Below are 114421 nucleotides of genomic sequence, written 5' to 3'. Positions count from 1 at the left end.
TTTTTTTCGTATCGCGCTCGCGAAACGCGCCTGTCAGTTTCTGGGCAGCACCGCGGGTACGGGCAACGACCAGAACGCCGGACGTGTCGCGATCGAGCCTGTGCACGAGGCGGGGCTTCTCGCCCTTCGGGCTGGTCCACGCTTCCAGCATCTGGTCGATATGGCGGTTGAGGCCGGAGCCGCCCTGCACGGCGATGCCCGGCGGCTTGTTCAGCACGATCACCTTGGCATCTTCATGCAGCAGCATACGGGAGAGAAGCTCGTGGTCAGACGAGTGCTTCAGGTCGTGGTTCGGGATCGGTCCCGTCTTGCGATTTTCATCGACATCCATCGGGGGAATACGGATGGACTGGCCGGCTTCCACGCGGAAGTCGGATTTGACACGGCCGCCGTTCACGCGGACCTGACCGGAGCGGAGCAGCTTCTGGAGAGGCCCGAACCCGAGACCGGGATAATGCACCTTGAACCAGCGATCGAGGCGCATGCCGTTTTCGTCGGCTTCCACCGTCTTGTGCTCGATACCCGCCATGTCAGTGGTCTTTCGTCCTAGGCGGCCAAGGGCACGCCATCCATCATCGTCTTCAAGCGCCCGCTTTAGACGATTGCGCGCATCAGGGCCAGACCTGCGACGACGCCAAGGCCGGAAAGCACGAGGCTGAGGGCAACATAGAGCGCTGCGGTGGCGAATTGCCCTTGTTCAGCAAGCATCGCGGCATCCAGCGAGAAGGCCGAGAAGGTGGTGTAACCGCCGAGAACGCCGGTGACGAGGAAGAGGCGCAGTTCGGGTGAAGCCCCGAAGCGCCGAGCGATGACTTCGGAGAACACGCCGATAAGGAACGACCCGGTGACATTGACGAACAGCGTACCCCAGGGAAAGCCCGCGCCCGCCAGTCGGACGCTGGCGATGCCCGAGAGGTAACGAAGGACGGAGCCAAACGCTCCGCCCAGCGCGACGAGCAGGACGTTCAGCATCGCCCGGCTCTCAAAGGCGGAGCGATCGAAGCTTGAGAGGGGAGTACCGTGAGCGGCATCAGGCGAGCCGCTCCGCATGCCATCTCAGGTGATCGTCCATAAACGTTGAGATGAAATAATAGGAGTGGTCGTAGCGCTCCTGCATCCTCAGTGTCAGGCCGATGCCGGTGCCCTTGATCGCCTCCTCGAACAACCAGGGACGCAGGCCGCTTTCAAGGAACCCGTCCGCCGTGCCCTGATCGATCAGGAACTCCGGGAAACGGGCACCGTCCTCCACCAGCGCACAGGCATCGTAGACCCGCCATGCAGACGTGTCGGCACCGAGATATTTCTCGAAGGCACCGATGGACCAGTCGGCTGTTGAGGGCTGAACGATGGGAGCGAACGCCGAGCAGCTGCGGAAGCGATCGGGGTTCTTGAGAGCGATCGTCATCGCACCATGCCCGCCCATGGAGTGGCCGAAGATCGCCTGTCGGTTCATGTCGGCACGAAACTGCGAGGCGATCAGCGCCGGCAATTCCCGAGTGATGTAGGTTTCCATCCGATAATGGCGCGCCCACGGCTCCTGCGTCGCATCAAGATAGAAGCCGGCACCCTTGCCCATCTGCCAGTTCGCCGCCTCGTCCGCAACGTCGTCGCCTCGCGGGCTCGTGTCCGGGCAGACGATGATGAGGCCCAGTTCGGCTGCCAGCCGCCGGTACTCGCCTTTCTCCATGACATTGGCATGGCTGCAGGTCAGGCCGGAGAGGTACCAGACGACGGGGCAGGGCTGGCTCACGGCCTGTGGCGGCACGAAGACGGCAAAGGTCATGTCGCAGTCACATGCTTCCGAGCGATGCGAATAGACACCCTGCATGCCACCGAAGGTGACGTTCTGGGACAGGACTTTCATGGAATACTCCCTTAGGGCAAACCGGAGGATGCGTTAAAGCAGGGCAACCGCGGCGTTGACAGCCACGGCGATCAGCACCGTGTTGAAAAAGTAGGAGACGACGGCGTGCAGCAGGTTGATCTTGCGCATCGCCGTCGTGTTGATCGCGACATCGGACGTCTGCGCCGTCATGCCGATGACGAAGGAAAAATACAGGAAATCGAAGATCCCCGGCATGTCGGTCCCGGGAAAATCGAGGCCACGGCAATCGCTGTCTTCTCCCTTGCCGGCATCGGAAAGCTCCGGGCTCCAATAGCGGTGCGCATAGTGGATGGCTGCCATCGTGTGCACGGTCAGCCAGCCGAGCGCGACCGAGGCGAAGGCAAGGATCTGGTCGGCAAGCGGCGCTCCGTCCTTCTCGTTCAACGCCTGAAACAGGGAGACGAGGCAGATCACGACCGCAGCGAGGGTAACGCCGAGGATCACGATTTCCGGCTCGTCCGTGCCGGCAGCATTTTCCTTGAGATAGGCGCCGCTGAGCTTTGGAATGCGGGCTGCTATCATACCGAGATAGACCAGGAAAAAGAGGACGGCAGCAAGCTCGATCGCAAAGCGCTGGCTCTCGATGAAGCCGACCGGCAGCGACAGGGCGGCAATGATCGCACCCAGTGTGAAGGGCAGGTGCCGCCGGGGAATGAGACCGCTGTCCTTGCGCGCCATCGCCTCAGACCTGCTTTGCGCGACGGCAGAGCCGGTCGAGCGTCTCGAGAAACGCCGAGCGGTCGCGTGCCGTGAAGGCGGCATTGAAGCCACGGCTCTCACCCGTCTCACGAAGATGGGCGCCAAGGTCGCGCATGGCCGTCGCCATGCCGATGTTCGCGACATCGAAAACGCGGCCTGTGGGTCCGGTCACCAGCGCGCCTTTGGCGACGCACCGTCCGGCCAGAGGTACATCGGCCGTAATGACGACATCGCCCGGGCCTGCGCGTTCCGCGATCCAGTCGTCCGCCGCGTCGAAGCCGGAGGATACGATGACATTCGTCACCATCGGATCACGCGAAGGCCTCAGCCCGGAATTGGCAACCAGCGTCACCGGCAGATTGTGCCGTTCGGCGACCTTCAGGATCTCCGGCTTGACGGGGCAGGCATCGGCATCGACGTAGATCATGAGATGTCCGTGGATCGGGGCGAGGCGGGCCGCAGCATATCGACATGCGGAATGCCGTCTTCGAGATATTCGTCCGAAGTGGCGAGGAAGCCGAAGCCCGCGTAGAATGCGCGCAGATGGCTCTGCGCCGAAAGCGCGATGGGCGCACCGGGAAACGCCGCCTCGCAGGCAGACAGGGCCTCGCGCATCACGGCGTCGCCCAGCCGCTTTCCACGGTGATCCGGCGAGACGACGACCCGGCCTATACGAGCCGGCTCACCCGTCTGCTTCGGCTTCATCAGCCGGGCGGACGCGACGAGCGCGTCACCCTCGATCAGCCGCAGATGCAGCGCCGCCGCATCCTTGCCGTCCAGTTCCGGGTAAGCGCACTGCTGCTCCACCACGAAGACATCGACGCGCATCTTGAGCAGGGCGTAAAGGTCGGCTGCGGACAAGGCATCCATTGTCCGCAGATCGACCCTGTAGGCGGGCTTTGACATCAATAGATCACGACGCTGCGGATGCTTTCGCCCGCATGCATCAGGTCGAAGCCCTTATTGATATCGTCCAGCGGCATCGTGTGGGTGATCATCGGATCGATCTGGATCTTGCCCTCCATGTACCATTCGACGATCTTCGGGACGTCCGTGCGGCCGCGCGCGCCACCGAAGGCGGTGCCCATCCAGTTGCGGCCGGTAACCAGCTGGAAGGGACGGGTGGAGATTTCCTGGCCGGCGCCGGCAACGCCGATGATGACCGACTTGCCCCAGCCGCGATGGGATGATTCGAGCGCCTGGCGCATCACCTTGGTGTTGCCGGTGCAGTCGAAGGTGTAGTCGGCGCCGCCGATCGTGTCGCCGTTGCGCTTGGTCATGTTGACGAGGAACGGCACGATGTCCTCGCCGACTTCCTTCGGATTGACGAAATGCGTCATGCCGAACTTTTCGCCCCAGGCCTTGCGATCATTGTTGATATCGACGCCGATGATCATGTCCGCGCCGGCGAGGCGCAGGCCCTGCAGCACATTGAGGCCGATGCCGCCGAGGCCGAAGACGATGGCGGTAGAGCCGATCTCGACCTTCGCCGTGTTGATCACGGCGCCGATACCGGTGGTCACGCCGCAGCCAATGTAGCAGATCTTGTCGAAGGGCGCGTCCGGGTTGACCTTGGCAAGCGCGATTTCCGGCAGGACCGTGAAGTTCGCGAAGGTAGAGCAACCCATGTAATGGAAGATCTTGTCCTTGCCGATCGAGAACCGCGAGGTTCCGTCCGGCATCAGGCCCTGGCCCTGCGTCGTGCGGATGGATGTGCACAGGTTCGTCTTGCGCGACAGACACGAATAGCATTCGCGGCACTCCGGCGTGTAGAGCGGAATGACATGGTCGCCCTTCTTCAGCGAGGTGACGCCCGGGCCGACATCGACCACGATGCCGGCGCCTTCGTGGCCGAGGATGGCGGGAAACAGACCTTCCGGATCGGCGCCCGACAGGGTGAACTCGTCCGTATGGCATATGCCGGTGGCCTTGATCTCGACGAGCACTTCGCCGGCCCGCGGACCTTCCAGTTGTACGGTCATGATCTCGAGGGGTTTGCCGGCCTGAACGGCGACAGCAGCGCGAACGTCCATGAAATATCTCCTGGATGTGAAGGTCTTGGTTGATCGTGACGGCATGTGGACCAGCGTCCACGATTCGATGGTGCCTTTTCAGATACTCTTTAGGACGCGGCGAAGCGAGATCTCAAACGCCTCTATTGCTCTGCCGGTCTGCTCATGCAGAGCCTTGGCCTTGGCCAGCTCGTCCAGCAGGGACTGCGCCACGGAGGGTGAGAGCATAACACCGGAAGGCTCCGCGATGCCGGCAGTCAGCCAGCGCGGCGACACCCCCAGGAGATCGGCGAGCAATGCCAGCTTTTCGCCCTCCGGCTCGCTCCGGTCGCGCTCCCAGTCCGAAACGGTGTCGCGTGAGACGTCGAGGCGGTCCGCGAGGTCCCCAAGGCTGAGGTTGAGAGCGCCCCGCGCACGGAAAAGCCGACCGCCGGGCGTGTCCGTGTCGTGCGGTTGCCGCAGAATCGCCATCATGGCCTCCGTCGATACGCGCATGACGATCTCCCTCGTACTCCTGTTGCGCTCGGTCGATACCCGCAGCTTTATATCGTCCAAGCCTACAGCCGCGGATATGAAATAAAAGAGCTCGCAGCGTCAAATATCTGTCGAGACACGCCTTGCGAAAAACCCCGCGAGAGCATTGCCATAGACTGCGTCCGACACCGGACCTGGAGCCTGATTCGCATGACACGCCCATTGCCGTCGGCTTCGTCCGCACCGATCCTCCCAGCAACGGCCATGCAGGGCGTCGTCCTGCTGCTCACTGCCATGATGATCCTGCCATGCATGGATGCCATCGCGAAATATATGGCGGTCGAACTCGGTATGTCGCCGGGACAGGTAACATTCTATCGCTTCTTCTTCCAGCTGGTCGCGACCCTGCCGATGCTGCTGCGTCTCGGCGGCCCGAAGGCCCTTGTGCCGCAGAGGCCCTGGTACAACATGCTGCGCGGCATTCTGCTCGCGGCCGCGTCGTTGTTCTTCTTCGTATCGGTGAAATACATGCCGCTCGCCGACGTCTTCGCGATCTATTTCGTCGAGCCGTTCATCCTGACCTGCCTGTCGGCGCTGATCCTTGGCGAGAAGGTCGGCTGGCGGCGGTGGATGGCAATCGGGATCGGCTTCTTCGGTGCCATGATTGTCATTCAGCCAAGCTTTCAGGTCTTCGGCCTCACGGCTTTATTGCCAGTGGCCTGCGCCTTCCTCTTCGCATGCTATCTCCTGATGAACCGCGCTTCCGGTGCTGCCGACAGCCCGCTCGCCATGCAGACCTTCGCCGGCGTTGGAGGTACACTCTTCATGACAACGACGATTGCCGTCGGCCATGGAATGGGCGCGGAGGATTTCGTTCCGTCGCTGCCCCACACGCCGCTCGGCTGGCTCCTCGTCATCGCGCTCGGCACCATTTCGGGCTATGGGCATCTGATGGTGGTGAAGGCCTTTCAGGCGGCGCCGGCCTCGGTTCTGGCGCCGCTGCATTATTTCGAAATCATCGCAGCAACCCTGCTCGGCTATCTCGTCTTCGGCGAGTTCCCGACGGCGTCGAAATGGCTCGGCGTCGCCATCATCGTCGGGTCAGGCCTCTTCATGATCTGGCGGGAGCGTCGCCAGCCGGTCCGCTGACAGCCGCATCCGCGACCGTCGGTCCGAAGACCGCTTCGAACGCATCCCGAAGCCGCATGTCGGCGTCCTCCATCATCACGGGCAGGCCGAGATCGACAAGACTGGTCACGCCGTGGCCGCGGATGCCACACGGAACGATCCCGTCGAAATGATCGAGTTCGGGATCGACATTCAGCGACAGACCGTGAAAGCTCACCCAGCGGCGCAGGCGGATGCCGATCGCGGCGATCTTGTCTTCCGCCGGCGTCCCATCGGGCAGGGGCGTCTTCTCCGGCCGCCGCACCCAGACGCCGACACGATCCTCGCGCCGCTCACCGGTAACGTTCATGCTGGACAACGTGCGGATGACGAGATCCTCAAGGGCCGCCACGAAGGCGCGAACGTCCTGCCGCCGTCGCTTGAGGTCGAGCATCACATAGACAACGCGCTGCCCCGGTCCATGATAGGTGTACTCGCCGCCGCGTCCGGTCGCGTAGACAGGGAAGCGATCTGGCATGACGAGATCGGCCGCGTCGGCACTCGTACCGGCGGTGTAGAGCGGCGGATGCTCGACCAGCCAGACGAGTTCGTCGGCTTCGCCTGCGGCGATCGCCGCAACTTCCCGCTCCATCGTCTCCACAGCTTCCTCATACGGCACAAGGCCTTCCGCGATCCGCCACCGAACCGGAGGACTGCCGTCCTGGGCAAAAAAACGACTGTCGAGTGCGTCGCGCTGCATGGTCTGTCCTGAATTTTTGACGGTCGGCGCGAAGCGATTTCCCGCCGAGGAAGCTCATTTGAATGAAAAGGGCGACGCTTTTCGCAAAAAGCAGTCCGCCTTGCCGATCGACCCTCTAGATGGGGCGTGTTCGCCGAGGGTTAAAGGCGGATTTTCCGGCTCTGTCCACAGGCCCCTGAAATAGTTTTCACCACCGCCAACTTTTCCGCATTCCACCCTTGTGCCCCCCAAATCCTTTTGCTAAACGCACCCCTGCCGGAGCAATTCGGCATCTACCACGATGCGGTCGTGGCGGAATTGGTAGACGCGCAGCGTTGAGGTCGCTGTGGGGCAACCCGTGGAAGTTCGAGTCTTCTCGACCGCACCAAAAGAAACCGGCTTAGGCCGGTTTTTTTATGTCGTGTCATTGGGTTAACCCCGATAAAGTCTCCGCGCGAACGCCTGTCACCCGACCTTCAATGATTTCTCATAGCGTTTCAACAGACGCTCCCGCTTCAGTCGCGACAGGCGCTGGAGCCAGAATATCCCGTTGATCTGGTCGATCTCGTGCTGCAGGCAGACGGACAGCAGGCCTTGCGCTTCCTCCTCGCACCAGAGGCCGTCGAGCATCTGGTAACGTATGGTCACGGTGCTCGGACGCTCGATCTCGTCCGTGAAGCCCGGCATCGAGACGCTGCCCTCCATGTGACGCATCATTTCCGTAGAGGCGTTGACGATCTGAGGGTTGATGAAGGTCCTTGGGCCGGTCTTCTCGTCTGTCTCGATGACGGTGATAGCCTTCATGATGCCGATATGTGGGCCGGTGATGCCGATCCCGGGAGCTGCGCGCATGGTGTGGAGCAGATCGTTGGCAAGTCCGGCAAGGTCGCTGTCGAAGGTTCCGACAGGTTCCGCCGGCAATCTCAATCGGGCGTCCGGGTAGGCGATAATCGGTCTGATCGGCATGTGTCGGCTCCAGATGAGGTCGGCAGGTTCGCCGGCTCCCGATCATGTTTCTATCACGGGCTGCCAAGGACCTGTCGTCATCCTCGCCATGTGACAGACCGCAGTCGCTTGGGCCGGTGATTTGCTTGATCTTGCAACAGCTTGAACAAATTTTCCAGATATGGTCGGCACAGGCGTCATCTTCGGTAGACCCACGCCTGTCCATGCTCTAGCAGGAAGTGCGGCCGGACCTGGTTTCCGGCCTGTAACCATCGAGACACTGGCAGAGCCTTCCCACAAGCCTCGGGCATCGGTCCGGCGCCCGGAACGGCTGAACGATCGCGAGGCGGGCAGATGAGCAACACCGGCGACGACATGGAAACGCGCGTTCTCGAGGCTGATGACGCCTATGACGGGGCTGACATCTACGCCGAGGATGGATCGGTCCGCTCCGATTATCTGATGCATGTCGGCGCCGCGATCGCTGATCGCGATGTTCTCTATCTCCGTCAGCATGTGGCGCGCCTTCACGCGTCGGAAATGGGCGATCTTCTCGAAGCGATCAATCCTGAACAGCGCCGCGCCATGGTGTCGCTGCTGGGCGACGAATTCGACCTTTCCGCGCTGACCGAAGTGGACGAGGCAATCCGTCTCGATATCGTCGAGCACCTGCCGAACGAGCAGATCGCGGCAGCACTCGGTGAGATGGATTCGGACGATGCCGTCTACATTCTCGAAGACATGGATCAGGAAGATCAGGAAGCGATCCTCGCCAAGCTTCCCTTCACCGAACGCGTGCGCCTGCGCCGCTCGCTCGATTATCCCGAATCGACCGCCGGCCGGCGCATGCAGACGGAATTCGTCGCGGTGCCGCCGTTCTGGACGGTGGGGCAGACGATCGACTATATGCGTGAAGACACCGAACTACCCGAGAGCTTCACGCAGATCTTCGTGATCGATCCCACCTTCCGGCTGCTCGGCACCATCGATCTCGACCGCATCCTGCGCACCAAGCGTTCGGTCAAGATCGAATCGATTATGCGCGAAACCAACCATCCGGTGCCGGCCGAGATGGACCAGGAAGAGGCGGCACAGGTATTCGAGCAGTACAACCTGCTCTCGGCAGCTGTTGTCGATGAAAACCAGCGCCTTGTCGGCGTGCTCACCATCGACGATGTCGTCGACGTTATTCAGGAAGAGGCCGAGGAGGACATCATGCGTCTCGGCGGCGTCGGCGATGAAGAGCTGTCGGACACCGTGCTCGATACGTCGCGCTCGCGCGTCGTCTGGCTGATGGTCAACCTGTTTACTGCCATGCTTGCGGCTTCGGTCATCGGCCTCTTCGACAAGGCGATCGAGCATATCGTCGCACTCGCGGTCCTCATGCCCATCGTCGCCGGCATGGGCGGCAATGCGGGATCGCAGACCATGACGGTGACGGTGCGCGCGCTTGCGACGCGCGATCTCGACATCCACAATGCCTTCCGCGTCATCCGGCGCGAAGCCGGCGTGGGTCTCATAAATGGCGCGCTGTTCGGGCTTCTTATTGGTCTCGCCGCGGGAACGTGGTTCCAGAGTGCTGATATCGGCGGCATCATCGCGACAGCCATGCTGATCAACATGATCGCCGCAGCGCTGGCCGGCATCTTCATTCCTCTGCTGCTCGACAAGTTCGGTGCGGACCCAGCCGTGTCCTCCGCCGTCTTCGTGACGACGGTGACGGATGTCACCGGCTTTTTCGCGTTCCTGGGCCTTGCGACATGGTGGTTCGGGATTCACTAGACTGAGGCACGACGGCGTTAAGGCGCGGCAAACGGTGCTGTCACCGCAGATACGCGTCGATCTGTTCGTGCGCATTGACTTTTACGTAAATGTCGCTCAGGATTTCCGTCTGGCAGATGAGGCACGGTTTGGACAAGTATTATACCATCACGGAACTGACACGGGAATTCGGTGTCTCCACTCGCACACTTCGTTTCTATGAAGACGAAGGGCTGATCCATCCCGAGCGGCGGGGTCGCACCCGCTTCTTTCGCTCGACGGACAGGCATCTGATCAAGGAGATCCTGCGCGGGCGGCGGATCGGCTTCAGTATTGCGGAGATCCGGGAGATCATACAGGTCTACAAGGAGCCGCCGGGCGAGGCCGGGCAGCTCCGCCTGATGATGAAGCGGCTTGAGGACAAACGTGCAGAACTGATTCAGAAGCGCCGCGATATCGAGGAAACGCTGGAGGAAATGAGCAATGTCGAGGAAGCCTGCCTGACACGGTTGGCCGAAATCGGCGTCGGCACCTGAACCCGTAAAACACGGAGACATGCCTTTCGCCGCGATGGAGATCTGTCGCGGCGTTCGTGTTTTTGGAGCTGACTACTCCTGCGCCTTCATTGTGCATTGCCCGGCAATCTCGGAAATACGGCTATCCGTGCGCCCGTCGATCTGACCTCGGTCGAGGGGGTCGAGCAGGTTCTGTTCGACCAGCCTGTCCAGGGTACAGCCGCAGAACCGCGTGCAGAACGTCTGCGTCTGGTCGCCGGTGCAGGTTGCCATGCAGCTCGACTGAAAAGCTGGTCGCGGATCGGGGCGGGGCGCCGGATGAACCATGGCGAAGAGCGCGACCAGCGAGAACAGCAGCGGCTGATGGATGAGGTAGATCGGCAAGCTGTGCCGACCGGCGAATGCGAGGGCGCGCGAGAGCCGGCTGGGCTGACGTTCTGAAGGTGCCGTCCTGTCGAGCCATCCCGAAGCTAGTGCGATACGACCGACCGCTATGCCGGTAAGGTATGGCGCCAGCCACGGCAGGAGCGGGACGTAATCGTTGGACCGTGGCAGCGTTTCCGATAGCCCGACCCACCAGAGCGCCGGCATATCGAAGAAGGCCGAGCGAAAGTAGAGCGGTGCGAGAAACGCGGCGACGGCCGCCACCAGCGTGACCGCGACCGGCAGGCGGAGGAACAGGAGGCCGATGAGGCTGGCTGCTGCGATCGCGTGGAGAATGCCGAAGAAGATGAAGCCCGAGGGAAACGCGAACCAGGTGGCAATGCTGATCACGGCCGCCGCCGCCGCGATCTTTCCGAAGCGGATCAGGAACGGTCGGCGCCGGAAACGGGGAAAGTGGCCGAGCACGAGACTGAAGCCGGCAAGCAGCAGGAAGCTGCTGGCGATGCCCCGCGCATAATATTTGAACAGCCCGGTGCCGACGGTGCCGGGTGCGAGATAGCCGAAATATTCGAGATCCCACGAAAAATGATAGCTCGCCATGGCAAGGATCGCGATGCCGCGAACGACGTCCAGCCAGCCGAACCGGCGGCGCGAGGGACGCGTTTCCGCAGGTGGCAAAACGGACGCTTCGGGAGACGGCGATGCCATCATTTCTGTACGCGACATGGGAAGTTCCTTAAAGCATGCGCTGCGGACGTTAAGCCGATGAACGAACAGAAGCACGCATGAACGTCAGGACGAAGGCCTGCGGATGTCAGCCGTCGAATGTCATGGCTCCAGAAGCGCATCCCGCGCTTCGGAAAAGAATTGCCGGCGGAAGAGGACGACGATCACCACGCAGGTGGCGCCCATCAGGATATAGGGGCTGACGAACCAGCCGAGATAGCCGATCGACAGGAAGATGCTGCGCAGGCCCGCATTGAAGTGCTTGGCGGCAACGACATTCATCCGGATCGCGCGCTCTGCCGCCCGTTCCGCCGATGCCCGGTCTACTTTGGTTTCTGACAGCATGGGTATGCCGCCAATCAGGATCGAGCAATAGTTGAACAGGCGATAGGACCATCCGAACTTGAAGAAGGCGTAGCCGAAGATGCAGGTCAGGCCTCCGACTTTGAGTTCGAAGGCTGTGCGACCGCCCTGGAAGACGTAGGGAAGGTCGTTGAAGATCGCCTGTGCCTCCATCGCCCGGCCGAGCAGGGCAAAGCAGCCACCGAGCGCGAAGATGCAGGTGGATGCGAAGAAGGCAGTGCCTGCCTGAAGGCCGGCGATGATCTGGGTGTCGATCATCTTGAGGTCGCGATTGAGCGAATTTAGAATCCATCGGCGCCGGCGCTCGATCATCAGGCGCGACAGGCTCGTGCGGCCGAAGACAGTGCGTCGGTCGGTCACCCAGACATAGCCGCCCCAGAGCAGCGCAAACACGAGAAGTGCGATATAATCGACCAGAACCATGCGGCTCTTGTGGCATGCTCGCCCGAAAAAGCAATATGCTGCAAAGCAAGGCCGATCTGCATGTCGCGCGCACTCAACCGGATGTCGGTCGATCACCGCCCGGCGGGGCCGGCAATGACCTATGGTCGGCCATGGGGAATGCGCAATCTGGCGCAGATCGGGGTTTCGATGTTTCTTTCGGTTTTCGACGTTTTCAAGATCGGCATCGGCCCGTCGAGTTCCCACACCATGGGGCCGATGTCGGCGGCCAACCGGTTTCTGGAGCTGATCCTGTCGTCGGACTGGCCACGTCCGGCCGGTGCCAGTGTCAATGCCATCACAACAAGCCTGCACGGCTCGCTCGCCCATACGGGCATCGGCCATGGCTCGGGCAGGGCGGTCGTGCTCGGGCTGATGGGGGAACGTCCGGATCGGGTCGATCCCGATCGCATGGACGGCATCATCGAGGCCGTCGAGCGGACCGGCGAGATCACGCCGCCCGGACATCCAACCTACCGGTTCCAGCCGAAGATCGATCTCGTCTTCGACAAGAAAGTGCCGCTTCCCGGCCATGCCAACGGCATGTCCTTCTCCGCCTTCGACAAGGACGGTCGCCTGCTGCTGAAGCGGGTCTATTACTCCATCGGCGGCGGCTTCGTCGTCACGGACACCGAACTGGAGGCGATGCGTGCCTCCAAGACCAAGCCGGGCGGTGTCAAGGTGCCGTATCCCTTCGCCAATGCGAAGCAGATGCTGGAAATGGCGGCGCGATCTGGCCTCTCCATCGCGCAGATGAAACGTGCGAACGAGGAATGTTCGATGTCGCGCGAGGAGCTGGATGCCGGCCTCGACCGGATCTGGGCCGCCATGAAGAGCTGCATCGAGCGAGGGCTCGCGCAGGAAGGTATCTTGCCGGGCGGGCTGAAGGTCCGCCGCCGCGCGGGAATGATCCATGACAAGCTGGAACAGGAATGGCGCTCCAACAAGGTCAACCCGCTCCTCGCAAACGACTGGCTGAGCGTCTACGCCATGGCCGTCAACGAGGAGAATGCCGCCGGTGGGCGGGTGGTGACATCCCCGACCAACGGCGCAGCCGGCGTGGTGCCGGCGACCATCCGCTACTATCTGCATTTTCACGAGGACGCGGATGATAACGGCATTCGCGACTATCTGCTGACCGCGGCCGCAATCGGTGGCATCATCAAGTTCAACGCGTCGATCTCGGGCGCCGAAGTCGGCTGTCAGGGGGAGGTGGGCTCCGCCTCCGCAATGGCTGCCGCCGGCCTTGCTGCCGTCATGGGCGCGACACCGGAGCAAATCGAGAATGCGGCCGAGATCGCGCTGGAGCACCACCTCGGCATGACCTGCGACCCGGTGGCGGGCCTCGTGCAGGTGCCGTGCATCGAGCGCAATGCCCTCGGTGCCGTCAAGGCGGTTACAGCCGCGTCTCTCGCCCTTAAGGGCGACGGTAGCCATTTCGTGCCACTGGATGCCTGTATCGAGACCATGCGCCAGACCGGTGTCGATATGCATGACAAGTACAAGGAAACCTCGACCGGTGGTCTCGCGGTCAACGTGGTCGAGTGCTGAGCAAGCACGCCTCTTGACGGGGCGGCGCCAAGGGTGTTGAACGCGGCATCATGGCCTTGCATCTCCTCAAGCTTTGCGTCGGCGCAACGTCGATAGACGATCTGCGCGAATGGGTTGCCCATCGGGCGCTGAACGCGATGTCCGCGGGCCACGCGCCGCACTCCTTTCATACCACCCGCATGGTGCCGAAGCGGACGGAGGAACTGCTGGATGGCGGTTCGCTCTACTGGGTCATCAAAGGTCAGGTGCAGGCCCGCCAGCGCCTGCTCGACATTACCACCTTCACGGATGGCGAAGGTATCGGGCGCTGTAACCTGATCCTCGGGCCTGAAGTCATCGATACGGACTTCCAGCCGAGACGCCCTTTCCAGGGTTGGCGCTACCTGACGGAAGCCGATGCGCCGCGCGATCTCGCCTCCGAGACGGCCGATATGCCGAGCGATCTGCGCCGCGAACTGACCGAACTCGGCCTTCTCTGATCAATATACCGTTCAACGGAAACGCCCGCCGGTGGAACCACGCGGCGGGCGTTCTTCGTTCTTGGCTGAATGTAATCTACTTGATTCGAAGCCGGACCGGGCGGCGCGAGGATGGCGCCGTGACGTGGAGGTGGATCGACACATCCGGTTGCGTCGAGCGCCAGGCCCGCGCACCGTGCGTGAGGAGCATCCCCACCAGATCCTTGGTTTTGGAGCGGGGCTTGGCCCCGAGTTCCGCAATCCGCATCGCTGCCTCGTGGAGGGGATGGAGCCCCCGGCGCGGGTCGCGGCGGACCTTGTTTTCGGGAGCCAGAGGCGCTCCCGAGCCATTCTCATTCATCGACATGACTGACCCCGTTACGCAAAACAAATCCGAGGATGAGGCCGGCAAAACGTAAAAGACGCCGGCGCTCGAAAGATGGGGAAGGTTCAGCGTTGCCGCCGGCCTGCCCCGCAGTGGGCGCCTTACTGGGCGGCAGCCCAGCAGGCGAAGCCCTTCTTCTTCAGTGCGGAGCAGGCGTTCAGGGCCTTGTCCTGGCTGGAGAAGCCGGCGAAGCGGGCGCGGTACAGCTGGCTGCTGCCGCTGGATACGGCGACGGTGAAGGGCTTTGCGGCAGACAGAGCCTTGCCGCCCTTTTCCTTGGCGTTGCCGAGAAGGGTCATGGCCTGGTCCTTGTCCGGCGTTGCGCCGATCTGGATGATCCAGCCGGAAGACGGTGCAACGACGTCTTCTTCGGTGACCGGCGCGGAGACGTTCTTGGCGACGGAGTTCGTAACCTGGCGGTCGATCGAGGCGTTGCTGCCGAGCGAGGCCAGCTTCTGGCTCTGAGCTTCCAGCGTGTTGGGCTTGGCAGCGAGAACCGGATTGGCACTGACCTTGGGCTCTGCGGCATAGGCGACTTCGACGCTACGGGTCGTTTCTTCGCTATAACGGGCACCCGGCAGAGGGCCGCTGTTGGGCAGGTTGAAGCTGCCGCCGGTGACGGCTGCGGTCGAGACAGCCTGCTCTTCGGTTGCCGACAGGGTCGGCGCATCCTGCGTTTCCGCAACGAGGTTGCCACTGCCGCTGCGCGAGGCAGCCGGCATGTACTTGGCAACGAGCGCCCGCATCTGGGCGTCGCGGGCACCGCCCGACTTGCCGCCGAGCACGACGCCGACGATGCTGCGGCCATCGGCCTGGGCCGAGGTCACGAGGTTGAAGCCTGCAGCGCGGGTGTAACCGGTCTTGATGCCGTCGACGCCGCGGACATTGCCGAGAAGCCGGTTGTGATTGCCGATGACCTGCTTGCCGAAGCGGAAGCTGCGGGTGGAGAAGTAGCTGTAATACTGTGGGAAATGCTGGCGAAGCGCCATGCCGAGCCGCGCCTGGTCGCGCGCCGTCGTCATCTGCGCGTCGTTCGGCAGGCCGTTGGCGTTGCGATAGGTGGTGCGCGTCATGCCGAGCGCACGGGCCTTGTTCGTCATGATGCGGGCGAAGCGGTCTTCCGAGCCGCCGAGAAACTCGCCGAGAGCGGTTGCTGCATCGTTGGCGGAGCGCGTGACCAGAGCCTGGATGGCCTGCTCGACGGTGATCGTCTGGCCGGCGCGAACGCCAAGCTTGGATGGCGGTTCGGCAGAGGCCTTTTTCGTGAAGGGAACAGGCGTATCCTTGCGGACCTTGCCGGCTTCCAGCGCTTCGAAGGTGAGGTAGAGGGTCATCATCTTCGTCAGCGAAGCCGGATAGCGCAGGCTATCGGCATCTTCGCTGTAGAGCACCTTGCCGGTTTTCGCATCGACGACGATGCCGGCGTAATTGGCTGCCAGGGCTGGTGCTGCGAAAACACAGACCGCCATGACGGAGGCAACGATCATACGTGAAGCCGCTTTGAAGAATGGGGTCGGCTGACGCTCGGTGGAACCGTTCAATGTTGGCATGGACACTACGCTTCTCTTCATTCTCAGATCAAAAATTGTCTTCCGGGCATCGCCCCCCTACGGACGACCGTTCCCCAGACTTTATCCTCACAGCGTTACCAATCGGTTTATGATGAAGGATTGGTTTCAAAATCGGCACAGATGCCGAACTGGCCTGACGAATGCGTCAGCGAACAAGCTTCGCCTCGACGAAGTGGAGAACAGCATCGTCGATGGCGCGCCATTGTGGCAGCAATTGGCTGGAGAACCGGTAAAGCACAACAAGGTCTTGGCCCGCGTGGACGTCGCGCTGGCAGTCCGCGCTGGTTGCAAGCTCCGGGCGCTCCGGCAGGATGCAGCGAATGCCGTAATCACCGGATGCCCCTGCGCTTCCGGGAGGGCCGGTAAAGAAAACTTCAGCGGCGTAGCCGGATCCGGCCTTCATTCGGTGCGCCGTCAGGCCTGCGGGCCCCTCCGACGGGTTTCCCTCGAACAGATGGCTGTAGATCGGCGCGATCCGGCCCGACATATCTCGTGACATGGTGCTCTGGGAGATCTGCAGGAAGATCAGGCCATCGGTGCGCGTAACATCGTTGAAACGGTTTCGCGTCTCGTCGCTGTAGCCCTGCAACTCCGGCCATGTGGCGTACAGATCGACCCGCTCGGCAGAGCCTGTCTGGCGCTGTTCGGCAAAACGGATGTGGTTGGATGGCAGTCGCAGGTGATCGGTGCCGATCACGATATTGTTGTCGTCCGTGCTGGTGGTGTTGCCGCCGAGGGCAAGCGTCTTGCCGAGGCGCTCACCGCCGACGCAGATGGCCACCGTCAGGCCGGCGAGAATTCCGAGCATCATGCCTGCACGCAGCAGAAGGCGGGAGCCCGGATTGCCGAAGGTCGGGCCGGATGGTGCGGATGTCGCAGCGAGCTCTGACGAAGTGGTCATCCAGTCGTTCCAGCATCCCTCCCGGCGCGGCGCGCGCCTGTGTCGAGCCGACACGTGTTCGACCTCCACAGGATCGATGGGCACGGATGAACGAACCGCAAATCGATACGGTATCAGGCTGGGGGAAGAAGGTTAATTTTACGTAAACCGAATGTACCGATGGATGCGCATGAAAAAGGCCGGCTCCGGGGACAGCGGAGCCGGCCGAGAGGGTCGCCGATGACGGGGATCACCGTGCAGACCCAAACTTACGTGCTGGAATAAGGGGTGTCGCCTGGCCGGGACTTACTGTGTGCGAACGCTACCGACGGCGACGGCGCGACCATCCTGCAGCTTGACCCACCGGCCTGCGTTTTCCACCGACTGGCGCTTCAGATAGGTGTACTCCGTGTCCGACCAGATCAGCACCTTGCTGCGCATATTGTCGAGAATGAAGTCGCCACGGTCCGTGCGCACGGTCAGCACCGCATGGCCGTCGCCGTTTGGCTGAAGCACCACCGTGATGAGCAGGTTGCCGGGAGCAATGCCGGCCTGCATCAGCTCGCGACGCTTCAGAAGAACGTAATCCTCGCAATCGCCGACGGTATCCGGGTAAGCCCAATGCTCTTCGACACCGTAGATTTCCTTGTCCGTCATCGGCGTGATCTGCTCGTTCACGTCGTAGTTGACCTCCAGAATAGTCTTCCATGTCTCGCGCGTCAGTGTCATCGGCGCGGCTTTGGTCGGGTTGGCGCGGCATTCGTCCGGTGCCGTGCGGCAGAATTCGTAATGTCCGACAGGCGGATTGGTCGGGCCTTCCGTTTCCATGTTCGCTGGGAATGCGACTGCGGAGGTCGTGAGGACCAGAAAGCCGAGTGCGCCGAAGATGCCTGCTTTGAAGCTTGTTGTTCTTGTCATTGTCCGTGTCCCCGTTACAGGCACAGAATGACACGGACACTTTGACCTCAGCCAAAAATGCGAAGTAAAACAAAGTACAAATGCGGATAAACTGAATATAAAAGACGAAGAAAATTGAAATTGTATTTGAAGAGTGTTTTAGGAAAATTCGTCGAAAATTTTATGGAAGTCAGTAAGCTGCGGACGACGCGAATTGGCTAAAGCACAGTTTTACTGAAGAAAAATGGTAAATTCGGACAGGCGGTCGCCTGCGGTCTGCACGTGTTCAAGCTGGGAAGGCGGACGTGTTTGGACGCAGGCCTGCGTCCAGTAATGGGAATTTGGCCGCGTTTTTGTTCATCATCTGGTTAGGATAATCTCGAAAGGCCTGTTGTGGGCTTTGTAAGCGGAGATCATCGGCTCGGAGAAGAGGCGCCGGCCATGTTGCGTCGGGCGCACGCTGTCGAACAGCGGCAGCCGATCGCTGAAAACGCGCAGAAAGCATATCCGCTACAAGGGCGGACTACGCCTGTCGGATGTCGAGGAGGGGAAGTATCAGAGGAATTCGCGCAGCGTATCGCGAGACTGGACGCCCAGAAACTCGATGGCGACACCTTCCTGGAAGTGACGCACGATGCGTCCGCGCATGTTGCCGAGCAGCATGGGCGTGCCGAGTTCGAAACGGTATTCCGTATCGACGGCGGCACCGGAGAGCGAAAGGTCGATGATACGGCAGGCGTAACGCGTGCCGTCTTCCAGCGTGATTTCCGTCTGGGTCTTGCGCGGCGCCAGTCGGTCGTGACGACGGTCTTCCGGCAGGCCGAGTTCGTGCTTGTTGGCAATCCAGGTCAGCTGGGCCGCGAGCTTGTCGCGTTTGCGCTCGGTGGCATTGATGCGAACCGTAAAGGACCCGTCGGCCAGCCGCGATACCAGCCCTTCAATGCGACCGACATGATCGACATAGGCAATCACACGTTCGCCGATCCGCGGGCGCGCGGTTGTGGCAAGGAACACGTCGCCGGGCGACATTTCCGTGGCGATGCAGTCATATTCTTCATGATTGGCAAGCATGAGGCGGCCACCGAGATTCACGGTGACGCGCTGGAACGAGCCTTCATCATGCGGCTTCGACGTCGCTGCGCGGGATTGATTGAAATTAAACATAGCGACGCGCCCGTTGGACTTTGCGTCATCAGGAATACTCGACCCGGGTTAATAGAGTCTTCGAATGCAACCTCATCGTTCCTTGCCGCCATCCATGACCGAGAGGTGCATGACCCGAGCGAGCACCTGACGAAGCGCCGAATCACGTGTTTGAGACGCGAAGCTGCGCGCGACCGCTACCCGTGGCGAAATCTCCGTAACCACTGCGTCCCGGTCCGGAAATTCGGCATGATCGAGGGACAGGAAGGGCAGGGGCTGTGCTCCGATCCAGACCGGTCGCGACACCGGGGTGAGCGAACCGAAGATCCTGTCGTTCCCGCCGTCTCCCGAGCGGAGGGGCAGAAGGACGAGTTCGATGGCCAAATGATCGCCCTGCGCGGTTGTGCCGGATGCGGCGATCAGGGCAGGTTCACCCGCGAGCATCACCCTGCCTGTAACGGCGGATAAAGCCTCCATATCTGCAGAGGACCAGAGACTGTCGAGCCGGGCACCGCGCAGTTCGCGCACGAACAGGGAGCAAAGGCGCGTGCCGGCCAGACGAAACCGGGGAGATGCCACGCGACCACGGGTGGTCTCGACGTCTTCGAGAATGAAGACATCCGGGAGGGCATAACGGATCGCGCCGGGATCGAGCTGATCACGGGACGGAATGCGGCCGTTGCTGCGGAGGCTCTGCCAATACCGGAATATATCGGCCGATGTGCGCGTCTTCATGTCGATCGTCCCGCTTTGGCGCACAACCGTCCTGCATCGGAGCGATGAGGAGCCTGTTGGCGTGCTGCAACCCGTGTCTCGCAAGTCGCGTGCCAAGTCCTCGTTAAGGATAACGAGGCGTCCTTCTCGATAGGCATCCCGGAAGTTGGTGAACGACGACGACGTTTCGGAAGTTCGCCTTCGGGAAGGTCTCTCTATGGAAGAGACGGGTGCTTGCCAGCCGCAGCTGGGCAGGGGATAAACGCCGCTCGCACCCGACGACCGAAAGCATATGACCATGACCGACCGAGACAACGTGCCACTGCCCGACACGCCGCGACATCCCGAATCTCCCGCGATGGACGGACACGCTGACGAGGGAACGGAAGCCGCCAGCCCGGCGGCGAAGGCGATATCACAAGGCGCAAGGCAGGAAGGCGCAGAGGGGAACGCGACGGATCGGCAGGGGCCGCCTGAAACAGACCAGTTCGATGAAGCTGGATACGGGCCGGAGCCAGCTGCTCGCGAGCCCGCCTTCAACCTGCCATCGAGCCTTGTCTGGATCCTGACGGTTCTCGTCGTCATCCATGCCGTGCGCACGTATCTGCTTTCGGTCGAAATCGATGACGAATTGATCTTCAACTTCGCGTTTCTGCCGGCCCGATACGATCACCCGCTGGCAGAACAGGGACTGGCCTGGCTCTGGACGCCCGTCACCTATTCCTTCCTGCACGGCTCGTGGGAACACCTCATCTTCAACGCCTTCTGGATGCTCGCCTTCGGTGCGCCGGTCGTTCGCCGGATCGGCGCGGGCAGGCTGGCGGTCTTCTGGTGTCTTTCCGCCATTGCGGCGGTCGGGCTGCACCTCGCCCTTCACTGGGGCGATATGACCGTCGTCATCGGCGCTTCGGGTGTGGTCGCCGGCCTGATGGGTGCGGCCGCACGCTTCGTCTTCTCGCCGAGCGGCCGCATCAGCCGCCAGTTCGCCCATCGAAATCCGCTCCTCACCATCAAAGAGGCTTTGTCGAATCGATCTGTCCTCTTCTTCGCCGGAGTCTGGTTCGCGACGAACCTCCTGATCGGGCTTGGTATGTTCACGCTCGATGGTGGTGCCGGCATCGCATGGGAAGCCCATATCGGCGGCTTTCTCTTCGGCTTCCTGTTCTTCGGCCTGATCGATCCACAAGATGGATATGGCGGACGCGCGCAGCAGGACTGAAAGCCGGGCCTGAAAATCAGGTTGTCCGCATTTCCGTTTCGCGACGGATGGGCTATTCTTTGCCTGCGTCAAACTGTCTCAGGCGCGTCGGAAACGGGAGGTTTCGAATGACGGTGAAGAGGATACTGGACGAGAAGGGCCGCAAGGTCGTGACCATCGCATTGGACAAGGCCGTGCGGGACGCAGCGGCGCTCCTTGAGGAAAACCGGATCGGGGCGATCGTTGTGCTGGATGACCGGCAGGAGATTATCGGTCTGCTGGCGGAGCGTGACGTGGTGGCCGCTATCGCGCGTTACGGCGCCGAGTGCCTCGACCGGAAAGTGGCAGAGGTCATGTGCCGCGATGTCCATACATGCCATGAGGAAATGGAAATCGAAGCCGTCATGGAAATCATGAACAGCCGCCGCGCTCGCCATCTGCCCGTCGCCCGCAATGGCCGTCTCGTCGGTATCGTCTCGATCGGCGATGCCGTGCGCAGCCATATCCGCGCCATCGAGCATGAGACCCGCGAGATCAAGGCCTATATCGCTGGCTGAGACGTGAACGGGAGACCGTCATGTGCGATCAGCGCAACACGGTCTCCTGCAGACGCCTGAGTTCGGTCAGGCGGTTCTTGGTTTCCACATAGCCACGGTCGATGGCCTCGCCAGCGCGATGGAACTCCGAAAGGCCGATATCGCTGAGTTTCGGATGAAGCGAAAGGTCCGGCGGATCGCCGGCGAGCTTCGCACGTGAAATGCGATCCTGGATGACGTTGAAGGCCTGGACCATGACGCTGGTCATGCCGAGGCGCGCGACGGGTGTGGCTGTCTGCTGGTGTTCGGGATGCGCCACCGGGTCGCCGGCCCGCAGCTTGATAACGGCCGAGCGACCGTAAAGGTCATATTGCAGATTGACGGCCACCACGAGCGGCTGCTCGTAAGCGCGGCACACCGACACCGGAACCGGATTGACCAGCGCGCCATCGACCAGCATTCGCCCGTTGCAACGGATGGGCTCGAAAATGCCGGGCAGGGCGTAGGATGCCCGCAAGGCCGTGATCAGCGACCCTTCCGTAAGCCAGACTTCATGACCCGACTTGATATCCGTGGCGATGGCGACGAATGGCCGGCCGAGGTTTTCGATCAGCACATCGTCGAGATGCTCCTGCATGCGCCTGGTCAGCCGCAGACCGCCAAAAAGCCCGCCGCCGCCGATGGCCAGATCCAGCAACCCGGCAATGCGCCGCATGGTCAGCGATCGCGCGAACGTCTCCAACTCGTCCAGCTTGCCCGCGAGGTAACAGCCGCCGACAAGGGCGCCGATCGAGGTGCCCGCGATCATGCCGACGGGAATGCCCTCCTCGTCCAGCGCGCGTAGCACCCCGATATGGGCCCAGCCGCGGGCAGCGCCGCCGCCTAGCGCGAGCGCGATTCGTGTTTTTTCCGGAGCGACGATCAAGGTCCGGCCGGTCCCTTCCTGCTGGTGCCGGGCAGGTGCGCTGCCCATGCCGTCATGCGGTGCCGGATTTTCCGCACCCGTTCCATGTCGAGAGAAAGTCCAGTTCAGCATGGGGCACCTGTCCACCAACCCGGCCGGGCCTCAACGGAAGCCAATGGCCTTACGTCGGGATATTAGAGCGCCAACTGCATTGAAACTTCGTTTACCGCGGCAGGAACTGTCTCAAATAAAAGCAGATGCTCATTTCTTATCGTAAACCATATGCGGATCGAAGTGCCTGACATCATCGCGCACGGTCAACGTCACTGTGCCATCCGCAATATCCACCGAGCGGTAGAAGCACGAGCGCCGTCCCGTGTGGCACGTCGCATCATGTCCGGCGACCTTGACCCGCAGCCACACGGCATCCTGATCACAGTCGGTTCGCAATTCGACGACCGTCTGGAGATTGCCCGACGTTTCACCCTTCTTCCAGAGCGCCTTGCGCGATCGGCTGTAATAATGTGCGATTCCGGTCTCGACGGTCAGGGCCAGCGCTTCCGCGTTCATGTGCGCCACCATCAGCAACATGCCGTCCTCGGCATCCGTCACGACAGCCGTTACCAGCCCGTGCGAATCGAACCGGGGGGTGAAGGCAAGCCCTTCTTCGACCTGGGCATGATCGGACGATGGCTGGGCAAAGACGAGAGGCATGAATTGAACTCCGGCTGAAATGAGCGATCGCGCTATATCAAAACGCGTGCTTCTCGAATTTTACAGCCATGCAGCCAACGGAACAATGGCGGTTATCTACGACAGGATAGACCAGACGTGAGAAAGGCCGGCACGCATTGCGCTGCCAGCCTTTGCCACTTCCAGCTACCGGATGGCGATTCAGCGAAACCCGCGCACCATCGACATGAAGCGTGCCTGCTCGGCCGCATCCGTCTTGAACGATCCGGTAAATGTCGTCGTCAGTGTGGTCGAGCCCTGCTTCAGCACGCCGCGCATGGCCATGCACATATGCTCGGCTTCGATCATTACGGCCACACCGCGCGGGCGCAGCGTTTCGTTGATCGCACCTGCGATCTGCGCCGTCATGCTTTCCTGCGTTTGCAGTCGGCGGCCGAAGATGTCGACGACGCGGGCGATCTTCGACAGGCCGAGAACGCGGCCCTCTGGCAGGTAGGCGACATGCGCGCGGCCGACGACCGGCAGCATGTGATGCTCGCAATGCGAATGGAAGGTAATGTCCTTTACCAGCACGATATCGTCGAAGCCGGCGACTTCCTCGAAGGTGCGGCCCAGGACGTCCTCTGCAGCGAGATCATAGCCCGAGAACAGTTCCTTGTAGGCTTTCACCACGCGCGCCGGCGTATCGAGCAGGCCCTCGCGCTGCGGATCGTCGCCAGCCCAACGCAGGAGAACACGAACGGCGTCCTCGGCTTCCTTTTGCGACGGCCGACCGTCAACGTCCGTTTGCGACGGAAAATTCTTCACGATGGCATCCATGATGGCCTCTGCTGCGTGGCGCGTAGCTTGACGTTGATCTTTACGGACAACTCGCCACTCACCGGTCGCCTGCGCATGTCGTCAGGCTTCGGCTGCCGTTGGCGGGCTCCGGGGCTTCGCGGAAAGAGAGGTCAAGGCTCTCTCCCGTTCGGCACGGTTCCCCAAACAACAGGCGACAGCAGCGGCTCTGCTCTGTCGCCTTTTCCGTCGATACCATATAATATAAGCCAAGGTGTGTAAAAGAGCCCTACGCGACGCCCTGGTTCTTTTTTCCGCTATGGTGGAGAAAATCCTCCGCCTGCTTCTTATATCCACGCGAAATCATATCGATTGCCCGTTCGACCTGCGGACGGACATGACAGCGGGATGGCCGTATCATGGATGACATTTACAACAGCCGCATTCTTGAGTTTGCCGGAAACATTCCTCGCAGCGGACGCCTTGAGCCTGCGGATGCCGAGGCCTCCGCGCATTCAAAACTTTGCGGCTCCAAGGTCAAGGTGACCATCCGGATGATCGATGGGCACATCACGGATTTCGCTCACGATGTCAAAGCGTGTGCGCTGGGTCAGGCCTCGTCATCGATCATGGCGCGCAACATCGTTGGCGCGAGTGTGGAGGAAGTGCGGGCGGCGCGTGACGCGATGCTCGCCATGCTGAAGGCGGACGGTGAGGGGCCGGACGGACGGTTCTCCGACATGCGCATCCTGCGGCCCGTAAAGGACTACAAGGCACGGCATGCCTCGACCATGCTGACCTTCGACGCGGTCGTGGACGCGATCGGACAGGTGGAAGCCGCTCGGTCTGCAGCGTCCGCAATGGACAAGGCGACCGCCTGACCATGTGCGACGGCAAAGCCGACTGCCGACATGACGCCGGTGAACCGGGCCCCTACCGCGGCCGCAACTGGCGGGGTCCGTTCCCACGAACACCGGGGCGGCTTGGCGGCATGGCGCTGATCCGCCTCTATCAGCTGACGCTGTCGAGCTTCATCGGCAATGGCTGCCGCCATATACCGACCTGTTCGGAATACGGCTACGAGGCCATCGCCCGCCACGGTCTCTGGCCCGGCAGCTGGATGACGCTTTACCGGATCGCCCGTTGCGGCCCCGGTGGCAAAGGAGGGCTCGATCCTGTGCCTTCACAGCTTGTGGGCAGATTGCGCTGGCTGGCCCCCTGGCGCCGCTCCTCCTGAATGTCGGCCTCTTTCCAGAGCGGGTAAATCCCTTTATACCGCGCGCGTCATAGAGAAGAACCGCTTGCGCGCGCATTTCGGCCGCAGCCGGCCCCATTCATTGCATACCCACCCGCATTCGTTGGCGGGACTGGATAGGAGAAACAGCATGTCCGTTGCCCTCACATTCCCCGATGGCTCGATTCGCGAATTTGCAGCCGGCACGACCGGCCGCGAGGTCGCCGAGTCGATTTCCAAGTCGCTTGCCAAGAAGGCCGTCGCCATCGCGCTCGACGGCACGCTGCGCGATTTGTCCGATCCAATCGAGAACGGTCGCCTCGAGATCGTCACCCGCGAAGACCCGCGCGCGCTGGAACTGATCCGTCACGATGCCGCCCACGTCATGGCGGAGGCCGTGCAGGAGCTTTGGCCCGGTACGCAGGTGACGATCGGGCCGGTCATCGAGAACGGCTTCTACTACGATTTCGCCAAGGCCGAGCCCTTCACGCCGGACGATCTGCCAAAGATCGAAAAACGCATGAAGGAGATCATTCAGCGCAACAAGCCCTTCACCAAGGAAGTGTGGCCGCGCGAGAAGGCCCGGCAGATCTTCGCCGACAAGGGGGAAGCCTACAAGGTTGAACTGGTCGATGCGATTGCCGAGGGCCAGGACCTCAAGATCTATTACCAGGGCGACTGGTTCGACCTCTGCCGCGGGCCGCACATGGCATCCACGGGACAGATCGGTACGGCCTTCAAGCTGATGAAGGTCGCTGGCGCCTACTGGCGCGGCGACAGCAACAACCCGATGCTGACCCGCATCTACGGCACGGCCTGGCACAGCCAGGAAGACCTGGACCGCTATCTGAACGTTCTGGCAGAAGCCGAAAAGCGCGATCACCGCAAGCTCGGCCGCGAAATGGACCTGTTCCATTTCCAGGAAGAAGGTCCGGGCGTCGTCTTCTGGCACGGAAAGGGCTGGCGCATCTTCCAGACGCTCGTTGCCTACATGCGCCGTCGCCTCGCTGGCACCTATCAGGAGGTCAACGCACCACAGGTTCTGGACAAGTCTCTTTGGGAAACGTCCGGCCACTGGGGCTGGTATCGCGACAACATGTTCAAGGTGACGGTCGCGGGGGATGACACGGACGACGATCGTGTTTTCGCGCTGAAGCCGATGAACTGCCCGGGCCACGTGCAGATCTTCAAGCACGGCCTGAAGTCGTACCGCGAACTACCTATCCGTCTTGCAGAATTCGGCAATGTTCACCGCTACGAGCCCTCCGGTGCTTTGCACGGGTTGATGCGCGTACGCGGCTTCACGCAGGACGATGCGCATGTCTTCTGCACCGACGAGCAGATGGCCGCCGAGTGCCTGCGCATCAACGACCTGATCCTCTCCGTCTACGAGGATTTCGGTTTCGACGAGGTCGTGGTCAAGCTCTCCACCCGCCCGGAAAAGCGTGTCGGTTCGGATGACCTGTGGGACCGTGCCGAAAGCGTGATGATGGACGTGCTGAAGACCATCGAGGCCCAGTCCGAAGGCCGTATCAAGACCGGTATCCTGCCGGGCGAGGGTGCCTTCTACGGCCCCAAGTTCGAGTATACGCTGAAGGATGCGATCGGCCGGGAATGGCAGTGCGGCACGACGCAGGTCGATTTCAACCTGCCGGAGCGCTTTGGTGCTTTCTACATCGACAGCAACTCGGAGAAGACCAAACCGGTCATGATCCACCGTGCCATCTGTGGCTCGATGGAGCGGTTCCTCGGCATTCTTATCGAGAACTTCGCCGGCCACATGCCGCTGTGGGTCTCGCCGCTGCAGATCGTCGTTGCCACCATCACGTCCGAGGCCGATGCCTATGGCGAGGAAGTGGCCGAACTCCTGCGCGAAGCAGGTCTCACGGTCGAGACCGATTTCCGCAACGAGAAGATCAACTACAAGGTCCGCGAGCACTCGGTCACCAAGGTGCCGGTGATCATCGTCTGCGGCAAGCGGGAAGCGGAAGAGCGCACCGTCAACATCCGCCGCCTGGGCTCACAGGCTCAGACGCCGATGACGCTCGACGAAGCCATTGCAAGCCTCGTGGAGGAAGCGACACCGCCGGATCTTCGCCGGAAGGCCGAAGCGAAGAAAGCACGCGCTGCCGCAGCGGTGTGAATGCTTGAACCGATGAAGGAAAAGCCGGGCCGAAAGGTCCGGCTTTTTGCTGGGTAGGTAGATGATGTGCCCTACTCAGTCCTGAGCGTTGCCAGGCGCGACAGCCGCAGACTGTGCACCGGGTTGCGCCGCCGTATTCGACAGCAATACCTCGACATCCGCATTCACGCCGGCTGTTACCGTGAAATCGCGCTGGTAGATTTTCTCGTTGTTGCGTGCCACGGCGCTGTAATCGCCTTCGGCGAGGACGAGCGTCGGAAAGGCGCCGACGCTTTCGCTGACCACGTCGCCGGATGCCGTCAGGATCGACCACGCTGTATCGGCAATCGCCTCGCCGCCCGGTTCGGCGACCAGCTTCAAGGTGAGTTTTGCCGCCCGGTGCTGGATCGTCGCTTCGGTGAGTTTCCCCGCCTCCACCTGTATATCTGCGCGGATCACGGCGTTCACCGACCCGTAGTTCGACACGACGTGATAGGTGCCGGTGTTCAGACGCACGACGGTATTGGGCTTCACATCCGCCACCACCAGTGCCCGCTCGCCATCTTCTTTTACGTCGGAAGAAAAGATCGAAAAGGAAAGCTCGCCTTCCGGGATGCGTACGTCAGCGCCGGAGACGGCGTTGAGCGTCACGCCACCGGCATCGAGCACCAGCACCTGCCGTTCGAAGGTACCGGTTTCCGCAACGCGGATCTTGCGTGTAGCGCCGGCGCGACCGAAGGCGACGTTGACGAAATATTCGCCCGGTACGAGCTGGAACGCGGCCGAACCACCCTGCGACGTCGCCACCAGAGGCAATTTTCCATCCGAGCCGGGGATGGGGCTGAAGACACGCCACGTCAGTCCCTGCTCGATGGCGCCGCCCTTTTCCTTCAGGAGCGCTTCCATCCGAACATCGCGAGCTGTTGGTCCCTGCGCGGCCTCGCTTGGAATGACCGGGCTGAAGCTGTTCAGCTTGGGCATTTTCGGCGGCGCGGAGATCGACGGAAAGCTCTTGAAGGGATCGTCCTGCACCGTCTGCGCCCATGCGCCGCAAGACAGACCGCCAACCATGCCGAACGCAAGGAGGACAGAGAGAGCCCGACCCGAACCCGGACTGGGACGGGACGCCGGGGGCAGACAGCGAAGAGGAGCCGGGTTACGCATGATACGGTTGACTTCCTGACGAGGTGGCTCCACTTGAGACGCCGGTATGGCGAATTCGTGGCTACCTGTAACGGACCTCACGCGCCGCAGCGCGCTGCATATTGTGCAGGACCGGTACAGGGTTGCGCAAGGATAAAGCATCGCCGCTGTGTATAACGGCATGCGGCGCTATGCTCTTGCAGTTCGTACCGGGGCATCACATGCCAACGCATTCCGGCCGGCGGATGACGTCGGCAACAGACGACACTCCGGCATGCGACCGTATCCGTCGCAGGACCGCTTCCGTGAAAGTGACCGATATGACGACGGCTCCCGGCCTCAAGGACTACCTCGCAACACGCCGTTCCATTCCCGCCTTCCAGATGTGCGAACCCGGACCCGGGCAGCAGGAGATCGAGGAGATGCTGACGCTGGCCTCGCGTGTGCCCGATCATGGAAAGCTCGCACCCTGGCGGTTCATCGTTTATCGTGGTGAAGAGCGCGGTCGCATCAGCGCAGAGCTGGCCCGCCTGGCTCTTGAGGCGAAATCGGATCTTTCCGAAGAGATGATCAAGGTCGAGAACACCCGGTTGACCCGTGCCCCTGTCGTCGTCGCGGTCATCAGTACGGCCGCGCCGCACGCCAAGGTGCCGGAGTGGGAACAGATCATGTCGGCCGGTGCCGTTTGCCTCAATCTGCTGATGGCGGCCAACGCGCTCGGCTATTGCTCGAACTGGCTGAGCGAGTGGTTCGCATTCGATCAGCGCGCCTTTCCGGTTCTCGGCATACAGGAAAACGAGAAGGTCGCCGGCTTCATCCATATCGGATCGCCGCAGGTGCCGCCGACGGAGCGTCCCCGTCCTGCTTTGTCCGAGATCGTTACCTGGGTCGGCGGCGACGCGTGAGGGCTTTCTGATGTTTTATTCGACCGACACGAACGCCCACGGCCTGCCGCACGATCCGTTCAAGGCCATCGTCTCGCCCCGGCCGATCGGCTGGATCGGTACGCGGGCTAAGGACGGCAGTCTCAACCTCGCGCCCTATTCCTTCTTCAACGCCATCTGCGATGCTCCGAAGATGGTGATGTTCTCGTCTTCGGGATGGAAGGATACCGTCCGCAACATCGAGGAGACCGGCGTCTTTACGGCGAGCTTCGTCAGTCGAGACCTCATTGATCCGATGAACCGATCGTCCGCCCCGTTGCCGCACGGTGAAAGCGAGTTCGCCGCGGCCGGCCTGGCGCCCGTCGATGGAGACCTTGTCGAGGCCCCGTTCGTCGGCGAGGCCTATGCCGCGCTCGAATGCCGGATGACGGAGATGTTCCGGCCTAGGACGCTTTCCGGTGAGCCCGCCGAAAATCACGTCGTCATCGGGCAGGTTGTCGGCATCCACATCCGGGAGGACGCGCTGCGAAACGGCCGTTTCGATATGGCGAAGACGCGTCCGGTCGGTCGGCTCGGCTATATGGATTATGCCGATGCCGGCGACGTCTTCGAACTGATACGCCCCAAGCGCTAGCCTGCTGTCCTTGGCGCAAGAGGACAGTCAGTCTGCGCGCGCGTCTTGCCCGAGCGCTATCCACTGCTCCGCAGTCTGCACGAGGACGTTCCGGAACCCGTGATCCAGCGCGGCATCCCGCAAGCGGGCCAGCGCGTAGCCGTCGGTTTCGCCAAAGGGCAGGGACCAGAAGCAGGGCACGCCGGCGCTTGCCGCCTGCAGAATCATGGACCCTCGCGCCATGGTGATGGCTGGCGATGCGGATCGAGCGGACTCGGTCGGCAGTCCGATGGCAGAGGCAAGCGCGTCCTCGTCCAGCACCAGAGCGATCAGGCGTGCCGACGCGCCTGAAAGCCTCTCGGTGCCGAGGAAACTTGCCGGCGAAAAGCCGATGGCGGCGATGATCGAGAGGCTGCCTGCCGCCATTCCCGTTTCCGCCTCGATGACCCCCAGCGCGACGTCCGCCGCCTGCAGATCGGCGCGCCCGCGGCAGTCCGGCAGCAGGATACCGTCGGGGCGATGAGCGTCGAAGACGCCTGCCGCGTCGTGACGTTCGAGCGCGTCGAGACCGATCTTGAGAAGGAGACGCTGCGGGCGCCGAGAGGGAGCCGGGTCTTCCGGACGAACCACGACAGCGAAAGCTGTCTTCGGTGGCGTCTCATCCAGGCCCGGTTGCACGATCTGACCGGTTTCGTTGGCGTTAATCGACATGGTGAACCAATCTTAAACGTTTCGCCGCTAACGTCACGACATCAGCATCAGTTTGATTTGCGTAGTGGGGCGTCGGTGATCATACAAGCATTTCTTCGCTGGGTCGAAACCGCCAAGGCAACGGATCGCGCCGACGCGGCCAGCGCACTGGCGCGCGCCTATTGCGCGAAGAATTGCGACCGGATCGACCGGCATGCAGCCAATATGGCGATGACGTTTCTTCTCGATGATCCCTCGCCGAAAGTGCGTCTCGCCCTTGCCGAAGCGCTGGCTGCAATGCCGGACGCGCCGCGTCCGATCATCCTGTCGCTGGCCGAAGACCAGCCGGAAATCGCCTTCGCTGTTGCCACCCGCTCGCCGGTTCTCTCCGATGATGACCTGATTGATCTCGCAGCGCGCGGAACGCCGGAGCTGCGGGCTTTCATCGCTTCCCGCAAAACCGTGTCTCGCGCGGTCGCGGCGGCGATCAGCGAAATCGGCGGCGTGCCGGAGGTTGTCATCCTCCTCGAAAATCCATTGGCCAACCTGTCGCGGCGAACCCTGAAGCGTCTTGCGGATCGTCATGGCGACGTGTGTGCCGTACGCAACATGCTGCTGGAGCGGGAGGATCTGCCGGCGGATGCGCGGCAGGTTCTGGTCGAGCATGTCGGCGCTGCGCTCAACGGCACCGCTTTCCTTCAGGCTGTGATCGGCACAGAGCGCCTGCAACGCGTCGCCCGACAGGCGTGCGAAACGGCCGCCATCGACATGGCGGGCGAGGTTGCAGACGTGGATATCAAGGCGCTGATCGCCGAACTTCGCGTGACCGGACGCATGACACCCGCCTTGCTGGTCAACGCACTCTGCCATGGCCGCATCGACTTCTTCGCCGCTGCGATCGTCGATCTCACGCATGTCGGTGAGAAGCGGGTTCGCTCCATCCTGTCCGACGGTCGTACGCAGGCCCTTCGGGCTCTGTTCGAATCCGGAGGGCTCGGCCGCGAGATCAGCGCGCTCTTCGCAGAGGCAATCCTCATCTGGCGAAAAGAGAGGCGGCAGGGCAGCCATCTTCCGGCAGCCTCCATCGCTGCCGTCCTCGTGCATCGCCTCCGACAGACGGCGGACAGTTCCGGCCTGTCGGAATGTGTGGAAAAGCTCGCCATTGCCGAGCAGCGCCGTTTTGCCCGTGATTACGCCCAACTGGCTGCACGACAGGCGGCCTGACCCAAAAGAGAAACGTCCCGTCGCCGCACCGACGGCTATTCGCAAGGGCTTTTGTCCGGCAGAGGTTTCCGATCGCCACCGAGATCCTGTAAGCAGATCTCACGCTGGCAACGGCGGACGTCATGGCATGCCAAGGAGAAGCTCATGTCCGAAACGAATCGGCGCGTCGTCGTCACCGGTGCCGGCGGGTTTCTTGGTCGTCACCTGACGCTGTCCCTCTTGAAGCGTGGTTACCCCGTTTGTGGCACCTTCCGCTCCGCTGTTCGTGGCAAGCAGGCAAACATGGCTCTTGCAGAGTTGCTGGGGAAGCCTGCCGACAGCCTCGATATCGCCGTTGCGGATCTCGAATCCGATGATGGCTGGTCGGAGGCGCTGAAGGGCGCACATGCTCTGTTTCACACGGCCTCGCCTTTTCCGGCAAAGGCGCCGGGCGACCCGCAGGACGTCCTTCGCCCTGCGGTCGAGGGCACCCGGCGCGTGTTGCGGGCCGCGGTCGATGCGGGGATCCGCCGCGTCGTGCTGACGTCATCTATCGCGGCTGTCATGTACGGTGACGGCGCGCCGCCTTATGACGAGCGGAACTGGACGGATCCGAGCGGTACGTTCTCCACCATCTATTACGCGTCGAAAACGCTTGCCGAGCGTGCCGCCTGGGAAGAGGCTGAAGCGCTGGGGCTCGAACTGACCGTGCTCTGCCCGGGTATGATACTCGGTCCCATGATCGGGAAGACGACGGCGACCTCGGTGGGTATTGTTCGCAATCTGCTGAACGGGCGATATCCTGCTATGCCAAAGTTCATCGTGCCGCTTGTCGATGTCCGCGACGTCGCCGCGGCGCATGTTCTGGCGCTAGAGACGGCGTCGTCCATCGGCGAGCGATTCATCATCGCCGGGCAGTCCCTGAGCATCGCTGACATCGTCGGCATTCTGCGCGAGGCGGTGCCCGAAAGGGCGGGAAAGTTGCCTGGCATGACCGTTCCGAACTGGACGGCCAAGGCCGCGGCCTCCCTGCATCCCGGCCTTGCCATGATCGTGAAGGAGCTTGGACGCGACAACCGCGTAAGCAGCGAGAAGGCTCGACGCGTGCTCGGCTGGACGACGCGTCCGGAGCGCGAAACCGTCTCGGCAACCGCTTCAAGCCTCATCGAAGCCGGCTTGATCGTTTGACGGCTGGCGCGTTCGAGGCATCCAACGGCAACATCGGGGGTTCAGGTGCCCGATGTCAGCGGCCGATCCGCGTCGCAACCCAGGAATAGCCATCCCCCAGATAGTGGACGGGAACGGACATGGCGTGGCGTATCTTTGCCGTATCCGGCAGTACGCCACGGATCATCGCGTAAGCGCGCTGGGGTAGAGGTTTGCGTTCTTCGGACGCGGCTTCTCCCGCAGTCGGAGCGGATGGTGCGCTGGTGGGTGCGGGCGTCGGGGATGTTGATGCGGAAGCGAGCGGTGGTGCGGGAGAGGTGGGCGTATCGCTCTCGGCCGCGCTGGCGATCGGGGCCTCTGCCGCCTTCTCGCACATGGCGACGATCACGGGATAGCTCGCATTCTTATAGGCAGGGAGCTTTTTTTGAGACTGGTCGTCGCAGGCCTCTACCGTCTCCCACCTGTCTTTTACCGTATCGACATAGTGGCACTGGGTGACGCCGTCGTCGCATCCAAGAATCGTCATCACGACGAGCGCTGCAGTCACCATGATCTGTTCCGTCTCCTGCGTTAAAGAAGATGGTAAACAGAGCTTTGCGCGGAATTAAGGCACGAACGGCAGGCGCCGGATTGATTTTGCTCCGGTTGGCTGCGTCGGAGACAGGTCGTCATCGTCCTTCGTGGATCGAGGTTCGAATCGGTATAAAATCGGCTGAAGACGCACTTCAACCGCTCGATTCTCTTTCTCAGGAACCTCAGCCAAGTGACTCTGGACATTCGAAAAGAACCGCCACGCCAACCTGAGGTCATCGATCTCTTGAACCAGTCGGACGTTTATGCCCAGTCGCTCTATCCGGCCGAGAGCAATCATCTTGTTGATCTTGAGACACTGGAGAAACCCGAGGTGTCGTTCCTCGTTGCGCGGCATAACGGCACGATCATCGGGTGCTGCGCTCTGGTGGCGGCTGGGGATGGCAGCGGCGAGATCAAGCGGATGTTCGTCGATCCCAAGGCACGAGGCATGCGGGCTGGGCGGTCCCTTCTGGATGCCGTCGAACAGACGGCGCGCGACGCCGGGCTAACCACAGTCAGGCTGGAAACCGGCATTTATCAGCCCGAAGCCATCAGTCTCTACCGAAGGGCGGGTTACCGCGATATCGAGCCATTCGGAAGCTACAAGCCCGATCCGCTCAGCCTTTTTATGGAAAAGATCGTCGCCTGAGGGACAGGCCACCAGGCTTCCGACATTGAGACGAAGAGTGCCGTATGATGCGGTCCTTATCGGCAGGCTGACGAACGACTATCGGCTCGTCTCCTGACGAAAGACGATGTCGTCGTGCATTTCCCTCGAATGGCGCCAACACGCGCATTGAGCGAGACGCTCGTGCAAAAGGCCATCCACGCTGCCCAATCGCTCCAGCGCCCGCGCAGCTGAACGCTCTAGCCATGCCGTTATCTGTCGATCCCGATACCGTCACCAATCAGATGTCGAGGTTCTCGGCGAAGACGGCCCGTTCCTGGATGAAGCGGAAACGTGCTTCCGGCTTGGTGCCCATGAGATTGTCCACCGCGTCACGCGTGCCCTCGAAGTCGACGTCATCGATGGAAACCTTGAGCAGCGTGCGCTTTGCAGGATCCATCGTCGTTTCCTTCAACTGCGCCGGCATCATCTCGCCGAGGCCCTTGAAACGTCCGATCTCGACCTTGCCGCGGCCGGTGAATTCCTTCTCCATGAGCTCGACCCGGTGGAGGTCGTCGCGCGCATAGAGCGTCTTTGCGCCCTGTGTCATGCGATAGAGAGGAGGCACCGCGAGATAGAGATGACCGCCGCGAATGAGTTCCGGCATTTCCTGATAGAAGAAGGTGATCAGAAGCGACGCGATATGCGCGCCATCGACGTCGGCATCGGTCATGACGATGACGCGGTCGTAGCGCAGGTCTTCCTGACGGTATTTCGACCGCGTGCCGCAACCGAGTGCCTGCACGAGATCCGAGATCTGCTGGTTTGCCCCCAGCTTTTCCCGGCCGGCGCTTGCGACGTTGAGGATCTTGCCGCGCAGCGGCAGGATCGCCTGATTGGAGCGGTTGCGCGCCTGCTTGGCCGAACCGCCGGCCGAATCGCCTTCAACGATGAAGAGTTCGGCACCCAGCGCCGAGTTCTGCGAGCAGTCGGCAAGCTTGCCCGGCAAGCGCAGCTTGCGCACGGCGCTTTTGCGGGTGACTTCCTTTTCCTTGCGACGGCGCACGCGCTCGTCGGCGCGCTCGATCACCCATTCCAGAAGTTTTGCCGCTTCCTGCGGATTGCCGGCGAGGAAATGGTCGAAGGGATCGCGGATGGCGTTCTCGACGATGCGCTGCGCTTCGACGGTGGCGAGCTTGTCCTTGGTCTGGCCAACGAATTCCGGCTCGCGGATGAATACGGAGAGCATTCCAGCGGCAGAAATCATCACGTCGTCTGTGGTGACGATCGCCGCGCGCTTGTTCTGCGTCAGGTCAGCATAGGCTTTCAGACCTTTGGTCAGAGCGATGCGAAGACCCGCTTCGTGCGTGCCGCCCTCGGGCGTCGGAATGGTGTTGCAATAGGAATGGACGACCGAATCGCCGCCATACCAGGTGACGGCCCATTCGAGCGCGCCGTGGCCGCCGGTCTTTTCGGTTTTACCGGAGAAGATCTCGCGGGTAACCGTGAACTCGGACCCCATGGTCGCCTTGAGGTAATCCTTCAATCCGCCGGGGAAGTGGAACACCGCCTTGTCCGGCGTGTCGGTGCCCTCCACCAGGACCGGATCGCACGACCAGCGGATTTCGACGCCGCCGAAAAGATAGGCCTTGGATCGGGCCATGCGAAAAAGGCGTGCCGGCTCGAACTTGGCGTGAGGCCCGAAGATCTCCGGGTCCGGGTGAAAGCGCACGCGGGTGCCGCGCCGGTTCTGCACGTCGCCCAGTTCCTCCAGGCCACCTTGCGGAATGCCGCGCGAAAAGCGCTGGCGATAGAGCCGCCGGTTACGGGCGACTTCCACTTCCAGCACGTCGGAGAGGGCGTTGACGACGGACACGCCGACGCCGTGCAGACCGCCGGAGGTCTCGTAGACCTTGCTGTCGAATTTTCCGCCGGCATGGAGCACGGTCATGATCACTTCGAGCGTCGATTTGCCCGGAAATTTCGGATGGTTCTCGACCGGAATACCGCGACCGTTGTCGGTCACCGCAAGGCACCCCTCGGCGTCCAGATGGACGTCGATGAAATTGGCATGGCCGGCCACGGCCTCGTCCATCGAGTTGTCGATGACCTCGGCGAACAGATGATGCAGCGCCTTCTCGTCCGTGCCGCCGATATACATGCCAGGGCGGCGGCGGACGGGCTCAAGGCCTTCAAGAACCTCGATCGCCGAAGCGTTGTAATCTCCCGTATCGGCCTTCAACTGGGATGCGGGGGCTCCCGGAGCGCGTGCGGCCGATTTCGGTTCCTCTTTCGGCTCCTGTGCCTTCGCAGGGGCGCCGGGTCTGGTATCCCCGGTCTTGCCGGCAGACGACGTCAGGTCGAGCGTCTTCGGCTCGGAAGGCTTCCGGGCTGCGGGCGGGGTGGTCGCGAAAAGGTCGTTGCTGTCCGTCATCTGGTGCGTCAAACGTCTTTCGATGTGTCGGCTGATCCTGTAGGCCGGGCATCGCCTGTCTGGCGGTTGCCCGCCTCTTCATACAAGGGCCAGCCGTCCGGCGAAAGAGCGAAGCGTACCGAAGAGATCAAAAAGGGAACAAAACATGGCCCGGTCCACACTTTCTTTGAGACGCAACGTTGAGGCAGGTGCTCTCGCCGTCGTTTTCGCAATCGTCACGAGCTTGACCGGCGCCAGCGCCGCGACGTTGAAGCCTTTCAAGGATGACCTCTTCGGATATGGCCGTATCCTGGAATCACGCGACGGTGGTGATTGGCTGACGGTAGATTACGACGAGATGCGCGATATCAACGGCCGCGACGAGGTTCCGGAACGCCGGGTAAAGCGACCTTATGTATCGCTTGGGGTGAAGCGCGCTCAGGCTAACGAGACGGTCGATATCGGCGGAAGAGGCCTCGATGTCTTCCGGGTCGGCGGGCCGCAGAACGCTGCCTTCACCGTGATCTTCATCCACGGCCGCGGCGGCGACCGGCGGCTCGGCGCGAACGACTATTCCTTCGGCGGCAACTTCAATCGCTTGAAGAATCTCGCAGTGGAGAACGGCGGCGCATATTACGCGCCGAGCGCGCGCTCCTTCGATACGGACGGTGCTACAGATATCGCCGGGCTTATCGATGCTCTTGCGCGCCGCTCTCCCGGGCAGCCGATCATCCTGTCCTGTGCATCGATGGGTAGCTTTCTCTGCTGGGGCGTCTCGCGCAATGCCACGGCTGTCAAGCAGCTTTCGGGCATGATGATCATGGGTGGCGCGGCCGATCCGGACTTCGGAAAGAGCGCCGCGTTCGCGCGCAAGCTGCCCATGTTCTTCAGCCATGGCAGCGCGGACGGCACGTACAAAGCGGAAGATCAGGCGGCTCTGTATGCCCGTCTGAAAAAGAGCGGCTACCCCGCCCGCTTCGTCCTGTTTGAGACGGGGACGCACGGAACACCGGTGCGGATGACCGACTGGCGGGATGCCATCAACTGGATCCTTTCGCGATAGATGCAACCTGAGCGATTTTCCGTTCATTAACCAGCGATTGAAGTCCCCACCGCAGCGAAGAGTGCGTTTGTATTTCAGTAAGTAGAACATGACAGTCTACCGGAAGTTACGGAACCGGGAGTGCGATCATGGATGCGCGAACCGACACGCGGCTCGTGCCGCTTTGCGTCGATCTGGATGGTACGCTTGTTTCAGTGGATACGCTGTGGGAGGGCGTAACGGTTGTTCTGTTCCGCAATCCGCTGATGCTGTTTGCCGTTCTCCTCTGGGCACTGCGCAGCAAGGCGCACCTCAAGCATCAGGTTGCCGCACGATCCGGGCGCACCGGCGAAGACTGGCCCTACCGCCCGGAAGTTATCGCGCGTCTCCGGGAGGAGCGGGGAACCGGCCGTGATGTTGTGCTTGTCACTGGCGCTGCCGAGCGGGTGGCGCTTGATGTCGCAGCCCATACCGGCGTTTTTACCGACGTCTTGCACTCATCGCCGACCCACAACCTGACGAGCCATCGCAAGCGTTCCGAGCTGGTCGCCCGATATGGCGAGGCTGGGTTCGACTATATGGGCAACAGCCGTGATGACGTGGCCGTCTTCGATGCTGCGAGGAGAGCCATTGTCGTTGCGCCCGATCGGGCTGCGGAAAGCTGGCGTCGAAGACATGGTGCCGAATGCCTGGCGACCAGCAAGATTGGCATCACGGATACGTTGAAATCCATCCGGGTCCACCAATGGGCCAAGAACATTCTGATCGCGGTGCCCATGGCGCTCAATCACGACGTTCTGCAACGCGACGCGTTGATCAATACGGCAATCGCCTTCTTCGCCTTCAGCTTCCTTGCGTCGGCGGTCTATGTCATCAACGATATCTCGGATCTTACGAACGACCGCCGCCACCCCAAGAAACGGTTCCGGCCGCTTGCAAGTGGCCGTATGTCCGTTTTGACAGGCCTTGCGCTCGCCGCTGTTCTTCTTGTCGCGTCTCTGGCGCTTACCCTCACAATGCCGCCGGGTTTCATCGCGACGCTCGCAATTTATCTCGTTGTCACCACTGCTTACACATTTTTCCTCAAGCGTAAGCTGCTTGTCGATGTCTTCACACTGGCGGGACTTTACACCATTCGAATCGTCGCAGGAGCGACGGCGACGGAAACCGAATTGTCCTTCTGGCTTCTCGCCTTCTCGATCTTCTTCTTCCTCAGCCTCGCACTTGTGAAACGCTACGTCGAGTTGGACGAGCATGGTGGCGAAGCCAGCTCACAGGTTCCCGGTCGCGGCTACATGCAGGTCGACTTCGAGATGGTCGGTCAGGCCGGAGTGTCCTCGGCCTTCGCATCTGCTCTGGTCCTCGCGCTCTACATCCACAGCGCGGAGATGCAGCAGATGTATAGCATGCCGGCCGCTCTCTGGCCGCTGTGTCCCATTGTGCTGTATATGCTGCTGCGCATCTGGATGCTCGCCCGGCGCGGCTCGCTGCATGAGGACCCCGTCGTCTTCATCATGCGAGACTGGCGCAGCATTGCCACCATGGCCGCCGGTGGCGTCCTGGTGATGATCGGCGCGGTCGGCATTCAGTGAAGGTGTGACGACAATCCGATGGATATGAATTTCGACAGTTGGGGCCGTATCGACACGCGCCCACGTCCTGCCCTCACTCCCGATGCCTTCGAGGACGAGATTGGCGCGGCCGCGCCGGGCGGATATCTGCCCTTCGGCAACGGCCGTTCCTATGGCGACAGCTGCCATAACGATCCGGGCCTTCTGATCGACAACCGCCGGCGCGGTCGCATCCACGCGTTCGACCCGGGCACCGGCATTCTCTCGGCCGAAGCCGGCGTCACTCTGTCGGCCATTCTCGCACGCGCCGTGCCGCATCGCTTCTTCCTGCCCGTCACCCCCGGCACGGCACATGTCACGCTTGGCGGCGCGGTCGCCAACGATGTCCATGGCAAGAACCACCACGCCCGGGGAACGTTCGGAAACCACATCCGGCGGCTGACGCTGCTACGCTCGAATGGTGACGTTCTCACATGCTCGGAGACCGAGAACCCGGAGATGTTCAGCGCCACGATCGGCGGCATGGGTCTGACCGGTCTCATCCTCGACGTCGATCTGCAGATGATGAAGGTACCCTCCGCCCACATCCAGCAGCACGCCATCCGCTTCGACACCCTTGACGCGTATTTCGGCATGATCAACCGCGTCGATGCCGAGCATGAATATTCCGTCGCCTGGATCGACCAGCTCGCGACAGGCCGCAACGCGGGCAGGGGCATACTGCTCGCCGGCGACCATGCCGACGCCTCCTGCGAATTTCCCGATTTGCCCAGCGGACGTAAGCTCGCCATTCCGGTCACGCCGCCTTTCAGCCTTCTCAATCGCCTGACGCTGAAGGGCTTCAATGCGGCCTATATCCGCAAGGCGAAAGCTGGCGAGACGGTCGAGACGGTGAAATGGTCCGGCTATTTCTATCCTCTCGATGCCATCAGAAACTGGAACCGTCTCTATGGTCCTAAAGGCCTATACCAGCACCAGAGCGTTTATCCGGCCGACGTCGCACCAGCGGTCACAGCGCGGCTGATGGAGACGGCCCGGAGCGCCGGGCATGGCTCGTTCCTCACGGTTCTCAAGCGCTTCGGCGAGCACCGCTCGCGTGGCCTGTTCTCCTTCCCGCGACCCGGCTTCACGCTCACGCTCGATTTCGCGAACCAGGGCGAGGGTACGTTGAAGCTCCTGGACGCTCTCGACCGGATCGTTGTTTCTGCTGGCGGTGCGGTCAATCCCTACAAGGATGCGCGTATGAGCCCGCAGACATTTGAGGCATCTTTTCCGGAGTGGCGGAAGCTTGAGGCATTGCGAGATCCAGCGATGATGTCGGACTTTTGGCGGCGCACCGCAATGGCTGTTCGAGACAATAGATGAAATCAATTTTAGTAAAAGAAATCAGCAAGTTTCACTGAATAGTGGAATCTTTGGCTTACGATGAATTCCAGCCGAGAACGAGCCCGGACGGGGCGCCCGAAAAGGGGGACGACATGAAATACCTGGCCTTCATATTGTTTACCGTGCTGACCAATGCGGCGGCACAGCTGATGCTGAAGCAGGGAATGCTGAGCCTCGGCCCGCTGACGTTTACGGCGGATACGGCAATTGCCCGCTTCTTTCAGATCCTCTTCAACCCGTGGGTTTTTGCCGGACTTGCCACCTTCGCCATATCGATGGTGTCGCATCTCTACGTGCTGTCGAAGGTGGAACTCTCGTTTGCCTATCCCTTCCTCAGCCTCGCCTACGTCGCCGTGGCCATCTTCGCCTACTTCATCTTCCGCGAAGACCTGAACGCGTGGCGCATCGCCGGCATCGGCTTCATCTGTGTCGGAACCGTCCTCATCGCACAATCCGGTCGCTCGACGCCCGCGGAAGCCGCAGCGCTCGATACCCCGGCCGTAAAATCCATCCATATCGGGAGCCCGACATGAAACACGTCATTTTCGGAGGCGACGGTTTCGTCGGTCGCCACCTCGCCGAGCGCCTCGTCAATGAAGGCGAACAGGTTCTCATTGCCGACATCGTCAAGTCCGACCTGCCGCATTACGCTCATGGCCGCGTCCACTTTGTTCATTGCGATGTGACGGATCTCGAGCAGGTCATGAAGGTCGATATCGGCCCGGAAGACATGGTCTACAACATGGCGGCCAAAATGCTCTCGCCGCTGCAGGTGCGCGCCAAGCGCTGGAAGTTCTTCTGGCCGGTGAACTATTACGGTGCCGAGAACATCATGAAGGCGACGGCTGCTTCAGGTGCCAACCGGCTCGTCCAGTTCACGACCGATATGATTTACGGCCACACGGTACAATCGCCGCAGGCTGAGGATCATCCGGTGAAGCCGCTCGGCGAGTACGGCAAGTCGAAATGGGCGACCGAGCAGCTCTGCCATGTCTATCGCGAGAAGGGCATGCGGATCTCGATCTTCCGTCCGCGTCTCATCATCGGGCCGGGTCGCCTCGGTATTCTCGAAAAGCTGTTCAAGCTGATCGATGCGAACCTGCCGGTGCCGATGATCGGCTCGGGCAAGGCGCCGTACCAGTTCATTTCCGTGTTCGATTGCGCGGAAGCCGCGCGTCTTGCCTGGAAGGGCGGCGTGCCGAACGAAGCCTACAATCTCGGCTCCGACAACCCGCCTTCCGTCCGCCAGCTTCTGGGTGGCCTGATCAAGCATGCAGGCTCCAGATCCATCCTCATTCCGACGCCCGGTTTCGCCGTCAAGGCGACGCTTGCCGCCTTCGACGCGATCAACCTGCCGATCATGGATCCGGAACAATACCTCATCGCCGACGAGATGTGCGTTCGCGAGACCGGAAAGCTGAAACAGGAGCTTGGCTGGAAAGTCCAGTTCAACGACGGGGCGATGCTGATCGCCGCCTATGACGAATATCGCGCAAAGAAATCCACAGGCACCGTCGGCACGCCCGCCGCCCTGCCGGCCGAGTAAGAGGGAATGATCCAGATGCTCGATACGCCAGCCCGTTTCCTCGTTGACTCCACCGCCATCGAAACACCGCAGCCCATCCGCAAACCGGTGGCCAAGCCTGACCTTCTGACGGTCGAGGACGCCAAGGCATTGACCGTTCCGGAAATGACGACCCTCTTCAAGGAGCACGTCAATCCCGGCCAGCTCCACTTCATGAAGCTTCTCGGCTTCCACAAGGTGAAGATCGAGAGTGCCGAGGGCATGTACTATACCGACCAGAACGGCCGGAAGATCCTCGATTTCTTCGGCGGTTTCGGCTCGCTCGCCTTTGGCCACAACCATCCGCGTCTTCTGGACGCGCGCAAGCGGTTTCAGGACGAGAACCGGCACGAAATCGCGATCGCCTTCATGTCGCAATATGCGGCGGCCTTCGCGAAGAATCTCGCGACCATCTCGCCCGGCGATCTCGACATGGTATTTCTCGGCTCGTCCGGCTCCGAGGTCATGGAGGCCGCCGTCAAGCTCGCCGAACGGGCAGCCGGTCCCAAACGGCCGAAGGTCGTCTATGCCGAAAATTCGTTCCACGGCAAGACGAAGGGCGTGCTCAACATCACGGACGGCGCGCTGTACCGCGCGGATTTCTCGGTTTCGGGGAATACCGTTCGCGTACCCTTCGGCAATATCGAGGCGATCGAGAACGCTTTCCGCGCCGATCCGCAAATCGGAGCGATCGTTCTGGAAACCATCCAGGGCGGCGGCGGTATCATTCGCGCGCCCGATGGCTTCTGGAGGGATCTCCGCGCGCTCTGCGACCGCTACGGTGTCGTCTGGGTCGCTGACGAGGTCCAGTGCGGTTACGGCCGTTCGGGCCGCTTCTTCGCCTTCGAGCATGAAAATGTGGTTCCGGACATCACGGCCCTTGCCAAGTCGCTCGGCGGCGGCAAGGCGGCAGTGGGAGCCATGATCGCCCGGCGCGAGATCTACATGAAGGCCTATGGCACGCCGAAGACGGCGATGATCCACGCGATGGCCACTTTCGGCGGCATGGGCGAGGCCTGCGTCACCGCCATCGAAGCGCTGAACATCATGTATGACGATGGCTTGATCGACAATGCGGCGGAGCAAGGCGCCTATCTGCTCGCTCGCCTCGATGCACTGCGCGAGAAGTACCCGAAGATCATCAAGGAGGTCCGGGGGCAGGGTCTTATGGTCGGGCTTGAGTTCCAGGACTTCAGCCAGACGATGCCGCTGGTGCTGCGACCCGTCATCGGCATGCTTGACGACAAGCTCAAGGGCTCGCTCTCCGGCTTTATCGGCGCGCTGCTCCTGCGGGACTACGATGTGCTCGTCGCTTTCACCGAGTACAATCGCAACGTCATCCGCCTGGAGCCGCCGCTGATCTGCGAGCGCGCCCATGTCGATCAGTTCGTGGACGCACTCGACGACCTCCTCGGCCGAGGTATCATTCGGATCGTCAAGGATTTCGTCGGCAGCCAGATGGGCTGAGGCAGTCTTCCCGAGACGAGGCGCGGGCAGGGGAACTGCCCGCGTTTCTGATTCTGGTGCTCTCTTCCGTCCATCGAGCGGAGGTTTTTCAAGCACTGCGTGATGAACGCTTTCCACGACCCGGCGGATTTGCTACGGCCGATCCATCGTGGGAAAACGGGAGAGAAGCCGAATGACACCTGATGTGCGTCCGCTTGTTGCGGGGAACTGGAAGATGAACGGGCTGCGCGCCTCTCTCGACCAGATCAAGGCGATAGCCGAGGGGGTCACCGGCCCGCTTTCGGAAAAGGTCGAGGCGCTCATCTGCCCGCCGGCAACATTGCTCTACGTTGCCACGGCGCTCTGCACCGATAGCCCGCTCGCCATCGGCGCACAGGATTGCCATGCTGCCGTGTCCGGTGCGCATACGGGCGATATCTCCGCCGAAATGATCGCCGACTGCTTCGGCACCTATGTTATCGTTGGCCACTCCGAGCGCCGCACCGACCATGCCGAAACGGATGCGATCGTGCGCGCGAAGACGGAAGCCGTTCTGGCCGCCGACCTCACAGCCATCGTCTGCGTTGGTGAAACCGGTGACGAGCGCAAGGCGGGCCAGACGCTGGATGTTCTCAAGCGCCAACTCGACGGCTCGTTGCCGGACGACATCACGGCCGAAAACACCGTCATCGCCTATGAACCCGTCTGGGCAATCGGTACCGGCCTGACGCCGACGGCGGCTGACGTCGAAGAGGCCCACGCTTTCATGCGGAAGGAGCTGACGGCGCGCTTCGGGGACGAGGGCGCGGCGATGCGCATCCTCTATGGCGGCTCGGTCAAGCCCGGCAATGCCGTCGAGCTGATGGGTATCGCGAACGTCGATGGCGCGCTGATCGGCGGCGCGAGCTTGAAGGCGCAGGACTTCCTCGCCATCTATCGCGCGTACGAGCAGCTGCTTGGCTGATCATCGGGGCTTGGAATAGCGGGCTGCTTGGTATATTGAGCCCGCGAAACCGAAATTCGCTGCGAGGACGCGGCCGGAAACACGCGGCCGTTCCGTGCCCGGCTTTTCGTTAAGATTTGCGGCAAAAGAGACGTCAAGTGCGGGTGACCAGCGGCGATATCGCCGGGGTCCGGCGCGCTTCAAGCCAGGACTGGACGAAATGCAGGAAGTATTGCTTGTCATCTATCTCATGGTCGTGCTGGCGCTGATTGGCGTCGTACTGATCCAGCGCTCGGAGGGCGGCGGTCTCGGCGTCGGCGGCGGTTCGGGCTTCATGTCTGCCCGTGGCACGGCCAATGCGCTGACGCGCACGACGGCAATCCTGGCAACGCTCTTCTTCGTCCTTGCTCTGGCCATGAGCATTTACGCTCGCTATCAGCCGAACGCGACCGACGTCCTCGACCGTATTCCCGGAACGACCAACAACGGCAACGGCGTCCTTGATTCGCTCGGCGATGGCCAGACGACGCCTTCGGCACCGGCAGCCCCTGCACCGGTCGTCCCGAGCAATGGCGTTCCGACCGGCGGCGATGCCCCGGCCAGCACGGCACCCGCCAGCACGACGCCTGCAGCCCCGGCACCGGCGGCTACAGCCCCGGCCACGCCGGCGCCCACGACGACTGCACCTGCTGCAACGACGCCCTCCGCTCCGTCGAGCACGACGGCGCCGGCGGCTCCTGCCGCACCGGCACCGGCTGCACCCGCAGCGACACCTGCCACGCCGCCTGCGGCAACGGGTACGGGCGCACCGACCGCGCAGTAAGCCGAGCGCAGCCAAATCCGACCGGCGGAACCTGTTTCCGCCGGTTTTCTTTTGTGCGTCATCGATGCCAGCGCCTCGAAATCTGGGGAGTGCGGCATTTTTCGATGGCGGAATCGATCTCGAAAAGGTATCCGGTCAAGCCCATGGCGCGATATGTATTCATCACCGGCGGCGTGGTTTCGTCCCTTGGAAAAGGGATTGCCGCAGCCGCTCTCGGCGCGTTGCTGCAGGCCCGTGGTTATCGGGTGCGGCTTCGCAAACTCGACCCCTATCTGAACGTCGATCCGGGCACCATGAGCCCGACCCAGCACGGCGAGGTGTTCGTCACCGACGACGGGGCTGAGACCGACCTCGATCTTGGCCATTACGAGCGCTTCACCGGCCGCTCGGCCACTAAGACCGACAACATTACGACCGGCCGTATCTACAAGAACATCATCGACAAGGAACGCCGCGGCGACTACCTCGGCGCGACCGTGCAGGTGATCCCGCACGTGACGAACGAGATCAAGGCGTTCGTCACCGAAGGCAACGAGGAATACGATTTCGTCATCTGCGAGATCGGTGGCACGGTCGGCGATATCGAGGCCATGCCGTTCATGGAGGCGATCCGCCAGCTGAAGAACGATCTGCCGCGTGGCGCGGCCGTTTTCGTTCATCTGACGCTGATGCCTTATATTCCCGCCGCAGGCGAGTTGAAGACCAAGCCGACACAGCATTCCGTCAAGGAACTGCAGGCGCTCGGTATTCACCCGGACATCCTGCTCGTGCGTGCCGACCGTGAGATTCCCGAAGCCGAGCGGCGCAAGCTCTCTCTCTTCTGCAACGTCCGTCCGTCCGCCGTCATTCAGGCGCTCGATGTGGCCAGCATCTATGATGTACCGATCGCCTATCACAAGGAAGGCCTCGACTCCGAAGTGCTCGCCGCGTTCGGCATAGAGCCGGCACCGAAGCCGCGCCTCGACAGCTGGGAAAACGTCTACGACCGGATCCGGACGCCGGAAGGCGAGGTTACGATTGCCATCGTCGGCAAATATACCGGCCTCAAGGACGCTTATAAATCGCTGATCGAAGCCCTCTACCACGGCGGCATCGCCAACAGGGTCAAAGTCAAGCTCGAGTGGATCGAGTCGGAAGTCTTCGAGAAGGAAGATCCGGCGCCCTACCTCGAAAAGGTCAACGGCATTCTCGTGCCCGGCGGCTTTGGCGAGCGTGGTTCGGAAGGCAAGATCCTTGCGGCGCGTTTCGCGCGCGAACGCAAGGTGCCGTATTTCGGAATCTGCTTCGGCATGCAGATGGCTGTCGTCGAAGCGGCCCGGAACCTTGCCGGCATCGAGACGGCCTCCTCGACGGAGTTCGGCCCCACGGCCGAGCCTGTGGTCGGTTTGATGACGGAGTGGATCAAGGGCAACGAGCTTCAGAAGCGCACGGCCTCCGGTGATCTCGGCGGCACCATGCGCCTCGGTGCCTACAAGGCCTCGCTGAAGAAGGGCACGAAGATTGCGGATATCTACGGCTCCGCCGATATCTCCGAGCGTCATCGTCACCGCTACGAGGTGAACATCGACTACAAGGACCGGCTCGAAAACTGCGGCCTCGTCTTCTCCGGCATGTCGCCGGATGGCGTGCTGCCGGAAACGATCGAGTATGCCGATCATCCTTGGTTCATCGGTGTCCAGTACCATCCGGAACTGAAGTCCCGCCCGCTCGATCCCCATCCGCTCTTCGCAAGCTTCATCGAGGCCGCTGTGGAGCAGACCCGGCTCGTCTGAGGCGGAAGTTGCAGGGCGTTTCCGTGGCTGAAACACGCACATCACCTGTAACAATCCGGCCCGCTCGGGCCGGAGACGAAGCAGGTATCGTCGACCTGATCGTGCCGATCCAGTCCGGTGAGTTTGGCTTTTCCATCACGGCTGCCGACCAACCCGACCTTGCCGATATCGATGGATTCTACCGTCAAGGCGCAGGCGCATTCTGGGTCGCCGAGGATGACGGGCGTATCGTCGGGACGATTGCGCTGAAAGATTTCGGCGACGGGCAGGGCGCGTTGCGCAAGATGTTCGTTGCCGTAAGCCATCGCGGGGCGATATACGGCATCGCCCAGCGCCTCCTCGATACGCTTTTCGCGCACGCCAAAGTCAACGGGTTATCCGTCGTCTTGCTTGGCACCACAGACCGCTTTCTTGCAGCACACCGCTTCTATGAAAAGAACGCGTTCTCCGCGATCAACGCGAGCGACCTGCCGCCGGCATTCCCGCGTATGGCGCTGGACACGCGCTTCTATCGCCGGGTGGTCTGAAACGCGCCGGCCCTGATCGATCAAAACCTTCTTTTAACATTTACCTGTCATTCATTCTTTCGAACCTTGGATCGAGAGCGATGCGTGTACTGATGATCGTCGCCATGATGGCGCTCGCCGGTTGTGCGACTGCGCCGAAGAACACCCGGAACGCCTGCGCGATCTTCGAGCAGCGCGATGGGTGGTTCAACAACTGGCAACGTGCCGCGCGGCACGCCGAGAAGCAGTATGGCGTGCCTGTGCCCATCCTGATGGCAACGATCCAGACCGAATCGAATTTTCGCCCGCACGCCAAGCCACCGCGCACGAAGCTCCTGGGCTTCATCCCGTGGAAGCGCGTCTCCAGCGCTTACGGCTATTCTCAGGCGCTCGACGGGACGTGGGACGAGTACCGCGCCTCGACGGGACGCTGGATGGCCAAGCGATCCAACTTCTCCGATGCCATCCATTTTGTGGGCTGGTACCACGCCCGCAATCACCGCAAGAACGGTATCGGCCTAAACGACGCCTATAACCTCTATCTCGCCTACTACTCGGGCGATGCTGGCTATGCCCGTGGTTCCTGGCGCGGAAATGCCGGTCTGCAGGCAACAGCCCGACGTTCGGCAGCGCTCGCCTCTTCCTATGCCAGCCAGTTGCGGAACTGCAATTAGGCCTGAACCATCGGGCCTATCCTGCCGCACCAACTCCAGCCTTGAATTGTCGGCCCGAAGATGCCAAGCACCGGTGAATGCCGGTGCTCGCGGGCGTGACGAGGAGAAGCGGACGATGAGAGACGACCGACCGGCAATCGCAGGCCATGTCCGCCGCCATCTCGATCATCTCGTTCTTCCGGTCGGTTCGCTGGCGACCGCTCGCGAGCGCCTGTCCCGTCTTGGCTTCACCGTTGCCGGAGACGCGCTGCACCCGTTCGGCACCGAGAATGCCTGCGTCTTCCTCGCCGACAAAACCTATCTGGAGCCGCTCGCCATTGCTCAGCGAGAGGACTGCGAAGCTGCTGCCATTCAGGGCAATACCTTCGTCGCGCGTGATCTGGCCTATCGCTTTCGCCGCGGCCAGGATGGGTTCTCCGCGCTTGTCTTCTCCACCGACGATGCTGTATCCGATCATGCCCGGTTTCAAGAACAAGGTCTTTCCGGCGGCGGCATTCTCGAATTTTCCAGGCCAATGAAACGGCCCGACGGCGAGGAGACAATCGGACAGTTTCGTCTGGCGTTCGCCAGCGACCCGCGCGCACCGGATCTGTTCTGCTTCACCTGCCAGCGCGTCCAGCCACTGCCGTCCGAACGTACGGCGCTCGAAACCCATGCAAACGGTGTGACCGGCATCCGGCAGGTCATCCTGTCCGAGTCCAACCCGACCGATTTCCAGTATTTCCTGCAGCAGGTCGTGGATGAACGCGAAACGGAGGCGCATTCGTTCGGCATGGACATCCGGGCCGCCAATGCCCACATCTCCGTTCTGAACGAGGCGGGAATGCGCGGCTTCCTCGGTGTCGATGAGCCTCTGGAGGAGCGTGGGCTGAAAGCCCGTGCGATCGTCTTTACCGTCGGGGACATTGCCGCTACCGAAGCCTTGCTGGCCGACAATGCTATCGACCATGTCAAACGGGAAGGCCGCCTGATCGTGCTTCCGGCACCTGGACAAGGCGCCATCTTCGTATTTGGAGAATGACTATGAAAACCAATGAATCCGTCATCGTCGGCGAGGGCGCTCGCGCTGTAACCTTTTCGCAAGGGTCGAAGCTATCGCTGATCGCCGGCCCGTGCCAGATGGAGAGCCGCGACCACGCCTTCATGATAGCTGGCCGCATGGTCGAACTCTGCGACAAGCTCGGCCTCGGCCTCGTCTACAAGTCGTCCTTCGACAAGGCCAACCGGACATCTCTGTCCGGCAAGCGCGGCATCGGGCTTGAGAAGGCGATGGAGATCTTCACCGACCTGAAGGCGGAATACGGCTTTCCTGTTCTCACCGACATCCATACGGAAGAGCACTGCGCGCTCGTCGCGCCGACAGTCGATATTCTCCAGATCCCTGCCTTTCTCTGCCGCCAGACGGACCTGCTGATTGCCGCCGCCAAGACCGGTCGGACGATCAACGTGAAGAAGGGCCAGTTTCTCGCGCCCTGGGACATGAAGAACGTTCTCTCTAAATTCACCGAGAGCGGAAACCCGAACGTTCTTCTCTGCGAACGCGGCGCTTCCTTCGGCTACAACACCCTCGTCTCCGACATGCGCTCGCTGCCGATCATGGCAGGTCTGGGCGCGCCTGTGGTGTTCGACGCGACGCATTCCGTACAGCAGCCGGGCGGGCAGGGCACATCCTCTGGCGGTCAGCGCGAATTCGTGGAGACGCTGGCGCGGGCTGCCGTTGCGGTTGGCGTCGCCGGCGTCTTCATCGAGACGCATGAGGATCCCGACAACGCACCGTCGGATGGACCGAACATGGTCAATATCGACGATATGCCGCGTCTTCTCGAAACGCTGCTCGCTTTCGATTCTATCGCAAAGCGCTAAACGTCTGACCGGCGCTGCCATTGTAATTTCACAGCCGTCGACTAAGACAGGCCATCCGCCCAAAACCCAAGGACAGGGAAGAGACCATGACAACCATCATCGACATCATCGGCCGAGAAATTCTGGACAGCCGCGGCAATCCGACGGTCGAAGTCGACGTGCATCTCGAAGACGGAAGCTTCGGCCGTGCTGCCGTTCCCTCCGGCGCGTCCACGGGTGCCCATGAGGCGGTGGAACTGCGCGATGGCGGTTCGCGCTACCTCGGCAAGGGCGTCGAGCGCGCCGTGGAATTCGTCAACGGCGAAATCTACGAAGCCATCGGTGGCCTCGACGCCGAGAACCAGATCCAGATCGATCAGGTCATGATCGAACTCGACGGCACCGAGAACAAGTCGCGCCTCGGCGCGAACGCCATCCTCGGCGTGTCCCTCGCCGTTGCCAAGGCCGCTGCTGAATCGGCCGGCCTGCCGCTCTATCGCTATATCGGCGGCCCGAACGCGCATTACCTGCCGGTACCGATGATGAACATCATCAACGGCGGCGCGCATGCCGACAACCCGATCGACTTTCAGGAGTTCATGATCGTTCCCGTCGGCGCCGACTCGATCCGCGACGCCGTGCGCATGGGCTCGGAAGTCTTCCACACGCTGAAGAAGCAGCTCTCCGCCGACGGCCATAACACGAATGTCGGCGACGAAGGCGGCTTTGCGCCGGGTCTCGCATCCGCCCCGGCTGCGCTCGACTTCATCATGAGCTCGATCGAGAAGGCCGGCTACAAGCCCGGCGAAGACATGTTCATCGCGCTCGATTGCGCCTCGACCGAGTTCTTCAAGGACGGAAAGTACCATCTCGAAGGCGAGGGCCGCGTGCTCGAGCCTGAAGCCATGGCAGACTACCTCGCGGAACTCGCTGCGAAGTACCCGATCTTCTCGATCGAGGACGGCATGGGCGAAGACGACTGGAACGGCTGGAAATACCTGACCGACAAGATCGGCTCCAAGGTCCAGCTCGTCGGCGACGATCTCTTCGTCACCAACTCCAAGCGCCTCCGCGACGGCATCAAGATGGGTGTCGCCAACTCGATCCTCGTCAAGGTCAACCAGATCGGCTCGCTGTCCGAAACGCTCGACGCCGTGGAAACCGCGCACAAGGCGCGCTACTCCGCCGTCATGTCGCATCGCTCCGGCGAAACGGAAGACAGCACGATTTCCGACCTCGCCGTTGCCACCAACTGCGGCCAGATCAAGACCGGCTCGCTTGCCCGTTCCGACCGGACCGCGAAGTACAATCAGCTGATCCGTATCGAAGAGCAGCTTGGTCCGCAGGCGCAGTACATGGGCCGCTCCATCCTGCGCGGCTGATCCTTTACACGTGGCTTTCTGACAAGCCCGGGCTTCCGCAAGGAGGCCCGGGCTTTTCCGTTTCAGCCGGGTGGGCTTCCAATGTTCGTCATGGTCAACGCTCGATTAACACATGCCTGCTAGCTTGAAGGCCAGTAGCGTAGCAGGGCGTCAGCGTATGTGGACCAAGCATCATCGGAAGCGGAAACTCGGGCGGTTTGCCATGCCGCTCATCACAATCGCCTTCCTTTCCTATTTCTCCTATCATTCGATTCACGGCGACTTCGGCCTGCGGGCAACGGAAGTCTTCGATCGTCAGCGCGTGGAGCGCCAGGCGACATTGAAAGAGCTGACCGAAAAGCGTCAAATCCTTGAAAAGGAAGTCGCTTTGCTCAGTGACGGCTCCATGGAGCGCGACATGCTGGATGAAAAGGCACGTTTCGGACTGAATATGTCACGCGCCGACGAGATCGTCATCTTCCACTAAATCCGAAGTTAACTCAAAAGACGTTAACTTGGATTTATACAGGTTTTTCAGTTGCTTGTGCAGAATATAAGCCATGCAATTATAGCATTGCTGTTGTCACGGTCTTTCCCTATGGTAGCCGCAAAACGCTAACCATAGGGAGGATCGCATGGCTCCGCGTCAGAACGCGCCCGTATCCAGCCGCGGCAAGTCAGTCGGCAAGTCTGCAGGCAAGGATTTCGCCAACGGCACGATCGTAGAATTTGACCGCGAACAGGACCTGAAGGCCTATCGCGAAATGCTCCTCATCCGCCGTTTCGAAGAGAAGGCCGGCCAGCTCTACGGCATGGGCTTCATCGGCGGCTTCTGTCACCTCTACATCGGTCAGGAAGCTGTCGTCGTCGGCATGCAGATGGCTCTGAAGGAGGGTGACCAGGTCATCACGGGTTACCGCGACCACGGCCACATGCTCGCAACGGGCATGAGCGCACGCGGCGTCATGGCCGAGCTCACGGGTCGTCAGGGCGGCTACTCCAGGGGCAAGGGCGGCTCCATGCACATGTTCTCCAAGGAAAAGAACTTCTACGGCGGACACGGCATCGTCGGTGCGCAGGTATCGCTCGGCACCGGTCTCGCCTTCGCCAACAGCTATCGCGGCAACGACAACGTCTCGCTCGCTTATTTCGGCGACGGCGCGGCCAACCAGGGCCAGGTTTACGAGAGCTTCAACATGGCGGCTCTCTGGAAGCTGCCCTGCATCTACATCATCGAGAACAACCGTTACGCCATGGGCACCTCGGTCGCCCGCGCATCCGCTGGCGTCGATTTCTCGCAGCGCGGCGCCGCCATCGGCATCCCCGGCTATCAGGTTGACGGCATGGATGTTCGCGCCGTCAAGGCTGCCGGCGAGGAAGCCGTTGCGCATTGCCGCGAGGGCAAGGGTCCCGTCATTCTCGAAATGCAGACCTATCGCTACCGCGGCCACTCCATGTCCGACCCGGCGAAGTATCGCTCCAAGGACGAAGTTCAGAAGATGCGGTCCGAGCACGACCCGATCGAGCAGGTGAAGGCTCGCCTGCTGGAGAAGGGCTGGGCTACCGAAGACGAGCTGAAGGCGATCGACAAGGACGTCCGCGACATCGTGGCCGATAGCGCCGATTTTGCCCAGAACGATCCGGAGCCGGATGTGTCCGAGCTCTACACCGACATTCTTCTGTGATCCGGGACGAGGGATTGATCCATGCCTATTGAAATTCTGATGCCCGCGCTTTCCCCGACCATGGAAGAAGGCACGCTTTCCAAGTGGTTGAAAAAGGAAGGCGACACCGTCGCTTCCGGCGACGTGATCGCTGAAATCGAAACCGACAAGGCGACCATGGAAGTGGAAGCCGTCGATGAAGGCACGATCGGGAAGATCCTGATCGAGGCCGGCACCGAAAACGTCAAGGTCAACACGGCCATCGCCGTCCTGCTGCAGGAAGGCGAAAGCGCTGATTCGGCCGCAGACGCGAAGCCTGCGGCGCCGAAGGCTGACGCCGATACGCCGACCGCGACCTCGAACGACGCTGGCGGCAAGGCTCGCGAATCGAGCGACGAGCCAACGTCGAAGGCCGACAGCAAGGTGCCCGCTGCGCCCAAGGTCGATGTCGCTGCCGATCCGGATATCCCGGCCGGCACGGAAATGGTGTCGACGACGGTGCGCGAAGCGCTGCGCGACGCCATGGCCGAGGAAATGCGCCGCGACGGCGACGTCTTCATCATGGGTGAGGAAGTTGCCGAATATCAGGGCGCCTACAAGATCACGCAGGGCCTTCTTCAGGAATTCGGCGCACGTCGCGTGGTCGATACGCCGATCACCGAGCACGGCTTTGCCGGCGTCGGCGTCGGTGCGGCCATGGCCGGCCTGAAGCCGATCGTGGAGTTCATGACGTTCAACTTCGCCATGCAGGCGATCGACCAGATCATCAACTCGGCTGCAAAGACGCTTTACATGTCGGGCGGCCAGATGGGTGCTCCGATCGTCTTCCGCGGCCCGAACGGTGCTGCGGCGCGTGTCGGCGCTCAGCACAGCCAGGATTACGCTGCGTGGTACAGCCATATTCCGGGCCTCAAGGTCATCGCGCCCTATACGGCCGCTGATGCCAAGGGTCTTCTGAAGGCGGCGATCCGCGATCCGAACCCGATCATCTTCCTTGAGAACGAAATCCTCTATGGCCAGTCTTTCGACGTGCCGAAGATGGATGACTTCGTTCTGCCGATCGGCAAGGCTCGCATCCACAAGACCGGCAAGGACGTCACGATCGTGTCGTTCGGCATTGGCATGACCTACTCGCTGAAGGCGATCGCCGAACTCGAAAAGGACGGCATCGATGTCGAACTGATCGACCTGCGCACGATCCGTCCGATGGACCTGCCGACGATCATCGAATCGGTCAAGAAGACCGGCCGCCTCGTCACCGTCGAGGAAGGCTATCCTCAGTCTTCCGTCGGTACCGAAATCGCGACCCGCGTCATGCAGCAGGCGTTCGATTATCTCGACGCACCGATCCTGACGATTGCCGGCAAGGACGTTCCGATGCCCTACGCGGCAAACCTCGAAAAGCTGGCTCTGCCGAATGTCGGTGAAGTCGTCGAGGCGGTGAAGACCGTCTGCTACAAGTAAGGGAAGCGGGATCATGCCGATCAACATCACCATGCCCGCGCTTTCTCCGACAATGGAGGAAGGCAACCTTGCAAAATGGCTTGTGAAAGAAGGTGACATCGTCAAGTCCGGCGACGTCATTGCTGAAATCGAAACCGACAAGGCGACGATGGAAGTCGAGGCCGTCGATGAAGGCGTCGTTGCCAAGCTCGTCGTTCCCGCCGGCACCGAAGGCGTCAAGGTCAACGCCCTGATCGCCATTCTCGCCGCCGATGGCGAGGATGTCGGCGCTGCAGCTTCGGGTGGCGGTGCCTCTGCGCTAAAGGCCGAAGCTCAGCCTGCAAAGGCCGATGCCGAGCCGGCGAAGGCGGAAGCGCCGGCCTCGGAAAAGACGGCATCCCCACCGCAGGCCCAAGCTCCCGCAGCGGCGAAGACGGACGGCGACAAGCGCGTTTTCTCGTCTCCGCTTGCCCGGCGCCTTGCCAAGGAGGCCGGTCTCGACCTCTCCGCTGTCACGGGAACGGGACCGAAGGGCCGCGTGATCAAGAGCGACGTCGAGAAGGCCGTCGCCGGTGGTACCGGCAAGGCTGCTCCCGCCACGACAGCTGCACCGGCAACGGCTGCTGCTCCGGCCACGGCCTCTGCACCGAAGGGCATGTCCGACGAGCAGGTTCTGAAGAACTTCGCCGAGGGCTCCTACGATCTCGTACCCCATGACGGCATGCGCAAGACCATTGCGAAGCGTTTGCAGGAATCCAAGCAGACCATCCCGCATTTCTACGTTTCCGTGGATTGCGAACTGGATGCCCTGTTGTCGCTGCGCGCACAGTTGAACGCTGCCGCTCCCGAAAAGGACGGTAAGCCAGCCTACAAACTGTCTGTGAACGACATGGTCATCAAGGCGCTGGCGCTCGCTCTTCGCGACGTTCCTGACGCGAACGTCTCCTGGACCGAGACCAGCATGGTCAAGCACAAGCACGCCGATGTCGGTGTTGCCGTGTCGATCCCGGGCGGTCTCATCACGCCGATTGTCCGGTCCGCCGAGCTGAAGAGCCTGTCGGCCATCTCCAACGAGATGAAGGATCTGGGCGCTCGCGCCAAGGGCCGCAAGCTGAAGCCTGACGAATATCAGGGCGGCACGACGGCTGTTTCCAACATGGGCATGATGGGCGTCAAGAACTTCGCCGCCGTCGTGAACCCGCCGCATGCCACGATCCTTGCAATCGGTGCAGGTGAGGAGCGTGTCGTCGTGAAGAAGGGCGAGATGAAGGTAGCCACCGTCATGACGGTGACGCTTTCCACCGACCACCGTGCGGTGGATGGAGCGCTGGGTGCCGAACTGCTGGGCGCCTTCAAGCGCTACATCGAAAACCCGATGGGCATGTTGGTCTGATTGCAGGCGGCGGAGCGCCACGATGCGTTCCGCCGCTTCTTGTGGAATGACGGGGAGGCGGCGACGAGATGAAGACAGTCCTCTGCTACGGCGATAGCCTCACTTGGGCATATGACGCGGCTGCTCCCGGACGGCATGCGCTGGCGGATCGCTGGCCGACGGTGCTCGGAAATGCGCTCGGCGAGGGTGTTCATGTCATCGCCGAAGGTCTGAACGGCCGGACGACGGCTTATGACGACCACCTCGCCGATGCGGATCGCAATGGCGCCCGCATTCTTCCAACCGTACTGCACAGCCATGATCCGATCGATCTCGTGATCATCCTGCTCGGTACCAATGATATGAAGCCGGTCGTCCACGGCACCGCCTTTGGCGCTGTCCAGGGCATCGAACGTCTGATCGAACTCGTCCGGCATCACGCATGGTCGTTCGAGGCGGATGTGCCGGACATTCTGATCGTTGCGCCGCCAGTGGCCTGTGAAACGGCAAACGCGGCCTTCGCTGCGATGTTTGCCGGTGCCCGGGAGCAGTCGGCTATGCTGGCTTCGCTATATGCGGACCTTGCCGACGAAACGGGATGCGGATTTTTCGATGCCGGATCGGTGGCCAAGACGACGCCCATCGACGGCATCCATCTCGATGCAGAAAATACAAGAGCGATCGGACGCGGCCTCGAGCCGATCGTCCGCGTGATGCTCGGCCTCTAGAGCATTTCCCGGCGAGGCTCTTTGCTTCGCTGCGGGACAATGCGGTCGTAGAAGACATAGAACGGCAGCGCCCCAAGCGCGCCTTGAAAACAGGAAACGCAAGGCATGGCTCAGAATTACGACGTCATCATCATCGGCTCCGGTCCGGGCGGCTACATCGCGGCGATCCGCGCGGCGCAGCTGGGCATGAAGGTGGCCGTCGTCGAGCGCGAGCATCTGGCTGGCATCTGCTCCAACTGGGGTTGCATTCCCACCAAGGCGCTGTTGCGTTCGGCCGATGTGCTGCACAGCGCTCAGCATGCCAAGAACTACGGCTTGACGCTCGAAGGCACGATCTCGCCGGACATCAAGGCCATCGTCGCCCGCTCGCGCGGCATCGCCGAGCGCATGAACGGCGGCGTCGGCTTCCTGTTCAAGAAGAACAAGGTCGATATCATCTGGGGCGAGGCCAAGCTGACGAAGCCCGGCGAAATCCTTGTCGGACCGATCACGAAGCCGATCGTTCAGCCGCAGGGCCCGATCCCGAAGAACACGCTGGGCGAAGGCACCTATACGGCCAAGCATATCATCATCGCCACCGGCGCCCGTCCGCGCGCTCTGCCCGGCATCGAGCCGGACGGCAAGCTCATCTGGACCTATTTCGAGGCGATGAAGCCGGAGCAGATGCCGAAGTCGTTGCTGGTTATGGGCTCCGGTGCCATCGGCATCGAATTTGCCTCCTTCTATCGCACCATGGGTGTCGATGTGACGGTCGTCGAAGTTCTGGGTCAGGTCATGCCGGTCGAGGATGCCGAGATCTCGGCCTTCGCCAAGAAGCAGTTCGACAAGCAGGGCATGAAGATCCTTCTTGAGGCCAAGGTTTCCAAGGTCGAGAAGGGCGCCGACAGCATCACGGCGCATGTCGAGAAGAAGGATGGCACGATCGAGAAGATCACGGCCGACCGGATGATTTCGGCCGTCGGCGTTGTCGGCAACATCGAGAACCTCGGCCTTGAAGGACTGGGCGTGAAGACGGATCGCGGGTGCATCGTCATCGATGGCTACGGCAAGACCAATGTTCCCGGCCTTTACGCAATCGGCGACGTTGCTGGGCCGCCGATGCTCGCGCACAAGGCAGAGCACGAAGCCGTTATCTGCATCGAGAAAATCGCGGGCCTGCCGAATGTCCATCCGATGGACAAGCTGAAGATCCCGGGCTGCACCTACTGCAACCCGCAGGTTGCCTCCGTCGGGCTGACGGAAGCCAAAGCCAAGGCGGAAGGGCGCGAGATCCGCGTCGGACGGTTCCCCTTCGTTGCCAACGGCAAGGCGATCGCTCTGGGTGAAGACCAGGGCATGGTGAAGACCATCTTCGACAAGAAGACGGGCGAGCTGATCGGCGCACATCTCGTGGGCGCCGAAGTGACGGAGCTCATCCAGGGCTTCGTCGTCGCCATGAACCTCGAGACGACCGAGGAAGATTTGATGCACACCATCTTCCCGCATCCGACGATCTCGGAAACGATGAAGGAAAGCGTGCTCGACGCCTATGGTCGCGCGCTGAACGCCTGATCGTGACTTGACGTGGGATGCGCGCGGTCGCATCTGAGGGTAGACGCATGAAGGGCCCGCTATCGGCGGGCCGGCAAACAGCAGGAGCGGGCGACATCGCCGGCTCGAACGTCCCAGAGGGCAGGCTTGCAGCCTGCGACGGGCAAGACGAGCACGAAAAGCTGATGGCTTGTCCGGCCACACGGACGGGCGGAAGCGGGAAGAAAGATCGGACCTATGGTCACCATTCTCGACCGGACCCTGAACGCGAATGAAGCACCGCGCGTGCGCCATCCCGAAAAGGCTCATAAGCCGGACACGGAGATGTTGCGCAAGCCGGAATGGATTCGCGTAAAAGCGCCGACGTCCAAGGGCTATCACGAGACGCGCGATCTCGTGCGCTCGCACAAGCTGGTGACGGTCTGTGAAGAGGCGGGGTGCCCGAATATCGGCGAGTGCTGGGAAAAGAAGCACGCGACCTTCATGATTATGGGCGAAATCTGTACGCGCGCCTGTGCGTTCTGCAATGTCGCAACCGGCAAGCCGAATGCTCTCGACATGGCCGAGCCCGAGAATGTGGCGCTGGCCGTGCGGCAGATGGGCCTGTCGCACGTGGTCATCACCTCGGTGGATCGCGATGATCTGCCGGATGGCGGCGCGGAGCATTTCGAGAAGGTCATCTGGGCGATCCGTGCGGCATCGCCGGAAACCACCATCGAGATTCTGACCCCCGACTTCCTCAAGAAGCCCGGTGCGCTGGAGCGCGTCGTTGCGGCAAAGCCGGACGTCTTCAACCACAATATGGAGACTGTGCCCGGTAATTACCTGACTGTCCGGCCCGGCGCCCGTTACTTCCACTCCGTCCGCCTCTTGCAGCGCGTGAAGGAGCTGGACCCCACCATGTTCACCAAGTCCGGCATCATGGTCGGCCTTGGTGAAGAGCGGAACGAAGTGCTGCAATTGATGGACGACCTGCGCACTGCGGATGTCGACTTCCTGACCATCGGTCAGTACCTGCAGCCGACCCGCAAGCACCACAAGGTCGAGGCCTTTGTGACGCCGGAAGAGTTCAAGTCCTACGAGACGGTGGCCTACACCAAGGGCTTCCTCATGGTGGCTTCAAGCCCGTTAACGCGTTCGTCGCATCACGCAGGTGATGATTTTGCGCGCCTGCGCGCGGCTCGCGAGAAGAAGGTTCTGCTGGCAGCGGAATAATATCGGTCGTCTGACCGTACTCGCGGTATACCGGAAGGGCGGGAGATTGACAGTTCGCCCTGTCCGGTGATGTCTGCCATCGTCATCCGTGCTGGAGCCGGCGGACAGCTTGATGGTCTCTTGAAACAGGCTTCCGCCCAGATCGCTCCTTCTTTGCACGATATAAATTGTGGCACGTCGTACAGCCTTCATCTGCATGGAAGGTGTTCGGTGCGATTCCGTACGTTTTCGGGTTGTATTTGTACGTGTAGTCTTACGCTATCGGCGTTAGACACACGGAGATGCCAGGATGGACGTGCCTGTTGAGGTAACCCCTTCGACCCGACAAAGGGTCGGCTTCGGGAAGCGGCTTGGCGGCCTTGCATTGGCGCCCTTTCATACACTTCAGATCCTGACCGGCCGAAAGGATTTCAGAAACGCCGTTCTTGGCAGCGAACGTTTGAACCGCAAGGGGCTGCATGTCTGGCGGGTGAAGGCCGCGGCGCGGGTCACGGAATGGCGGCGCAAGCGGCTGGCGCATCTGGTGACGCCGGCGGAGCGGGATTTCTTCGCAGAAAATGGCTACATCGAGCGCCTCAACCTGCTGGGTGAACGCCAGTTTCATGCGCTTGTGGAGGAGGTCGAGGCTTTGCGGGCTCCCGCGCGCGAGATGCGGGAAGGTGGTGCGGTGACGCGGCGTATTCCCCTGACGCCCGATGTTCTCCGGTCCGCGCCGACCCTTGCCGCCTTTCTCCGGGACGAGCGCTGGACGGGACCGATCCGCTATGTCGGCGGCTTCGACGTCGAACCCGTTCTCAGCATCCAGACGATCTTCGGCGAGCCTTCCGTCGCCAAGGGGGCCAGGGATCCGCAGACCGACCTTCATATGGACACGTTCCACTCGACGGCGAAGGCCTGGTACTTCCTCTACGACGTCCCGGAAGACGAGGGGCCGTTCACCTATGTCGCCGGCTCCCACAAACTTACGCCGCGTCGTCTCGCCTGGCACAAGCGGCAGAGCGTGCTTGCAGCGAAGCAGCGGCGAGGCGGGTCGTTCCGTATTCCGCTGTCTGCGCTGAAGCGGCTCCGCCTGCCGCAGCCGACGCGGTTTGCTGTGCCTGCCAACACGCTGGTGGTGGGCGATACGTTCGGTTTTCATGCGCGCGGCCACTCCGCCCGCCATTCCATCCGCGTGGAACTCTACGCCTCGCAGCGGCCCAACCCCTTCCTGCCTTTCACCCGCTTCGACAGCGCGAAGCTTCCCTATGTGAGCGGCCGCAAGGAGGTCATCTCCTGGTATTTCGAGGACTGGCTTGTTAAACTCAAGCTGCAGCGGTTGATCTGGCGACCCGTCGGCGTTGTCAGCGCGCGGGAAAGCCCGCCCGGCCGGTAAGCTAATTGACCACGCCAGAGACAGGGCGGGCCGGAGACAGGGCGCGCCGGAGACAGGAAATGGCGCACACTCTCCAGACGATTGAGGACGCCGCTGCCGCCGTTTCCCGCGCACACCGAATCTGCGTTATCGGCTGCTCGGGCGGCGGCAAGACGACGCTTGCGCGAGCGCTCGGGGAACGGCTGGATCTGCCGCATATCTCGATGGACAAGGCGTTCTTCTGGCTTCCGGGCTGGAAGAAACGCGACAAGGCCGGGGAGCGCGCTCTCATCTCGGAGGCCGTCGCGGGCGAACGATGGATCATGGATGGCACGGGGTCTTCGAGCTTCCACCTGCGCATGCCGCGCACCGATGTCGTGCTCTGGCTGCGCCTTCCGCGCTGGCTCTGCCTGCTGAGCGTCTTTCGCCGTGTTCTGAAGAGCTTCGGCCGTGTTCGCCCCGATATGGCGCCGGGCTGCCCGGAGCAGTTGCCCGACCGGGAATTTCTTGCCTATATCTGGAACTTCGAGAGCCGCATTGCCCCGCATATCGAGCGCGAGATTGCGCTGCACGGGCAGCATGTCGCGATTTTCACACTGAAAACGCGTGGCGAGGTTGCGCGCCTCCTTGATCTTGCGTCCGCTGCCGACTAACTGCGTCTCATGCCGAAGTTCGAAACCAGACGCTTGGTGAAGCACTCTCCCGACCAGATGTTCGACCTTGTTGCCGACGTCGAGTCCTATCCGCAATTTCTTCCGCTTTGCGAGGCGCTCAGCGTGAGGACGCGCAAGGAGCGTGACGGCAAGGAGTTGCTTCTGGCCGACATGACGGTCGGCTACAAAGCCATCCGCGAGACCTTCACCACGCAGGTGCTGCTGAACCGAGCCGAGCACCGGATCGAGGTGAAGTATATCGATGGACCGTTCCGCTATCTCGACAATCGCTGGACGTTCGAACCTGCCCCGGATGGCGGCTGCTCGGTGCATTTCTATATCGACTACGAGTTCAAGAACCGCATTCTCGGCGCGCTGATGGGCTCGATGTTCGACCGTGCGTTTCGGCTTTTCGCGGAAGCCTTCGAGAAGCGTGCAGACACGGTCTATGCCGGTGCTACGGCCTGATCCACGAGTTCCTGAAGCATCTCAAGCGCGGTTCTGACGGTAGAAAGTCGCACCGCGTCGCGCCCGACAGCCCCGTACTGCATCGCACGATGGAGAATGACCCCGCGGCGCGTGGCGGCGACGATGTGCACGAGACCCAAGGGCTTTTCATCCGATCCGCCGCCGGGCCCGGCCACGCCTGTCACGGCTACGGCCGCCTCCGCCATCGACTGCATCAGAACGCCGCGCACCATCTCCAGCGCCGTCTCCCGCGAGACGGCTCCGAACTGGTCGAGCGTAACCGGGTTGACGCCGAGCATGTCCACCTTAGCCGCGTTCGAATACGTGACGAAGCCGCGATCGACCACGCGGGACGAGCCTGGAATTTCGGTGAGGGCACCTGCAATCATTCCGCCGGTGCAGGACTCGGCGGTCGCGACCAGCCATCCTTTCGCGACGAAGCTTTCAAGCAGGTTTTCGGCTGACTGGTAGATGTCGTGGGGCCAGATGCTCATCGAAATCCTCCAGGGAAGCTGACGGTCGCGGTCGCGATCGCAGCGATGCCTTCTCGCCGGCCGACGAAGCCGATCTTCTCATTGGTGGTCGCCTTGACCGAGCAGCGATCGAGCGAGATCCCGAGCATGTCCGCCAGCGCCTGGCGCATGGCTTCGCGATGCGGGCCGATCTTCGGCGCCTCGGCAATGAGCGAGACGTCCGCATTCATGACGACGCCGCCATGTCGCCGCACGATCTCAGCTGCGTGTTCGAGAAAGATCCGGGACGCGGCTCCCTTCCACCTGTCGTCGGATGGCGGAAAATGATCGCCGATATCGCCAGCACCGCAGGTGGCAAGAAGAGCATCCGTCAGCGCGTGCAGCGCGACGTCGGCATCGGAATGACCAAGCAGAGACTGATCGTGGGGCATGAAGATGCCGCAGAGCGTGACGCCATTGCCCGGCACCAGCTGGTGCACGTCGTAGCCATTCCCGGTCCGCACATCGATCGTGCTGCCGGTCAGTTTCTCGTTTGCCATGGCAAGGTCCTGTCGCGTGGTCAGTTTCACATTGTTCGCAGAACCCTCGACGAGGGCGACCGGCAGGCCTGCCCATTCCGCAATGGATGCGTCGTCCGTAAAATCGGATCGTCCGGACGTGGCCGCGGCTTCATGGGCTTTCAGAATATCGGAAAGCTCGAAGCACTGTGGGGTCTGCGCCGCATACAGCCGATCACGCGACACGGTTTCCAGTACGTCGCCGGAAGCATAGGCACGCTTCAGCGTATCCGTGACCGGCATTGCGGGAAGAACGGCTTTGAAACCGGCAGCGAGTTTGTCGAGACACCTGTCGAGAAGGTCGGGCTCGACGAAGGGCCGCACGCCATCCTGAATGAGGGCATAGGCGGCACCCATATCGGCGAGCGCTTTCAGGCCGGCAAGGACCGAAGCCTGCCGCGTTGCGCCGCCATGAACGATGGTGACGTCGGGACGGCGATGGCAGGCAGCGAGCGCGGAATCAAGGAGGGTCGCGTCGTCAGGATGAATCACGACAACCACGGCACTGGCCTTGCCCCAGTTCGAGAAAGCGTCGACAGTCCAGGCGATGACGGGGCGCCCGCCGATGCGGCGATACTGCTTCGGACCCTCGACCGAGGCGCCAGCGCGTTCGCCGCGTCCTGCCGCGACGATGACGACGCCGCATGAAAGTTCGCGTTCTTTTTGCATCTGCTGTAAGACGCCTCCTGCCTGCACCGAACCGCCGCTCTAAAAGAGTGTCGCTCGGCTCATAGGCGCGTTTAACCCGCGCCGAGGGGCTTTGCCAGCCAGACCGGCAGGCGAAGAAGGAAAATTACGGATGTCGTGCGAAAGCGCTTGGCATTGGCGATATCTATGTCTAAAAATAGTGCAGAAAAACCATGTGCCTGAAAGATAATCACTTGCAGATTCCGACATTGTCATCGCCCTTCGCGATCGAAGGGATGTCGTTTCGCAACCGCGTGGTGCTCGCGCCCATGTCCGGCGTGACCGACCTGCCGTTCAGGCAGCTGGCATGGCGCTACGGCGCAGGCCTCGTCGTGACCGAGATGGTAGCAAGCCGCGAGCTGGCTTGCAATGCAGGCGAGAGTTGGGCGCGGCTGAAAAATGCAGGCATCACGCCGCATATGGTGCAGCTGGCCGGCCGCGAAGCGCACTGGATGGCAGAGGCTGCGAAGATCTCCGCCGCAAACGGCGCCGACGTGATCGATATCAACATGGGGTGTCCAGCGAAGAAGGTCATCGGCGGATATTCCGGCTCGGCGCTGATGCGGGATCCGGATCACGCGCTGTCGCTGATCGAGGCGACGGTTCGCGCTGTCGATGTCCCCGTGACGTTGAAGATGCGGCTCGGCTGGGACGAGACGACGATGAACGCGCCGGAGATCGCGCGCCGCGCAGAGGCGGCCGGCATCCGCATGGTGACGATCCACGGTCGCACGCGCATGCAGTTCTACAAGGGCCACGCGGATTGGGACGCGATCCGCGCCGTGCGCGATGCAATCTCTCTGCCGCTGGTAGCCAATGGCGACGTCTCGACGCTGGAGGACGCGACGGAAATCCTCAAGCGCTCGGGTGCCGACGCTGTCATGACCGGGCGTGCCTGTCAGGGGCGTCCGTGGCATGCGGGCGTGCTGGCCGGTGCCTGTTCCGAGCCGGAAGGGCAGGCGCGTCTTGATGTGATATCAGAGCATTACGAGATGATGCTCGCCTTCTATGGCATGGAGACGGGACTTCGCCACGCGCGAAAACATCTCGGCTGGTACATCGATAGGTTCGCCGCAGGTGCTCCCGGGCATCGCAAGGCATCCGTGTTGACGGCGACGGATCACAAGGCGGCGCTTTCGGGTCTTCTCGAGCTTCTTCGGGACGGCGAGACAGCGGATGAAAGGACGATGGCAGCATGAGCGGCAAAATAACCGACGACACGAAGAGCGTGTTGCCGATGGCGGTGCTGAACGCGATCCAGAACCCGGTCGTCCTTGTCAACGAGACCGGGCTGGTGACCTTCGCCAACTGGGAAGCCGAGGCCTTCTTTGGTGCCAGCGCCAACTATCTGGCCCGTCATGACATCAGCACCTTCATTCCCTTCGGCAGTCCGCTGCTGACGCTGATCGATCAGGTTCGGGAGCGGAAGGCCGCGGTGAACGAGTATAGGGTCGATCTCTCGTCGCCGAGGCTCGGTGCCGACAAGCTTGTCGACCTCTACGTCGCGCCCGTGCTTTCGGAGCCTGGCTGCGTCGTCATCGTCTTCCAGGAACGCTCCATGGCCGACAAGATCGACCGGCAGTTGACGCACCGCGCCGCCGCCCGTTCGGTGACGGGCCTTGCCTCCATGCTGGCGCACGAGATCAAGAACCCGTTGTCCGGTATTCGCGGCGCCGCGCAGCTGCTGGAAAGCTCCGTCAACGACGAGGATCGGGCGCTGACCCGGCTGATCTGCGACGAGACCGACCGTATCGTCTCGCTGGTCGATCGCATGGAGGTGTTCTCCGACGAGCGCCCTGTGGACCGGCACCCGGTCAATATCCATTCGATTCTCGACCACGTGAAGGCTGTGGCGCGGGCGGGTTTCGCGCGCCGCATCCGCATCACGGAGAATTACGACCCCTCGCTGCCGCCGGTCTATGCCAATCGCGACCAGCTTGTGCAGGTATTCCTGAACCTCGTGAAGAACGCGGCAGAGGCCATCGGCGACAAGCCGGACGGCGAGATCATGCTGACCACCGCTTACCGCCCCGGCATCCGGCTTTCGGTTGCCGGCACGCGGGAGAAGATCTCGCTGCCACTGGAATTCTGTGTGCATGACAATGGTCCGGGCGTGCCCGCCGATCTCGTGCCGCACCTGTTCGACCCCTTCATCACCACGAAGACCAACGGCTCGGGCCTTGGTCTCGCGCTGGTCGCAAAGATTATTGGCGGTCATGGCGGCATCGTCGAATGTGACAGCCAGACCAACCGAACGACATTTCGTGTCCTCATGCCTGCGTCGAAAGGACCGACCGCCGAGGACCCCGAACCCATTGCTGTAAAAGGGAAGACCCGATGACTGGCGCCACGATTCTCGTTGCTGACGACGACGCAGCCATCCGCACGGTGCTGAACCAGGCGCTGAGCCGCGCTGGTTATGATGTCCGCATCACCTCCAATGCCGCAACCCTCTGGCGCTGGATTTCGGCCGGCGACGGCGATCTGGTACTGACCGATGTCATCATGCCGGATGAGAACGCATTCGACCTGTTGCCGCGCATCAAGAAGGCCCGACCCGAGCTGCCGGTTCTCGTCATGAGCGCACAGAACACCTTTATGACCGCCATCAAGGCTTCGGAAAAAGGCGCGTACGACTATCTTCCGAAACCCTTCGATCTCACCGAACTGATCGCCATCATCGGCCGGGCGCTGGCGGAACCCAAGCGCAAGCCCGCCAAGATGGACGACGACACGCAGGACGGCATGCCGCTGGTTGGCCGCTCCGCTGCCATGCAGGAAATCTACCGCGTGCTCGCCCGCCTTATGCAGACGGACCTGACCCTGATGATCACGGGCGAGTCGGGCACGGGCAAGGAGCTGGTGGCACGGGCGTTGCATGATTACGGCAAGCGCCGCAACGGCCCCTTCGTCGCGATCAACATGGCCGCCATTCCGCGCGACCTGATCGAGTCGGAGCTCTTCGGCCACGAGAAGGGCGCTTTTACCGGCGCGCAGAACAGGTCTACCGGCCGGTTCGAGCAGGCCGAGGGCGGCACGCTGTTTCTCGATGAAATCGGCGACATGCCGATGGATGCGCAGACGCGGCTTTTGCGGGTGCTGCAGCAGGGCGAATATACGACGGTTGGCGGGCGCACGCCGATCCGCTCCGACGTTCGGATCGTTGCAGCTACCAACAAGGACCTGAAGCAATCGATCAACCAGGGCCTCTTCCGCGAGGATCTGTATTATCGCCTCAATGTCGTTCCGCTGCGCCTGCCGCCGCTGCGCGACCGGGCAGAGGACATTCCCGATCTTGTCCGTCACTTCGTCCAGATGGCCGAGAAGGAGGGTCTCGACGTCAAGCGCTTCGAGCAGGAAGCGCTGGAACTGATGAAGTCTCACCCCTGGCCGGGCAATGTGCGCGAACTGGAGAACGTCGTCCGCCGCCTGACGGCACTCTATCCGCAGGAAGTCATCAGCCGGGAAATCATCGAGAGCGAGTTGCGTTCCGACATCCCCGACAGCCCGATCGAAAAGGCAAGCGGACGGTCCGGGCCGATGTCGATCTCTCAGGCGGTCGAGGAGAACATGCGCCAGTATTTCGCGGGCTTCGGCGATGGCCTGCCGCCATCCGGGCTCTATGACCGCGTGCTCGCGGAGATGGAATATCCGCTGATTCTGGCCGCTCTTACGGCGACACGCGGCAACCAGATCAAGGCCGCGGATCTTCTGGGGCTCAACCGCAATACGCTGCGCAAGAAGATCCGTGAACTCGGTGTCTCCGTGTATCGCAGTTCGCGCAACGCTTGACACCCTTTCCATACCGTTGCATTTACGCCACATTGTGTTGCTTGGATGACACATGGAAGCCGACTCGCCATCACGTTGGTGCAAGGCTTCATTGTCATCGGGCGAGGTCCGGGATCGCTGAGATACCCGGATAAGCGGGACCGTTTTCTTCGGGCACCGTCAGTGGGTGGAATGTGCATGGCCGAAGGGCTGATACTGCCATTGGCAAAGGACGAAGCGGGCAAAGGCACGGATCGCCGCGCTGCTTTCGCACTGCCAGGTCTCGTGCTGGCCTCGGGTGCGCTTGCCTGCGCGATCATCTCCCTGCTTGTGCTGCTGGGCCTGACGCCCATCAAGCCGGAGACGAATATCGTCATCGCTTCCGCAGCGATCAATGCGCTCTTCGTTATCGGCCTCATCTACCTCATCGGCCGCGAGATCATGCGGCTGCTCCGCGCCCGCAACAAGGGCAGGGCGGCGGCACGGTTGCATGTCCGCATCGTCGCGTTGTTTTCGATCGTCGCCATCACCCCTGCCATTCTTGTTGCCATCTTCGCCTCGATCACGCTCGATGTCGGCCTTGATCGATGGTTCTCGTTGCGAACACAGGCCATCGTGCGCTCCTCCATCGATGTCGCCCAGGCCTATGTGCTGGAAAATGCGAGCTACCTTCAGGGGCAGACCGCGTCGATGGCGACCGATCTCGAGCGTAATCGCCAGCTCTACAGTCTCGATCGCACCGGCTTCGTGGATCTGATGACGCGGCAGGCGCGGGCGCGGGGCATGCTCGGTGCGTTCCTCGTGCGGGCGGATGGCTCCGCGATCCTCCAGGCCAACATTCCGACCGACCGGCCGTTGCCGGCTATCCCCGTGGATGCGCTGGCAAGCACGGTCTCCGGTCAGCCGACGCTCATTCCGCCGGGCGTGACCAATCTCGTCGGCGCCATCATTCCGCTCGACAACATCGAGGGCGCTTTCCTCTACACCGTGCGGACGGTCGATCCCAAGGTGATGAACTCCATGCGGCTGATGGAGGAGAACGTTGCGGAGTACCGTAACCTCGCCGCCGGTCGCACTTCGCTACAGGTCGCCTTCGGGGTCCTCTATCTCGGCTTCGCGCTCATCGTTCTGCTGGCTGCGATCTGGGCGGCTATCGCCGTCGCCGACCGGATCGTCCGGCCCATCCGCCTGCTGATCGGTGCCGCCGACAGCGTCGCCTCCGGCAATCTGAATGTCGTCGTGCCGGTCCATACGGTCGATGGCGATGTCGGAAGCCTTTCGCGCACCTTCAACAAGATGATCGTGGAGATCCGCACCCAGCAGCACCAGCTGCTTGAAGCCAAGGACGAGATGGATAACCGCCGTCGCTTCATCGAGGCCGTGCTGTCGGGCGTGACGGCTGCGGTCATCGGTGTCGAGGACGATCGACGCATCACCATTGCCAACCCTTCGACGGAAGTCTTCCTGTCTCGTCCCACCTTTGACATCGTCGGCGAGCGGCTGGCAGATGTCGCGCCCGAGATCGATGACGTTCTCACCGAGGCGATATCCAGGCCGCGAAATGACTTTCGTAAACAGATCAACATCATGCGCAACGGCAAGGAGCGCACGCTGAACGTTCAGGTGACGCGCGAGGAGGCCATCGACACGGTCGAGTCCTATGTCATTACCCTGGATGACATCACCGACCTCGTCATCGCGCAGCGCTCGACTGCCTGGGCCGATGTCGCGCGTCGCATCGCGCACGAGATCAAGAACCCGCTGACGCCGATCCAGCTCTCGGCGGAGCGCCTGAAGCGTCGCTACGGCAAGCAGATCGACCCTGATGACCGCGCCGTCTTCGACCAGTGCACGGATACGATCGTCCGGCAGGTCGAGGATATCGGCCGCATGGTCGATGAGTTCTCGTCTTTCGCGCGCATGCCGAAGCCGACGAAGGAGCGCTCCGACCTCCGCGCGATCCTCAAGGATGCCGTCTTCCTGCGGGAGATGGGAACGAACGATATCCAGTTCATTCGCGACTTCGGCGACGATCCGCTGGATGGTTCGTTCGACGGACGCATGCTGGGGCAGGCGTTCGGAAACATCGTCAAGAATGCGGTGGAATCCATCGAGGCGCTGCCAGCCGATGCCGAGCGCGACGAGCTGAAGATCATGATCCGCTCTCGCCTCAACGAGAAGAGTGGCACCTACGTGGTCGATATCATCGACAACGGCAAGGGCCTGCCGACGGAGAACCGTCACCGGATTCTCGAGCCGTACATGACGATGCGCGAGAAGGGCACAGGCCTCGGCCTCGCCATCGTCAAGAAGATCATCGAGGACCACGGCGGGCATCTCGAATTGCATGATGCACCGCCCGATTTCGATCAGGGCCACGGTGCGATGATCCGCATCATTCTCCCGCCGGCGATCATTGCCGAGGCGGAGCGAGATCGCCCGGGCCCAGGGGGGCCGCCCGCAGGCATGGCGGATGCCGGCTCAAGGCAATCCGCCTCCAGCCATGCGGAACACGAAGACGACGACAGACAAAGCAAGGAAATGACCGATGGCCGCTGATATTCTGGTTGTAGACGACGAACAGGACATTCGCGAGATCGTCTCCGGCATCCTGTCCGATGAAGGATATGAAACGCGCATGGCGTTCGACAGCGACAGCGCGCTGGCGGCGATTTCCGACCGTGTGCCGCGCCTCGTCTTCCTCGATATCTGGATGCAGGGCAGTCGCCTCGATGGCCTTTCCCTGCTGGACGAGATCAAGAGCCGGCACCCGGACTTGCCCGTCGTCATGATTTCCGGCCACGGCAACATCGAGACCGCCGTTTCGGCGATCCGTCGCGGGGCCTATGATTTCATCGAAAAGCCCTTCAAGGCGGACCGCCTGATCCTGATTGCGGAGCGAGCGCTGGAAAACTCCAAGCTCAAGCGCGAGGTGACGGAGCTCAAGAAGCGCTCCGGCGATCCGGTCGAACTGATCGGCACGTCCGTCGCCGTCTCACAGCTGCGCCAGACTATCGAAAAGGTCGCGCCGACCAACAGCCGCATCATGATCCACGGTCCGTCCGGCTCCGGCAAGGAGCTTGTGGCACGGATGATTCACAAGAAGTCGGCCCGTGCTGCCGGACCCTTCGTGGCGCTGAACGCAGCGGCCATCACGCCTGACCGCATGGAAATCGCCCTGTTCGGCACGGAGGGAACGCCCGGCCAGCCGCGCAAGACCGGCGCGCTGGAGGAAGCGCATGGCGGTATGCTCTATCTTGATGAAATCGGGGAGATGCCGCGCGAGACGCAGAACAAGATCCTGCGCGTGCTCGTGGACCAGCAGTTCGAGCGTGTCGGGGGGTCGAAGCGCGTCAAGGTGGATGTCCGCATCATCTCCTCTACCGCCTATAACCTCGAAAGCCTGATTGCCGAGGGCGCGTTTCGCGAGGACCTCTACCACCGGCTGGCTGTCATTCCCGTCCGCGTGCCGGCGCTTGCCGATCGCCGGGAGGACATTCCGTTTCTGGTCGATATGTTCATGCGTCAGATCAGCGAGCAGGCGGGCATCCGCTCGCGCAAGATCGGCGACGACGCGCTGGCGGTCCTGCAGGCTCATAGCTGGCCGGGCAATATCCGCCAGTTGCGCAACAATATCGAGCGCTTGATGATCCTTGCGCGTTCCGATGGCCCCGACACCGTCATCTCGGCCGATATGCTGCCGACAGAAGTGGGCGACAGCCTGCCGAAGATCTCGGCCCAGGGCGACCAGCATATCATGACGCTGCCGTTGCGCGAGGCGCGCGAAATGTTCGAGCGGGATTATCTGATTGCGCAGATCAATCGTTTTGGCGGAAACATCTCGCGGACTGCCGAGTTCGTGGGCATGGAGCGCTCGGCCTTGCACCGCAAACTGAAGTCGCTTGGCGTGTAGCGCCAAGACGCATGTCGCCTCGCAGTGTCACGGAAACGTCGCGCAGGCTTTTTCGACATTGCGAAAGAGACCTTGATGCGATACCAGATTCCGCAGCGTCTGAGGGGCAGACGCCCGGGGCAACTCTCGATTTACAGACGTATCAACCGGTTGTTTTCGAACCGGCAATAAAGAAAGAAGCGGCGCTATGGCGGAACGTTCTCAGAACCTGCAGGACCTTTTTCTCAATACGGTTCGCAAGCAGAAGATTTCACTTACCATCTTCCTCATCAATGGCGTCAAGCTGACGGGCGTCGTTACCTCATTCGATAATTTCTGCGTGCTGCTGCGGCGCGACGGGCACTCCCAGCTCGTTTACAAGCACGCCATCTCGACCATCATGCCGGGCCAGCCCATGCAGATGTTCGAGAGCGAAGAATCCGCCTCCTGAACACCGGACTGAAGCCATCACAAAACACAACGATACCCCAGACAGCATCATTCCCGAGACCGAAAAGCACCGTGACGACATGCGGGCGCTGGTCATCGTCCCGGTCGTCAAGAAAACCGGGCGGCAACACGCCGAGCAGCCGCATTCGGTTCGCTCGGACGAGGCGCGTCTCGAGGAAACGATCGGTCTGGCACGCGCCATCGATCTTTCCGTCGTGCAGGGGCTGGTCGTTCCTGTCGCACAGCCCAAGCCCGGAACGTTGCTCGGCAGCGGCAAGATCGAAGAGATCGGCCATCTGCTGGATACCCAGGATGCCGGCCTCGTCATCATGGATCACCCGCTGACGCCTGTGCAGCAGCGCAATCTCGAGAAGGAATGGAACGCCAAGGTCATCGACCGTACGGGCCTCATTCTCGAGATTTTCGGCCGTCGTGCATCCACCAAGGAAGGCACGCTGCAGGTCGATCTGGCGCATCTGAACTATCAGAAGGGGCGTCTGGTTCGCAGCTGGACCCACCTTGAACGCCAGCGCGGTGGCGCGGGCTTCATGGGCGGCCCGGGTGAGACGCAGATCGAGGCCGACCGCCGCCAGCTTCAGGACAAGATCATCAAGCTGGAGAAGGAGCTGGAGCAGGTGCGTCGCACACGCCAGCTGCATCGCTCCAAGCGCCGCAAGGTGCCGCATCCCATCGTCGCCCTCGTCGGTTACACCAATGCCGGCAAGTCGACGCTTTTCAACCGCATTACCGGCGCCGGCGTGCTGGCCGAGGACATGCTGTTTGCCACCCTCGACCCGACGCTGCGCCGGATGAAGCTGCCGCAGGGCCGCACCGTCATCCTTTCCGACACCGTCGGTTTCATCTCGGACCTGCCGACGCACCTCGTGGCGGCATTCCGCGCCACGCTCGAAGAGGTGCTGGAAGCCGATCTGATCCTGCATGTCCGGGATGTCTCGGACCCGGATCACGCCGCCCAGTCCGAAGATGTCGAGCGCATTCTCGAGGATCTCGGCATCGACGAAAAGGCCCGCACGGAGCGCCTGCTGGAGGTCTGGAACAAGATCGACCGGCTGGAAAAAGAGCCGCATGCGGCGATGCTCGAAAAGGCAGCGCATACGCCGAACACCGTCACCGTCTCGGCGGTGACGGGCGAGGGGGTCGATGCCCTCATGCAGGACATCAATCGTCGTCTTTCCGGCGTGATGATGGAAACGACGGTCACGTTGCCCGTCGATCGCCTTCAACTCCTGCCTTGGCTCTACGAGCATGCGGTTGTCGATCATCGCGAGGATCTCGAAGATGGCGGCATCCGGCTCGATCTGCGCCTGACGGAAACGGAAGCGGCCGAACTTGAGCGTCGTCTCGGGCAAGGTCAGAAGCCCGCCGCGGAAGACTGGGAATAGAAACGGGCGCCATGTACATTGGCGCCCGACCCGCTCGCCCCTCCGGACGAGGGCATCTCCTTCTGACAGTTTCCCGACAGGATTTCGGCTCTACCACTTCGTCAGCTTAGCCTGACGGGTTCCCGCCGGCGTTCTGACGGGAGTAACCCTTTGAAAATCCCCAAGCCTCTTAGGCCTGAGATTGGCAGCATTCCGCTGACCCTTATCGTGTCGGCATATCTGCTCGTCGCCACCAACATCACCTTCTGGAGCCGCACTGCTGCGGCGTTCTCCTCCAATAAGACAAGCCTGCTCGCTTTTTCGGCGGCGATATCCCTTCTGACAATCTGCGCCCTCGTGACACTGTCAGTGCGCTACGTCATCAAGCCGGTTCTTATTCTCTGCGTTCTCGTCGCCGGCATTGCATCCTACTTCACCGACACCTACGGCATCGTTGTGGACAAGGAGATGGTGGAGAGCGCCTTCGTGACGACGGGTGCAGAGGCGGGTCACCTGCTGACGCCGCGCTTTGCATTTCATATTCTCGTCTTCGCCATCCTGCCGGCCGTCATGATCGGCCTCGTCCACATCCGTCACCGGCCGTTCCTGCAAAAAGCTTTGCGAAACCTCGCGCTGATCGTTCCGGCATTTGCCGTCGCGCTGGTTCTCATCGGCTATAATTATGCCGCCATCGCTTTCGTCGCCCGCGAACGCAAGGAGGTACTGAACGTCTTCAATCCTGCCGCGCCGCTATCATCGGCCGTGCGGTTCGCACTGTCCGCCTACAAGGAGGTCGATGCTGTCGTGGCCCCCTTCGGCACGGACGCCCGGGCGGGGGATCGGCTCGTCGCGGAGAAGAAGCCGGTGGTCGTCGTGGTTGTTGCCGGGGAAACCGCACGTGCTGCGAGCTTCTCGCTGGATGGCTACAACAGGGAAACGAATCCTGAGCTCAAGGCGCTCGGCGTGGTGAATTTCACCAACACGACCAGTTGCGGCACGGCAACGGCTGTGTCACTGCCGTGCATGTTCTCCGGCTATCGACGCACGGAATATAGCGAGAGCAAGGCGCATACGCGCCAGAACCTCGTCGATGTCCTGACGCATGCCGGCGTGAACGTTTCGTGGTGGGACAACAACACAGGCAGCAAAGGCATTGCCAAGCTGATTGATTACGCTGCCATCAATGGTCGCCAGAACAGTCCGCTCTGTCACGAAGGTGAATGCCTGGACGGTATCTTCCTCGATGGCCTCGACAGCAAACTCGCCACGACGAAACACGATACGGTGATCGTGCTCCATCAGCTGGGCAGCCACGGTCCCGGCTATTTCGGCCGCTACCCTGAAAATTTCAGGCGTTTCACGCCGGATTGCCGCACGGACGAGCTGATGAACTGCTCACATGACGAGATCGTCAACGCCTACGACAATTCGATCCTCTACACCGATCATATCCTCGCCAGCGTGGCCAAGCTGCTGGCAAAGCACGAAAACACCGTGGCCGGAGCCATGATCTACATGTCGGACCATGGCGAATCGCTCGGGGAAAACGGCATCTACCTTCATGGTGCGCCCTATGCGATCGCGCCGAAGGAGCAGACGCATGTTCCCTTCATATCCTGGTTCTCGCCGTCCTACGCACGAACCATGGGGCTTGATACGAAGTGCCTTCTCGCCTATTCGGATGCGGCCATGTCGCACGACAACCTGTTTCATACGGTGCTCGGCATGATGAACATCCAGACGGATGTCTACAATCGCGAACTGGACGCTTTTGCGCCCTGCGTGGCAAGAAGCTGAGATGAACAGGAATACGCTGCGCATGCAGGAGCGAAAGCCGACCCAGAAGGCGGGCCAGAAGCTGCCGCGCCAAAAGTTGCCGCAAAAGTTGACTGGCTTTCAGCACTTTTTCGCAGCCGCCACTTACTCGCTGGGTGGAGCACGGCGCCTTCTTGGCGAAGCTGCGTTTCGTCAGGAGCTGATCGGCTTCGCCGTGGCGATGCTGGCATTCGCCATCAGCGACGCAACACTGTTCCAGTACGTTGCGATGATGCTGCTGTTCCTGCTGATGATTGCCTTCGAAGCGCTGAACACGGCGATTGAGGAAATCGTCGATCGCGTTTCGCCGGAGATCTCTGAGATGGGCCGCAACGCCAAGGACCTTGGCTCGCTTGCCTGCCTGTGTCTGATCCTCGCCAATGCCGGCTACGCATTCTATGTCGTGTTCCTCTCGCATGTCGTGACCGACATGCCGTTGACCGGACTTTGATGACGCGGATGTGATCGCAGAAGATACCGAGAGGTGCTTCTTCTTTCGAAAAAGCGCAAGAAAGCAAACGCTTCTAAAGTTGACCTTCAGGTTCAAGTTACCTATACCGCCTCTACCGGGCGCATCGTCCGGGCACTCCGAGGAGGTCGTTATGAGAATTTCCGTTTGCGCCGCTGGCTTGGTTGCCGCGACTGCTCTTCTGGCCGCGATGAACCCCGCGCTCGCCCAATCCGAATCCGCAGGCATCGTCATCTACAATGCCCAGCACGAGAGCCTCGGCGTTGCCTGGGCCGAAGCCTTCACCAAGGAAACCGGTATCAAGGTGACGTTGCGCAAGGGCAGCGACATGGAGTTCGCCAACCAGATCGTGCAGGAGGGTGCCGCATCTCCGGCAGACGTCTTCCTCACCGAGAATTCGCCGGCCATGTCGCTGGTCGATCAGGCGGATCTGTTCGAACCTGTCGCCAAGGATACGCTTGCGCAGGTTCCTGAAACCTTTCAGCCATCCAATGGCCACTGGGTCGGCGTCGCCGCACGCTCCACCGTCTTTGCCTACGACAAGACGAAGCTGACCGAGGACAAGCTGCCGAAGTCGCTGCTCGACCTCGCCGATCCCGCGTGGAAGGGCCGCTGGGCTGCATCCCCCGCCGGCGCCGACTTCCAGGCGATCGTCAGCGCGCTTCTGGCGCTGAAGGGCGAAGCCGCCACCAAGGAATGGCTCGCCGCGATGAAGACGAACTTCACGGCCTACAAGGGCAATTCGACCGCCATGAAGGCGGTGAATGCCGGTGAGGTCGAAGGTGCCGTGATCTACCATTACTACTACTTCGGCGATCAGGCGAAGACCGGCGAGAACAGCAAGAACGTCGCTCTGCACTTCTTCAAGAACCAGGATCCGGGCGCCTTCGTCAGCATCTCCGGCGGCGGCGTCCTCGCATCCAGCCAGCACAAGACCGAGGCTCAGGCCTTCCTGAAATGGTTGACGGGCAAGGGCGGGCAGGCGGTTCTGCGCGATGGCGCCTCCTTCGAGTACGCCGTGTCCAAGGACGCCGAATCCAACGCAGCCCTGCCGGCGCTTTCCACGCTGGACTATCCGAAGGTCGATCCGCAGTCGTTGAACAGCAAGTCGGTCACCGACCTGATGACGGCTGCCGGCATCCTTTGATCGCCGTCCCGGCGTCACGTCGACGCAACATGACGTTCGCGTGAAGATTCTGGATTGATTTCATCCACAATCACCGCAATAGGTCATCGCGACCCGTGCGCGCTTCCTTGCAGGAGGCGCGCATCTTCCATTCCGTACAAAGGCGCCAAACGTGCCGCATGCCGATGCCAAGTCCTTCGCTGTCTCACCGGGCGTGACGCCCGGTCGTCTGACGTCGGGTCGGCGAGCGCATGTCGCATATCCCCTGGTGACGCTGCCGGCCTTGCTCGTGGCACTGGTCAGCCTCATTCCGCTCGGTTTCGTCACCATCGTCACGGTTCAGACGGGGTGGGATCAGGTGGTTGCCCTCGTCTTTCGCGGGCGTGTCGGCGATCTCCTCATCAACACCGCGCTTCTCGAAGCCGCCACCGTGCCGCTCACCATCGTGCTGGCCGTCGCGCTTGCCTGGCTGACGGAGCGCACGGACCTGCCGTTCGCGCGGCTTTGGGCCTGGCTTGCCGTCGCCCCGCTTGCGGTTCCGGCCTTCGTTCATTCCTATGCGTGGATCAGCCTTGTTCCCGGACTCAAGGGCCTCAGTGGCGGCGTGCTCGTCTCGGTGCTCGCCTACTTCCCGTTCCTCTATTTGCCGGTAGCCGCGCAGCTGCGGAGGCTGGATCCCGCCATCGAGGATGCAGCGGCATCGCTCGGCCTCAGCCCTCTGCGTGTCTTCCTCCGGGCCGTCCTGCCGCAATTGCGGGTCGCGATCTGCGGCGGCAGCCTGCTCGTGGGCCTGCATCTTCTGGCCGAGTACGGGCTTTTCGTCATGATACGGTTCGACACGTTTTCGACCGCGATCGTCGATCAATTCCAGTCGGCTTTCAACGGGCCTGCCGCCAACATGCTCTCCGGCGTCCTCGTCCTCTGTTGTCTGGCGCTGTTGGGCACCGAAGCGCTGGCACGGGGCGGCGAGCGCTATGCCCGGGTTGGCTCGGGCGCGCCGCGCATGGTCACGCGCCACGCGCTCGGGACTTGGGTATGGCCAGCATTGGCGCTGAACCTTGCAACTGCCGCGCTCGCCATCGGCGTGCCGTTCACGACGCTCACGCGGTGGCTGGTGATCGGCGGGCTGGAGATCTGGCCGTTGCAGACGGTGGGCAATGCCGTGCTTCAGACCGTCCTCCTCGCCGTCATGGGCGGCATGCTGACGACGGTTGCCGCAGCGCCTATGGCGTGGCTCTCTGTTCGCGCACCCGGCCGCCTGCAGCGGGTGCTGGAAGCCTGCCACTACTATGTCGGCTCCCTCCCGGGCGTGGTCGTGGCGCTGGCGCTGGTCACGATTACCGTGCGGCTTGTCCTGCCGCTCTACCAGACATTCGCGACGCTCCTGCTTGCCTATGGTCTTCTGTTCCTTCCGCGCGCTCTGGTGGCGCTGCGGGCGAGCATTGCGCAGGCACCGGTCGAGCTTGAACGCGCTGCGATGGCTCTCGGCCGCGCACCCTTCCAGGCCGTTCGCGTAACGACGATGCGCCTCGCCGCGCCCGGGGCAGCGGCCAGCACAGCCTTGGTGGCGCTCGGCATCACCAACGAACTCACGGCCACGCTCATGCTCTCGCCGACAGGCGTCGAGACGCTTGCTACCAAGTTCTGGTCGCTGACGAGCGAGATCGATTATGTGGCTGCCGCACCCTATGCGCTGATGATGGTCCTTCTCTCCCTGCCGCTGACGCTGATCCTCCACCGTCAATCCAGTCGCGCAAGCGGGAGCGCCGCATGAGCCTTCTGTCCATCGAATCCATCAGCAAGACCTACGGCCGCGATGCCCGCGCGCTGATCGACGTTTCGCTCGTCGTTCCCGCCGGCGCGCGAACCGCGATCGTGGGGCCGTCCGGATCCGGCAAGACCACGCTGCTCAAACTGATCGCCGGTTTTGAGAGGCCCACAGCCGGCCGCATCACGCTGGAAGGAGCGGTGCTCGCAGCCGAGGGCATCCATGTGCCCGCCCATAAGCGCGGCATCGGCATCGTCTCGCAGGACGGCGCCCTGTTTCCGCATCTCACGGTCGGTGAGAATATCGGCTTCGGCCTTCCGAAACGGCAGGAGGGCCGTGATAAGCGCATTGCCGAGCTGATGTCGACCGTAGAACTCGATGCGGAGATGCTCTCGCGGCGCCCGCATCAACTTTCAGGCGGCCAGCAGCAACGTGTGGCGCTCGCGCGTGCCCTGGCGCTAGAACCCCGGCTGATGCTGCTCGACGAGCCGTTTTCAGCCCTCGACACCGGGCTGCGTGACACGATGCGCCGCACCGTCGCGCGTATCCTCGCTGCGTCGGGAACGACGTCCATTCTCGTGACCCACGATCAAGGTGAAGCGTTGTCCTTCGCCGATCATGTCGCCGTGTTCCGGGAAGGCCGGCTCGTTCAGGCCGGTAGCCCGCAATCGCTTTACCGCTGCCCTGTAGACCGGCAAACGGCGCTTTTTCTGGGCGACGCCGTTCTTCTGGACGCGATCGTTACCGCAGGACAGGCGGAAACCGTTCTCGGTACTCTTCCTGTCGGATCGGTCGAAAAGGGCTCGTCCGACACGGCCTCGACGTCGCTCGTGATGCTCCGTCCGGAACAGTTGCGCATCCGCTGGCTCGGTCTTGGCGAAGCCGAGCTGGTGAAGGGTGCACGGGCGCGGGTGCTCGATAGCGAGTTCGGTGGCGGTCTCTGCCGTTTGACGGTGGAGGTGGGCGAGGGCGCTGCGCGCACCGTTCTCGAACTGCGCGTCTCGGGCTTTGATGTTGCGGCACCGGGCGAGACGGTTGCGATCGAGGTGGTGGGGCAGGGACACGCCCTGCCCGTCTGACGTTATTCACAAGGCTTGATCAGGCGAAGCTCTTGCGACGCCGCGCCACGGCGGCGGTTTCCTGCACGGCGGCCACCGTCTGCAACACACGGCGTGCCGGCAGGATGGCGATGACCTCGGTCCCCTCACGCAGTTTGGAGCGCAGGATGAACTCGCCATCATGTTTGGCAAGGATGGCCTGCACGATCGGCAAGCCGAGGCCAGTTCCCTGTTCGGCGCTCTTGATGGCGATCGACCCTTGCCCGAAAGCCGAGAGAACGACCGGAATCTCTTCTTCCGGAATGCCCGGACCATTATCCTTGATGGACAGATACTGCCCGCCACCAGCTGTCCACCCGACCTTGACTGAGATCTGACCGCCCTGCGGGGTGAACTTTACGGCATTTGACAGCAGGTTCAGCGTCACCTGTCGCATCGCCTTTTCGTCTACCCAGACGGCAGGCATGCCGTGCTCGAACTGTTCGGTAATCGTGATGCTTTTCGTGCGGGCGCGCAACTGCACCATGCCGATGCAGTCCTCGGTGATCTCCGCAAGCAGGATGGCTTCTTCGTTCAGGTCGTAACGGCCGGCTTCGATACGGGAGAGGTCGAGGATCTCATTGATGAGATCGAGAAGGTGCTTGCCGGAGCGATGGATATCACCGGTATACTCTTTATAGGTCGGATTGTTCAGCGGGCCCATGACCTCGGTGAACATAACCTCGGAGAAGCCTAGAATGGCGTTCAGCGGCGTTCGCAACTCGTGCGACATGGAGGCGAGGAAGCGCGATTTCGCCAGATTGGCTTCTTCCGCCCGCCGGCGCGCCTCGTCCGACATGGACTTTGCCACCTCCAGTTCCGCGATCAGATCGTCCTTTTCGGCCTGAACGGAGAGGATCTGGATATTGGCGCGACGCATGCGCGTCGTCATGTAGACGAGAAAGGCGAGCGAGGTGGACAGGACCACGGCGAGCGCAACGAGATCACCGCGTCCTGCCATGATGGCGGTGCCCGTCAGAAGGGCGACGCAGGGGACGAAAGTGACGATCAGTGCATAGCGCAACAGCATCGTTGCGATGGCAGTGGCGGCGAGAGCCACGAGAAGGGCAAGGCCCTTGTACAATCCGAAATCCCGCGGCGCGCAGGACTGGCAATCCTGCAGGAGGAACAGCGCCCATACAACGCCCATCAGCCCCTGTATGACCAGAAACCGGCGACGCCAGTAGATGACGGCTTCAGGCGTCAGGTCCTTACGTCGGGCCCGCTGGGCTGCAAGGAGCCCCAGTGCATGGACCAGGAGAGCGACGATCAACCAACCGACGATCTGCATGTTCTCCGTCAGGTACAGCCCGCCGGCGGCGACCATCATCAGGAGAATCGGCATCGCCGCTGCGCCCTGCAGGGCGGACGCGATGTAAAGGGACAGCATTTCCTTGTCGAAGCCGGAACCGTTCGAGGGACCCGATTGCAGGCGTTCGCGATTCGCGCGCACGGTTTTCGACACAGCCTTGTTGCGATGGCTGCGCGATTTGTCGACAATGATCTTGTCGGTCGATGTGCTGACGCCCTGATTCATCTTGTCCGGAAAGTCTGACGGATACCAAAAGGATTCTAGGTAAGAATTGTTAAGAACTTGCTTCCTGCCGTCGGTCGGCGCTCTTTCCAGCAGCCGAATTTCATCGTGTTTTCCATGGTAGGCCGACAGCGGTCGCTCGTCCGGGACGGTCTGTTGACGATCCTGTTCCTTGGGCTCGTCTGGCTGGCTGCCAGCCGCCTCTCCGATGGCGGCGGCGTTCAAGTGACCGGCCAGCCACGCGTGGTAGATGGCGATACGCTGGCCATCGGGCGGGATCGTATTCGCCTCATCGGCATCGATGCGCCCGAGAGGGCGCAGATTTGCGAGCGCGGTGGCGAGAACTGGGAGTGCGGGCAGGAGGCGCGACGGCACCTGGCGCGTCTCATCGGCAAGGCTGCTGTCGCGTGTGAAGGCCATGCGGATGACCGCTATGGCCGGAAGCTCGCGGTCTGCTCGGCCGGGCGGGAGGACCTCAATGCCCGTATGGTCGGTGACGGCTTCGCTGTGGCTTTTGGAGACTACGAGACGGAGGAGGCCGATGCGCGCTCCCGCCAGGCAGGTCTCTGGGGCGGCACCTTCGATCAGCCGCGCGACTGGCGCGCTCGCCATGGCGGAATGGTCGAGACGCCCCATATCGACATGGATTGGATCAAGACGCTGCTGCGCCGTATCGAGACCGCATGGACATCCCGCTGACACCGACCACAGACGACATCGATCAACTCTCGCGAACGATTTCCGCTTGCCGCATCTGTCGCGATGCGCCGGCCTTCGGTGCGCCGCTGCCGCATGAGCCGAGGCCGATATTCGTCCTTTCGACGAAGGCGCGCATTCTCATCGCCAGTCAGGCTCCTGGCATGCGAGCGCATGTCAGCGGCATCCCCTTTGACGACCCCTCCGGAAACCGGCTGCGAGACTGGCTAGGCGTGGATAGGCCGACCTTCTACGATCCGGACAATTTCGCGATCGTTCCCATGGGGTTCTGCTTCCCCGGTTACGACAGGCATGGTGGCGATATTCCTCCACGGCGCGAATGCGCGCCTGTCTGGCGAGAGACGGCGCTCGCTGCCGTGCCGAATGCTTCCCTCATTCTCGTCATCGGCGCCTATGCGCAGGCCTATCATCTTGGCACGACGCGGCAGGCCTCGATGACGGCAACGGTGGCGGACTGGCGACGGACATTCGAGCGGGAGGAGGGCCCGAAGCTGTTGCCCCTTCCGCACCCGAGCTGGCGCAACACACCGTGGCTGAAACGGAATCCGTGGTTCGAATCCGAATTGCTGCCCGTGCTCCGCAGTGAAATTGCATTGCGGTTATCTTGAGAATTCACTCTGGCATTGGCCCTTTTTGACGCTATAGAGGAAATAATATTCGAAGGGGGCTATTGAAATGGATCGTCTCGATCGCAAGATCCTGCGACTTCTGCAGGAAGATTCGACACTCGCCGTTGCCGATCTGGCAAAAAAGGTCGGCCTGTCGACAACGCCGTGCTGGCGGCGCATCCAGAAGATGGAAGAAGAGGGCGTGATCCGTGGCCGTGTCGCCCTGCTCGATCCGGCAAAAATCAACACAAAGGTCACCGTCTTCGTGTCGATTCGCACCAATGCCCACTCCATCGAGTGGTTGAGGCGCTTCTCGGAGGTCGTCGGAGAATTTCCTGAAGTGGTCGAGCTTTACCGGATGAGCGGTGATGTCGATTATCTGCTGCGCGTGGTGGTGCCGGATATCGCGGCTTATGACGCTTTCTACAAGCGATTGATCGCCAAGATCGAGATTCGCGATGTGTCCTCGGCTTTTGCCATGGAGCAGATCAAGTACACGACGCAGATGCCGCTGGACTACATGATCCTGGAACAGGCGAAATCCCAGGAGGACTGACCTTCTGTCGATATCGCCGTGGATATAGGCGCCGGCGCGCGCCTATTTCTTCTCCAGCCGGGCAAGAAGCGATGATGTATCCCAGCGCTTGCCACCCATTGCCTGCACGTCGCCATAGAACTGATCGACAAGCGCGGTGACCGGAAGCTTTGCACCGTTACGACGGGCTTCGGTCAGCACGATGTCGAGGTCCTTGCGCATCCAGTCGACGGCAAAGCCGAAGTCGTATTTGCCGGAGATCATGGTCTTGTGGCGGTTTTCCATCTGCCAGGAACCGGCGGCTCCCTTGGAGATCACATCCACCACGGCTTCCATGTCGAGCCCGGCGCTCTTCCCGAAATGAACGGCTTCGGCCAGTCCCTGAACGAGGCCTGCAATGCAGATCTGGTTGACCATCTTCGTCAGTTGACCGCTGCCGGCGGGGCCCATCAGTCCGACCATGCGGGCATAGGAATCGATGATCGGCCGCGCCCTTTCGAATACCTCAGGGTCGCCGCCGCACATGACGGTGAGAACGCCGTTCTCCGCGCCCGCCTGCCCACCGGACACCGGAGCGTCGATGAAATGCGCGCCACTAGCTCGCGCTGCCGCGTCCAGTTCCCGGGCGACCTCGGCGGAGGCCGTGGTATTGTCGATGAAGATCGCGCCGGTCCTTAGTGTTTCGAAGGCGCCGTCCTTGCCGGTGGTCACGGAGCGCAGATCATCATCGTTGCCGACGCAGCAGAACACGAAGTCTGCTTCGTGAGCCGCTTCGGCCGGGGTTGCAGCGGCTCGGCCACCGTTTTCCGATACCCACGTGTCAGCTTTTGCAGCTGTCCGGTTATAGACGGTCAGCTCATGACCGCCCTTGACGGCGAGATGACGCGCCATGGGAAACCCCATGACACCGAGACCGATGAAGGCGACTTTGGCCATGGGGCTCTCCTCAGGCAATAGGTAGATGATAGCGTCGGATCAGGACGGTTTGCGCAGCCGCGCCACGACCAGATGACCGGCAATCGGTGCGCCGTCTTCCATGCGCACGACGATATCCGTCAGATCGACCAGATCGAAACCTGTCGCTTCAAGCCGTTCGAGCACGTACTCACGACTATGCGCGAATCGCTGGTGCGGACCGACCATGAAACGGCGGCCGGCGAAGACGTCGTCGGGCAACGTCTCGCTCGAGAAGATGAACAACCCACCGGGCTCCATGGTCTCTGCCGCTGCGAAGAACAGCGCTTCCAGGCCGCCAAGGTAAGGCAGGACATCCGTCGCCGTCACCAGGTCGAACGGACCGTCATCATTGTCCTCGAGAAAATCGACGGCTTCACCGACATAGAGCGCGTCGTAGAGATCCTTCTCATGCGCGATCTCGATCATGTTCTCCGAGAGATCCACGCCGGCCAGGTTTTCGGCCATGTCGCGCAGCGCGCCGCCGGTCAATCCGGTGCCGCAGCCGAGATCGAGCAGGCTCTTGAATGGCCCCAGCCCGAGGCTCTGGAGGCGCTGGCGCACCATCATCGGCACGGAATAACCGAGCTGTTCCACGAGCACGTCCTCGAACACATCGGCATGCTGATCGAACAGGGTCGTGACATAGGCGTCAGACGCCTTGTCGGGCGTCTCGCCGCGTCCCATGGAGGCGATGCGTACGGCAGCCCCACCATGATCCTTCGGATCAAGGGCCAGCACATCCTTGTAGGCAGCGACCGCTGCCTCGACATCGCCGGATTTTTCGAGCGCGAGAGCGCGGTTATAGGCCTCAGCCAAGGCTTCTTCGTCGATCTTCTTTTGCATGGTGGCTTTGTAGGATGGGCATTGCCGAATGGCAATCCCGTTCCACCGCCGCGAAGCCTGCGCGAAGCCGCATCAGGGAGACATCAGTTGATGATGAACTCGCCCTTCAACGCGCGCCAGTCTCCGGCCGAAATCAGCTTTCGATGAACATACCGCACCGAGTGAAGCGGCCCATCGAGCGTCTCCTGCCAGAACTTCAGGAAGCGTTTCATTTCCGGGAAGTTGGGCGCCAGATCGTAGTGCTGCCAGATATAGCTCTGCAGGATCACCTGTCGATCGGGCATACGGTAGAGGATCTCGGCCGTCGTGAGGCCGTACCCTTTCAGCTGCAGTTCCATGTCAGATGCCATGCGAAACCTCATCTTTGCTGAATGACGGTCTCTAGAATGAAGCGCCCGAATGGTTAAGCAAGTCTTAATGACAGTCGCGTGACAGAAGATTATCGTTTTACAACAGAGGTTTGGCAGCAAGGCGTCAGGAGTGCTGCCAGTTTCTGGCGTTTATCGCTTGAGATGGCGGGTCAGTCGGTTCTCAAGCCAGACCCAGAGATTGCGCAGCGCTTCGACCATGATGAGGTAGAAGATCGCAGCCCAGAGATAGGTTTGATAGTCGAAGGTCCGGGAGAAGGCGCGGCGGGTTTCGCCCATCAGGTCGAAGACGGTGACGATGGCGACAATGGCGGAGGCCTTGATCATCAGGATGATCTCGTTGCCATAAGGGCGAAGCGCGACGATCATGGCCTGCGGAAGGATGATCTTGAAGAAGGCCACGCGTTGCGACAGGCCGAGCGACGCCGCACCTTCACGCTGGCCGCGAGGTACACTCTCGATCGCCCCGCGCAGGATCTCCGCCTGATACGCTGCCGTGTTCAGAACGAATGTCAGCAGGGCACAGTACCACGCCTCTCGGAAGAACCACCAGAGCCCGATCTCCGTCAATTGCGGGCGGAAGCTTCCGAGGCCGTAATAGATGAGGAAGAGCTGCATGATGACGGGCGTGCCGCGAAAGAAGTAGACGTACACATAGGCGATCCAGTTCGCGATCTTGTTCTTCGACATGCGACCGAGCGCGACCGGCAGGGAAAGAAGCGCGCCGAGCACGATGGATGTCGAGACGAGCCCAAGCGTGACGCCGAGGCCTGAGATGTATCCTGGCCCATAACGCTGGAATTTCTCCGGATCGAACCCGCCGACGATGAGCATGCCGAGACCGACGAAAACCGCCAGCCAGACACCCAGAAGGACACGCCCGAAAAGGCGCGACACCGTATAGGGTCGTGCAGCTTCGCGTGGGGCAGGTTGAGGCGGAAGGAGATCCGTCGACACCAGAGCCTGCACCGGGCGAATACCGGGAGAAGGCATATCTGTGTCGAGAGCCGGCGGTGCGCCGGCCGGTGGAAGAGGCGGTGTCGCACTCATCGGGCCACCTCCGAGCGGCGCGCCCAGCGTTCCAATGCGGAGAAGACGACGGAGGAAGCCGCGGCGAGCAGCAGGAACAGGATGCAGGCGAGCCCGAAGAATTCGAACGCCTGCTTGGTCACCCGCGCAGCAACGCCGGTCTGGCGCAGAATATCCGGCAGACCGATGACGGAAACCAGGGCCGTGTCCTTCAGAAGGGCCATCCAGAGATTGCCGAGTCCGGGCAGCGCGATGCGGAAAAGCTGAGGCAGCACAATCAGCCGCATGGTCTTTCCCCGGCTGAACCCGAGCGCGTCGCCCGCTTCGTACTGCCCCCTCGGAATGGCCTTGAAGGCGGATTGAAGCACTTCGGAACAATAGGCCGAGAAAACGACGCCAAGTGCGACGATGCCGGCAAAGAACGCATTGATCTCGACGGGCCCGGAGTAGCCGACGCCTGCAAGGACCTGCTGCGCCACGATCTGCAGCCCGTAATAGACGATGAACAGCGTCAGCAATTCCGGCAGGCCACGAAAGATGGTGGTGTAGATATCCGAGGACAGGCGGAGCGATTTCTCGCTCGACTGCTTGCCCAGCGCCACCAGAAAGCCGAGGGCAAGGCCGACCGGCAACGTGGCAATGGCGAGAGACGCGGTGATGAGAAAGCCGTAGCCGATCTCGTCGCCCCAGCCGGCATCGCCGCAGGCGAGCAGCGTGTTCCCGGCGAGGAGGCGGAAAATACCGATCGGTCCGCACCACGGATCGAGCGTGGCGCCGAGCCCCGACACGGCGGAATAAAGCGCGGCCATGATTGCGCTCATCGTCTGGTTTGTCCCCTTGAGGCGCTTCTTGATGGGCGCCTCTTTCTTATGCCGACGTTTGTCAAACAAAAACGGCGGGAGGGCAAGCTCCCGCCGCAGGATTTCGAACAAGCCCCGGAATTAGCCGCCGTAGACGTCGAATGAGAAGTACTTGTCGTTGATTTCCTTGTACTTGCCGTTGGCGCGGATGGCCTTGATCGCGGCGTTGAACTTTTCGCGCAGATCGTTGTCGCCCTTGCGCAGCGCGATGCCGGCGCCTTCGCCGTTGATGACAGGGTCGATCGGCAGCGTGCCGAGCAGCTTGCAGCACTCGCCATCGGTGGTCTTCAGCCACTCCGAGAGCACGACGACGTCGTCGATAACGGCGTCGATACGGCCGTTGGCAATGTCGAGCTTGTACTCGTCGGAGGTCGGGTAGAGCTTCAGCTCGGCCTTCTTCATATGCGCTTCGGCATAGTTGGAATGGGTCGTGGAGGACTGTGCGCCGAGCGTCTTGCCGTCAAGGCCGGCTTCGGTCGCTTCCGTGATCGAGCTATCCTTCGGCACGGCGATAGCCGGCGGAGTGTTGTAGTACTTTTCCGAGAAGTCCACCTGCTGCTTGCGCTCGGCCGTGATCGACATGGAAGCAATGAAGGCGTCGTATTTCTTGGCGATCAGGGCGGGAATGGCGCCATCCCAGTCCTGCGTGACGAAGGTGCATTCGGCTTTCATCTCGGCGCAGAGCGCCTTGGCGATGTCGATGTCGAAGCCGGTCAGTGAGCCGTCGGATTCCAGCACGTTGAAGGGCGGGTAGGCGCCTTCGGTGCCGATGGTGATCTTTTCGCCGGCGGCGAGCGCCGTGCTCGCGGTCAGGGCGAAGACGGCCGCGGCGGCAGCCATGGTGAAACGTTTGGCGATAGGCATATCGATCCTCTCTGTTGGCGCAGGCCCGGCTTGTTCTTCGTTTCCCGGGTCCGTTCGCAAGCGACGACAACGGTCGCTTCGATAGCGATATTCCGTGACCCGTTCGCAAATGCAACAGGAAAAGCGCTTGCGGAGAAAAGCGTGAACAGGCTCTGGCGGGAAGAAGAGGAAAGCCTATGTCCGCCGGGTGAACGCGGCATTCATCGCCAATTCATGCGCCCGTTGCTACCGCTCTGGCCATGGATCGCAGCCACCGCTGCGGCCGGCCGTCACGCGGCGTTCGAGCGTATACCGGCCCGGATCATCGGCGCCGGTGACAAGAACAAGAACGGGATCTCTCTCAGGAGGAGACACCATGACCATTCGATCCAAGCTTTTCGCAACGGTAGCAATGCCGCTGCTTACAATGACGATAGGCTTGCAACCGGCCTTGGCCGATGCGCAGATGAAGCCGTTCCAGGTCGCACAGGCCGATCCGGAAGAGGACGTGCCGAAGAAGCGCAGACCTGCCGAAGCGCAGCAGGACGGCGCGCCGCAACAGCAGGCGGAGCCTTCCGAAAGCGGAGAAGGCCGCCCGAGCCGTGAGGAGCGCCGCAAGCAGCGCGACGCCGAGCAGCAGTCGGGTGGAGAGCAACCGCAGCGCGAGGCTCAGCCGCAAGGAGAGGACAGTCCTCGCCCCAGCCGTGAAGAGCGTCGAAAGCAGCGCGAGGCCGAGCAGCAGAACAACGAGCAGGCCGCGCCCGATGCGCAGCCCACCGGCGAGGATACGCCGCGCCCGAGCCGTGATGAGCGCCGCAAGCAGCGCGAGGCGGAACAGCAGAAGGCACGCGAGCAGGCCCAGCCGGACGCCGAGGCGCAGCCAGCGGCTGAACCCGAAGGTGAAACGCCGCGCCCGAGCCGCGAAGAACGCCGCAAGCAACGCGAAGAGCGGCAGAAGAATGCGGAGCAACCCGCGGCGCAGGAGCCTGATGCTGCACGCTCCGAATCGGCCGAGCCCAATGCTGCCACTCCCGATGCTGCCAATCCTGATACCGGTGCGCAGAGTGCCGAAGAGCGTAAGCGCCTGCGGGAAGAGCGCCGCAAGCAACGTGAAGCCGACAAACAGAATGCGCAGCAGCCGGAAGGCACGCAGCCCGATCAGCAGGCCACGCCCGAGCGCCAGCCGGGCGAAAAGCCCTCTTCCGATATGACGGACGAGGAGCGCGCCCGCATTCGCGCCGAGCGCCGCAAACAGCGCGAGGCGGAGGGTCAGCAGGCGGAAGACCCGGCACGTCCCGGTGCAGAGCCGAACGCGGATAATGCCGGCGCTGCAGAGCCTGGCTCTACCGATCCTGCGCAGGCGGGTGACAATGGTGCCAACCGCGATCGCCCGGCTCGTGACGTCGTCGACAAGCGCTCGCGCGAAGAACGCGAGAAGCTGGCCCGCGACCCGTCGAAGAGCGATGAGACGGTCGTTCTGCCGGTCGAGAATGGTGCGGCCGTCCTCGACAGCGACAAGGACGCCGACAATCGCGGGAATGATGACACCCGAGACCGCCGCCGTCGCGAGCGCGAACAGGTTCGCGAGGAACGCAACAACCAGCCCCCGCCGCGCACCGATGCCGACGCACAGTCGGATCACCGCGAACGCCGGCCGGATCGTGAAGAACTGAACGCGGCGATCAACGAACGTGGCCGTCGCATCGAACGGGCGCCGGAATTCGATGCCGGCGATCTCATCGACGCGCTGACGGGTCAGCGTCCGCGGATCGAGGAGCAGCGCAACAACCGGACCGTTCTCGACTTCGGCGACGAGATCGTCGTTCGCAGCGATGATCGCCCGCGTCTGCGTCGCGATGCGCGGGAGACCTACTATGAGGAACTGCCGCGCGGCAGAACCCGCGAGGTGATCGAGCGGCCGAACGGCATGCGCGTCGTGACGATCTACAATCGGTACGGCGACGTTATTCAGCGCACGCGCATCAACCGCGACGGTGAAGAATACCTGATGGTCTATGCGCCTGAAGTCGGCGACGAAAAGCGCCCGCCGCTCTATGACGCCGGCGAGGATCTGCCGCCCATGCGCCTGACGGTGCCGGTACGCGACTACATCATCGACACCTCGACAGAGCCGGATCGCGACTATTACGACTTCCTGGCCGAGCCGCCGGTGGAGCGGGTCGAGCGGACATACTCGCTCGACGAGGTTCGCAACTCCGCCCGTATCCGCGACAAGGTGCGCCGTATCGATCTCGATACGATCACCTTTGCCACGGGCAGCGCTGAAGTGCCGATGTCGCAGGCGAAGACCCTGCGGAAGGTCGCGGACGCGATGCTGGAAGTCATCGACAAGGATCCTGGTGAAACCTTCCTCATCGAAGGTCATACGGATGCGGTCGGCTCCGACCAGTCGAACCTCGTCCTCTCGGACGAGCGCGCCGAGTCGGTCGCAGCGCTTCTGACGGACGTCTACGAGATCCCGCCGGAAAACCTGGTAACGCAGGGCTATGGCGAGCGATTCCTCAAGGTCCGTACGTCGGAAGCCGAGCAGGAAAACCGCCGCGTCACGATCCGCCGCGTGACCCCGCTTGTCCGTCCCGTGGCCCAGAAGTAGCGGTTTGATTCATAAGGGCAGGTGATCCAGAAAGATTACTTGCCCAGAAACCGCCATGTTCAAGGCCCTGAAGATGAAGAACCCGGTGCTCGTCGCGCCGGGTTCTTTTCGTCTGGACGATGCAATGAAAATGATTTTCCTTCTGCCGCTCATTGCGGCCTTCGGCCTGTCAGTCCCGGCGCTGGCACGCGACGGCCTGCTGGAACCGAAGCTTCATATCGCGGCAGGTGGCAAGACGCCGCGCGTGGCCTTGACCTTCGATGCCTGCATGGGGCTCGCCGACCAGCGAATTATTTCGGTCCTCATCGAAAACCGGATACCCGCAACGATCTTCGTCACGGAGCGCTGGCTGAGACGGAACGCGGAGACGTTCGCGATTTTCATGGCGCATGCCGACCTGTTCGAGCTGGAGAATCATGGTGCGATGCATGTGCCGGCCATCGATCGTCCGGTGCCGGTTTACGGCATCGCCTCCGCTGGCTCCGCGCAGGCCGTCGAGGCCGAGGTCATGGGGGGAGCGAATGCGCTCGCCTCAAGCGGTGCGCCGCGGCCGCACTGGTTCCGTGGCGCGACGGCGAAGTACACGGCGTCTTCGATCGCGCAGATCCGGTCACTCGGCTTCGACGTTGCGGGCTACTCGCTGAACGGAGACGATGGATCCTTGCTGGGCGCCAGAATGGCGACACGCCGAATCGCGAACGCGCATGATGGCGACGTCATCATTTCGCACATCAATCAGCCGACGCATGCGGCCGGCGAAGGCGTTGCGGCAGGTATCCTGGCGCTGAAGGCAAAAGGCTTTGAATTCGTGCGGCTCGATGCCGTCCATGAGGAAGGCACCAACGCGACCGTGAACTGATGCGCGGCCTCAGGAACGCCTGAGCCCGCAGGTCGCCTCGACGAAGTCCGCGATACTGGTGGTGTCATCGAGATCGAAGACGGGAAGCGTTGCATCGGAAATGGCGTGATCGGCTGCGATGGCGCGGATGTGCCGGTCGCCGGGCGCGAGCGGCTCGCGATTCTTCGCGTCCAGCCGTCGTGCCTCGATCTTCGGGATGGGCTCGCGCTTGTAACCCTCGATGAGAACGAGATCGCAGGGCGCCAGGCGCGCGAGGATGTCTTCGAACGATGGCTCCGGTTGGCCGCGAAGTTCGTGCATGATGGCAAAGCGGGTGCCCGAAACAATCGTCACCTCATGCGCCCCGGCCTCACGATGCCGCCAGCTGTCGGCGCCGATCTTGTCGATGTCGAAATCGTGGTGGGCATGCTTCACGGTAGAAACCCGGTAGCCCCGCGCCGTGAGTTCCGTCACCAGCCGTACGGCGAGACCCGTCTTTCCGGAGTTCTTCCAGCCGGCAATGCCGAAGATCTTCGGTGGGCTCATAGGTCACCCGTTCCTGTGTGGAAGAGCATTCGCTCCATCATCTCGATATCCGCCGGCCTGTTCATGTTCGTAAAGGGATCGATATCTCCGACGGCGTCTCCCGTTGCCGCGAAATCGACGATGACATGCGGATGCTGCTCGATGAAACCCCGGACCCTTCGCTTGGCGTCGGTCGCGATGAAATGCTCGAGATCATCGGCGAGGACGGACGACCAGAGCGTGAAGACGGGGTGCAGGGTGTCCCTCGATGCAGCCACCGCGATCATGCTGTTCGTCTCGTCCAGAGCATCGTGAAGCCGGCATACGAATTCGCGCGGGAAAAACGGCGCATCCACGGGAACGCTGACGACGAGCGGGATGTCGCGGGATTGCCCTAAACGCAGCCCTGCGAGAACACCTGAAAGCGGCCCGAAAGCGCCGGGCGCCGCATCCGGGATAGCCTCGATATCGCCGGCCAATCCCGGAAGGCTGCGATCGCCGTTGTAGGCGAGGGCCGCTACCTGCGGCCGCAGGCGCTCAAGGGCGCGGATAGCAAGAGGCATGCCGCCGAAGGATATCGCTGCCTTGTCCCGCCCCATACGGCTCGACAGCCCGCCGGCAAGCACGACGCCGAGGGTGGCACGCGGAACATCAACGACGTGGGAAGGCGTCATGGGTAGAACGACTCGCTATTCATCGGGTAGAGACGGGCAGGGCGGTCACTTCAGCCGCCAGTGACGCTCATATGCCGCGCAACAGCCGGTCGGTTTTGCGTGCGATCGATGATGAAGTCGTGGCCCTTCGGCTTGCGGCCGATGGCCTCGTCGATCACCTGCGACAGAAGAGCGTCCTCCGATGAGGCGCGAACGGCGGCACGCAGGTCCGCGGCGTCGTTCTGCCCAAGGCACATGTAGAGCGTGCCCGTACATGTCAGGCGAACCCGATTGCAACTCTCGCAAAAATTATGGGTCATCGGCGTGATAAGGCCGAGACGTCCGCCTGTTTCCGCGACCGTCATGTAACGAGCCGGGCCGCCAGTCGCATAGGCATTGTCGGTCAGGGTGAAGATCTCTGCCAGCCGGTCGCGCATCTCGGACAGAGGCATGTAGCGATCCGTCCGGTCCTCCTCGATCTCGCCCATCGGCATGGTCTCGATCAGCGTCAGATCCATGCCACGGCCATGCGCCCAGCGGATCATGTCGGGAATTTCAAGATCGTTGAAACCCTTGAGAGCAACGGCATTGATCTTCACATGAATGCCGGCTGCCTGGGCTGCGTCGATCCCTTCAAGCACTTTCGACAGATCCCCCCAGCGGGTGATCTCTTTGAACTTTACCGGATCGAGCGTATCCAGCGAAACATTGATGCGCTTCACGCCGGCATCCGCAAGCTCCTGCGCATAGCGCGCGAGCTGCGATCCGTTTGTGGTCAGGGTCAGCTCGTCCAGCGTTCCCTCTTCGATTTTTTTACCCAGCGCCCGTACGAGATGCATGATGTTCTTGCGCACCAACGGCTCGCCACCCGTCAGCCGCAGCTTGCGAACGCCCTTCTCGATGAAGGCGGAACAGATGCGCTCGAGTTCCTCCAGCGTCAGAAGGTCCTTCTTCGGCAGGAAGTTCATATTTTCCGCCATGCAGTAGGTGCAGCGGAAATCGCAGCGGTCCGTGACCGACACACGCAGGTAGGTCACCGCACGGCCGAACGGATCGATCATCGGTGCGGTGGAATTCGCGAGCGCAACAGCTCCACGCTTCTCGATCGGGCGTCTGTCGATGATGATGGTGTTCACAAGCGTCTCCGTCGTCCTGCCCACAAACATCGTGCCTGTGGCAGGATGCGTCAAGGCCGGCTGTGCTCGGCGCCTGCCTCGATGCTCTGCAATGATGAGCGTGTCAGTTTCCTTGAAGGGGAATCTGCGCTAGGTCTCTGAAAAATCAAGCGGTGGCTGGCGCACGGAGTGACGGGCGCGGAAGGACGAACATGACAAGCGACATCTGGCCGAGGGAGTTGCGGGTGTCCAGGGACCGGAGGACGCTCACCGTCACATTCAACGATGGGGTCGCCGGCGTCTTGCCCGCCGAGATGCTGCGCGTGCTTTCGCCGTCGGCCGAGGTCCAGGGGCACGGTCCCGGGCAAAAGGTCACCGTGCCGGGCAAGCGCAATGTCGCCATCGCCGCGATGACGCCGACGGGTAACTATGCCGTGCGGATCGCCTTCGACGATGGTCACGACACAGGCATCTTCACCTGGACCTATCTGCGGGAACTCAGCGTCGAGGGTGCCGCTCTCTTTGCAGCCTACGAAGAGGAACTGAGCGCCAAAGGTCTCGATCGCGGCCCCGTTCGTGCCGGACAGAGTGCGGATGAGGGCGCTGCGCGATGAGCACACTCTTCCAGTCGCTGCGGGATCGGGCCGGCTGGATGCGCGAGCGTCGCGAGCGGGAGGACGACAAGGTCGCCTTTCCCGAATTGTTTTTCGATCTGGTCTTCGTTTTCTCGCTGATCCAGCTGTCGCACACGCTTGCCGGTCATTACTCGCTCATGGGCGCGCTCGAAGCGCTGCTGATGATTCTCGCCGTCTGGTGGGTCTGGATCTTCACCACATGGGTGACGAACTGGCTCGATCCCGACCGGATGCCGGTTCGTGCCATGCTGTTCGCCCTGATGTTCGGCGCGCTCCTGCTATCGACGGCGATCAACGACGCCTTCGGCGACAAGGCGCTGCTGTTCGCCATCTCCTATGTCGGCATGCAGATCGGCCGGTCCCTGTTCACCGTCTACGCGCTGCACGGTCATAGCCCTGATAACGCGCGCGATTTTCTGCGCATCACCTGCTGGCTCGCTCTCTCCGGCGTGTTCTGGATCGCGGGTGCCCTGATCGGCGGTGAGGCACAACTCCTCATCTGGATCGTCGCGCTGACCATAGAATATGTCTCGCCCGCCGTGGGCTTCCGCGTGCCCGGACTGGGTCGTTCAGAGTTTGACGACTGGGACGTACTCGGCGCGCACATGGCGGAACGCTGCGCTCTGTTCGTCCTGATCTGTCTTGGCGAAACGATTCTCGTAACGGGCCGGACGCTTGCCGAAATGGAGGTAACGCCACTCGTCTTCGTTCTCGCCGTCAGCAGCTTCGGATCGACCGTCACCATGTGGTGGATCTATTTCCGGTTCGGACAGGAGCGGGCAGCAGCGCAGATCGAGAGCGACGAATCGCCCGGCGAAATTGCGCGAACCATCTTCACCTATGCCCATATCCCGGTCGTCGCCGGCATCATCCTCTGCGCCGTCGCCGACGAGTTCGTCCTGGCCCATCCCCACGGGGCGATCGACCTGAAGACGGCAAGCGCGATCATCGGCGGTCCCATCGTCTTCCTGGCGGGCAATGTCTGGATCAAGAGTTCGGTCGCTCCGCGCCTTTCGGTCTCGCATCTCGCTGGCATAGGCCTGTTGATCCTTGCTGCGCCGCTTGCCCTCGTGGTCGAGCCGCACGTCCTCCTCATCATCTCCTTCGTCATTCTCGTCGTCGTCGCCGTCTGGGAATATCTGACGCTCAAGGCCGTGCGTTGACCCGCACCGAACCCTGTCTGGAACTGGAAGAACAATGCTCCTCAAAGTCTACCTTGCCGGTCCTGAAGTCTTTCTGCCGAATGCCCGGGAGATCCTCGATCTGAAAGCAGAGCGGGCGAGGGCGGCGGGGTTCGAACCACTGAGCCCGGGAGATCTCGCTATCCCCCCGGCCGAGACAAAGTTCGGCATGGGGCTGGCGATCAGTCAGGTCAACGAGGGCATGATGCGCGCAGCCGATGCGGTCATTGCCAACCTTACGCCGTTCCGCGGCGTCGCCGCCGATGTCGGCACGGCCTTCGAGGTCGGCTTCATGTGCGCGCAGGGCAAGCTGGTCTACGCCTACACGAACATCGCCCAATCGCACTACGACCGCTGCTCCGCCTACTACGGCGGCGACATCCGCGAAACGACGGATGGCCGGCATCGCGGACCGGATGGAATCTCCATCGAGAATTTCGACATGGCGGATAATCTGATGCTGGACGGCGGTATCGCCGCTCGTGGAGGTGCGCTCGTGGTGGGCAACGCGGCTCCGGACGCCCTCTACACGGACCTCACAGCCTTTGAGGCGTGCCTCCGCCTCCTCGCCGAGCAGCAGGGCACTGTGGCTTGACCGTCTTCAGGCAGCGTCAACGACGGTAGAGAAGCCAGTTGCGGCCTGTGTCCTTCTTCATGCCGTCTTCAAACAGCATGGTCCGGTTGCGGCCGGCATTCTTGGCGCAATACAGCGCGACATCTGCCTTGTTGTAGAGATCAACAGGGTCTTCCGCGAGAGAGGCCTGGCACACGCCGATGGACAGCGTGATCGGGCCGTAGTTGACGCCCGTCTTCGAATTCTTGAACGGCGTGTTGGCCAGCGCCGTACGGATCCGGTCTGCGACCTGCACGCATTCCTCGACGGTCTGGTCGTTGAGGATGATGGCGAACTCCTCACCACCCGTGCGCGCGACGAAAGCTTCACGCCGCAGGTTCGAGCGGATGACAGTCCCCACCGTTGCGAGGATCTTGTCGCCGACCGGATGACCGAACGTGTCGTTGACCTTCTTGAAGTGGTCGATATCGGCGATCAGAAGCCCGGTATAGGTTTTGATCTGATCGGAATTATAGACGGATGACAGCTTCTCGTCGAAGGCGCGACGGTTGGCAAGACGCGTGAGGGAATCGGTATTGGCGATCCGCTTGTACTCGTCGAGCTCCTGGCGGATGACGTCCATTTCCACGGATTTCAAGGAGACATTCTCGACCAGTTCCTTGCCCTGGCTCATTGTATCTTCAGTGGCTTGTGACAGCAGAGTCACCGCGCTTCGCAGGATCTCGACGCTGGCGGCACTCTTGTTGTTGATGTTGTTGGCCGCTTCCCCAAGAACCCTGTTGTAGCTCTCGAGTGCGAACTGCTCGTCGCGCATCAGGGCCAGGAGATCGTTCAACTGGGCGGAAAGCCGGCTATGCGCACGCTCTACACCGGCTGCATGATGGACGTGTGCGAAATAGCGCGCGCCGATTTCGTCCAGCTCTTCCTGCGTTGCCTTGCTGCCCAGCGCGGCCAGCTCCTTCGTCAGGCGCGGGTTGGAGCCGATATAGGCTTCGTAATAGAGCTCGTAGTTGCGCGGGATCGGGGCGATGCCCATGATGCGCATCGCGAATGTAACCTGCGCCGCGATATCCGGAGCTTGCCCCTTGGGCGATGTTACAGGCTGCACGAAAGCTCTCCTGTTGTCCTGAGCTTGGCATCGCGGAAGACGGCATTGTCGCCCGGCAGAAATGCACGTGGCTGCAGGCATGGCTCTCGATAGACCGGCGAGACCCCTCTGCAGTAGCGTATTCTAGCGATGAAAAGATTGGAGAAAGTTTAACGATTATTCGAAACATCACATGCCATTGCCGGTAAGGCTCTTATGCCGGACGAAAAAACCCCGCTGGCAAGCCAGCGGGGTTCGGAGATTGGATTTCCGGGGAGGTGACTGAACCGACGACCGTTCAGATCAGGCGGGGCTGATCATCGTTTCCGGCCGAACGACGGCGTCGAATTCCTCATTCGTCACATAGCCACCGCCAACAGCCTCCTCACGCAGCGTCGTTCCGTTCTTGTGGGCAGTCTTGGCAATCTTCGCCGCATTGTCATAGCCGATCTTCGGCGCAAGCGCCGTGACGAGCATGAGCGACCGGTCGAGGGCAGCCTTGATGTTGTCTTCGCGAGCCTCGATACCCGTAACGCAGTTGTCGGTGAAGGACACGGCAGCATCCGCCAGCAGCTGGACCGATTGCAGGAAGTTGTAGGCCATCAGCGGATTATAGACGTTCAGTTCGAAGTGGCCCTGGCTGCCTGCGAAGGTCAGAGACGCGTGGTTGCCGAAGACCTGCACGCAGACCTGGGTCAGTGCTTCGCACTGCGTCGGATTGACCTTGCCCGGCATGATCGATGAGCCGGGTTCGTTTTCCGGCAGCGACAGTTCGCCGAGACCCGAGCGCGGGCCGGAGCCGAGAAAGCGGATGTCGTTGGCGATCTTGAAGAGAGCGGCAGCGGTTGCATTGATGGCGCCATGGCTGAACACCATGGAATCATGGGCGGCCAGCGCCTCGAACTTGTTCGGCGCCGAGGTGAAGGCGATGCCGGTGATCGAGGCGATTTCTCCGGCGACCTTCTCGGCAAAGCCGATCGGTGCGTTGAGCCCCGTGCCGACCGCCGTGCCACCCTGGGCGAGTTCCTGCAGGCCGGGCAGCGTCATTTCGATACGCTTGATGGAGGAGGCTACCTGCGCGGCATAACCGGAGAACTCCTGGCCGAGCGTCAGCGGTGTCGCATCCTGTGTATGTGTGCGCCCGATCTTGATGATGTGGTCGAACGCCTTCACCTTGGTTTCGAGCGCTGCATGGAGGTGCCTCAGCGCGGGGAGCAGGTCGTGCACGACGCGTTCCGCGCAGGCGATATGCATGGCGGTCGGGAAGGTGTCGTTGGACGATTGGCTCATATTGACGTGGTCGTTCGGATGAACGGGCTTCTTGGAACCCATGACGCCTCCGAGCAGCTCGATCGCCCGGTTGGAGATGACCTCGTTCGCATTCATGTTCGATTGTGTGCCGGAGCCCGTCTGCCAGACGACGAGCGGAAAATGATCGTTGAGCTTGCCGTCGATCACTTCCTGTGAAGCGCGGATGATGGGTTCGCCGACGGCCGGGTCCAGTCGCCCCAGCGCCATGTTGGCCTTGGCCGCCGCCTGTTTGACGATGCCGAGGGCCCGTACGATGGACAGCGGCTGCTTTTCCCAGCCGATCTTGAAATTGCCGAGGGAACGCTGGGCCTGTGCGCCCCAGTAGCGGTCGTTCTGGACCTCGATCGGGCCGAATGTATCTGTTTCCGTGCGGGTGGCTGTCATCGTCTCTTCCCTGCTTCGTCTGATGCGGCACTGTCGAGCGCTGCAAGATCCTCGGAGCCGACCGTGAAAAGGCCCGGCCGGGCTGACGTCTTCTGTGGCCTAGGTGCCGCCCGGTTGTAAAGAGGCAGGAGAGGGCGGCGCGCCGGTACAATCGTTTGAATGATCCGGAACGATGGAGGGTCGTTCACGCCCGGCGACGTCGGTACGCAAGCGCTTTCTGTGCCTTTTGTAACACAGGCGGAATGTCTCTTGAAAAGCCAGTATCGCGGGCCAAAAAGAATCTCGACCATCCCTGTGGAGGCATCGAGCCGAAAAGTCAGATCTATCAGTTTCTTGGCGTGTTTTGTGGTTCGATTGAGCCGGCATTTTCCGCCTGCACCCGCCTGATTGCGCCGCGCGCGTTTCCTTTTCATTCACCAACATTTCTTATAAGTCGGATGCTTGGTGACATGAACGGCATCGGGCGCCACCCGCCATGAGGCGGCACTGCGATACGGAAAGTTCGGCTATGACATTGAAGAAGACAGCAGCGATCGTCACCCTCATGTCGGGGTGCGCCCTGACCACGCTCCACGTCGGTCAAGCCGACGCCATGACGCTGATGGACCTGTTCCGTCGCAACCGCGCGCCAGAGACCCTTCAGTCGATGCCGGAGGTCGCTCCGGCTCCTTTGCAGGAGCAGTCGGCACCGGTCAGGCGCAGCGCATCGTCGACGCCGGCCCCGCGTGTCGTCGGTCCGAAATACTACACCTACAAGGCCGAAGCGCCGCGTCGCATCGAGACCGATCGTCTGGTCGATCCGGTCGTCACAGGTTCGCTCCGCCCTGATCTGGTATCGACAGGAACCACGACGACCCTCAGCGACGCGCGACCCTACATGCCGTCCGTTACGGCTTATGCCGCGCCCGGCGTCGCCAAGACGATCGAGGCTTATTACGCAGGGACGGACGCACTGATCTGGATCGATGCCACCGGCGTGAACGATCGCGCCCGTGCCGCCATGGCCGTGCTGGCGGATGCCGCCAGCATCGGTCTCGATCCACAGGATTACGCCGTCGCGCTTCCATCGGAAACGCCGGATGCAACCGATATGGCAGCCCGCGAGAAAGCTCTTGTATCCTTCGAGATCCGCCTGAGCGCGGCTGTGCTTACCTATGTGCAGGACACGGTTCGCGGCCGTATCGATCCGAACGCGATCTCCGGCTATCATGATTTCAAGCGCAAGGACGTCAATCTCGCCGGCAAGCTGCGCGTTATCGCTGCCAGCCACGATGTCGCAGCCTTCCTCGCGACGCAGACGCCGTCCAATCCCGAGTTCAAGGCTCTTCGCGACGAGCTGAAGCGACTGGAAGCTTCCACTGACGGCCAGCCTCGTATCGAGATTCCGGAAGGCACGCTTCTCAAGCCGGGCATTGCCGATCCCGGCCTGCCTGCTGTCGTCGCCGCTATCAAGGCGAAGGGTTCCGATGCGCTGAAAACGGATCATGCCACGACGCTTGCCGCCTATCAGGGCAGTGAGGACTACACGCCTGATCTCGTGGCGCTGGTCGAGGCGTTCCAGAAGGAAAACGGCCTGAAGCCGGATGGCATCGTCGGACGCGCCTCGATCCGTATCTTGAGCGGTGGCGACAGCAACGCCGACAAGATCGCCAAGCTGCGGATCGCCATGGAGCAGGCGCGCTGGCTTCCCGCCGATCTCGGCAGCCGCTACGTCTTCATCAACCAGCCGGCCTTCACGGCGTCCTATCACGATGCCGGCGTCGAACAGTTCAACATGCGCGTCGTCGTTGGCTCGAAGACAAACCAGACCTACTTTTTCGAGGATGAGATTCAGACCGTCGAGTTCAACCCATATTGGGGCGTGCCTCAGTCGATCATCATCAACGAGATGCTGCCGAAGCTGCGCAGCGATCCGGGCTATCTCGACCGTCTGGGCTATCAGGTCGAGGTCGCCGGACGTGCCGTATCGTCCTATGACGTCGATTGGTACGGCTCCACCAAGGGTGTCTCCGTGCGTCAGCCGCCGTCCGATGACAATGCGCTCGGCGAGCTGAAGATCCTGTTTCCCAACGCGCATGCCATCTACATGCACGATACGCCGTCCAAGAGCTTCTTCAAGAAGGACATGCGGGCCCTCAGCCACGGTTGTGTGCGGCTTGCCGATCCCCGCCGCATGGCGGCTGCCGTGCTCGGTACAACGGTGGACGATGTCGCCAAGCAGATCGCCGGCGGACGCAACAAGGGCGTCTCTGTCCCGAGCCGCATCCCGGTCTACGTTGCCTACTTCACAGCATGGCCGGACAAGGATGGCCGCGTCGCCTATTTCGATGATGTCTACGATCGCGACATGTACATGAACCGCGCTTTCGACGCGACCCGCCAGGTCCGCCGTATCGAAGGCTGATTGTCGACTATCTGATAATAAAGTTGCGGAAGCCAGTCTCTCCCGGGAGGCTGGCTTTTTCGTTTCGGCCTAGGGCATGAGGTGGAACGCTTTTGCCGTTCACCCGGCAGAGACATGACCAGCATGGTCATTGCTGCAGCCTCCTGGAGGCGCTTCGCAGACGCGTTCGGTGGAGGTCTGCCGGATCAACCGATCAGGGCCAGAAACGGGCGCAACGCACATGAAAAAGCCGCGAGCTTTCGGCCCGCGGCTTTTCTTGTTTCAATAAAACCGGTCGGCTTAGCGCTTGGAGACCGGGATATAGTCGCGCTTGGGTTCGCCGACATAGAGCTGGCGCGGACGGCCGATGCGCTGTTCCGGATCCTCGATCATTTCGTTCCACTGAGCGATCCAGCCGACGGTGCGGGCCAGCGCGAACAGAACGGTGAACATGGTCGTGGGGAAGCCCAGGGCCTTCAGCGTGATGCCCGAATAGAAGTCGATGTTCGGGTACAGCTTCTTCTCGATGAAGTAGGGGTCCGTCAGAGCGATGCGCTCGAGCTCCATGGCGACCTGCAGAAGCGGGTCGTCCTTGTGGCCGAGTTCCGCCAGCACTTCATGCGTGGTTTTCTGCATGATCTTGGCGCGCGGATCGTAGTTCTTGTAGACGCGGTGACCGAACCCCATCAGGCGGAACGGGTCATTCTTGTCCTTGGCCTTGGCGACATATTCCGGAATGCGATCGACCGTGCCGATTTCCGCCAGCATGTTGAGAGCCGCTTCGTTGGCGCCGCCGTGTGCCGGGCCCCAGAGGCAGGCAATGCCGGCCGCGATACAGGCGAAGGGGTTTGCGCCCGAAGAACCGGCGAGACGAACCGTCGAGGTCGAAGCGTTCTGCTCGTGATCGGCATGGAGGATGAAGATCCGGTCCATGGCGCGGGCCAGCACGGGGTTGACCTTGTACTCTTCACACGGAACCGCGAAGCACATGTGCAGGAAGTTCGACGCGTAATCGAGGTCGTTCTTCGGGTAAACGAAGGGCTGGCCGATATGATACTTGTAAGCCATGGCGGCAAGCGTCGGCATCTTCGCGATCATGCGCAGGCTTGCAACCATGCGCTGGTGTGGATCGGTGATATCCGTCGAGTCGTGGTAGAAGGCCGAAAGCGCACCGACGCAGCCGCACATGACGGCCATCGGGTGGGCATCGCGGCGGAAGCCGGTAAAGAAGCGTGACATCTGCTCGTGCACCATGGTGTGGTGCGTGACGCGGTGATCGAAGTCGATCTTCTGCGTCTTGGTCGGCAGTTCGCCGTAGAGAAGAAGGTAGCAAACCTCAAGGAAATCGCCTTGTTCGGCGAGCTGTTCGATGGGAAAGCCGCGGTGAAGAAGGATGCCTTCGTCGCCGTCGATATAGGTAATCCTGGACTCGCAGGATGCGGTCGACGTGAAGCCCGGATCGTAGGTGAACTGTCCCGTCTGCTTGTAGAGCGTGCCGATATCAACGACCTCTGGGCCGATGGAGCCGGACCGCACCGGCAGCTCGACCGATTTATCGTTGACCGTCACCGTTGCGCTTTTGCCTGCCATATAGCGATCCTCCATTTGCACCGAAACGGCACGAAAGCGTGCCGCAATTCATCGTTGTTGCCTCAGTGCTACCGCATTTGATACCCCCTGCCAAGCGCTCGGGGGCTTACGTTTTGCGATGCAGCATAATCATCTCGCGGCGCGATAGTTGCATGGATTGTTGGCAGTTCCAACTACGGCTGCATAGGAAAGTCGCGGCTTCCCGCGCTTGGTCGACGACATGATGAAGAAATAGGCAATAACTCGAAATTGTAAATTAGAACTTTTTCTGCAACATCTTCCGGTGGCGACGAAAAGGGCTCCCCTGGTATGCGCAAGGTGTCCGAAGCAGTGATCGACATCGGACCAAGGCGCGCTGAGCAAGCGCTTCATGAGCCGGATCTTGAAACGCTCCCGCAGCTTGTTCACGCCCCGACCCGCCAGCGTCTCCCGCAATTTTTTCAACACGAATTACGCGCACGAGCCCGCTGGATCGCCGTCTTGCGTCCGCGTCCCCGCGCGTGGCCGGATCGATTTCGTACGGCTTGGGAGGAAGAGGCGGCCTTCGGGCACCCGTTTCTCTTCCTGCCGCTGCTGATGGCGCTGGGAGCGATCCTTTGGTTTTCCGCACGCGACCCGCCCGCGCTCATCAATGTTGCAGTGCTGGCATGTTGTTTTTGCATAGCAAGTGGAGCGCTAATGGGACGCTCCGGCTGGCTCCGTCTTGTCGTTTTCAGCACAACGGGTCTTCTCCTCGGTGCGACCTCGGCAGCATTCGAAACGTCCCGGACCGTCACTGTCATGCTGGATTCGCCGGTAACGACGACGATAACGGGCCGTATCCTTAGCCGGGAGATCTCCGGCAGAAATGCCTATCGCTATATCGTCGCCCTGCAGCGCACCGAGGCGCCGACGCTGCGGCGTCCGCCGACGACCCTGACGCTTGTCGTGCGCAATGCCGGTGCGGCGAAGGTCGGCGATATCATCAAGGGACGGGCTCGTCTCTCGCCGCCCTCCGGTCCCGCTCTCGCGGGCCTCAACGATTTCGGATTCGACAGCTTCTTCAAGGGCATCGGAGCGGTAGGTTATGCTTATGGCAAGCCGCAGATCCTTGCCGATGAGAAGAAAGAGACGGCCAGAGCGTCCTTAATCGACAGGAGTTGGGCGGGTCTTGCTGTCTGGCGCGAGGCCATCGGCATGCGGATCCGCGCGACCATTCCCGGCGATGCCGGAGCCATCGCTGCGGCTCTCGTAACGGCGGAGGAACGGGCGATCAGCCGGGACAGCATCGCCGCGTTGCGAAATTCCGGCCTTGGCCACGTCCTTGCAATTTCCGGGCTCAATATGGTGTTGGCCGCCGGAACCTTGCTGGTCGGCTTGCGAACCGGCCTCAGTCTGGTGCCCGGCCTTGCGCATCGCGTGCCGATCAAGAAGATCGCAGCGGGCGGGGCTCTGCTGATGGTGTGCTTCTATATCCTGATCTCCGGAGGCGCCGTTTCCGCCGTCCGGTCATGGATCATGATCGTCATCATGCTCCTCGCCGTTTTCTTCGATCGCCCCTCGATCAGCCTGCGCAATGTAGCCATTGCAGCATTGGTGATTCTGGCCGTGGACCCGTCCGCGGTTTCCGGTCCGGGCTTCCAGATGTCCTTCGCCGCGACGCTGGCGCTTGTTGCCGGTTATGCCCGCTGGCGGGAACGCGAGGTGCCTGCCGGCCGACGCGAGGGAAACGAGATGCTCGCAGGCATTCGCGGATTTCTGGCAGGACTGTTTCTCAGTTCGCTCATCGGCGGCGTCTCGACCATGATCTACTCGGCTGCCCACTTCAATCAGCTGCCGGCCTACGGCCTGCTTGGCAATATGCTGGCCATGCCGGTCATCAGCATCGTGGTCATGCCGGCTGGCCTCATCGCAATGCTGCTGATGCCGCTCGGACTGGATACGCTTCCTCTGATCGTGATGGGGTACGGGCTGGAGGTCATGCTGGCCGTCGCTCGTTTCGTCTCGGCGCTCGGTGGCCAGATCATGACCGGGCGCCTGCCGCATGCGGCCTTCGCAATGATTGCCATCGGCGGCGTTGTTTTCTGCCTGCTGCGAACGCGGCTGGCGTTCGCAGGTCTTGGTCTCGTTGTCGTCGGCCTCTGCATCGCCGTCGCTGCTCCGTCCGAGCGGCCGGTTCTCCTTATCGCTGAGGATGGACGATTGGCTGCATTGATCGACGGCATGTCCGGTGCCAGCAATCGAACCCGTCCGCCGGCCTTTATCTACGGTCAATGGACGCGAGCGCTTCGTCTCGACAAGCACCGCGCACCAAGCTTGCGTATCGATCTTGCTTTGCCCGAACCGCTACCGGCGACCGACGACAAGCGGAACCGGCTCCCTTTCAAGGATTCGGAGGCCCGCGGCGCATTGCACCGGTTGATTGGCGAGGGCGAGAAGGGCCGCTTCTCTTGCGTTCCCGAGCAGTGGTGCGCCGCCACATCGCCTCAGGGTTGGGTCATCGTCACGGTCGAGGATCGCAGGCTTGTCGGTTCGGCCTGCGATATCGCCGATATCGTCGTGACCTCCGCGAACCTCGCTTTTTCCGCATGTCACTCCGGGGCAATCCTCGCCAGTGCTCGCATGCTGCGAAAAACAGGTGCTCTCGAAATCTACGCAGACACAGCTACGCCCGGAGGCCGGCTGGTTGTCGCCGCCATGGACGGGCTTCGTCGGCCCTGGCAGCGACACCGCGCCTATGACTGGCGTCTCGATTCCTTTCCGGACGACACGCCGACAGACGCCGATGACTCCGAAACCCTTCCCGGCGAAGAATCATGATGAAAACAGTCTAGAAATCTTGCCTTCACTGCCGTCTGTGACATATGAGAGCGCGAACGACGTCACAATGGTGACGAAACCGGCTGCGGCCGGCGCCCGAGATCATCGTCCGCCCGACGCAGCGGATGGATCGCTTGAGATGGACGAATCATGTCGAACTGCAAGTTTTCCACGCCCTTCTTCGCCACAGCCCTGATCGGGGCGCTGGCGATGTCCCTGCCGGCTTCTGCCCAGACATCAGCCCCTCCGGCCTCTTCTACGGAGCAGGCGCCCTCGGCCCCACCAGCGCCTGCGGCTCCGCAAGGCTCTGCCCAGACGGCACCCGCTCCTGTGACGCCGACGCCGGAGGCCACGCCACCGGCGGCACCGGATACGGCGCCCGAAGCCGCGCAGCCACCGACCGAGCTGCAGGAACTCGCCGCCGAAGATGGGGATGATCCGTCGCTCCCGCACGATCTGTCGCCGGTCGGCATGTTTCTCGCGGCAGACTATGTGGTCAAAGGCGTGATGATCGCCCTCGCGCTTGCTTCCGTCGCGACGTGGTCAATTCTTCTTTTCAAGGTCTTCGAACTGTCGGCAGCCAAGGCTCGTCTGCGCCGGGCGCTTGCCCATCTGACCGACGCGACCGGATTGCGCGATGCGTCCGAAGGCGTCGTCAAAAGCGGACCGGCCGTCGCCATGCTGACGGCTGCCGGTCAGGAACTGACCAAATCGGAGCCGGTCCTCGATCTCGTGCCGGGCGAGGGCGTAAAGGAACGTGTCGCTTCGCGTCTCTCGCGCATCGAGGCCGGTGCGGGCAAGAAGATCGCGGCGGGCACCGGCGTCCTTGCAACGGTCGGCTCCATCTCCCCTTTCGTCGGCCTGTTCGGCACGGTCTGGGGTATCATGAACTCCTTCATCGGCATCAGCCAGGCGCAAACGACAAACCTTGCCATCGTCGCGCCCGGCATTGCCGAAGCGCTTTTGGCGACGGCCATCGGCCTCGTCGCGGCCATTCCGGCGGTGGTCATCTACAATTACTTCGCCCGCTCCATCGCCGGCTATCGGCTGATCCTGGCGGACACCGCTGCGGCCGTCGATCGTCTGGTCAGCCGCGACCTCGATTTCCGCTTGGCTCGCCGCACCGCGCCGCGGCTTGCCGACACGATCAAGCCGGGCGAAACGCCCGTCGCACGGATGAGGTGAACCATGGCAACGCGACTTGGCGACAGCGGTGGCGGCGATCTCGAGGAAAATGCGGAGATCAATGTCACCCCCTTCATCGACGTGATGCTGGTGCTCCTGATCATCTTCATGGTCGCAGCGCCACTGGCGACCGTCGATATGAAAGTGGATCTTCCACAATCGGCGGCAAAGCCCACGCCACGCAGCGACGACAAGCCTGTGTTCATCACGCTGAAATCCGACCTGACGCTCGCGCTCGGCAACGAGACGACAGATACATCCCGTTTCGCTGCGGATCTCGACGGAATGACCGAGGGCAACAAGCAGACACGAATCCTGCTGCGCGCCGACAAGTCCGTCGATTACGGCGCGTTGATGGACCTGATGAACCGGATCCAGCAGGCAGGCTACAGCAAGATCGCGCTGGTTGGCCTCGAAGGCGCGCCAGCGCGGTGAACGCCTGAAGCGCACGAGATACGGGGCGATTTGCCCATCGTTGCATTCGCCGCTTGAAACGCACGATGCGGCGATTTATGAGCTTTGCAAGGCAGTCCGCCGTTGCGGCGGACGCAGGTCGTCCGGACAGTGTCCGCAAGGGCGGCGTTCAAAGCGGATCGAAGAGGCACGCGCGATGGATTTCGAAGCAGCACGTATCAAGATGGTCGACAACCAGGTTCGCACCACGGATGTTACCTCTCATACGGTCCTTTCCGCCTTCCTGGCGGTTCCCCGCGAAGCGTTCGTTCCCGAAAGCCGTAAGCAACTCGCTTACATCGACACGGATATTGCCGTTTCCCAGGCAGACGGCGGCCGGTACGTCATGGAGCCGTCGCCGCTGGCGAAGCTGCTGCAGCTTGGCGAGATCGCCAAGACAGACTCCATTCTCGAGATCGGCTGCACGACCGGATATACGTCCGCTCTGCTGTCTCTGCTGGGCAAGGATGTGATCGCGCTCGACAGCGACGCGGAGCTGGCTGCGCAGGCGAAGGAAAACCTGTCCAGCCTAGGCTACGCGAACGTCAGTGTCGTGACGGGTGTCCTCGAAGCCGGTTACCCGACAAAGGCCCCCTATGACGTCATCTTCGTCAATGGCGCGATCGAGACGGTCCCTGCTGCGCTGACGTCGCAGTTGCGCGATGGTGGTCGGCTCATCGCTGTCGTCGGCTTCGGCAATGCTTCGCGTGCAAAGGTCTTCATGCGCGAAGGCGGTAAAGTGTCAGAGCGCAAGGCCTTCAATACGGCCGTCAAGCCGCTGCCGGGCTTTCGCGTCGCCAAGGAATTCGTGTTCTGATCTTCGGATCACCAAGCATTCGATGAAGGTAGAAAGCCGGGCTATACGGAAACGTGGCCCGGCTTTTTCATGCATAGGCGTCGGCCTTCGATCCGTTATGGTTAGGCGCCGATGCTATGGTCAGCCCGGCGCCATGCTGGTCAATTAGATCGGGCTTGGATACCTGCCTGCCTCGGGACGACCTGATGCGCAACAGCAACGCCGGACGACCGTTCGGTTACGTAGGGCCGGCTCCGTCTTGCGCATGGAGGCGCAGTGCTGGCATCGAATGATCTTGCGGTAGCAGCTGTTCCGACCTTCGGCATGGCTTTTGCGGCAGAACCTTTTAAGTCGATGTGCGGGTGCCGGAGTGCTGGGTCCTGTCATACTGGAGGCATCGCATGAAAATGCTGCGCATCACGACCATACTCGCGGTGGCTCTCGTTTCGCCTGCCTCCGCCGATACGATCGCCGAAGCCATGGCGAAGGCATATGCCAACAACCCGGATCTGAACGCGGCACGCGCCGGCCTTCGTGCCGTGGACGAGTCCGTCACGATCGCCAAGTCCGGGTACCGACCACAGGTTTCCGCAGTCGCGACCGGCACGCAGACGCGCTTTGACAGCGATTTGCAGACGCGCCCGCGGGACTTCCACCAAGGCTCTGCCGGACTGACGATCACGCAGCAGATCTTCGACGGTTTCCAGACCCTGAACGACGTCCGGGCGTCCGAATCGACCGTCTTGTCCAATCGCGAAAGCCTCAAGGCCAACGAAATCTCGATTCTCCTGTCGGCTGCGGAATCCTACGCCAATATTGTGCGTGACCAGCAGGTTGTCGGCATTCGGCGACAAAACCTCGCTTTCCTCAAGGAGCAGTTGAAGGCGGCCAATGCGCGGCTGACGGTGGGCGAGGGGACCCGCACGGACGTCAGTCAGGCCGAGGCGGAACTCGCAAGTGCGAAGGCACTGCTTGCTACAGCCGTATCGCAACTGAAGCAGAGTGAGGCGGTCTATGTACAGATCGTCGGCGGCGCACCTCGAGATATCAAGGCAGCGCCACCGGCAAAGACGGGCATGCCACGCACGCTCGACCAGGCCGTTGCCGCGGGCCTTCGGGACAATCCGCAGATCATCGCTGCATTATATGCGGTCGATGCTGCGGGCTACCGGGTGAAGCAGGCGGAAGGGACTATGTTGCCCGGTGTGACGATCCAGGGTTCTGTCAGCCGCAACACGGGCGACTCGTTCAACAACGGCGGTGTCGACAATACCTCCGGCTCGATCACGGCACGCCTACAGGTGCCCATCTACCAAGGCGGTGCCGAGTATGGTCAGGTGCGGCAGGCCAAGGAGCGCGCTGGTCAGCAAAGCATCGCGGTCGACAGCGTCCGGCTCGATGTCCAAAAAACGGTCGTCAGCGCCTACGCCCAACTGGATGCTGCCCGAGCCTCCATCACGGCCAACAAGGAGCAGATCCGGGCTGCAAATCAGGCGCTGGCCGGCGTCATCGAGGAGCGCAAGGTGGGACAGCGCACGACGCTCGACGTTCTCGACGCCCAGCAATCCGTGCTGATTGCGCGCGAAAGCCTTGCGGCATCGCAGCGCAATGCCGTCGTCGCCAGCTATTCCCTGCTTGCCAGCATGGGCGCGCTCACCGTCCGCGGACAGAACCTCAATGTCGCAGAATACCGACCGGAAAAGCATTATGAGGCGGTAAAGAACAAATGGTTCGGTCTCAAGCCCGTAGAGGGACGCTGAACGCCCGCGTCTTGTTTGCCTGCAAGACCGGATGACGGGAGAAACAAATCTGTGCATCATCGCGAGAGGATGATTCGCGGCATTCCGCCAAATGGACAAGTCGCTTAAGGGTCATCAGGCTCTGCGCGAAACGGCGGCGCGCCTTGAATGAAACGAGGATCTGCAATGGCACAATCGAACCTGGCGCGCGAACCGTCAATGGACGAAATTCTCGCTTCGATCCGCAAGATCATCGAAAGCAACGAGGCGACCGGTCCTGGTCTTCCTGCCAATGACCACGGTCCGATGTCGGACAGCTATTATTCAAGCGACCAGGCCTACCTTGACGAAGAGCAGGCCGAAGACATTCAACTGACGATCGACGACACCGTCTTCCCGGATTTCGTTTCCTCTGACGCCGATGCGGATACAGGGCATAGGCACGCGCCGTCTGCCTCCTATGGCGAGGCAGAGCCGCCCCGCGCAGCGCCGTCTGCGCCGCTTTCGCTGGCAGACGTTGCGGCCCGCGTCCGTGCCGCCTCCGAGCGCCAGACGATGCCGAGAGAAACGGTTGTCGCGCCCCGCGATCTGCCGGCAAGGGCACCGCAGGCGGCCGCGCCCCGAGAGGATATGCAGCAACCTCGGCCGCAGACAAGCGCCGCAGCGCCCTTCCAGCCGGAACCGCCTCGTGCCTACCGCGAGCCGGTTGCCGAGGAGACGCAGAGCGAGCATGACGCTGCGCATCAGGCAGAGGTGGAGGCGTCCATCCGCGCCATGGCGCGCAACGTTGTCGCGCCGCACCTTGTTACAAACGAGGTTTCTTCCTCCGAGACCGCAAATTCGGGAGCGACCGTGGCGACACAACCGGAAACGCCAGCCACACAGCCGCTGGTCCCCAGCGTTTCGACGCAGGTTCGGGAGAAGGACGTCACCGCAATCCTTTCAGATGCCGTGAGCGAGCAGGTGGCCCGCTCGTTCGGCGATCTGGCGCTGGCAATCGACAGCAGTCCGCGCCGCTCCTTCGATGAAATTGCGGAAGAAATGCTGCGTCCCATGCTTCAGGAATGGCTCGACGACAACCTGCCGACCCTTGTCGAGCGCCTCGTGCGCGAGGAAATCGAACGCGTAGCCCGCGGCCCTCGCCGCTGACACCGTCTCGGGAGTGACGTTCGGCAAAGCCGATCATTCTCTCTCCCTGTCGCGCAGGCTGACGCTTTGTCGAAATCCGACGGAGCGAAAGGCCTGCGGGCAGGCGTAACAGTCTCCCGCTAAACCCTGCTGCCTGGCATCCTTCACCGACGCATCCCATATTCACGGGGCGGAACGTTGCGCGCCTCCTCGGTTCCGGTTTACAAGCCTCCCACATCCACAGCACGTTTGGTTCCGAAATGCTTGACAAAACCTATGATTCCGCTGCGATCGAACCGCGTATCGCCAAGCTTTGGGACGATGCCGACGCCTTTCGCGCCGGTGCGGGCGCAAAGCCCGGCGCCGAGCCCTTCTGCGTCGTCATACCCCCGCCGAACGTGACCGGTTCTCTGCATATGGGCCACGCGCTCAATAACACGCTGCAGGACATCATGATTCGCTTCGAGCGAATGCGCGGCAAGGATGTGCTGTGGCAGCCGGGCATGGACCATGCCGGCATCGCCACCCAGATGGTCGTCGAGCGCCAGCTGATGGAACGCCAGCTTCCAGGCCGACGCGCCATGGGCCGAGAGGCCTTTGTCGATCGCATCTGGGAATGGAAGGGCGAGTCCGGCGGGCTGATCTTCAATCAGCTGAAGCGCCTCGGCGCATCGTGCGATTGGTCCCGCGAGCGCTTCACCATGGATGAAGGACTCTCCAAGGCGGTTCTCGAGGTCTTCGTCACGCTCTACAAGCAGGGTCTGATCTATAAGGACAACCGCCTCGTCAACTGGGATCCGAAGCTTCTCACTGCAATCTCCGATCTCGAGGTCGAGCAGATCGAGGTTGCCGGCAATCTCTGGCATCTGCGCTACCCGCTCGAGCCGGGCGTCACCTATCAGCATCCTGTTGCCTTCAACGAAGAGGGCGAGCCGACCGAGTTCGAGACGCGCGACTATCTGGTCGTCGCAACGACGCGGCCGGAAACCATGCTCGGCGACACGGGCATCGCCGTCAATCCGGAAGACGAGCGTTATCGCGCAATCGTCGGCCGGCATGTCGTGCTTCCGCTGGTCGGTCGCCGCATTCCGATCGTTGCCGACGATTATGCCGACCCGACCGCCGGAACCGGCGCCGTCAAGATGACACCAGCCCATGATTTCAACGATTTCGAGGTCGCGCGCCGTCATGATCTGCGCAAGATCAATATCCTGACGATCGATGGCCACGTCACGCTGAAGGACAATGAGGACTTCCTCGAAGGCCTGCCTGCGACCGGGGAGCTGGATGCCCTCATCGAGATCCTTGAGAATGTCGAGCGCTTTGCAGCCCGCAAGATCATCGTGTCCCTGTTCGAGGAACGCGGCCTGCTCGACAAGATCGAGCCGCATAAGCACATGGTTCCCCATGGCGATCGCGGCGGCGTGCCGATCGAGCCACGCCTGACCGAACAGTGGTATGTCGATGCGGCAACGCTCGCAAAGCCCGCCATCGCTTCCGTTCGTGAGGGCCGGACCAACTTCGTTCCGAAGAATTGGGAGAAGACCTATTACGAGTGGATGGAAAACATCCAGCCGTGGTGCGTTTCCCGCCAGCTCTGGTGGGGGCACCAAATTCCGGCCTGGTACGGACCGGACGGCCAGGTCTTCGTCGAGAAGTCCGAGGAAGAGGCGCTGCACGCCGCCATCCAGCATTACCTGTCGCATGAAGGCCCGATGAAGGCCTTCGTTCAGGACCGAATCGAGAACTTTGCCGTTGGCGAAATTCTGACGCGCGATGAAGACGTTCTCGACACCTGGTTCTCTTCGGCGCTTTGGCCATTTTCCACCCTCGGCTGGCCCGACCAGACGAAGGAGCTGGCGAAGTATTACCAGACCGACGTTCTGGTGACCGGCTTCGACATCATCTTCTTCTGGGTTGCCCGGATGATGATGATGGGCCTTCACTTCATGAAGGACGAGAGCGGCAGCCCGGTCGAGCCGTTCCACACCGTCTATGTCCACGCCCTCGTTCGCGACAAGAACGGGCAGAAGATGTCGAAGTCGAAGGGCAACGTCATCGATCCGCTCGACCTGATCGACGAATACGGAGCCGACGCTCTGCGCTTCACGCTGGCCATCATGGCGGCGCAGGGGCGCGACGTGAAGCTGGACCCCGCTCGTATCGCCGGCTATCGCAACTTTGGAACCAAGCTCTGGAACGCCACGCGCTTTGCCGAGATGAACGGCGTGAAAGCCGATCCGTCCTTCCTGCCGGAGGCCTGCGTCCTCCCGGTCAACCAGTGGATTTTGACCGAGTTGTCCCGTACGACCCGCGACGTCACCACGGCCATCGAGACCTACCGTTTCAATGAAGCGGCAAGCGGCCTGTATCGTTTCGTATGGAATCAGGTCTGCGACTGGTATCTCGAACTTCTGAAGCCGGTCTTTTCCGGCGAAGACGAAGCTGCAAAAGCCGAATCCCAGGCCTGCGTCGCCTATGTTCTCGAAGCGGCATACAAGCTGCTTCATCCGTTCATGCCCTTCATGACGGAGGAACTGTGGGCGGCGACAGCCGACGAGGGCGCCGAGCGGGACATCCTGCTGTGCCACGCCGCATGGCCGGTTGCCGGTTTTGCCAATGAGCACGCTGCGGCGGAAATCAACTGGTTGATCGATCTCGTCTCGGGCATCCGTTCGGTTCGCTCCGAGATGAACGTACCTCCCTCGGCAATCGCGCCGCTGGTGGTGGTCGATGCCGGCATTCCCACACGTGAACGGCTGGAGCGGCACTCCGCCGCTATCCGTCGTCTCGCCCGCGTCGATGCCATCGACATTGCAACGACAGCGCCGAAGGGCAGCGCGCAGATCGTGGTCGGCGAGGCAACCTTTTGCCTGCCGCTCGGCGCCCTGATCGATCTCGTTGCCGAAAAGGCTCGCCTCGCCAAGGCGATCGACAAGGTCGAAATCGAGCGCCAGCGCATCCTTGGCAAGCTGTCGAACGAGAAGTTCGTGGCGAACGCAAAGCCGGAGGTGGTTGAGGCCGAGCGTGAGAGATTGGTGGAACTCGACGGCCAGAAGACCGCGCTCGATGTTGCCCTCGGGCGTATCGCGGATGCGGGCTAAGGCTTACTTTTACGCTTTTGCATCCGACGATGAGCAAGAGAATGAAAAGGTCGCGACATCGTTGCGACCTTTTTCAGTTTGGAAACGCGAATGCGGAAGCGGCGTCTTCGCGGTCTGCGACTCAGCGGCGTTACGGAAGAATGGCATCCATCTCCAAGCACGCCGGAAAGTTCCCTTGGGTACGCTGAGAGGGTGAAACATGCCTGAAAAATGGCAGGTTGTGGCATGTTGGTGACAGTGCAGGGCGGAGAGGAAATTCATGCTTCCCCCGTCAAAGATCATCACTTTTCTGGAAAAAAATTTCCAAATTGGTCGATATACGGCTTGCAGACGAAATTCTTACGTCAAATTTTACACGCGGTGAGATGTGACCATCAATTTCTGGGAATTGCATTCGGTCTGTATTCGCATATCCCCGTATTCAATAAGGCGACATCCGAGGGCATGTCGTTTCGTTGAGGGGGAGGTTGCATGAATTTCAACAACACACGGTCCGTCATCGCAGCGGCAGTTCTCGCCGCTACGACAGCAACGTCGGCTCAGGCAGGTGGCCTGGAACGCGGCGGCTATAATATCGATCTTCTCTTCGATCCCTCCGCTTATGCCCTCGAGGCGACGACGACATACGTCAATCCGCAGCGCGACCTGAAGAACGGCCGTGACACGAACCCGACAAACGGTCTGGGCGCCGACGGTCGTGGCGGCGGTTCCACCTCGACGCGCGACACGGAAAGCTACTGGGTGCCGCGCGTCGGCATCAAAGCTGCTCTCGGCGACAGCGGTAT

Annotated in this window: 109 protein-coding genes and 1 tRNA gene (2 of these 110 only partly in view); 70 read left to right on the top strand and 40 right to left on the bottom strand. The window is 61.8% G+C overall.

Features of this window, described 5'->3' with window-relative positions; all coding sequences use genetic code 11:
• The 8 genes from BSG19_RS10800 to BSG19_RS10765 form a co-directional block, all read right to left on the bottom strand.
• Window positions 1-529 carry the 5' portion of an RluA family pseudouridine synthase gene (locus BSG19_RS10800; protein WP_092987759.1) on the bottom strand. It extends 458 nt beyond the left edge of the window, so only the first 529 of its 987 coding nucleotides appear in the window; it begins with the start codon at window positions 527-529; its stop codon lies off the left edge, out of view.
• A gap of 65 nt (window positions 530-594) precedes the next feature.
• Window positions 595-972 (bottom strand): fluoride efflux transporter CrcB, encoded by a 378-nt coding sequence (crcB, locus tag BSG19_RS10795; RefSeq protein WP_092987757.1) that lies wholly within the window; start codon window positions 970-972, stop codon window positions 595-597.
• Window positions 973-1030: 58 nt separating this feature from the next.
• Window positions 1031-1864 carry an S-formylglutathione hydrolase gene (gene fghA / locus BSG19_RS10790; protein WP_092987755.1) on the bottom strand — a complete coding sequence of 278 codons (834 nt, stop codon included), beginning with the start codon at window positions 1862-1864 and terminating at the stop codon, window positions 1031-1033.
• A gap of 33 nt (window positions 1865-1897) precedes the next feature.
• Window positions 1898-2563: a DUF1345 domain-containing protein gene (locus tag BSG19_RS10785; protein WP_092987753.1), complete on the bottom strand. Its 666-nt coding sequence runs from the start codon at window positions 2561-2563 to the stop codon at window positions 1898-1900.
• Between the two features lie 4 nt (window positions 2564-2567).
• The gene (locus tag BSG19_RS10780; protein ID WP_092987751.1) at window positions 2568-3011 is read right to left on the bottom strand and encodes a YaiI/YqxD family protein; all 444 of its coding nucleotides are present in this window, start codon (window positions 3009-3011) and stop codon (window positions 2568-2570) included.
• The gene (locus BSG19_RS10775; protein ID WP_092987749.1) at window positions 3008-3490 is read right to left on the bottom strand and encodes a GNAT family N-acetyltransferase; all 483 of its coding nucleotides are present in this window, start codon (window positions 3488-3490) and stop codon (window positions 3008-3010) included. The genes BSG19_RS10780 and BSG19_RS10775 overlap by 4 nt, the downstream gene beginning before the upstream one ends.
• Window positions 3490-4617, bottom strand: a complete 1128-nt coding sequence (locus BSG19_RS10770; protein WP_092987747.1) for an S-(hydroxymethyl)glutathione dehydrogenase/class III alcohol dehydrogenase — start codon at window positions 4615-4617, stop codon at window positions 3490-3492. The genes BSG19_RS10775 and BSG19_RS10770 overlap by 1 nt, the downstream gene beginning before the upstream one ends.
• 78 nt (window positions 4618-4695) lie before the next feature.
• Entirely contained in the window at window positions 4696-5091 is a 396-nt protein-coding gene (locus BSG19_RS10765) for a helix-turn-helix domain-containing protein (RefSeq protein WP_092987745.1), read from the bottom strand.
• Between the two features lie 243 nt (window positions 5092-5334).
• Between BSG19_RS10765 and BSG19_RS10760 the strand changes: the two genes are divergently transcribed.
• Window positions 5335-6219, top strand: coding sequence for a DMT family transporter (locus tag BSG19_RS10760; RefSeq protein WP_092987743.1), 885 nt, complete (start codon window positions 5335-5337; stop codon window positions 6217-6219).
• Here the strand turns inward: BSG19_RS10760 and lipB are convergent.
• Complete coding sequence (lipB, locus tag BSG19_RS10755) at window positions 6182-6937, bottom strand: lipoyl(octanoyl) transferase LipB (protein ID WP_092987741.1); 756 nt, start codon at window positions 6935-6937, stop codon at window positions 6182-6184. The genes BSG19_RS10760 and lipB overlap by 38 nt on opposite strands.
• Window positions 6938-7219: 282 nt before the next feature.
• Between lipB and BSG19_RS10750 the strand changes: the two genes are divergently transcribed.
• A tRNA-Leu gene (locus BSG19_RS10750) sits at window positions 7220-7304 on the top strand.
• Between the two features lie 77 nt (window positions 7305-7381).
• On the opposite strand, the gene BSG19_RS10745 is transcribed toward BSG19_RS10750, so the two are convergent.
• Window positions 7382-7882 carry a peptide deformylase gene (locus BSG19_RS10745; protein WP_092987739.1) on the bottom strand — a complete coding sequence of 167 codons (501 nt, stop codon included), beginning with the start codon at window positions 7880-7882 and terminating at the stop codon, window positions 7382-7384.
• A gap of 333 nt (window positions 7883-8215) precedes the next feature.
• On the opposite strand from BSG19_RS10745, the gene mgtE reads away from it, so the two are divergent.
• Together mgtE and BSG19_RS10735 are read left to right on the top strand one after the other, a co-directional pair.
• Entirely contained in the window at window positions 8216-9643 is a 1428-nt protein-coding gene (gene mgtE / locus BSG19_RS10740) for a magnesium transporter (protein ID WP_092987737.1), read from the top strand.
• A 128-nt stretch (window positions 9644-9771) separates the two neighbouring features.
• Entirely contained in the window at window positions 9772-10158 is a 387-nt protein-coding gene (locus tag BSG19_RS10735) for a MerR family transcriptional regulator (protein WP_092987735.1), read from the top strand.
• A gap of 72 nt (window positions 10159-10230) precedes the next feature.
• On the opposite strand, the gene BSG19_RS10730 is transcribed toward BSG19_RS10735, so the two are convergent.
• The gene (locus tag BSG19_RS10730) at window positions 10231-11247 is read right to left on the bottom strand and encodes a heparan-alpha-glucosaminide N-acetyltransferase (protein ID WP_092987733.1); all 1017 of its coding nucleotides are present in this window, start codon (window positions 11245-11247) and stop codon (window positions 10231-10233) included.
• Between the two features lie 102 nt (window positions 11248-11349).
• Window positions 11350-12033, bottom strand: a complete 684-nt coding sequence (locus BSG19_RS10725) for a DUF599 domain-containing protein (protein ID WP_092987731.1) — start codon at window positions 12031-12033, stop codon at window positions 11350-11352.
• Window positions 12034-12201: 168 nt separating this feature from the next.
• Here BSG19_RS10725 and BSG19_RS10720 point away from each other — a divergent pair, with 168 nt between their 5' ends.
• A complete protein-coding gene (locus tag BSG19_RS10720) occupies window positions 12202-13602 on the top strand; it encodes an L-serine ammonia-lyase (RefSeq protein ID WP_092988448.1) in 1401 nt (466 codons plus the stop codon).
• Window positions 13603-13652: 50 nt separating this feature from the next.
• Window positions 13653-14081 carry a DUF1489 family protein gene (locus BSG19_RS10715; protein WP_092987729.1) on the top strand — a complete coding sequence of 143 codons (429 nt, stop codon included), beginning with the start codon at window positions 13653-13655 and terminating at the stop codon, window positions 14079-14081.
• A 76-nt stretch (window positions 14082-14157) separates the two neighbouring features.
• Here the strand turns inward: BSG19_RS10715 and BSG19_RS10710 are convergent, their stop codons facing one another.
• The 6 genes from BSG19_RS10710 to BSG19_RS26025 form a co-directional block, all read right to left on the bottom strand.
• Entirely contained in the window at window positions 14158-14427 is a 270-nt protein-coding gene (locus BSG19_RS10710) for a hypothetical protein (protein ID WP_092987727.1), read from the bottom strand.
• Between the two features lie 119 nt (window positions 14428-14546).
• Window positions 14547-15995, bottom strand: coding sequence for a D-alanyl-D-alanine carboxypeptidase (locus BSG19_RS10705; RefSeq protein WP_092987725.1), 1449 nt, complete (start codon window positions 15993-15995; stop codon window positions 14547-14549).
• A gap of 166 nt (window positions 15996-16161) precedes the next feature.
• Window positions 16162-16917, bottom strand: a complete 756-nt coding sequence (locus BSG19_RS10700; RefSeq protein ID WP_244529204.1) for a hypothetical protein — start codon at window positions 16915-16917, stop codon at window positions 16162-16164.
• Between the two features lie 285 nt (window positions 16918-17202).
• Window positions 17203-17814: a transglutaminase-like cysteine peptidase gene (locus tag BSG19_RS10695; protein WP_092987723.1), complete on the bottom strand. Its 612-nt coding sequence runs from the start codon at window positions 17812-17814 to the stop codon at window positions 17203-17205.
• A 534-nt stretch (window positions 17815-18348) separates the two neighbouring features.
• Complete coding sequence (locus BSG19_RS10690; protein ID WP_092987721.1) at window positions 18349-18957, bottom strand: PilZ domain-containing protein; 609 nt, start codon at window positions 18955-18957, stop codon at window positions 18349-18351.
• Window positions 18958-19029: 72 nt separating this feature from the next.
• Window positions 19030-19671: a PAS domain-containing protein gene (locus BSG19_RS26025; RefSeq protein ID WP_170865926.1), complete on the bottom strand. Its 642-nt coding sequence runs from the start codon at window positions 19669-19671 to the stop codon at window positions 19030-19032.
• Between the two features lie 271 nt (window positions 19672-19942).
• On the opposite strand from BSG19_RS26025, the gene BSG19_RS10680 reads away from it, so the two are divergent.
• Complete coding sequence (locus tag BSG19_RS10680) at window positions 19943-20869, top strand: rhomboid family intramembrane serine protease (RefSeq protein WP_244529203.1); 927 nt, start codon at window positions 19943-19945, stop codon at window positions 20867-20869.
• A 107-nt stretch (window positions 20870-20976) separates the two neighbouring features.
• Window positions 20977-21405, top strand: coding sequence for a CBS domain-containing protein (locus BSG19_RS10675; protein ID WP_092987719.1), 429 nt, complete (start codon window positions 20977-20979; stop codon window positions 21403-21405).
• Between the two features lie 28 nt (window positions 21406-21433).
• Here BSG19_RS10675 and BSG19_RS10670 read toward each other — a convergent pair whose 3' ends face one another.
• The 3 genes from BSG19_RS10670 to folE all read right to left on the bottom strand — a co-directional run bounded on the left by BSG19_RS10670 (window position 21434) and on the right by folE (window position 23800).
• Window positions 21434-22420, bottom strand: a complete 987-nt coding sequence (locus tag BSG19_RS10670) for a patatin-like phospholipase family protein (protein ID WP_170865925.1) — start codon at window positions 22418-22420, stop codon at window positions 21434-21436.
• A 129-nt stretch (window positions 22421-22549) separates the two neighbouring features.
• Window positions 22550-23002: a phosphoribosyl-AMP cyclohydrolase gene (gene hisI / locus BSG19_RS10665; RefSeq protein WP_092987715.1), complete on the bottom strand. Its 453-nt coding sequence runs from the start codon at window positions 23000-23002 to the stop codon at window positions 22550-22552.
• Between the two features lie 180 nt (window positions 23003-23182).
• The gene (gene folE / locus BSG19_RS10660; RefSeq protein ID WP_092987714.1) at window positions 23183-23800 is read right to left on the bottom strand and encodes a GTP cyclohydrolase I FolE; all 618 of its coding nucleotides are present in this window, start codon (window positions 23798-23800) and stop codon (window positions 23183-23185) included.
• 374 nt (window positions 23801-24174) lie between these two features.
• On the opposite strand from folE, the gene BSG19_RS10655 reads away from it, so the two are divergent.
• The 3 genes from BSG19_RS10655 (at window position 24175) to thrS (ending at window position 27135) form a co-directional block, all read left to right on the top strand.
• A complete protein-coding gene (locus BSG19_RS10655; protein WP_092987713.1) occupies window positions 24175-24639 on the top strand; it encodes an iron-sulfur cluster assembly scaffold protein in 465 nt (154 codons plus the stop codon).
• 2 nt (window positions 24640-24641) lie between these two features.
• Window positions 24642-24995 (top strand): membrane protein insertion efficiency factor YidD, encoded by a 354-nt coding sequence (yidD, locus tag BSG19_RS10650; protein ID WP_092987712.1) that lies wholly within the window; start codon window positions 24642-24644, stop codon window positions 24993-24995.
• Between the two features lie 148 nt (window positions 24996-25143).
• Window positions 25144-27135: a threonine--tRNA ligase gene (thrS, locus tag BSG19_RS10645; protein ID WP_092987711.1), complete on the top strand. Its 1992-nt coding sequence runs from the start codon at window positions 25144-25146 to the stop codon at window positions 27133-27135.
• Between the two features lie 75 nt (window positions 27136-27210).
• Here the strand turns inward: thrS and BSG19_RS10640 are convergent, their stop codons facing one another.
• Window positions 27211-28185, bottom strand: a complete 975-nt coding sequence (locus BSG19_RS10640; protein ID WP_244529202.1) for a hypothetical protein — start codon at window positions 28183-28185, stop codon at window positions 27211-27213.
• Window positions 28186-28577: 392 nt separating this feature from the next.
• Between BSG19_RS10640 and BSG19_RS10635 the strand changes: the two genes are divergently transcribed.
• Both BSG19_RS10635 and BSG19_RS10630 read left to right on the top strand, forming a co-directional pair.
• Window positions 28578-29162, top strand: coding sequence for a nitroreductase family protein (locus BSG19_RS10635; protein ID WP_092987710.1), 585 nt, complete (start codon window positions 28578-28580; stop codon window positions 29160-29162).
• Between the two features lie 10 nt (window positions 29163-29172).
• Window positions 29173-29775 (top strand): flavin reductase family protein, encoded by a 603-nt coding sequence (locus BSG19_RS10630; protein ID WP_092987709.1) that lies wholly within the window; start codon window positions 29173-29175, stop codon window positions 29773-29775.
• A 27-nt stretch (window positions 29776-29802) separates the two neighbouring features.
• Here BSG19_RS10630 and BSG19_RS10625 read toward each other — a convergent pair whose 3' ends face one another.
• Window positions 29803-30465 carry a hypothetical protein gene (locus BSG19_RS10625; protein ID WP_092987708.1) on the bottom strand — a complete coding sequence of 221 codons (663 nt, stop codon included), beginning with the start codon at window positions 30463-30465 and terminating at the stop codon, window positions 29803-29805.
• 75 nt (window positions 30466-30540) lie between these two features.
• Between BSG19_RS10625 and BSG19_RS10620 the strand changes: the two genes are divergently transcribed.
• Complete coding sequence (locus BSG19_RS10620) at window positions 30541-31668, top strand: DUF2336 domain-containing protein (RefSeq protein WP_092987706.1); 1128 nt, start codon at window positions 30541-30543, stop codon at window positions 31666-31668.
• Window positions 31669-31812: 144 nt separating this feature from the next.
• Window positions 31813-32835, top strand: coding sequence for an NAD-dependent epimerase/dehydratase family protein (locus BSG19_RS10615; RefSeq protein WP_092987704.1), 1023 nt, complete (start codon window positions 31813-31815; stop codon window positions 32833-32835).
• Window positions 32836-32890: 55 nt separating this feature from the next.
• Here the strand turns inward: BSG19_RS10615 and BSG19_RS10610 are convergent, their stop codons facing one another.
• Window positions 32891-33364, bottom strand: a complete 474-nt coding sequence (locus BSG19_RS10610; protein WP_244529201.1) for a hypothetical protein — start codon at window positions 33362-33364, stop codon at window positions 32891-32893.
• A gap of 213 nt (window positions 33365-33577) precedes the next feature.
• Between BSG19_RS10610 and BSG19_RS10605 the strand changes: the two genes are divergently transcribed.
• Window positions 33578-34036 (top strand): GNAT family N-acetyltransferase, encoded by a 459-nt coding sequence (locus BSG19_RS10605; protein WP_092987702.1) that lies wholly within the window; start codon window positions 33578-33580, stop codon window positions 34034-34036.
• A 259-nt stretch (window positions 34037-34295) separates the two neighbouring features.
• On the opposite strand, the gene parE is transcribed toward BSG19_RS10605, so the two are convergent.
• Window positions 34296-36428, bottom strand: a complete 2133-nt coding sequence (gene parE / locus BSG19_RS10600; RefSeq protein ID WP_244529200.1) for a DNA topoisomerase IV subunit B — start codon at window positions 36426-36428, stop codon at window positions 34296-34298.
• Between the two features lie 145 nt (window positions 36429-36573).
• On the opposite strand from parE, the gene BSG19_RS10595 reads away from it, so the two are divergent.
• The 24 genes from BSG19_RS10595 (at window position 36574) to BSG19_RS10480 (ending at window position 61761) form a co-directional block, all read left to right on the top strand.
• The gene (locus BSG19_RS10595) at window positions 36574-37470 is read left to right on the top strand and encodes an alpha/beta hydrolase (RefSeq protein WP_092987700.1); all 897 of its coding nucleotides are present in this window, start codon (window positions 36574-36576) and stop codon (window positions 37468-37470) included.
• A gap of 128 nt (window positions 37471-37598) precedes the next feature.
• Complete coding sequence (locus BSG19_RS10590; protein ID WP_092987698.1) at window positions 37599-39041, top strand: UbiA family prenyltransferase; 1443 nt, start codon at window positions 37599-37601, stop codon at window positions 39039-39041.
• 18 nt (window positions 39042-39059) lie between these two features.
• A complete protein-coding gene (locus BSG19_RS10585) occupies window positions 39060-40385 on the top strand; it encodes an FAD-binding oxidoreductase (RefSeq protein WP_092987696.1) in 1326 nt (441 codons plus the stop codon).
• A 113-nt stretch (window positions 40386-40498) separates the two neighbouring features.
• A complete protein-coding gene (locus BSG19_RS10580; RefSeq protein WP_092987694.1) occupies window positions 40499-40939 on the top strand; it encodes an EamA family transporter in 441 nt (146 codons plus the stop codon).
• A complete protein-coding gene (locus BSG19_RS10575) occupies window positions 40936-41952 on the top strand; it encodes an NAD-dependent epimerase/dehydratase family protein (RefSeq protein ID WP_092987692.1) in 1017 nt (338 codons plus the stop codon). The genes BSG19_RS10580 and BSG19_RS10575 overlap by 4 nt, the downstream gene beginning before the upstream one ends.
• 15 nt (window positions 41953-41967) lie before the next feature.
• The gene (locus tag BSG19_RS10570; protein WP_092988442.1) at window positions 41968-43437 is read left to right on the top strand and encodes an aspartate aminotransferase family protein; all 1470 of its coding nucleotides are present in this window, start codon (window positions 41968-41970) and stop codon (window positions 43435-43437) included.
• Between the two features lie 172 nt (window positions 43438-43609).
• The gene (gene tpiA, locus BSG19_RS10565) at window positions 43610-44380 is read left to right on the top strand and encodes a triose-phosphate isomerase (RefSeq protein ID WP_092987689.1); all 771 of its coding nucleotides are present in this window, start codon (window positions 43610-43612) and stop codon (window positions 44378-44380) included.
• Window positions 44381-44579: 199 nt separating this feature from the next.
• Entirely contained in the window at window positions 44580-45182 is a 603-nt protein-coding gene (gene secG, locus BSG19_RS10560) for a preprotein translocase subunit SecG (protein ID WP_092987687.1), read from the top strand.
• Between the two features lie 143 nt (window positions 45183-45325).
• Window positions 45326-46954: a CTP synthase gene (locus BSG19_RS10555; RefSeq protein ID WP_170865924.1), complete on the top strand. Its 1629-nt coding sequence runs from the start codon at window positions 45326-45328 to the stop codon at window positions 46952-46954.
• 53 nt (window positions 46955-47007) lie between these two features.
• Window positions 47008-47481, top strand: coding sequence for a GNAT family N-acetyltransferase (locus BSG19_RS10550; RefSeq protein ID WP_210185390.1), 474 nt, complete (start codon window positions 47008-47010; stop codon window positions 47479-47481).
• A gap of 80 nt (window positions 47482-47561) precedes the next feature.
• Entirely contained in the window at window positions 47562-48134 is a 573-nt protein-coding gene (locus tag BSG19_RS10545; RefSeq protein WP_092987683.1) for a transglycosylase SLT domain-containing protein, read from the top strand.
• Between the two features lie 115 nt (window positions 48135-48249).
• The gene (locus BSG19_RS10540) at window positions 48250-49155 is read left to right on the top strand and encodes a VOC family protein (RefSeq protein WP_092987681.1); all 906 of its coding nucleotides are present in this window, start codon (window positions 48250-48252) and stop codon (window positions 49153-49155) included.
• A 2-nt stretch (window positions 49156-49157) separates the two neighbouring features.
• Complete coding sequence (gene kdsA / locus BSG19_RS10535; RefSeq protein WP_092987679.1) at window positions 49158-49997, top strand: 3-deoxy-8-phosphooctulonate synthase; 840 nt, start codon at window positions 49158-49160, stop codon at window positions 49995-49997.
• A gap of 86 nt (window positions 49998-50083) precedes the next feature.
• Entirely contained in the window at window positions 50084-51358 is a 1275-nt protein-coding gene (gene eno / locus BSG19_RS10530; protein WP_092987677.1) for a phosphopyruvate hydratase, read from the top strand.
• A 157-nt stretch (window positions 51359-51515) separates the two neighbouring features.
• Window positions 51516-51824 (top strand): FtsB family cell division protein, encoded by a 309-nt coding sequence (locus BSG19_RS10525; protein WP_092987675.1) that lies wholly within the window; start codon window positions 51516-51518, stop codon window positions 51822-51824.
• Window positions 51825-51972: 148 nt separating this feature from the next.
• The gene (gene pdhA / locus BSG19_RS10520) at window positions 51973-53022 is read left to right on the top strand and encodes a pyruvate dehydrogenase (acetyl-transferring) E1 component subunit alpha (RefSeq protein ID WP_092987673.1); all 1050 of its coding nucleotides are present in this window, start codon (window positions 51973-51975) and stop codon (window positions 53020-53022) included.
• Between the two features lie 21 nt (window positions 53023-53043).
• Complete coding sequence (locus BSG19_RS10515; protein ID WP_092987671.1) at window positions 53044-54465, top strand: pyruvate dehydrogenase complex E1 component subunit beta; 1422 nt, start codon at window positions 53044-53046, stop codon at window positions 54463-54465.
• Window positions 54466-54478: 13 nt separating this feature from the next.
• Window positions 54479-55837 (top strand): pyruvate dehydrogenase complex dihydrolipoamide acetyltransferase, encoded by a 1359-nt coding sequence (locus tag BSG19_RS10510; protein WP_092987669.1) that lies wholly within the window; start codon window positions 54479-54481, stop codon window positions 55835-55837.
• A gap of 68 nt (window positions 55838-55905) precedes the next feature.
• Entirely contained in the window at window positions 55906-56544 is a 639-nt protein-coding gene (locus BSG19_RS10505; protein ID WP_092987667.1) for an SGNH/GDSL hydrolase family protein, read from the top strand.
• 105 nt (window positions 56545-56649) lie between these two features.
• Window positions 56650-58095 carry a dihydrolipoyl dehydrogenase gene (gene lpdA, locus BSG19_RS10500; protein ID WP_092987665.1) on the top strand — a complete coding sequence of 482 codons (1446 nt, stop codon included), beginning with the start codon at window positions 56650-56652 and terminating at the stop codon, window positions 58093-58095.
• Between the two features lie 216 nt (window positions 58096-58311).
• On the top strand, window positions 58312-59289 hold the full coding sequence (gene lipA / locus BSG19_RS10495) for a lipoyl synthase (RefSeq protein WP_092987663.1): 978 nt from the start codon (window positions 58312-58314) through the stop codon (window positions 59287-59289).
• A 289-nt stretch (window positions 59290-59578) separates the two neighbouring features.
• A complete protein-coding gene (locus tag BSG19_RS10490; RefSeq protein ID WP_092987661.1) occupies window positions 59579-60661 on the top strand; it encodes a phytanoyl-CoA dioxygenase family protein in 1083 nt (360 codons plus the stop codon).
• Between the two features lie 59 nt (window positions 60662-60720).
• Complete coding sequence (locus tag BSG19_RS10485; protein WP_092987660.1) at window positions 60721-61293, top strand: P-loop NTPase family protein; 573 nt, start codon at window positions 60721-60723, stop codon at window positions 61291-61293.
• Between the two features lie 9 nt (window positions 61294-61302).
• Entirely contained in the window at window positions 61303-61761 is a 459-nt protein-coding gene (locus BSG19_RS10480; RefSeq protein WP_092987659.1) for a type II toxin-antitoxin system RatA family toxin, read from the top strand.
• Here BSG19_RS10480 and BSG19_RS10475 read toward each other — a convergent pair.
• Both BSG19_RS10475 and BSG19_RS10470 read right to left on the bottom strand, forming a co-directional pair.
• Window positions 61740-62255: a CinA family protein gene (locus BSG19_RS10475; RefSeq protein WP_092987658.1), complete on the bottom strand. Its 516-nt coding sequence runs from the start codon at window positions 62253-62255 to the stop codon at window positions 61740-61742. The genes BSG19_RS10480 and BSG19_RS10475 overlap by 22 nt on opposite strands.
• Complete coding sequence (locus BSG19_RS10470) at window positions 62252-63460, bottom strand: bifunctional 2-C-methyl-D-erythritol 4-phosphate cytidylyltransferase/2-C-methyl-D-erythritol 2,4-cyclodiphosphate synthase (RefSeq protein WP_092987657.1); 1209 nt, start codon at window positions 63458-63460, stop codon at window positions 62252-62254. Before BSG19_RS10470 ends, BSG19_RS10475 begins: the two co-directional genes overlap by 4 nt.
• 191 nt (window positions 63461-63651) lie before the next feature.
• Here BSG19_RS10470 and dusB point away from each other — a divergent pair, with 191 nt between their 5' ends.
• The 12 genes from dusB to BSG19_RS10410 all read left to right on the top strand — a co-directional run bounded on the left by dusB (window position 63652) and on the right by BSG19_RS10410 (window position 79230).
• Window positions 63652-64677, top strand: coding sequence for a tRNA dihydrouridine synthase DusB (dusB, locus tag BSG19_RS10465; RefSeq protein ID WP_092987656.1), 1026 nt, complete (start codon window positions 63652-63654; stop codon window positions 64675-64677).
• Entirely contained in the window at window positions 64674-65819 is a 1146-nt protein-coding gene (locus BSG19_RS10460; protein WP_092987655.1) for a two-component system sensor histidine kinase NtrB, read from the top strand. The genes dusB and BSG19_RS10460 overlap by 4 nt, the downstream gene beginning before the upstream one ends.
• Window positions 65816-67270, top strand: coding sequence for a nitrogen regulation protein NR(I) (gene ntrC / locus BSG19_RS10455; RefSeq protein WP_092987654.1), 1455 nt, complete (start codon window positions 65816-65818; stop codon window positions 67268-67270). The genes BSG19_RS10460 and ntrC overlap by 4 nt, the downstream gene beginning before the upstream one ends.
• 177 nt (window positions 67271-67447) lie before the next feature.
• Window positions 67448-69808: a sensor histidine kinase NtrY-like gene (locus BSG19_RS10450; protein WP_092987653.1), complete on the top strand. Its 2361-nt coding sequence runs from the start codon at window positions 67448-67450 to the stop codon at window positions 69806-69808.
• Window positions 69798-71162 (top strand): nitrogen assimilation response regulator NtrX, encoded by a 1365-nt coding sequence (locus tag BSG19_RS10445; protein WP_092987652.1) that lies wholly within the window; start codon window positions 69798-69800, stop codon window positions 71160-71162. The genes BSG19_RS10450 and BSG19_RS10445 overlap by 11 nt, the downstream gene beginning before the upstream one ends.
• 187 nt (window positions 71163-71349) lie before the next feature.
• Window positions 71350-71592: an RNA chaperone Hfq gene (gene hfq / locus BSG19_RS10440; protein WP_018325164.1), complete on the top strand. Its 243-nt coding sequence runs from the start codon at window positions 71350-71352 to the stop codon at window positions 71590-71592.
• A 79-nt stretch (window positions 71593-71671) separates the two neighbouring features.
• Entirely contained in the window at window positions 71672-72994 is a 1323-nt protein-coding gene (hflX, locus tag BSG19_RS10435; RefSeq protein WP_092987651.1) for a GTPase HflX, read from the top strand.
• A gap of 150 nt (window positions 72995-73144) precedes the next feature.
• Window positions 73145-74770 carry a phosphoethanolamine transferase gene (locus BSG19_RS10430; RefSeq protein WP_092987650.1) on the top strand — a complete coding sequence of 542 codons (1626 nt, stop codon included), beginning with the start codon at window positions 73145-73147 and terminating at the stop codon, window positions 74768-74770.
• Between the two features lie 22 nt (window positions 74771-74792).
• Window positions 74793-75239: a diacylglycerol kinase gene (locus BSG19_RS10425; protein ID WP_092988440.1), complete on the top strand. Its 447-nt coding sequence runs from the start codon at window positions 74793-74795 to the stop codon at window positions 75237-75239.
• A 151-nt stretch (window positions 75240-75390) separates the two neighbouring features.
• Complete coding sequence (locus BSG19_RS10420; protein ID WP_092987649.1) at window positions 75391-76404, top strand: iron ABC transporter substrate-binding protein; 1014 nt, start codon at window positions 75391-75393, stop codon at window positions 76402-76404.
• 208 nt (window positions 76405-76612) lie between these two features.
• Window positions 76613-78157, top strand: coding sequence for an ABC transporter permease (locus tag BSG19_RS10415; RefSeq protein ID WP_244529233.1), 1545 nt, complete (start codon window positions 76613-76615; stop codon window positions 78155-78157).
• Window positions 78154-79230 (top strand): ABC transporter ATP-binding protein, encoded by a 1077-nt coding sequence (locus BSG19_RS10410; RefSeq protein WP_092987647.1) that lies wholly within the window; start codon window positions 78154-78156, stop codon window positions 79228-79230. The genes BSG19_RS10415 and BSG19_RS10410 overlap by 4 nt, the downstream gene beginning before the upstream one ends.
• Window positions 79231-79249: 19 nt before the next feature.
• Here the strand turns inward: BSG19_RS10410 and BSG19_RS10405 are convergent, their stop codons facing one another.
• Window positions 79250-80785 (bottom strand): sensor histidine kinase, encoded by a 1536-nt coding sequence (locus tag BSG19_RS10405; protein ID WP_092987646.1) that lies wholly within the window; start codon window positions 80783-80785, stop codon window positions 79250-79252.
• A 153-nt stretch (window positions 80786-80938) separates the two neighbouring features.
• Here BSG19_RS10405 and BSG19_RS10400 point away from each other — a divergent pair, with 153 nt between their 5' ends.
• From BSG19_RS10400 to BSG19_RS10390, 3 genes are all read left to right on the top strand, one after another.
• Window positions 80939-81481, top strand: a complete 543-nt coding sequence (locus tag BSG19_RS10400) for a thermonuclease family protein (protein ID WP_244529199.1) — start codon at window positions 80939-80941, stop codon at window positions 81479-81481.
• Entirely contained in the window at window positions 81466-82107 is a 642-nt protein-coding gene (locus tag BSG19_RS10395) for a uracil-DNA glycosylase family protein (protein ID WP_092987645.1), read from the top strand. The genes BSG19_RS10400 and BSG19_RS10395 overlap by 16 nt, the downstream gene beginning before the upstream one ends.
• A 67-nt stretch (window positions 82108-82174) precedes the next feature.
• Window positions 82175-82663, top strand: coding sequence for an Lrp/AsnC family transcriptional regulator (locus BSG19_RS10390; RefSeq protein ID WP_062596499.1), 489 nt, complete (start codon window positions 82175-82177; stop codon window positions 82661-82663).
• A 42-nt stretch (window positions 82664-82705) separates the two neighbouring features.
• Here BSG19_RS10390 and BSG19_RS10385 read toward each other — a convergent pair whose 3' ends face one another.
• The 6 genes from BSG19_RS10385 to BSG19_RS10360 form a co-directional block, all read right to left on the bottom strand.
• On the bottom strand, window positions 82706-83578 hold the full coding sequence (locus BSG19_RS10385; RefSeq protein WP_092987644.1) for an NAD(P)-dependent oxidoreductase: 873 nt from the start codon (window positions 83576-83578) through the stop codon (window positions 82706-82708).
• 39 nt (window positions 83579-83617) lie between these two features.
• Window positions 83618-84442, bottom strand: a complete 825-nt coding sequence (locus BSG19_RS10380; RefSeq protein ID WP_092987643.1) for a class I SAM-dependent methyltransferase — start codon at window positions 84440-84442, stop codon at window positions 83618-83620.
• 83 nt (window positions 84443-84525) lie between these two features.
• Complete coding sequence (locus tag BSG19_RS10375) at window positions 84526-84792, bottom strand: usg protein (RefSeq protein ID WP_092987642.1); 267 nt, start codon at window positions 84790-84792, stop codon at window positions 84526-84528.
• A gap of 150 nt (window positions 84793-84942) precedes the next feature.
• On the bottom strand, window positions 84943-85803 hold the full coding sequence (locus tag BSG19_RS10370; protein ID WP_092988438.1) for an ABC transporter permease: 861 nt from the start codon (window positions 85801-85803) through the stop codon (window positions 84943-84945).
• Window positions 85804-85856: 53 nt separating this feature from the next.
• On the bottom strand, window positions 85857-86660 hold the full coding sequence (locus BSG19_RS10365) for an ABC transporter permease (RefSeq protein ID WP_092988437.1): 804 nt from the start codon (window positions 86658-86660) through the stop codon (window positions 85857-85859).
• Window positions 86661-86780: 120 nt separating this feature from the next.
• Window positions 86781-87563 (bottom strand): ABC transporter substrate-binding protein, encoded by a 783-nt coding sequence (locus BSG19_RS10360; RefSeq protein WP_092987641.1) that lies wholly within the window; start codon window positions 87561-87563, stop codon window positions 86781-86783.
• A 355-nt stretch (window positions 87564-87918) separates the two neighbouring features.
• Between BSG19_RS10360 and BSG19_RS10355 the strand changes: the two genes are divergently transcribed.
• Both BSG19_RS10355 and BSG19_RS10350 read left to right on the top strand, forming a co-directional pair.
• Window positions 87919-90156 (top strand): OmpA family protein, encoded by a 2238-nt coding sequence (locus tag BSG19_RS10355; protein WP_092987640.1) that lies wholly within the window; start codon window positions 87919-87921, stop codon window positions 90154-90156.
• Window positions 90157-90280: 124 nt separating this feature from the next.
• Entirely contained in the window at window positions 90281-91015 is a 735-nt protein-coding gene (locus BSG19_RS10350; protein WP_244529198.1) for a polysaccharide deacetylase family protein, read from the top strand.
• 9 nt (window positions 91016-91024) lie between these two features.
• On the opposite strand, the gene mobB is transcribed toward BSG19_RS10350, so the two are convergent.
• The 3 genes from mobB to moaA are packed head-to-tail and all read right to left on the bottom strand — an operon-like array spanning window position 91025 to window position 93293.
• Window positions 91025-91540 (bottom strand): molybdopterin-guanine dinucleotide biosynthesis protein B, encoded by a 516-nt coding sequence (mobB, locus tag BSG19_RS10345; RefSeq protein WP_092987639.1) that lies wholly within the window; start codon window positions 91538-91540, stop codon window positions 91025-91027.
• Window positions 91537-92193: a molybdenum cofactor guanylyltransferase MobA gene (mobA, locus tag BSG19_RS10340; protein WP_092987638.1), complete on the bottom strand. Its 657-nt coding sequence runs from the start codon at window positions 92191-92193 to the stop codon at window positions 91537-91539. Before mobA ends, mobB begins: the two co-directional genes overlap by 4 nt.
• A 50-nt stretch (window positions 92194-92243) precedes the next feature.
• Window positions 92244-93293 carry a GTP 3',8-cyclase MoaA gene (moaA, locus tag BSG19_RS10335; protein WP_170865959.1) on the bottom strand — a complete coding sequence of 350 codons (1050 nt, stop codon included), beginning with the start codon at window positions 93291-93293 and terminating at the stop codon, window positions 92244-92246.
• A 206-nt stretch (window positions 93294-93499) separates the two neighbouring features.
• Here moaA and BSG19_RS10330 point away from each other — a divergent pair, with 206 nt between their 5' ends.
• Genes BSG19_RS10330 through BSG19_RS10320 form a run of 3 tightly spaced genes read left to right on the top strand, consistent with a single transcriptional unit; the run spans window position 93500 to window position 95698 of the window.
• A complete protein-coding gene (locus tag BSG19_RS10330; RefSeq protein ID WP_092987637.1) occupies window positions 93500-93901 on the top strand; it encodes a gamma-butyrobetaine hydroxylase family protein in 402 nt (133 codons plus the stop codon).
• 38 nt (window positions 93902-93939) lie between these two features.
• Window positions 93940-95085, top strand: coding sequence for a low temperature requirement protein A (locus tag BSG19_RS10325; RefSeq protein ID WP_092988434.1), 1146 nt, complete (start codon window positions 93940-93942; stop codon window positions 95083-95085).
• A 34-nt stretch (window positions 95086-95119) separates the two neighbouring features.
• Entirely contained in the window at window positions 95120-95698 is a 579-nt protein-coding gene (locus BSG19_RS10320; protein WP_092987636.1) for a nucleoside 2-deoxyribosyltransferase, read from the top strand.
• A gap of 16 nt (window positions 95699-95714) precedes the next feature.
• Here BSG19_RS10320 and BSG19_RS10315 read toward each other — a convergent pair whose 3' ends face one another.
• On the bottom strand, window positions 95715-96722 hold the full coding sequence (locus BSG19_RS10315; protein WP_244529232.1) for a GGDEF domain-containing protein: 1008 nt from the start codon (window positions 96720-96722) through the stop codon (window positions 95715-95717).
• A 345-nt stretch (window positions 96723-97067) separates the two neighbouring features.
• The gene (gene fumC / locus BSG19_RS10310) at window positions 97068-98459 is read right to left on the bottom strand and encodes a class II fumarate hydratase (RefSeq protein ID WP_092987634.1); all 1392 of its coding nucleotides are present in this window, start codon (window positions 98457-98459) and stop codon (window positions 97068-97070) included.
• A gap of 242 nt (window positions 98460-98701) precedes the next feature.
• Here fumC and BSG19_RS25690 point away from each other — a divergent pair, with 242 nt between their 5' ends.
• Window positions 98702-98938: a hypothetical protein gene (locus BSG19_RS25690; protein ID WP_139274752.1), complete on the top strand. Its 237-nt coding sequence runs from the start codon at window positions 98702-98704 to the stop codon at window positions 98936-98938.
• Window positions 98939-98967: 29 nt separating this feature from the next.
• Entirely contained in the window at window positions 98968-100863 is a 1896-nt protein-coding gene (locus tag BSG19_RS10305) for a L,D-transpeptidase family protein (protein WP_092987633.1), read from the top strand.
• A gap of 279 nt (window positions 100864-101142) precedes the next feature.
• On the opposite strand, the gene gltA is transcribed toward BSG19_RS10305, so the two are convergent.
• On the bottom strand, window positions 101143-102432 hold the full coding sequence (gene gltA, locus BSG19_RS10300; RefSeq protein WP_092988433.1) for a citrate synthase: 1290 nt from the start codon (window positions 102430-102432) through the stop codon (window positions 101143-101145).
• A gap of 576 nt (window positions 102433-103008) precedes the next feature.
• On the opposite strand from gltA, the gene BSG19_RS10295 reads away from it, so the two are divergent.
• From BSG19_RS10295 to BSG19_RS10260, 8 genes are all read left to right on the top strand, one after another.
• Window positions 103009-105231 carry a ComEC/Rec2 family competence protein gene (locus BSG19_RS10295; protein WP_092988432.1) on the top strand — a complete coding sequence of 741 codons (2223 nt, stop codon included), beginning with the start codon at window positions 103009-103011 and terminating at the stop codon, window positions 105229-105231.
• Between the two features lie 150 nt (window positions 105232-105381).
• Window positions 105382-106416, top strand: coding sequence for a tonB-system energizer ExbB (exbB, locus tag BSG19_RS10290; protein WP_244529196.1), 1035 nt, complete (start codon window positions 105382-105384; stop codon window positions 106414-106416).
• Between the two features lie 3 nt (window positions 106417-106419).
• Entirely contained in the window at window positions 106420-106851 is a 432-nt protein-coding gene (gene exbD, locus BSG19_RS10285; protein WP_092987632.1) for a TonB system transport protein ExbD, read from the top strand.
• Window positions 106852-107026: 175 nt separating this feature from the next.
• Window positions 107027-107686: a protein-L-isoaspartate O-methyltransferase family protein gene (locus tag BSG19_RS10280; protein ID WP_092987631.1), complete on the top strand. Its 660-nt coding sequence runs from the start codon at window positions 107027-107029 to the stop codon at window positions 107684-107686.
• Window positions 107687-108066: 380 nt separating this feature from the next.
• Complete coding sequence (locus tag BSG19_RS10275) at window positions 108067-109425, top strand: TolC family outer membrane protein (RefSeq protein WP_092987630.1); 1359 nt, start codon at window positions 108067-108069, stop codon at window positions 109423-109425.
• A 165-nt stretch (window positions 109426-109590) separates the two neighbouring features.
• Window positions 109591-110553, top strand: a complete 963-nt coding sequence (locus tag BSG19_RS10270) for a PopZ family protein (protein WP_092987629.1) — start codon at window positions 109591-109593, stop codon at window positions 110551-110553.
• A gap of 239 nt (window positions 110554-110792) precedes the next feature.
• Complete coding sequence (locus BSG19_RS10265) at window positions 110793-113636, top strand: valine--tRNA ligase (RefSeq protein WP_092987628.1); 2844 nt, start codon at window positions 110793-110795, stop codon at window positions 113634-113636.
• 471 nt (window positions 113637-114107) lie between these two features.
• Window positions 114108-114421 carry the 5' portion of an OmpP1/FadL family transporter gene (locus BSG19_RS10260; protein WP_092987627.1) on the top strand. Its footprint extends 943 nt past the window's final position, so only the first 314 of its 1257 coding nucleotides appear in the window; it begins with the start codon at window positions 114108-114110; its stop codon lies off the right edge, out of view.

The organism is Rhizobium sp. NFR03 (assembly GCF_900111275.1).
Lineage (GTDB): Bacteria > Pseudomonadota > Alphaproteobacteria > Rhizobiales > Rhizobiaceae > Ferranicluibacter.
Note: the sequence above shows the minus strand (reverse complement) of the source record. Positions and strands in the feature narration are given on the sequence as shown.

Coding starts and splice junctions, on each gene's coding strand:
- BSG19_RS10575 (WP_092987692.1), top strand. CDS start 40,936: ATGAAACACGTCATTTTCGGAGGCGACGGTTTCGTCGGTCGCCACCTC.
- BSG19_RS10385 (WP_092987644.1), bottom strand. CDS start 83,578: ATGGCCAAAGTCGCCTTCATCGGTCTCGGTGTCATGGGGTTTCCCATG.
- BSG19_RS10675 (WP_092987719.1), top strand. CDS start 20,977: ATGACGGTGAAGAGGATACTGGACGAGAAGGGCCGCAAGGTCGTGACC.
- lipA (WP_092987663.1), top strand. CDS start 58,312: ATGGTCACCATTCTCGACCGGACCCTGAACGCGAATGAAGCACCGCGC.
- BSG19_RS10525 (WP_092987675.1), top strand. CDS start 51,516: ATGTGGACCAAGCATCATCGGAAGCGGAAACTCGGGCGGTTTGCCATG.
- BSG19_RS10705 (WP_092987725.1), bottom strand. CDS start 15,995: ATGCCAACATTGAACGGTTCCACCGAGCGTCAGCCGACCCCATTCTTC.
- BSG19_RS10615 (WP_092987704.1), top strand. CDS start 31,813: ATGTCCGAAACGAATCGGCGCGTCGTCGTCACCGGTGCCGGCGGGTTT.
- BSG19_RS25690 (WP_139274752.1), top strand. CDS start 98,702: ATGTCTCTTGAAAAGCCAGTATCGCGGGCCAAAAAGAATCTCGACCAT.
- BSG19_RS10715 (WP_092987729.1), top strand. CDS start 13,653: ATGGCCTTGCATCTCCTCAAGCTTTGCGTCGGCGCAACGTCGATAGAC.
- mobA (WP_092987638.1), bottom strand. CDS start 92,193: ATGACGCCTTCCCACGTCGTTGATGTTCCGCGTGCCACCCTCGGCGTC.
- BSG19_RS10405 (WP_092987646.1), bottom strand. CDS start 80,785: ATGAATCAGGGCGTCAGCACATCGACCGACAAGATCATTGTCGACAAA.
- BSG19_RS10515 (WP_092987671.1), top strand. CDS start 53,044: ATGCCTATTGAAATTCTGATGCCCGCGCTTTCCCCGACCATGGAAGAA.
- BSG19_RS10280 (WP_092987631.1), top strand. CDS start 107,027: ATGGATTTCGAAGCAGCACGTATCAAGATGGTCGACAACCAGGTTCGC.
- BSG19_RS10760 (WP_092987743.1), top strand. CDS start 5,335: ATGCAGGGCGTCGTCCTGCTGCTCACTGCCATGATGATCCTGCCATGC.
- BSG19_RS10555 (WP_170865924.1), top strand. CDS start 45,326: ATGGCGCGATATGTATTCATCACCGGCGGCGTGGTTTCGTCCCTTGGA.
- BSG19_RS10350 (WP_244529198.1), top strand. CDS start 90,281: ATGAAAATGATTTTCCTTCTGCCGCTCATTGCGGCCTTCGGCCTGTCA.
- BSG19_RS10730 (WP_092987733.1), bottom strand. CDS start 11,247: ATGTCGCGTACAGAAATGATGGCATCGCCGTCTCCCGAAGCGTCCGTT.
- BSG19_RS10395 (WP_092987645.1), top strand. CDS start 81,466: ATGGACATCCCGCTGACACCGACCACAGACGACATCGATCAACTCTCG.
- BSG19_RS26025 (WP_170865926.1), bottom strand. CDS start 19,671: ATGAAGACGCGCACATCGGCCGATATATTCCGGTATTGGCAGAGCCTC.
- fghA (WP_092987755.1), bottom strand. CDS start 1,864: ATGAAAGTCCTGTCCCAGAACGTCACCTTCGGTGGCATGCAGGGTGTC.
- BSG19_RS10270 (WP_092987629.1), top strand. CDS start 109,591: ATGGCACAATCGAACCTGGCGCGCGAACCGTCAATGGACGAAATTCTC.
- tpiA (WP_092987689.1), top strand. CDS start 43,610: ATGACACCTGATGTGCGTCCGCTTGTTGCGGGGAACTGGAAGATGAAC.
- pdhA (WP_092987673.1), top strand. CDS start 51,973: ATGGCTCCGCGTCAGAACGCGCCCGTATCCAGCCGCGGCAAGTCAGTC.
- BSG19_RS10420 (WP_092987649.1), top strand. CDS start 75,391: ATGAGAATTTCCGTTTGCGCCGCTGGCTTGGTTGCCGCGACTGCTCTT.
- BSG19_RS10265 (WP_092987628.1), top strand. CDS start 110,793: ATGCTTGACAAAACCTATGATTCCGCTGCGATCGAACCGCGTATCGCC.
- BSG19_RS10315 (WP_244529232.1), bottom strand. CDS start 96,722: ATGCGCATCATGGGCATCGCCCCGATCCCGCGCAACTACGAGCTCTAT.
- dusB (WP_092987656.1), top strand. CDS start 63,652: ATGTGCCTGAAAGATAATCACTTGCAGATTCCGACATTGTCATCGCCC.
- BSG19_RS10360 (WP_092987641.1), bottom strand. CDS start 87,563: ATGCCTATCGCCAAACGTTTCACCATGGCTGCCGCCGCGGCCGTCTTC.
- fumC (WP_092987634.1), bottom strand. CDS start 98,459: ATGACAGCCACCCGCACGGAAACAGATACATTCGGCCCGATCGAGGTC.
- BSG19_RS10585 (WP_092987696.1), top strand. CDS start 39,060: ATGGATATGAATTTCGACAGTTGGGGCCGTATCGACACGCGCCCACGT.
- BSG19_RS10410 (WP_092987647.1), top strand. CDS start 78,154: ATGAGCCTTCTGTCCATCGAATCCATCAGCAAGACCTACGGCCGCGAT.
- BSG19_RS10490 (WP_092987661.1), top strand. CDS start 59,579: ATGGACGTGCCTGTTGAGGTAACCCCTTCGACCCGACAAAGGGTCGGC.
- BSG19_RS10540 (WP_092987681.1), top strand. CDS start 48,250: ATGAGAGACGACCGACCGGCAATCGCAGGCCATGTCCGCCGCCATCTC.
- folE (WP_092987714.1), bottom strand. CDS start 23,800: ATGGATGCCATCGTGAAGAATTTTCCGTCGCAAACGGACGTTGACGGT.
- BSG19_RS10710 (WP_092987727.1), bottom strand. CDS start 14,427: ATGTCGATGAATGAGAATGGCTCGGGAGCGCCTCTGGCTCCCGAAAAC.
- BSG19_RS10775 (WP_092987749.1), bottom strand. CDS start 3,490: ATGTCAAAGCCCGCCTACAGGGTCGATCTGCGGACAATGGATGCCTTG.
- BSG19_RS10470 (WP_092987657.1), bottom strand. CDS start 63,460: ATGCAAAAAGAACGCGAACTTTCATGCGGCGTCGTCATCGTCGCGGCA.
- ntrC (WP_092987654.1), top strand. CDS start 65,816: ATGACTGGCGCCACGATTCTCGTTGCTGACGACGACGCAGCCATCCGC.
- BSG19_RS10745 (WP_092987739.1), bottom strand. CDS start 7,882: ATGCCGATCAGACCGATTATCGCCTACCCGGACGCCCGATTGAGATTG.
- hisI (WP_092987715.1), bottom strand. CDS start 23,002: ATGCCTCTCGTCTTTGCCCAGCCATCGTCCGATCATGCCCAGGTCGAA.
- BSG19_RS10780 (WP_092987751.1), bottom strand. CDS start 3,011: ATGATCTACGTCGATGCCGATGCCTGCCCCGTCAAGCCGGAGATCCTG.
- exbD (WP_092987632.1), top strand. CDS start 106,420: ATGGCAACGCGACTTGGCGACAGCGGTGGCGGCGATCTCGAGGAAAAT.
- crcB (WP_092987757.1), bottom strand. CDS start 972: ATGCTGAACGTCCTGCTCGTCGCGCTGGGCGGAGCGTTTGGCTCCGTC.
- BSG19_RS10635 (WP_092987710.1), top strand. CDS start 28,578: ATGACGACGGCTCCCGGCCTCAAGGACTACCTCGCAACACGCCGTTCC.
- BSG19_RS10725 (WP_092987731.1), bottom strand. CDS start 12,033: ATGGTTCTGGTCGATTATATCGCACTTCTCGTGTTTGCGCTGCTCTGG.
- parE (WP_244529200.1), bottom strand. CDS start 36,428: ATGACGGACAGCAACGACCTTTTCGCGACCACCCCGCCCGCAGCCCGG.
- kdsA (WP_092987679.1), top strand. CDS start 49,158: ATGAAAACCAATGAATCCGTCATCGTCGGCGAGGGCGCTCGCGCTGTA.
- BSG19_RS10580 (WP_092987694.1), top strand. CDS start 40,499: ATGAAATACCTGGCCTTCATATTGTTTACCGTGCTGACCAATGCGGCG.
- BSG19_RS10380 (WP_092987643.1), bottom strand. CDS start 84,442: ATGCAAAAGAAGATCGACGAAGAAGCCTTGGCTGAGGCCTATAACCGC.
- BSG19_RS10545 (WP_092987683.1), top strand. CDS start 47,562: ATGCGTGTACTGATGATCGTCGCCATGATGGCGCTCGCCGGTTGTGCG.
- BSG19_RS10445 (WP_092987652.1), top strand. CDS start 69,798: ATGGCCGCTGATATTCTGGTTGTAGACGACGAACAGGACATTCGCGAG.
- BSG19_RS10670 (WP_170865925.1), bottom strand. CDS start 22,420: ATGCTGAACTGGACTTTCTCTCGACATGGAACGGGTGCGGAAAATCCG.
- gltA (WP_092988433.1), bottom strand. CDS start 102,432: ATGGCAGGCAAAAGCGCAACGGTGACGGTCAACGATAAATCGGTCGAG.
- BSG19_RS10330 (WP_092987637.1), top strand. CDS start 93,500: ATGACAAGCGACATCTGGCCGAGGGAGTTGCGGGTGTCCAGGGACCGG.
- BSG19_RS10770 (WP_092987747.1), bottom strand. CDS start 4,617: ATGGACGTTCGCGCTGCTGTCGCCGTTCAGGCCGGCAAACCCCTCGAG.
- BSG19_RS10485 (WP_092987660.1), top strand. CDS start 60,721: ATGGCGCACACTCTCCAGACGATTGAGGACGCCGCTGCCGCCGTTTCC.
- BSG19_RS10720 (WP_092988448.1), top strand. CDS start 12,202: ATGTTTCTTTCGGTTTTCGACGTTTTCAAGATCGGCATCGGCCCGTCG.
- mobB (WP_092987639.1), bottom strand. CDS start 91,540: ATGAGCCCACCGAAGATCTTCGGCATTGCCGGCTGGAAGAACTCCGGA.
- BSG19_RS10450 (WP_092987653.1), top strand. CDS start 67,448: ATGGCCGAAGGGCTGATACTGCCATTGGCAAAGGACGAAGCGGGCAAA.
- BSG19_RS10325 (WP_092988434.1), top strand. CDS start 93,940: ATGCGCGAGCGTCGCGAGCGGGAGGACGACAAGGTCGCCTTTCCCGAA.
- BSG19_RS10510 (WP_092987669.1), top strand. CDS start 54,479: ATGCCGATCAACATCACCATGCCCGCGCTTTCTCCGACAATGGAGGAA.
- hfq (WP_018325164.1), top strand. CDS start 71,350: ATGGCGGAACGTTCTCAGAACCTGCAGGACCTTTTTCTCAATACGGTT.
- BSG19_RS10630 (WP_092987709.1), top strand. CDS start 29,173: ATGTTTTATTCGACCGACACGAACGCCCACGGCCTGCCGCACGATCCG.
- BSG19_RS10460 (WP_092987655.1), top strand. CDS start 64,674: ATGAGCGGCAAAATAACCGACGACACGAAGAGCGTGTTGCCGATGGCG.
- BSG19_RS10425 (WP_092988440.1), top strand. CDS start 74,793: ATGCAGGAGCGAAAGCCGACCCAGAAGGCGGGCCAGAAGCTGCCGCGC.
- BSG19_RS10695 (WP_092987723.1), bottom strand. CDS start 17,814: ATGACAAGAACAACAAGCTTCAAAGCAGGCATCTTCGGCGCACTCGGC.
- BSG19_RS10640 (WP_244529202.1), bottom strand. CDS start 28,185: ATGGTTGGCGGTCTGTCTTGCGGCGCATGGGCGCAGACGGTGCAGGAC.
- BSG19_RS10690 (WP_092987721.1), bottom strand. CDS start 18,957: ATGTTTAATTTCAATCAATCCCGCGCAGCGACGTCGAAGCCGCATGAT.
- BSG19_RS10765 (WP_092987745.1), bottom strand. CDS start 5,091: ATGCGCGTATCGACGGAGGCCATGATGGCGATTCTGCGGCAACCGCAC.
- BSG19_RS10320 (WP_092987636.1), top strand. CDS start 95,120: ATGCTCCTCAAAGTCTACCTTGCCGGTCCTGAAGTCTTTCTGCCGAAT.
- hflX (WP_092987651.1), top strand. CDS start 71,672: ATGCGGGCGCTGGTCATCGTCCCGGTCGTCAAGAAAACCGGGCGGCAA.
- BSG19_RS10305 (WP_092987633.1), top strand. CDS start 98,968: ATGACATTGAAGAAGACAGCAGCGATCGTCACCCTCATGTCGGGGTGC.
- lpdA (WP_092987665.1), top strand. CDS start 56,650: ATGGCTCAGAATTACGACGTCATCATCATCGGCTCCGGTCCGGGCGGC.
- BSG19_RS10590 (WP_092987698.1), top strand. CDS start 37,599: ATGGATGCGCGAACCGACACGCGGCTCGTGCCGCTTTGCGTCGATCTG.
- eno (WP_092987677.1), top strand. CDS start 50,084: ATGACAACCATCATCGACATCATCGGCCGAGAAATTCTGGACAGCCGC.
- thrS (WP_092987711.1), top strand. CDS start 25,144: ATGTCCGTTGCCCTCACATTCCCCGATGGCTCGATTCGCGAATTTGCA.
- BSG19_RS10370 (WP_092988438.1), bottom strand. CDS start 85,803: ATGCCTTCTCCCGGTATTCGCCCGGTGCAGGCTCTGGTGTCGACGGAT.
- BSG19_RS10390 (WP_062596499.1), top strand. CDS start 82,175: ATGGATCGTCTCGATCGCAAGATCCTGCGACTTCTGCAGGAAGATTCG.
- BSG19_RS10295 (WP_092988432.1), top strand. CDS start 103,009: ATGGCGCTGGGAGCGATCCTTTGGTTTTCCGCACGCGACCCGCCCGCG.
- BSG19_RS10785 (WP_092987753.1), bottom strand. CDS start 2,563: ATGGCGCGCAAGGACAGCGGTCTCATTCCCCGGCGGCACCTGCCCTTC.
- BSG19_RS10375 (WP_092987642.1), bottom strand. CDS start 84,792: ATGGCATCTGACATGGAACTGCAGCTGAAAGGGTACGGCCTCACGACG.
- exbB (WP_244529196.1), top strand. CDS start 105,382: ATGTCGAACTGCAAGTTTTCCACGCCCTTCTTCGCCACAGCCCTGATC.
- BSG19_RS10365 (WP_092988437.1), bottom strand. CDS start 86,660: ATGAGCGCAATCATGGCCGCGCTTTATTCCGCCGTGTCGGGGCTCGGC.
- lipB (WP_092987741.1), bottom strand. CDS start 6,937: ATGCAGCGCGACGCACTCGACAGTCGTTTTTTTGCCCAGGACGGCAGT.
- BSG19_RS10475 (WP_092987658.1), bottom strand. CDS start 62,255: ATGAGCATCTGGCCCCACGACATCTACCAGTCAGCCGAAAACCTGCTT.
- BSG19_RS10680 (WP_244529203.1), top strand. CDS start 19,943: ATGACCATGACCGACCGAGACAACGTGCCACTGCCCGACACGCCGCGA.
- BSG19_RS10570 (WP_092988442.1), top strand. CDS start 41,968: ATGCTCGATACGCCAGCCCGTTTCCTCGTTGACTCCACCGCCATCGAA.
- mgtE (WP_092987737.1), top strand. CDS start 8,216: ATGAGCAACACCGGCGACGACATGGAAACGCGCGTTCTCGAGGCTGAT.
- secG (WP_092987687.1), top strand. CDS start 44,580: ATGCAGGAAGTATTGCTTGTCATCTATCTCATGGTCGTGCTGGCGCTG.
- BSG19_RS10480 (WP_092987659.1), top strand. CDS start 61,303: ATGCCGAAGTTCGAAACCAGACGCTTGGTGAAGCACTCTCCCGACCAG.
- BSG19_RS10700 (WP_244529204.1), bottom strand. CDS start 16,917: ATGACCACTTCGTCAGAGCTCGCTGCGACATCCGCACCATCCGGCCCG.
- BSG19_RS10355 (WP_092987640.1), top strand. CDS start 87,919: ATGACCATTCGATCCAAGCTTTTCGCAACGGTAGCAATGCCGCTGCTT.
- BSG19_RS10505 (WP_092987667.1), top strand. CDS start 55,906: ATGAAGACAGTCCTCTGCTACGGCGATAGCCTCACTTGGGCATATGAC.
- BSG19_RS10610 (WP_244529201.1), bottom strand. CDS start 33,364: ATGGTGACTGCAGCGCTCGTCGTGATGACGATTCTTGGATGCGACGAC.
- BSG19_RS10275 (WP_092987630.1), top strand. CDS start 108,067: ATGAAAATGCTGCGCATCACGACCATACTCGCGGTGGCTCTCGTTTCG.
- yidD (WP_092987712.1), top strand. CDS start 24,642: ATGTGCGACGGCAAAGCCGACTGCCGACATGACGCCGGTGAACCGGGC.
- BSG19_RS10625 (WP_092987708.1), bottom strand. CDS start 30,465: ATGTCGATTAACGCCAACGAAACCGGTCAGATCGTGCAACCGGGCCTG.
- BSG19_RS10595 (WP_092987700.1), top strand. CDS start 36,574: ATGGCCCGGTCCACACTTTCTTTGAGACGCAACGTTGAGGCAGGTGCT.